The 106,559-nt window shown below is 66.7% G+C and carries 73 protein-coding genes and 1 tRNA gene; 26 read left to right on the top strand and 48 right to left on the bottom strand.

The features are described from left to right. From ACFPMG_RS04950 to ACFPMG_RS04925, 6 genes are all read right to left on the bottom strand, one after another. The coding region (locus ACFPMG_RS04950) for a calcium-binding protein (protein WP_376994094.1) at nt 1–625 on the bottom strand (625 nt) is incomplete at its 3' end. A gap of 333 nt (nt 626–958) precedes the next feature. After that, complete coding sequence (locus tag ACFPMG_RS04945) at nt 959–2,338, bottom strand: HlyD family type I secretion periplasmic adaptor subunit (protein ID WP_376994093.1); 1,380 nt, start codon at nt 2,336–2,338, stop codon at nt 959–961. Between the two features lie 19 nt (nt 2,339–2,357). After that, the gene (locus tag ACFPMG_RS04940) at nt 2,358–4,610 is read right to left on the bottom strand and encodes a peptidase domain-containing ABC transporter (protein WP_376994092.1); all 2,253 of its coding nucleotides are present in this window, start codon (nt 4,608–4,610) and stop codon (nt 2,358–2,360) included. A gap of 356 nt (nt 4,611–4,966) precedes the next feature. Further along, nucleotides 4,967–7,876, bottom strand: a complete 2,910-nt coding sequence (locus tag ACFPMG_RS04935) for an FG-GAP-like repeat-containing protein (RefSeq protein WP_376994091.1) — start codon at nt 7,874–7,876, stop codon at nt 4,967–4,969. 102 nt (nt 7,877–7,978) lie between these two features. Next, complete coding sequence (locus ACFPMG_RS04930; protein WP_376994090.1) at nt 7,979–8,332, bottom strand: hypothetical protein; 354 nt, start codon at nt 8,330–8,332, stop codon at nt 7,979–7,981. A gap of 94 nt (nt 8,333–8,426) precedes the next feature. Next, nucleotides 8,427–8,690: a hypothetical protein gene (locus tag ACFPMG_RS04925; RefSeq protein ID WP_376994089.1), complete on the bottom strand. Its 264-nt coding sequence runs from the start codon at nt 8,688–8,690 to the stop codon at nt 8,427–8,429. 425 nt (nt 8,691–9,115) lie between these two features. Here ACFPMG_RS04925 and ACFPMG_RS04920 point away from each other — a divergent pair, with 425 nt between their 5' ends. Continuing rightward, nucleotides 9,116–10,738, top strand: a complete 1,623-nt coding sequence (locus ACFPMG_RS04920; protein ID WP_376994088.1) for a M10 family metallopeptidase — start codon at nt 9,116–9,118, stop codon at nt 10,736–10,738. Between the two features lie 76 nt (nt 10,739–10,814). Here ACFPMG_RS04920 and fcl read toward each other — a convergent pair whose 3' ends face one another. From fcl to rfbA, 4 genes are all read right to left on the bottom strand, one after another. Beyond that, complete coding sequence (gene fcl, locus ACFPMG_RS04915; protein WP_376994087.1) at nt 10,815–11,783, bottom strand: GDP-L-fucose synthase; 969 nt, start codon at nt 11,781–11,783, stop codon at nt 10,815–10,817. A gap of 135 nt (nt 11,784–11,918) precedes the next feature. Continuing rightward, nucleotides 11,919–14,243 (bottom strand): glycosyltransferase family 4 protein, encoded by a 2,325-nt coding sequence (locus ACFPMG_RS04910; protein ID WP_376994086.1) that lies wholly within the window; start codon nt 14,241–14,243, stop codon nt 11,919–11,921. 165 nt (nt 14,244–14,408) lie between these two features. After that, the gene (locus tag ACFPMG_RS04905) at nt 14,409–15,710 is read right to left on the bottom strand and encodes a glycosyltransferase family 4 protein (protein ID WP_376994085.1); all 1,302 of its coding nucleotides are present in this window, start codon (nt 15,708–15,710) and stop codon (nt 14,409–14,411) included. Between the two features lie 10 nt (nt 15,711–15,720). Next, on the bottom strand, nt 15,721–16,605 hold the full coding sequence (rfbA, locus tag ACFPMG_RS04900) for a glucose-1-phosphate thymidylyltransferase RfbA (protein WP_376994084.1): 885 nt from the start codon (nt 16,603–16,605) through the stop codon (nt 15,721–15,723). Between the two features lie 925 nt (nt 16,606–17,530). On the opposite strand from rfbA, the gene ACFPMG_RS04895 reads away from it, so the two are divergent. The 6 genes from ACFPMG_RS04895 (at nt 17,531) to pgmG (ending at nt 23,538) form a co-directional block, all read left to right on the top strand. Then, nucleotides 17,531–17,605: transfer RNA gene (locus tag ACFPMG_RS04895), tRNA-Gly, on the top strand. Nucleotides 17,606–17,797: 192 nt separating this feature from the next. Then, the gene (gene pseB / locus ACFPMG_RS04890) at nt 17,798–18,850 is read left to right on the top strand and encodes a UDP-N-acetylglucosamine 4,6-dehydratase (inverting) (RefSeq protein WP_376994095.1); all 1,053 of its coding nucleotides are present in this window, start codon (nt 17,798–17,800) and stop codon (nt 18,848–18,850) included. Nucleotides 18,851–18,861: 11 nt separating this feature from the next. After that, nucleotides 18,862–20,178 (top strand): UDP-4-amino-4,6-dideoxy-N-acetyl-beta-L-altrosamine transaminase, encoded by a 1,317-nt coding sequence (gene pseC, locus ACFPMG_RS04885; RefSeq protein WP_376994083.1) that lies wholly within the window; start codon nt 18,862–18,864, stop codon nt 20,176–20,178. A gap of 64 nt (nt 20,179–20,242) precedes the next feature. Then, entirely contained in the window at nt 20,243–20,539 is a 297-nt protein-coding gene (locus ACFPMG_RS04880) for a hypothetical protein (protein WP_376994082.1), read from the top strand. A 248-nt stretch (nt 20,540–20,787) separates the two neighbouring features. After that, nucleotides 20,788–22,113 (top strand): UDP-glucose dehydrogenase family protein, encoded by a 1,326-nt coding sequence (locus ACFPMG_RS04875; RefSeq protein WP_376994081.1) that lies wholly within the window; start codon nt 20,788–20,790, stop codon nt 22,111–22,113. A gap of 18 nt (nt 22,114–22,131) precedes the next feature. After that, entirely contained in the window at nt 22,132–23,538 is a 1,407-nt protein-coding gene (pgmG, locus tag ACFPMG_RS04870) for a phosphoglucomutase/phosphomannomutase PgmG (RefSeq protein WP_376994080.1), read from the top strand. 235 nt (nt 23,539–23,773) lie between these two features. Here the strand turns inward: pgmG and ACFPMG_RS04865 are convergent, their stop codons facing one another. From ACFPMG_RS04865 to ACFPMG_RS04850, 4 genes are all read right to left on the bottom strand, one after another. Continuing rightward, the gene (locus tag ACFPMG_RS04865) at nt 23,774–24,658 is read right to left on the bottom strand and encodes a ParB/RepB/Spo0J family partition protein (protein ID WP_376994079.1); all 885 of its coding nucleotides are present in this window, start codon (nt 24,656–24,658) and stop codon (nt 23,774–23,776) included. After that, on the bottom strand, nt 24,648–25,640 hold the full coding sequence (locus ACFPMG_RS04860; protein WP_376994078.1) for an AAA family ATPase: 993 nt from the start codon (nt 25,638–25,640) through the stop codon (nt 24,648–24,650). Before ACFPMG_RS04860 ends, ACFPMG_RS04865 begins: the two co-directional genes overlap by 11 nt. Before the next feature lie 213 nt (nt 25,641–25,853). Then, a complete protein-coding gene (locus ACFPMG_RS04855) occupies nt 25,854–26,663 on the bottom strand; it encodes an ABC transporter ATP-binding protein (protein ID WP_376994077.1) in 810 nt (269 codons plus the stop codon). A 4-nt stretch (nt 26,664–26,667) separates the two neighbouring features. Next, nucleotides 26,668–27,483, bottom strand: a complete 816-nt coding sequence (locus tag ACFPMG_RS04850; RefSeq protein WP_376994075.1) for an ABC transporter permease — start codon at nt 27,481–27,483, stop codon at nt 26,668–26,670. Between the two features lie 420 nt (nt 27,484–27,903). On the opposite strand from ACFPMG_RS04850, the gene ACFPMG_RS04845 reads away from it, so the two are divergent. Continuing rightward, nucleotides 27,904–30,201 carry an FG-GAP-like repeat-containing protein gene (locus ACFPMG_RS04845; RefSeq protein ID WP_376994074.1) on the top strand — a complete coding sequence of 766 codons (2,298 nt, stop codon included), beginning with the start codon at nt 27,904–27,906 and terminating at the stop codon, nt 30,199–30,201. 57 nt (nt 30,202–30,258) lie between these two features. Here ACFPMG_RS04845 and ACFPMG_RS04840 read toward each other — a convergent pair whose 3' ends face one another. Next, nucleotides 30,259–31,944: a glycosyltransferase family 4 protein gene (locus ACFPMG_RS04840; protein ID WP_376994073.1), complete on the bottom strand. Its 1,686-nt coding sequence runs from the start codon at nt 31,942–31,944 to the stop codon at nt 30,259–30,261. A 299-nt stretch (nt 31,945–32,243) separates the two neighbouring features. On the opposite strand from ACFPMG_RS04840, the gene ACFPMG_RS04835 reads away from it, so the two are divergent. Next, nucleotides 32,244–33,146 carry a glycosyltransferase family 2 protein gene (locus tag ACFPMG_RS04835; RefSeq protein ID WP_376994072.1) on the top strand — a complete coding sequence of 301 codons (903 nt, stop codon included), beginning with the start codon at nt 32,244–32,246 and terminating at the stop codon, nt 33,144–33,146. Nucleotides 33,147–33,300: 154 nt separating this feature from the next. Then, on the top strand, nt 33,301–34,167 hold the full coding sequence (locus ACFPMG_RS04830) for a glycosyltransferase family 2 protein (RefSeq protein WP_376994071.1): 867 nt from the start codon (nt 33,301–33,303) through the stop codon (nt 34,165–34,167). Nucleotides 34,168–34,205: 38 nt separating this feature from the next. Here the strand turns inward: ACFPMG_RS04830 and ACFPMG_RS04825 are convergent, their stop codons facing one another. From ACFPMG_RS04825 to ACFPMG_RS04780, 10 genes are all read right to left on the bottom strand, one after another. Continuing rightward, on the bottom strand, nt 34,206–35,018 hold the full coding sequence (locus tag ACFPMG_RS04825; protein WP_376994070.1) for an acyltransferase family protein: 813 nt from the start codon (nt 35,016–35,018) through the stop codon (nt 34,206–34,208). 6 nt (nt 35,019–35,024) lie between these two features. After that, on the bottom strand, nt 35,025–35,330 hold the full coding sequence (locus ACFPMG_RS04820) for an acyltransferase family protein (protein ID WP_376994069.1): 306 nt from the start codon (nt 35,328–35,330) through the stop codon (nt 35,025–35,027). An 84-nt stretch (nt 35,331–35,414) separates the two neighbouring features. Then, nucleotides 35,415–36,749 carry a nucleotide sugar dehydrogenase gene (locus ACFPMG_RS04815; RefSeq protein ID WP_376994068.1) on the bottom strand — a complete coding sequence of 445 codons (1,335 nt, stop codon included), beginning with the start codon at nt 36,747–36,749 and terminating at the stop codon, nt 35,415–35,417. Nucleotides 36,750–36,854: 105 nt separating this feature from the next. Then, nucleotides 36,855–39,368, bottom strand: coding sequence for a glycosyltransferase (locus tag ACFPMG_RS04810; protein ID WP_376994067.1), 2,514 nt, complete (start codon nt 39,366–39,368; stop codon nt 36,855–36,857). Between the two features lie 11 nt (nt 39,369–39,379). After that, complete coding sequence (locus ACFPMG_RS04805) at nt 39,380–40,165, bottom strand: methyltransferase domain-containing protein (protein ID WP_376994066.1); 786 nt, start codon at nt 40,163–40,165, stop codon at nt 39,380–39,382. After that, a complete protein-coding gene (locus ACFPMG_RS04800) occupies nt 40,162–41,322 on the bottom strand; it encodes a hypothetical protein (RefSeq protein ID WP_376994065.1) in 1,161 nt (386 codons plus the stop codon). Before ACFPMG_RS04800 ends, ACFPMG_RS04805 begins: the two co-directional genes overlap by 4 nt. Nucleotides 41,323–41,344: 22 nt before the next feature. Continuing rightward, nucleotides 41,345–42,985: a B12-binding domain-containing radical SAM protein gene (locus ACFPMG_RS04795; RefSeq protein WP_376994064.1), complete on the bottom strand. Its 1,641-nt coding sequence runs from the start codon at nt 42,983–42,985 to the stop codon at nt 41,345–41,347. After that, entirely contained in the window at nt 42,889–44,433 is a 1,545-nt protein-coding gene (locus tag ACFPMG_RS04790) for a radical SAM/SPASM domain-containing protein (RefSeq protein ID WP_376994063.1), read from the bottom strand. Before ACFPMG_RS04790 ends, ACFPMG_RS04795 begins: the two co-directional genes overlap by 97 nt. A 108-nt stretch (nt 44,434–44,541) precedes the next feature. After that, on the bottom strand, nt 44,542–46,443 hold the full coding sequence (asnB, locus tag ACFPMG_RS04785) for an asparagine synthase (glutamine-hydrolyzing) (protein WP_376994062.1): 1,902 nt from the start codon (nt 46,441–46,443) through the stop codon (nt 44,542–44,544). A 48-nt stretch (nt 46,444–46,491) separates the two neighbouring features. Continuing rightward, on the bottom strand, nt 46,492–47,469 hold the full coding sequence (locus ACFPMG_RS04780) for an NAD-dependent epimerase/dehydratase family protein (protein ID WP_376994061.1): 978 nt from the start codon (nt 47,467–47,469) through the stop codon (nt 46,492–46,494). Nucleotides 47,470–47,707: 238 nt separating this feature from the next. Between ACFPMG_RS04780 and ACFPMG_RS04775 the strand changes: the two genes are divergently transcribed. Further along, nucleotides 47,708–48,643: an NAD-dependent epimerase/dehydratase family protein gene (locus ACFPMG_RS04775; protein ID WP_376994060.1), complete on the top strand. Its 936-nt coding sequence runs from the start codon at nt 47,708–47,710 to the stop codon at nt 48,641–48,643. A gap of 37 nt (nt 48,644–48,680) precedes the next feature. On the opposite strand, the gene ACFPMG_RS04770 is transcribed toward ACFPMG_RS04775, so the two are convergent. The 4 genes from ACFPMG_RS04770 to ACFPMG_RS04755 all read right to left on the bottom strand — a co-directional run bounded on the left by ACFPMG_RS04770 (nt 48,681) and on the right by ACFPMG_RS04755 (nt 54,028). After that, a complete protein-coding gene (locus ACFPMG_RS04770; protein ID WP_376994059.1) occupies nt 48,681–50,222 on the bottom strand; it encodes a tetratricopeptide repeat protein in 1,542 nt (513 codons plus the stop codon). 101 nt (nt 50,223–50,323) lie between these two features. Then, the gene (locus ACFPMG_RS04765) at nt 50,324–51,553 is read right to left on the bottom strand and encodes a glycosyltransferase family protein (protein WP_376994058.1); all 1,230 of its coding nucleotides are present in this window, start codon (nt 51,551–51,553) and stop codon (nt 50,324–50,326) included. Beyond that, nucleotides 51,550–52,353 carry a transglutaminase domain-containing protein gene (locus ACFPMG_RS04760; RefSeq protein ID WP_376994057.1) on the bottom strand — a complete coding sequence of 268 codons (804 nt, stop codon included), beginning with the start codon at nt 52,351–52,353 and terminating at the stop codon, nt 51,550–51,552. Before ACFPMG_RS04760 ends, ACFPMG_RS04765 begins: the two co-directional genes overlap by 4 nt. 268 nt (nt 52,354–52,621) lie before the next feature. Next, complete coding sequence (locus ACFPMG_RS04755; RefSeq protein ID WP_376994056.1) at nt 52,622–54,028, bottom strand: glycosyltransferase; 1,407 nt, start codon at nt 54,026–54,028, stop codon at nt 52,622–52,624. 420 nt (nt 54,029–54,448) lie between these two features. Between ACFPMG_RS04755 and ACFPMG_RS04750 the strand changes: the two genes are divergently transcribed. The 3 genes from ACFPMG_RS04750 to ACFPMG_RS04740 are packed head-to-tail and all read left to right on the top strand — an operon-like array spanning nt 54,449 to nt 57,161. Beyond that, a complete protein-coding gene (locus ACFPMG_RS04750) occupies nt 54,449–55,411 on the top strand; it encodes a Gfo/Idh/MocA family protein (RefSeq protein WP_376994055.1) in 963 nt (320 codons plus the stop codon). Then, complete coding sequence (locus ACFPMG_RS04745) at nt 55,408–55,983, top strand: acyltransferase (protein WP_376994054.1); 576 nt, start codon at nt 55,408–55,410, stop codon at nt 55,981–55,983. Before ACFPMG_RS04750 ends, ACFPMG_RS04745 begins: the two co-directional genes overlap by 4 nt. Continuing rightward, nucleotides 55,980–57,161, top strand: coding sequence for a DegT/DnrJ/EryC1/StrS family aminotransferase (locus ACFPMG_RS04740; RefSeq protein WP_376994053.1), 1,182 nt, complete (start codon nt 55,980–55,982; stop codon nt 57,159–57,161). Before ACFPMG_RS04745 ends, ACFPMG_RS04740 begins: the two co-directional genes overlap by 4 nt. A 24-nt stretch (nt 57,162–57,185) precedes the next feature. On the opposite strand, the gene ACFPMG_RS04735 is transcribed toward ACFPMG_RS04740, so the two are convergent. The 3 genes from ACFPMG_RS04735 to ACFPMG_RS04725 form a co-directional block, all read right to left on the bottom strand. Continuing rightward, nucleotides 57,186–58,550, bottom strand: a complete 1,365-nt coding sequence (locus tag ACFPMG_RS04735; RefSeq protein ID WP_376994052.1) for a radical SAM protein — start codon at nt 58,548–58,550, stop codon at nt 57,186–57,188. Then, nucleotides 58,547–59,947: a radical SAM protein gene (locus tag ACFPMG_RS04730; RefSeq protein ID WP_376994051.1), complete on the bottom strand. Its 1,401-nt coding sequence runs from the start codon at nt 59,945–59,947 to the stop codon at nt 58,547–58,549. The genes ACFPMG_RS04735 and ACFPMG_RS04730 overlap by 4 nt, the downstream gene beginning before the upstream one ends. A 100-nt stretch (nt 59,948–60,047) precedes the next feature. After that, on the bottom strand, nt 60,048–60,452 hold the full coding sequence (locus tag ACFPMG_RS04725) for a PglD-related sugar-binding protein (RefSeq protein ID WP_376994050.1): 405 nt from the start codon (nt 60,450–60,452) through the stop codon (nt 60,048–60,050). A 275-nt stretch (nt 60,453–60,727) separates the two neighbouring features. On the opposite strand from ACFPMG_RS04725, the gene ACFPMG_RS04720 reads away from it, so the two are divergent. The 3 genes from ACFPMG_RS04720 to ACFPMG_RS04710 all read left to right on the top strand — a co-directional run bounded on the left by ACFPMG_RS04720 (nt 60,728) and on the right by ACFPMG_RS04710 (nt 69,505). Further along, nucleotides 60,728–63,187, top strand: coding sequence for an HAD family hydrolase (locus ACFPMG_RS04720; protein WP_376994049.1), 2,460 nt, complete (start codon nt 60,728–60,730; stop codon nt 63,185–63,187). A gap of 205 nt (nt 63,188–63,392) precedes the next feature. Next, nucleotides 63,393–66,926, top strand: coding sequence for an FG-GAP-like repeat-containing protein (locus ACFPMG_RS04715; protein WP_376994048.1), 3,534 nt, complete (start codon nt 63,393–63,395; stop codon nt 66,924–66,926). A 479-nt stretch (nt 66,927–67,405) separates the two neighbouring features. Then, complete coding sequence (locus ACFPMG_RS04710; protein ID WP_376994047.1) at nt 67,406–69,505, top strand: FG-GAP-like repeat-containing protein; 2,100 nt, start codon at nt 67,406–67,408, stop codon at nt 69,503–69,505. Nucleotides 69,506–70,341: 836 nt separating this feature from the next. Here the strand turns inward: ACFPMG_RS04710 and ACFPMG_RS04705 are convergent. The 7 genes from ACFPMG_RS04705 to ACFPMG_RS04675 all read right to left on the bottom strand — a co-directional run bounded on the left by ACFPMG_RS04705 (nt 70,342) and on the right by ACFPMG_RS04675 (nt 81,648). After that, entirely contained in the window at nt 70,342–72,162 is a 1,821-nt protein-coding gene (locus ACFPMG_RS04705; protein WP_376994046.1) for a glycosyltransferase, read from the bottom strand. A gap of 7 nt (nt 72,163–72,169) precedes the next feature. After that, a complete protein-coding gene (locus ACFPMG_RS04700; RefSeq protein ID WP_376994045.1) occupies nt 72,170–73,612 on the bottom strand; it encodes a mannose-1-phosphate guanylyltransferase/mannose-6-phosphate isomerase in 1,443 nt (480 codons plus the stop codon). Nucleotides 73,613–73,772: 160 nt separating this feature from the next. Beyond that, nucleotides 73,773–74,837, bottom strand: a complete 1,065-nt coding sequence (gene gmd / locus ACFPMG_RS04695) for a GDP-mannose 4,6-dehydratase (protein ID WP_376994044.1) — start codon at nt 74,835–74,837, stop codon at nt 73,773–73,775. Between the two features lie 89 nt (nt 74,838–74,926). Continuing rightward, a complete protein-coding gene (locus tag ACFPMG_RS04690; RefSeq protein ID WP_376994042.1) occupies nt 74,927–75,886 on the bottom strand; it encodes a UDP-glucuronic acid decarboxylase family protein in 960 nt (319 codons plus the stop codon). Between the two features lie 117 nt (nt 75,887–76,003). Further along, a complete protein-coding gene (locus ACFPMG_RS04685) occupies nt 76,004–77,500 on the bottom strand; it encodes a glycosyltransferase family 61 protein (protein WP_376994041.1) in 1,497 nt (498 codons plus the stop codon). A gap of 60 nt (nt 77,501–77,560) precedes the next feature. Next, nucleotides 77,561–80,095 (bottom strand): tetratricopeptide repeat protein, encoded by a 2,535-nt coding sequence (locus tag ACFPMG_RS04680; RefSeq protein ID WP_376994040.1) that lies wholly within the window; start codon nt 80,093–80,095, stop codon nt 77,561–77,563. Continuing rightward, on the bottom strand, nt 80,092–81,648 hold the full coding sequence (locus tag ACFPMG_RS04675) for a glycosyltransferase (protein ID WP_376994039.1): 1,557 nt from the start codon (nt 81,646–81,648) through the stop codon (nt 80,092–80,094). The genes ACFPMG_RS04680 and ACFPMG_RS04675 overlap by 4 nt, the downstream gene beginning before the upstream one ends. Before the next feature lie 401 nt (nt 81,649–82,049). Between ACFPMG_RS04675 and ACFPMG_RS04670 the strand changes: the two genes are divergently transcribed. Then, a complete protein-coding gene (locus ACFPMG_RS04670; RefSeq protein ID WP_376994038.1) occupies nt 82,050–83,090 on the top strand; it encodes a rhamnan synthesis F family protein in 1,041 nt (346 codons plus the stop codon). 58 nt (nt 83,091–83,148) lie between these two features. Here the strand turns inward: ACFPMG_RS04670 and ACFPMG_RS04665 are convergent, their stop codons facing one another. The 5 genes from ACFPMG_RS04665 to ACFPMG_RS04645 all read right to left on the bottom strand — a co-directional run bounded on the left by ACFPMG_RS04665 (nt 83,149) and on the right by ACFPMG_RS04645 (nt 92,030). Beyond that, a complete protein-coding gene (locus ACFPMG_RS04665) occupies nt 83,149–84,693 on the bottom strand; it encodes a class I SAM-dependent methyltransferase (protein WP_376994037.1) in 1,545 nt (514 codons plus the stop codon). Next, nucleotides 84,690–85,928: a glycosyltransferase family 4 protein gene (locus ACFPMG_RS04660; RefSeq protein ID WP_376994036.1), complete on the bottom strand. Its 1,239-nt coding sequence runs from the start codon at nt 85,926–85,928 to the stop codon at nt 84,690–84,692. The genes ACFPMG_RS04665 and ACFPMG_RS04660 overlap by 4 nt, the downstream gene beginning before the upstream one ends. Before the next feature lie 49 nt (nt 85,929–85,977). Beyond that, on the bottom strand, nt 85,978–86,652 hold the full coding sequence (locus ACFPMG_RS04655; protein ID WP_376994035.1) for a class I SAM-dependent methyltransferase: 675 nt from the start codon (nt 86,650–86,652) through the stop codon (nt 85,978–85,980). Between the two features lie 59 nt (nt 86,653–86,711). Next, entirely contained in the window at nt 86,712–90,806 is a 4,095-nt protein-coding gene (locus ACFPMG_RS04650) for a glycosyltransferase (protein WP_376994034.1), read from the bottom strand. 153 nt (nt 90,807–90,959) lie between these two features. Next, nucleotides 90,960–92,030: a calcium-binding protein gene (locus ACFPMG_RS04645; protein ID WP_376994033.1), complete on the bottom strand. Its 1,071-nt coding sequence runs from the start codon at nt 92,028–92,030 to the stop codon at nt 90,960–90,962. A 519-nt stretch (nt 92,031–92,549) separates the two neighbouring features. Here ACFPMG_RS04645 and ACFPMG_RS04640 point away from each other — a divergent pair. Further along, nucleotides 92,550–93,695: a glycosyltransferase family 4 protein gene (locus ACFPMG_RS04640; RefSeq protein ID WP_376994032.1), complete on the top strand. Its 1,146-nt coding sequence runs from the start codon at nt 92,550–92,552 to the stop codon at nt 93,693–93,695. A gap of 150 nt (nt 93,696–93,845) precedes the next feature. Then, nucleotides 93,846–94,967 (top strand): methyltransferase domain-containing protein, encoded by a 1,122-nt coding sequence (locus ACFPMG_RS04635; protein WP_376994031.1) that lies wholly within the window; start codon nt 93,846–93,848, stop codon nt 94,965–94,967. A gap of 48 nt (nt 94,968–95,015) precedes the next feature. Here the strand turns inward: ACFPMG_RS04635 and ACFPMG_RS04630 are convergent, their stop codons facing one another. Then, nucleotides 95,016–96,419: a DUF2142 domain-containing protein gene (locus ACFPMG_RS04630; protein WP_376994030.1), complete on the bottom strand. Its 1,404-nt coding sequence runs from the start codon at nt 96,417–96,419 to the stop codon at nt 95,016–95,018. A 247-nt stretch (nt 96,420–96,666) separates the two neighbouring features. After that, complete coding sequence (locus ACFPMG_RS04625) at nt 96,667–98,496, bottom strand: class I SAM-dependent methyltransferase (RefSeq protein ID WP_376994029.1); 1,830 nt, start codon at nt 98,494–98,496, stop codon at nt 96,667–96,669. Nucleotides 98,497–98,717: 221 nt separating this feature from the next. On the opposite strand from ACFPMG_RS04625, the gene galE reads away from it, so the two are divergent. Then, a complete protein-coding gene (gene galE / locus ACFPMG_RS04620; protein WP_376994028.1) occupies nt 98,718–99,716 on the top strand; it encodes a UDP-glucose 4-epimerase GalE in 999 nt (332 codons plus the stop codon). A gap of 378 nt (nt 99,717–100,094) precedes the next feature. Here galE and ACFPMG_RS04615 read toward each other — a convergent pair whose 3' ends face one another. Beyond that, nucleotides 100,095–101,033, bottom strand: a complete 939-nt coding sequence (locus tag ACFPMG_RS04615; RefSeq protein WP_376994027.1) for a replication protein RepA — start codon at nt 101,031–101,033, stop codon at nt 100,095–100,097. A 573-nt stretch (nt 101,034–101,606) separates the two neighbouring features. Further along, nucleotides 101,607–101,780, bottom strand: a complete 174-nt coding sequence (locus ACFPMG_RS04610; RefSeq protein ID WP_376994026.1) for a hypothetical protein — start codon at nt 101,778–101,780, stop codon at nt 101,607–101,609. A gap of 35 nt (nt 101,781–101,815) precedes the next feature. Here ACFPMG_RS04610 and ACFPMG_RS04605 point away from each other — a divergent pair, with 35 nt between their 5' ends. The 5 genes from ACFPMG_RS04605 to ACFPMG_RS04585 form a co-directional block, all read left to right on the top strand. Then, nucleotides 101,816–102,505 (top strand): class I SAM-dependent methyltransferase, encoded by a 690-nt coding sequence (locus tag ACFPMG_RS04605; RefSeq protein WP_376994025.1) that lies wholly within the window; start codon nt 101,816–101,818, stop codon nt 102,503–102,505. Nucleotides 102,506–102,539: 34 nt separating this feature from the next. Beyond that, nucleotides 102,540–103,310 carry an ABC transporter permease gene (locus ACFPMG_RS04600; protein WP_376994024.1) on the top strand — a complete coding sequence of 257 codons (771 nt, stop codon included), beginning with the start codon at nt 102,540–102,542 and terminating at the stop codon, nt 103,308–103,310. Continuing rightward, complete coding sequence (locus tag ACFPMG_RS04595; RefSeq protein WP_376994023.1) at nt 103,307–104,176, top strand: FkbM family methyltransferase; 870 nt, start codon at nt 103,307–103,309, stop codon at nt 104,174–104,176. The genes ACFPMG_RS04600 and ACFPMG_RS04595 overlap by 4 nt, the downstream gene beginning before the upstream one ends. After that, a complete protein-coding gene (locus ACFPMG_RS04590; protein ID WP_376994022.1) occupies nt 104,176–105,615 on the top strand; it encodes an ABC transporter ATP-binding protein in 1,440 nt (479 codons plus the stop codon). Before ACFPMG_RS04595 ends, ACFPMG_RS04590 begins: the two co-directional genes overlap by 1 nt. Beyond that, nucleotides 105,609–106,559 (top strand): FkbM family methyltransferase (locus tag ACFPMG_RS04585; protein ID WP_376994021.1); only part of this gene is annotated, 951 nt, incomplete at its 3' end. The genes ACFPMG_RS04590 and ACFPMG_RS04585, both read left to right, overlap by 7 nt.

Raw genomic sequence — 106,559 nt, 5'->3', positions numbered from 1 at the left:
CGAGCAGCCGGTCGTTGCCCGTACCGCCATCCAGGCTGTCGTTGCCGAAGCCACCGTCCAGCGTGTCGTTGCCCGCCCCGCCGTCCAGCGTGTCGTTGCCCGCCCCGCCATCCAGCGTGTCGTTGCCGTTGCCCCCCAGCAGCCGGTCGCGGTCGCTCCCGCCCAGCAGGGTGTCGTCGCCGTCGCCGCCGTCCAGCGTGTCGTCGCCGAAGCCGCCGTCCAGGCTGTCGTTGCCCGCCCCGCCCCACAGGAAATCGCTGCCGTTGTTGCCGACGAGCGTGTCGGCGAGCGCCAGGCCGTAGAGGTAGTCGGTATTGCTGCCGCCGGTGATCGAGACCTGCTCGATGTTCCGGAATTCGACCGTGTAGGAGGAGGAATTGATCGATGTCGAATAAATGAACCGCACCGCGTTCTGCGGCAGGACGTTGTAGCTGTTGCCGCCGCCGTCGTAGAGGGTGGTGGAAATGTAGGTTCCTGACGACATGTCGAGGGTCAGGGTGTCGGTGCCCGCACCGCCGTCGATGCTGTCCCGCCCGCCCTGGTTGGCCGCATTCCACAGGAAGCTGTCGTCACCGGCGGTTCCGACCACGGTGTTGTTGCCGGTCGTTCCGTAGTAAGCCGTCATGCCCTTATCCCCTACGTCATGCGACGCGCGCTTAAAAATTTCGTGTGCATATCTTTCGCACAGAAAACCGGTGCGGGTGCTCAGCGCGTCCTATCGAATTTTAGGAGTTATATCGAAGCATATTCAATACTTCCAGTAAGGGATTCCTCGCGCGTTTTGTCATAATCAGGGACGGTGACGGGGACGATTCGCATATAAGATGGAATCAGTGCCTTCCAGGTGCCCGGCGCACTCCGGTCCGGTCCTTGAAGCGAACCTCCGTTCGCCTTTGATGCGAATAGCCTCACGTGCCGGCCGGGGCCGCCGTCGCGGTCCAATGCGGATCGCGATCCGCTAAGGTTCCCGCATGCCTTCGTCGAGGCTGCGCCAGATCGGGTAGAGGAAGTAGGACATGACCGTCCGCTTGCCGATTCGAATTTCCGAGGCCAGCGTCATGCCGGGTATCAGGCGGAAATTTTCGGGGACATCGCGCAGTTCGACCTTCTCCAACGCGACACGGGCCCGGTAAACCTCCTGCTTGCGGCCTTCCTCGGCGTCCATGGAGATCGTCGATTCGGAAATCAGGCGCAAGCGCCCGTCGATGGTGCCATGCCGCTGGAAGGGAAACGCCTCCACCTTGATGCGCACCTCATCACCGATGCGCAGCCGGCCGATGTCGCCGGGGGCGATGCGCACCTCGGCCTCCAGCGGGCTGTCGATGCGCACCAGCGTGACCAGCGCCTCGCGGCCTTCCGAGCCGGGCGACACCTCGTGCACTTCCAGCACGATGCCGTCGGCCGGGGCCTGCAATTCGCTCAGCGCGGCCAGACGCTGGGTGCTTTCGAACTGTTCGGTCAGTCGGTTGCGCTCGGCGGTGAAGCGGGCGAGATCCTCCGCAATCTCGCGGAAGCGGCCGTCCACATAGGCCCGCCGCTCGGCCACCGCCCTCTCGCCCTGGATGGCCAGTTCGACCGCCTCGGCCTTCAGCTTGGCCAGGGCGTCCTCCGCCGAGACACGACGGATCTGGACTTCCAGGACGTTCAGCAGCGACCCGACCTCGCGCTTCTGCAGGTCGCTGCGCATGCGCTCGACGCGGCTGATGATGTCACGTTGGTTCTCCATGCCCCGCTGCTCGACCTGGTTGCGCTCGATCGACGCGCTGACCTGCCGGATCGCGTCGTCGAGCGCGCGTGTCCTGGCTTGGTATTCCTCGCGCCGGGATTGGAAGACACGCTTCTGGAGAAGCTGCTCGGGGCTATCGTCGGCCGGTTCGAACATACGGTCGGCGATTTCCGCCTCGAGGCGGGCAACCTGGGCCTCGGCGGCGCGGAGCTGGGTCTGCACGATGGCGAGCTGCGACTGCGCGGCCGTCGTGTCGAGCGAGATGAGACGCGTTCCCGCAGCCACCCGCTGCCCGGGCCGCACCTCGATCGCCCGCATCATGGTGTTGGCCGGTGGGCGCACGACGATGGGCGGTTCGGTGGTGACGAGCGCGCCGGACGCCACGACATAGCGGTCGATCTGGCCGATCGACGCCCAGACGATGGCGCCCACCACCAGAGCAACGATCACCCACAGGGTCGATCGCGCCAGGGGCGGCAGCGGCCGCTCCTCCAGGGCCAGGGCGTCGGATTGGAAGTCCACCACGTCGGCGCGGCGCGGCGCGGTGGGCGGAACGGGCTTCGGCACCGGAGCGGCGGCCGGCCCGGACGCGGAACGGGGGGAGGCGGACATCGCGAAGGGCTTCCCGGAATTAACGATTGCCCTGCATCTGCTTGTCCCACAGATGCCGGTAGATAGCGCAACGGGTCAGCAGCTGGTCATGCGTGCCGATGTCGGCGATGGCGCCACGCTCCATCACCACGATGGCATCCGCGTTGCGGATGGACGACAGCCGGTGGGACACGATGATGGTGGTGCGCCCGCGCACGATGTGGCGGAGGTTTTCCTGGATGATCGACTCGCTTTCGGGGTCGAGCGCCGAGGTTGCCTCGTCGAACACCAGGATGGGCGGGTTGCGCACCAGCGCCCGCGCGATGGCGAGGCGCTGCTTCTGCCCGCCGGACAGGTTCGTCGCCCCTTCCTCCAGCATCGTGTCGTAGCCCTTGGGCAACCGTTCGATGAACTCGTGCGCGCCGGCGGTGCGCGCCGCGATCACGATTTCCTCCAGCGTCGCCGAAGGGCGGGCGATGGCGATGTTGTCGCGCACCGTGCCGCGGAACAGGAAGCTTTCCTGCAGCACCACACCGATGTGGCTGCGCAGGTGCACGGCGTCCCACTCCCGCAGGTCGATGCCGTCCACCCGCACCAAGCCGCTCTTTGGCTGGTGCAGGCCCTGGATCAGCTTGGTCAGCGTGGTCTTGCCCGAGCCGCTGCGCCCAACCACCCCGACCACCGTGCCGGGGGGAATGGCGAAGCTGACCTCGTTCAGCGCCGGGGTGGTGGCGGCCGGATACTGGAAGGTGACCCGGTCGAAGGCGACATGGCCCTTGATCGGCATCTGCAGGCCGGCGCCGAGGTTGCGCTCGGGCGGCTCGTTCATCACCGATCCCAGCATGCGCACCGACAGGGCGGTCTGCTGGTACTGCTGGATCAGGCCGACGATGGAGACCAGCGGCCCGGAGACACGGCCCGACAGCATGTTGAAGGCGACAAGCTCGCCCACCGTCATGTGGCCGCGGAACACCAGGATCGCGCCAACCCAGATGACCACCACCGACATCAGCTTGCTGATGATGTCCGAAGCGGCGCGGGCGGTGGTGGAGATCTTGCCGACCTCCACATGGCGTTCTATGGAATCGGCCGAACGCTGGTCCCAGGCCTTGCGCTGCGACGGCTCCAGCGCCAGCGACTTGATGGTCGCCATCCCGTGGATGGTCTCCACCAGCAGCGCCTGCCGGTTGGCCTCCGCCTCGTAAAGCGCGCGCAGCCGCCGGCGGAAGACCGAGGCCATGCCGGCGATGAGCAGGGCGAGCAGGGCCGAGAAGCCGACGACGACGACGGTCAGCGGGACGCTGTAGAACATCAGGATCGGCAGGAAAACCACCAGCACCGAGGCGTCCAGCAGCGTCTGGAACAGGCCTCCGGTCAGGAACTCGCGGATGGCGTTGCCCTGCTGCATGTGCTTGGACAGCACGCCGGCGGTCATCCGCTCGAAGAAGGCGACCGGCAGCCGGGTCATGTGATCGAAGGTGCGGGTCGCCGTGCGGATGTCGATCTTCGACGTGCCGTGCAGCAGCATGTAGCCGCGCAGGTAGGTCAGCAGCCCGTCGAACAGGATCGCCGCGACGACGCCGACGCCCAGCACCTCCAGGGTGGAGAAGCTGGCGTGCACCAGCACCTTGTCGATGACGATCTGGAAGAACAGCGGGAAGATCAGCGCCAGGACGTGCATCACCAGCGCAGCGGCGGCGACGTCGCGCAGCACGGTGGACTGGCGCAGGATCTCGGGGATGAACCACCGCAGGCCGAAGGGCTGCTGCTCGTCGGCCAGGGCGAACCGGCGCTTCAGCAGCAGCACCTCGCCCTTCCAACTGGCCGTGAATTCAGCCTCGGACAGGAACAGGAAATCGCGCCCGCTGTCCAGCGGGTCCAGGATGACGATCTTCGGCCCGTCCTCGGCCGGCATGACGCCGGACAGGACGACGTAGTTTCCGTTGGCCAGGCGCGCCATGGCCGGGAAGGACTCCGCCGCCCCGACCAGATCGGTCCAGGACAGGCACAGCTGGCGTGCCTTGAACCCGTTCTCCCGCGCGATGCGCACCATCAGACGCGGTTCGGGCGCGCGCTGGTCGAGCGCATAGTCGTGGCGAATCCGATCGGACGACAGGCGGACGCCGTGATGGCGCGCGATGCGGATCAGGCAGTAGGCCGCCGTCTCCGCGGCGGACAGCGTCAGACGGGGGGCTGGTTCCGGTTCCGTCTTCGCCGCGCTGCCATCGGCGGGACGTGCTCCGGACGGCGATGCCTCTTCCGGCGCCTTGTCCAGCACGGCCGCTGCGGCCATGGCCGCGTGAGCCGGACGCTCGGCGTCATCATCGGTGCGGGGCCGAGGCGGATTTGCGTTCGTCGTGGTCATCGATCGTAAATGGCAAGAATTGATACCCTCTGGCCAAACGGGATGGTGATCCCTGCGGACTGCCCGACAAAGGCGATCAGTCCGGCAGCCAGAGGACCTTTAATGGCTTAGCATATGATCACGATGAAACGCATGAGATAAAGCAATGAAGCATCACTCGCCTGGGGAGAGGCCGGATATCCTGCGGCTCGCGCAGAAGACGGCCGGGGCCGAAGCCGGAGCGATCCGGCTTCGGCCCCGAGGAACCGCCTGTCTGAACACGCCCGGACGAACGAACCGGCAGCCTACGCCGCCAGCACGCCGGCCTGACGCTGGACAACCCACTCGGCGCCCAGCGTGTTGGCTACGACAATCGGGTTGACGCTGCCGCCGTTGAGGAAAGGCTGCATGTCCCAAACTGCCAGCATGTTGTCCGTGGTGTTGCGCCACAGGACGTCTTCGCTGCCGTCGTTGTTGTAGTCGCCGGTGCTCTGGATTTCCCAATTGTTGCCGATGCCTTGGATGAGCTCGGCCTTTACCATGGAGTCGCCGTCCATACGCCAAAGCGCGACCTGGCCGGTCGTCTTGTTGCGCCACAGCAGGTCGCCCCGGCCATCGTTGGTGAAGTCGGCGATCCCGCTGATCTCCCAAGCCGTGCCGGGGTTGGCGGACACGACGGATCCACTCACGACCTGGGCCTGTTCATTCATGCGCCAGATCGCAACCTGACCGCTGTCCTTGTTGCGGAACAGCAAGTCGGACCGCCCGTCGTTGTCGAAGTCGGCGGCGCCCTTGATCTCCCAGGCCAGGGGAGCGTCGCCGACGGCCTGGGCGAGTTGGAGGGTCGTGCCGTTCATCGTCCAGATGCCGACCTGACCATCGCTGTTGCGCCACGCCACGTCGGCGCGGCCGTCGCCGGTGAAGTCGCCGACCGCCGCCGTCTCCCACGAGTTCGGGATGCTGTCGATCAGTTCGGCGCGGCGGACCTTCGTGCCGTCCATCAGCCACACGCCCACCTGCTGGGTGGTCTTGTTGCGGAACAGCAGATCGGCCTTGCCGTCGCCGTCGAAGTCGCCCTGGCCGATCGAGGTCCAGTCGAGCGTCGGCGTGGCCAGCACGGCGCCGCGGTCCGATGCCTGGAAACTGTAGTCGCTGCGCCAGGCGGCGACCACGCCGGTCTGGCTGTTCCGGAAGATGATGTCGGCGTTGCCGTCACCATCCAGATCGCTGTTCTGCACGGCGCGCGGCGGACGGGTGATGGCGGAGCCGTTGACGACCTGCCAGGAATTGCCCGGATTGCTGAGGACGCTGCCGCCGGCCGAGTCGTAGTCGTTGATCGACATGTTGCCGGTGCTGCGCAGCGAATCCTGGCGCCACAGCACTTCCACCGTGGTGTCCGGGGTCCCGGCGGTGCCGCCGGCGAAGTTGCCCACACCGACGACCGACCAGTTGGGGGTGGACGGGGTGCTGCCGGTCTGGATGGCGCTGACCGAGTTGCTGCCGCTGACGAGCACGGTGTACAGCGTGCCGGCGTCCTCGCGCATCAGGATGTCGGCCTTGCCGTCGCTGTTCACATCGCCGGTGCCGACGACGCGGGCGTTGGCGGTCAGGGCGGTCCCGGCGTTGGCGCTGCTGCCGTCGACCAGCATCTGCAGCGCGCCGCCGGCGGCCTGGGTGGCCAGACGCCCGTCGCGGTGGCGCCACAGGATCTCGGCCTTGCCATCGTTGTTGAAGTCGTCGATGCCCTGGATCGACCAGGTCAGATCCGGCCGCGCGAAGGCGATGCCGCCGCTGTTGCTGGTGCCGTTGGCGTAGACGGTCAGGATGCTGCCTGCGCGATTCTCGAACAGGATGTCGTCCTTGCCGTTGCCGTCGAAGTCGCCGACGCCGACCACGGTGAAGCTGCGGCCCGGGGTCGCCAGGGTCAGCCCCTCCTGCACCGTCGGGCCGTCCATCATCCAGGCGACCAGGCTGTCGTCGGCGTTGCGGAACAGGATGTCGGCCCGCGTGTCGCCGTTGAAGTCGCCAATGCCGACAATGCGGTAGTCGCTGCCCGGGTTGTTGTCCACGCCGCCCGAACCGGCGACCAGCGTGAAGGCCCGGTTGCGCGCGCTGTCGGAGATGGCAATGTTGCCGTCGCCGCGGTTGCGCCACAGCACATCGGCCACGCCGTCGCCGTCGAAGTCGAAGCGGACGCCGCGCTTCGTCGGGGTGGTCGGCTGCTGCGGCACCGTCAGCATGCCTTCGACGTTGTCGGTGACGGTCAGGATCTCGCCGGAGCTGGCGTAGGCCTTCACCGTGATGTTGTTGTTCTGGCCGCTGGTGACGTTCAGCCCGTCGATGGTGGTGTTGAACTGCAGGCCGAGCGCGGTGCTGGTGAGCTGGTTGCCCGTCAGCGTCGCGATGACGGTCGAGCCGTTCAGGATCTCCACCTTGGAGATGTTCGCGGCGGTGATCGGCGGGGTGGTCAGCTGGGTGGCGAGTTGACCGAGATCGGTGACCTTGGTCGCGGAGTTGTTGGCCACCCCATCGTCAAGGTTGTCGAGGTTGGTGTAGCCCCCCGCCGACACGCCGCTTCCCACCGCGTAGGTGCGGATGGCCGCCGAATAGCCGGCCGGGCTGGCCGTGGTGGCGGCACGCAGTTGTGCGGCCAGGGTCAGCGGATCGCCGCCAGTGTTGTTGTCACCGTCAGACGCGAAGACGACCAGGTTCGACTCGCCCACCGCGCTCTGCGCCTGGAAGAAGCTCTTCACCTGCTGCAGGCCGGCCTCGAAGTTGGTCATGTCGCCGGAGGTCTGGCCGGTCAGCTTCTCGAAGAACTCCACACTGTCGTCGCGGCCGTTGCCGTTGGCGTCGGCCGTGCCGAAGCCGCCGGTGAACTGGGTGACCCCCGAGCTGTCAAAGGTGATGAGCGTCACCCGCGAGTTCGCCGACAGACCGGACTTGACGATATCGTTGTACAGGGACCGGAAGGCGGCGATCTCGGCGTCGAGGATCGTGTTGGACAGGCCGTCCTTGTTCTCGTCACCAGCCACCGGATTTCCGCCACTGACGCCCGCACTGCCGACGGTGCTGCCTGACACGTCCATCACAAAGGCTATGTTGTAGGTGTTGGACGGCACCTGGCCCAGCGAGATCATGCCGCTCAGCGCGATCTGCGGGCTCTGCGTGGTGTCTGGAAAATCGACCGTGAGACCGAAGGTCTGATTGGTCAAGGTGATGATCTTTGAATCGGTTTTGCTGACCGTTGCCATTCCTTCACTCCCGAACCAAGGGTTTGTTCTTGCGATATCAAGTGCTGGCGATGCGGCGTCCGCTTACTCCCGCAGAGCGCCCATGAAGTTGGGCGAACGCCCCGCCGCATCGGCCGGCGTCGAGCCGCTTGGAATGGACGCCGGGATGGGCATTTTCTCGATCGGAGGCGTGGAGACGAGGGGGGCCGGCACGGTGGAAGACGCGCTGCCCGCCGTGTCGGGACCGCTGGAGCCGGCGGCTTCCAGCCGTCTCGCCAGATCGCCGATGGCGTTGTGCAGGTCGAAGAGGCCCTTGATTGGCAAAATGACGCGCAGTTTCGGCGTCATTGCGCTTTGCCCGCCTCCCTGCGGGTCGTCGCCCACAAATACAATGCGGGCAACTCCGTTGCGGATGGAAATTTCCCCTGCCAGTTCCACAAATGTTTCAATCATGAAATCTCACCGCCAGCAAAACCTTCCGGATATGAACGAATATATATTAAAACTTATACGACTCTTTCTTATGATTATATCAACTGAAGAAAGGCAGTGCGACGCAATGACGCACTTTGAATGCGAAGTATCTACCAGTTAATTGATTTAAAAGAGAAATCCTGATCTGCATCGCTTCATTTTCCATCGCTAAAACGGCTTTTTCAGCGAGAAGCGAGTCAGCAATCAACTTTTTGGCGATCATTAAATCACCGGCACTCTTTTCTTGACCGGGACCATGCCGTGGTGCCGTTTGGCCCAGTGGCGTACCTCGCCCCATCTCCATCGCACCGTTTCCGGACATTCGGCGCCTCCTTAGGGATTGGCATAGCGAAATAATAACCCGAATGGCCCACCTGATCTCTTTCAGGAAAATAACAATTCCGGAAATTCGGTAAACTCATCACTTCAAAATACCCCAAACTTGCTTCCAATTTTTCTTACTACCACGGCAATCCCAAGCGTCGTCGATCAAATTACCCGAACTTTATTTATAAATACTCATGAGAGTGAATTGTAATCACTCACAATCCTCAGAATTTTAGGAGGGCTTAACGACGATATCGCCATCAATTATTGGGGCGGAAATCAATGATCACGCCGTACTCCGCGTCTCCTGTGTCGGAAGTCACTCATGACGGAAACATCGCCGTTGATTCTTTGCTGTCTGGATACAGGTGGGGCAGCGATGCAAAAATCGGAGACGGCGTTTCGCTGACCTATTCTTTCGTGTCTCCGGAAACCTCCGTCTACTACAGCGGCTATCAGACAAAGGATCCAGGGTCGGCCTGGGCACTGTCCGCCACGGCCCAGGACGCCATCCGCAAGGCCTTGGCGACTTGGTCAGCGGTGGCGAACATCACCTGCGTCGAAGTCCCCGACACAGAAGCCAGTTGTGGCGATCTTCGCTTCGGTGGCAGCGCGGTTCCACAGACCGCCTATGCGATCCTGCCGACCAGCCAGATGCCCGAAGACGGCGACGTCTGGTTCGGCTCTTCGTTCTCTGATCCGACCCTGTCCTGGGCTCCGGGCACGTACGAATACATGACGGCGATGCACGAGATCGGACACGCCCTGGGGCTGAAGCACACGCATGACGCCTTCGGCACCTTCCCGAGCGCGCCTTTGGAAATCGATTCCCAGCTCTACAGCGTGATGAGCTACCGGTCGGGCATCGGCGATTCCCTGCAGCAAGGCTATTGGCAAAGCCGCTTTCCCGAAACCCCCATGCTCAACGACGTGCTGGCCATGCAAGCCCTTTACGGCGCCAACACGACGACCAACAGCGGGAACACCGTCTACTCCTGGGCGCCGGGCCAGAAGATTTTCGAAGTGATCTGGGATGCCGGCGGCCACGACACCATCAGCTGGGCAAACCAGACCAGCGCCGCCCGAATCGACCTCAATCCCGGCACCTACAGCAATTTGGGGCCGGGCTGGCTGGCCGGCTTCCGCCTGCAGGAGCAAACGCTCGCCATCGCCCACGACTCCTGGATCGAGAACGCCGTCGGCGGGGCCGGGAATGACGTGCTGATCGGCAACGAACTGGACAACAGTCTGTCCGGCGGGGCCGGGAACGACACCCTGTCGGGCGGGGCTGGGAATGACACGCTGGACGGCGGTCCCGGCGTCGACACCGCCCTGTTCCGCGGCGCGCGTGCCGACTACCGGATTGTGCACACGGCACCGGGCGAACTGTCCGTCGAGGGGCCGGACGGCTCCGACACGCTGCGCGGCATTGAGCGGCTGAGCTTCGACGACGCGGTCGTGGCGCCCGCCTTCAACGTCCGGCCGGACACGGTTGTAAACACCTTCTTCTCGGTCATGGATACCGCATCCGGCCAGAAGGTGCTCCAGGAGGCATCAGCCTACGACGGGCCGTTCGCCCCCCTGCGGTGGCAGTGGATCGGAACCGACCAGAACGAGATCGTCGGGGGCGGTGACAGCAACGACCTCATCAACGCCGGCGGCGGCTCGGACGTCATCCTCGGCGGTGGCGGGGACGATGTGCTCGACGGCGGCACGGGGTCCAACATCCTGTTGGGCGGCTCCGGCCAGGATATCTTCTTCGTCGACGGACGCAGCGGAGAGCCGGTCTGGACGATCGTGGGGGATTTGGAGGCCGGCGAGACGGTCGCCGTCTGGGGCTGGCGGGAAGGCGTTTCGACGACGACCTGGAAGGACATGGACGGCCCCGATGGCTATCGGGGCGCCACGGCCCACATCGATCTGAACGGCGACAGCCGCTTCGACATCAGCCTGACCTTGAGCGGCCACTCCGTGGCCTCCATGAACGCCATGCCTGGAATGGCGGGCGACATCGGTTTTCTGAGCGTCTGGCTGTCCGCCTGACGGAACGGTCCTCCATGCGCGGTCCGGGACGTTCGGGTCCGGGACGTTCGGACCGCGGCGTTCATGCGAACCGGCGTCACAGACCCCGCAAATTGCCGCGGTCCAGATTGTCCAGATACCAGCGGTAGGTGCGCTCGAAGCCCTCCCGCAGCGAGGTTGACGCCGTCCAACCCATCGCCGTCATCCGGCTGACGTCCATCACCTTGCGCGGGGTGCCATCGGGCTTGCTGGTGTCGAAATGGAAATCGCCCTGATAACCGATCACCTCGGCCAGCAGTTCGGCCAGCCCACGGATGGTGATCTCTTTGCCGGAGCCGAGGTTGACGTGCGGCTCACCGGAGTAGTTCTTGGCCAGGAAGACCAGGCCGTCGGCGAGGTCTTCGACGAACAGGAACTCCCGCATGGGCGTCCCGGTGCCCCACAGCTCCACGGTTTCGGCGCCGGTCGCCTTGGCCCGGTGGATCTTGACCAGCAACGCGGCGGCCACATGCCCCTGCTGAAGGTCGAAGTTGTCCCCATACCCGAACAGGTTGGTCGGCATCGCCGAGACGAAGTCGCAGCCGTACTGCCGCCGGTAGGCCTGGCACATCTTGATGCCGGCGATCTTGGCGATCGCGTACCACTGGTTCGTCGGCTCCAACGCTCCGGTCAGCAGCGCCTCCTCACGCATCGGCTGCTCGGCCATGCGCGGGTAGATGCAGGACGATCCGAGGAAAACCAGCTTCCCGACGCCGGTCCGCCAGGCACCGTGGATGATGTTCGTCTCGATGGCCAGGTTGTCGTAGAGAAACTCGGCCGGACGGGTATCGTTGGCGTGAATTCCGCCAACTGTGGCGGCAGCCAGGAACACGACATCGGGCTTGGCTGAAGCCATCCATTCCTCGACCTCGGCCTGGCGGCGCAGGTCCACGGTTTCGCGTCCGGCAGTCAGGATCTCGCAGCCTTCCTGCTCCAGCCGGCGCACGATGGCCGAACCAGCCATGCCGCGATGGCCAGGGACCCAGATGCGCTTGCCTTCAAAGGAAAAACCAGGAGAGGTCTGCATTACGAAGCTCCGGAAAGCAGGGCACGATGGCCGCAGGCGGTATCTTGTGCGGCCACCCCTGTCAAGGCGCATGTGCGTGACGCGGTCGCCGGCGTTGCCCCAGCCAGCGAGGGAGGATGCGACGGATGGCGCCAGTCAGCAGCTCCGAACCTCCAGGGCACGCATCGACTGCCGCTCCATGACCTCGAGCCGGCCGAGCACATCGTCGATGCGGTTGACCTGGAACCGCTTGAAGCCGATGCCGGGAGCGCGGTTGTCGAGCGCCCTCAGTTCCACCAAGAGGTTGGGATCGTACGGCACCTTCACCGACAGGCGCGTCGGCAGGATGCGGCCTTCGGCGTCCAAGCGGGGCTGCACGCGGAAGGTGACGAAGACATCGCTGCCGTTGACATCGCTGCCGTTCAGGTGGCCGGCCGCCAGGATCTCGTTCTCGTCCTCGATCACAAAGGAATTGCCCTGCAGCGGTACCGGAACCTGAAGCAGAAGATAGGCTTGAGCGCCATCACGCGCCTCCGGCGGCAGCAGGAAGGCCAGTTCGCACTCCGGATAGCGGGTCCAGCTGCCCCACGCCTCCGGCTCGTACCAGGACTCGCCGGAGCGGAGTTCCTCCGCCATCAGGAACCCGGAGTCCGGCAGATAGGCGTTGCGCAACTGGCCGCGCCGCGACCGCAGGATCTGCGCCAGCATCTCCTCGCCGAGACAGTCGGACAGGGATTCCGGCAGAGCACCGAAGCAGTATTCCTGTCCGCACGTCACCACCGGATAGAGACTCATCCGCGGGGTCTGGCGGGCCTGCAGGCAACCGGCGACCACCCGCTCGGCGATGGTCCGCCAGGAGGTCGGCTGGTAATGCTCCTCGACCTTGCGCTCCAGTTCCTCGCGATAGGCCGTGTCGGTGATCAGCTTGCGGATGACCGACACCGCGGAAGCCGCGTCGTTGGGATCGACGTAAAGCGCGAACTCGCCACCAACCTCCGGCAAGGAGGAGGTGTTGCTGGTGACGCAGATCTTGCCCTTCGCCAGCGACTCGCCCACCGGCAGGCCCCAGCCTTCGTACAGGCTCGGATACACGGTGAACTGGCAGTTCTTGTAGAGCCAGTTCAGCTCCTCGTCGGACACATCCTTGAGGATGTGTATCCTGCGCTGCAGATGGTTGGTTTCCGTCAGCTTCGACAGGAACTGCTCAGCCCGCCAGCCGAGTCGTCCGACACAGACGAGATCCGGCACGTCAACGCCCGCCTTCAGCAACTCCTGCCACACCCGGTAGACGAAGATGTGGTTCTTCCGGCCTTCGATGGTCGAGACGAACAGCGCGAAGGGTTTGCGGATGCGATCCATGAACAGCGGCGAGGGGAGCGAGCCCGCACCGATGAATTCGTCGAAGGAAGAGCCGTTCTGGGTGACGGTCACCGGCGGCGCCGGCAGGCCGGTCTCCTCCGCGTAGCGCCGCAGGTCGCGCGCGGTGTTCTGCGAGACGGCGAAGAACAGGTCGGTGTTGCGCAACGCCCGCTTCAGGAAGGTGGTGAAGACGCGCGCGGTGCCTTGATCGCAGGTTTCCCGGGCATAGACCGGGATCAGGTCGTGCACGATCATGGCGAAGCGCAGATCCAGTTCGCGCTTGAGCCCGACGATCCGTCGGAAATAGTCGCGGTTGACCCAGGCTGCTCCCAGCAGGCACAGCACCGTCTCCTGGCCGGCGAGCGCGGCGTAGCTCTGCTGCAGCGGCGCCGAGTGGGGCAGCAGACCGATCTTCGCGTCTTCCTTGGAGAAGCCGACCTGCCGGTCGCGGGACGGCCGCATCAGATCTTCCAGCAGGGCGCTGACGAATTCCACCGACACCTGGATGAAGTGCGAACGGCGGTTGTTGTAGCTGAGGAACACGAACCGGCGGCGGTCGTAGATCCCATGCCGCAGCATCGCCAGCAGGATGCAGGACTGGACCCTCTGAATGCCGGTCAGATTGTCGTGATGGCCGATGTAGTAGACGAGATCCGAGATATCAAACAGGATAAAGCAGCCCCCGGGAATCGACACGCCCTGTTCGGAGAACAGCGGTGCCGCCCCCTGGGTGCGGGGCAGGCCGAACACCGACTCCCCGTTGTCGGCCGGCGCCGCCCCCTGCAAGAGCATCCCGTCCTCGTAAACAATGAGCGACAGCAGGGTCGCGCCGGTCGCGCGGGATTGGATGACAACCCGTGTCGAGGGCGGCAAGGGCGGCTGAAAGACTAGGTCGAACCCGCACTCCGCTTCGCCATAGCCAGCCGCGGCGACGTCCTTGCGCGGAAGATCGGCGCGCACCTCAACGTCCTGGACGTCGCCGATGGTCACGATGATCTTATCCGCGTCGCCATCGAGCCGCTTGTACCAGCCGGCCAGCCGCTCACAATCGACATAGTCGATAGAAACAATTTCCCGTCCGCTGTTCACGAAACAGCTGCGCTCGCGATGCTCGTACGCCATAGCTCTTCACGGATAGCCAGAAAGGAGAGGGGCGTCGAACAAATAGCATTTTAGACAGATACCGTCAACTTGGCGGAGAGCAATGGACCGCCTTTGCGCGATCACGTCGATAAAGCATTATCGCTCACGACAATAACGCGCCCAATGGGAAAGCGTGCGGACCTGTCAAGAAGCCGCCGCCCCGGCCCGCTCGGTCCCTTTGGCCATTTCGTCAGCCGTTTCGGTGGCTGACCGCCGTCCGTCGAGGACGTCTTGAAGAAGGGCAAGCTGGTCCGGCAGACAGCAGCGGGCGAGATCGTAACGCTCCACAACCGTCCGGCGCGCCCGCTCGCGCACGGCGGCGCAACGTCCGGGCTCCTCGAACACGCGGTCCACCGCGTCCGCAATGGCCTGCCAATCGAAAAAATCCACGAGGAAGCCGTTGTCGCCATCGGCGATCACCTCCCGGACCGGACCGGTCGCCGAGCCGACGACGGCGCATCCGGCGGCCATCGCCTCCATCATCGACCAGGAGAGCACGAAGGGATAGGTGAGGTAGACATGCACCCCGGAGACCCGCAAAATCTCCAGAAAGCGGTTGTAGGGGACCCGGCCCAGGAAATGGACGCGCCCCAGGTCCAGCCGCGCTCCGACCTCGCCCATCATGAACGCGCGCCAGGTCCGGCCATCCTGCGGTGCGCAGCCATAGCTGACCTCGTCGCCGCCGACGATCAGGACGCGCGCCTTCGGCCGCCGCCGCAGGATCTCCGGCAGCGCGCGCATGAAGACATGGAATCCGCGGTAGGGCTCCAGGTTGCGGGCGACGTAGGTGATGACCTCGTCGGTGCGGGTCAGCACGGTTCCGTCCGCCAGCCGCAACATCGCGCCGGGATCGGGCGTCACGGCGTCGGTGTCGATTCCATCGAAAACGACGTCGATGCAACGGCGCGCCAGGGCTGGGAACTGGGCATGCTGCCAGCGGGTCGGCGTGATGCCCCAGTCGGTGCCGGCGAGGCTGAGAAGGTGGGTGGTGTTGCGGGTCCGGGCCCGGCACCGGTCATCGAAGCTGGCCGGAAACTCCGGGTCAAAGCCCAGGTCGCCCCCTTCGGCCTGATAGTAGAACTCGAAGAAGGTCAACAGCTTGGTGTCCGGGAAGACATCCTTGATGTAGAGGGACTCCCCCCATCCGGCGTGTGCGCAGACCAGATCCGGGCGGAACCCCTGGCGTTTCAGGTCCAGGCAGGCGCGCGCCACGGTCTGGCCGCGGCGCACCGCCGCCTCCGCGCTGCGCAGATAATGATGCGTTTGCGCCGAGGCCCCCTGCGGGGACCGATAACCCAGCAGGCGGATACCCGGCGGCGCGGGACGGTCCTTGAGATTCACGGCCTCGCCCAACGCCACGGCCTGCACTTGCGGAAGCCCTGCGAAATGGCGGGCGAGGTGCTTGTACTGGCCGGGAAAATTCTGGTGCAGGAACAGAAGCCGCAAGACCGTTCCCTCAGGCCCGGCCGGGCACCGGCTCGTTGAGCAGCTCCAGCAGATACTTGCCGTAGCCGCTCTTGGCGAGCGGCTGGGCGATGCGCTGGAGCTGGGCGGTGTCGATGAAGCCCTTGCGCCAGGCGATCTCCTCCGGAGCGGCGATCTTCAGCCCCTGGCGCGCCTCGATGGTCTGCACGAACTCGCCGGCTTGGAGCAGCGACTGGTGCGTGCCGGTGTCGAACCAGGCGTAGCCGCGGCCGAGCCGTTCCACCGCGAGGCGCCCCTGGCGGAGATAGACGTTGTTGACGTCGGTGATCTCCAGTTCGCCGCGGGCCGACGGCCGGATGGTCGCCGCGATGTCGAGGACGCTGTTGTCGTAGAAATAAAGGCCGGTGACCGCGTAGTTGGACTTCGGCTCGCGCGGCTTCTCCTCGATGGCGACCGGGCGGCCGTCGGCGGCGAAATTCACCACGCCGTACCGCTCGGGGTCGCGGACGTGATAGCCGAACACGGTCGCTCCCTCCGCCCGCCCGGCGGCGCGCAGAAGGTTCGCTTCCAGATCGTGGCCGAAGAAGATGTTGTCTCCCAGGATCAGGCAGACGCGGTCGGCGCCGACGAAGGACCGCCCGATGAGGAAGGCCTGCGCCAATCCCTCCGGCTTGGGCTGCTCGGCGTAGGAGAGCGCGATTCCCCACTGGCTGCCGTCCCCCAGCAGACGGCGAAATTGCGGCTGGTCCTCGGGTGTCGTGATGACCAAAATGTCGCGGATGCCGGCCAGCATCAGCGTCGACAGGGGATAGTAGATCATCGGCTTGTCGAACACCGGCAGAAGCTGCTTGCTGATCACCTGCGTCAGCGGGTAGAGCCGTGTGCCAGCCCCGCCGGCCAAGATGATGCCCTTCATGCCCTTGCTCCTGCATTGCTGGCCTTGCCGCGCCGCTGTGGGCGGCGGATGAGGTTCGGGCTTTGCCCGCCGGCCGTTCAGGACGCTGCCTGGATGGTGCACCGCGAGGTGTCCGGGGTTCCCCTTATGCCGATCGGACGTGCCCTGCAAGGGGTTTTATGACGTCCGCATGGAACCATGCGCGCAAAGGAAAAAGACTGTATCCGTGTGGCACTCCCCGGATTCCAGAGAGAAAACGCCCGCAAGGCACCCTGAGACACGTTCACGATGCGTTAAAACGAAGACAGATCATTCTGGAATGCTCTTCAGGACCACTCGTCATCAAACATCTTAGGCGTCTTTGAAGGGGATTCAAAAGTTCAATGCTCCAGCTTTGATAGAAAGCATTTCAGAGAAGAATGATGCTTTATTGATTAATTTGAAAATGGTCAGGACGGGGCTTTCGTTGACCGGCATCTGCGCAACGAATGAAGGGAAACGCCGCGCCCTTCCCTATCGGGGTACACGACCCATCACGATATCGGATGAATGGCAAGCGGCAAAGCGAAGCACTGGGACAATCCAGTGGTATGACCAGTCATGGCAACGTGGAAACAAAAAAATGCCGCGGCCAGACACTGGGTCGGCGCGGCAGCCTGATGCTCTTGGAGCATTATGTTGTTTTTTGGTTTCCTCCCCAGACCTCAAGGCCTTTGTTTTGTGAGGGGAAAATTCCACAGACTGCAGAGCGGTGTCAATCGCATTGAGCGGGGTATAACTTTAAGCCGATTGAACATCTTCCAATGCGCCGAGCGGAAGAACCGGCGGAAGGTTGCTGGAGAGCGGGCTGGTGGAACGGCGAAAAAAACTTTCGCGGCGGGACAAAGAGGGGCTTGCGTTCCGCTGGCCGGGTGGAGTATTCCCCTGCCTCCTTCGTTGGAGCGGCGCGGGCGTAGCTCAGGGGTAGAGCACAACCTTGCCAAGGTTGGGGTCGAGGGTTCGAATCCCTTCGCCCGCTCCAGTCTCACGAAGAGTATTTCCTTTCGGACATCGCGTGTTCCTGGACACCGGCCTTGAGCGCCGGCCGTGGCGCCCGGCCTCTGCGCCCTTCCACGTGCATCCTGCTTTCAAAAATATTAACCCACTGATAGGGGTCTCGGTCTAAGGTCGGTCGGAATGACAACCATCGACCACAAGTGCGACCGCCGTGACCATGCCGCAGCGTGACCGTCTGAGCAACACGCCGACCCAGGCGGTGCAATCCGGCTTCGACCTGCTGGATGGCCGCTCCATCCTGGTCACGGGCGGCACCGGGTCCTTCGGCCGCCGCTTCGTGGAGACGGTGCTGCGCCGCGCCAAGCCCCGCCGGGTCATCGTCTTCTCCCGCGACGAGTTCAAGCAGTACGAGATGCAACAGCAGCTCGGCCCCGAATGGGCCTCGACGCTGCGCTTCTTCATCGGCGACGTGCGTGACCGCGAGCGGTTGGAACTGGCCATGCGCGAGGTGGACCTGTGCGTCCACGCCGCCGCGCTGAAGCATGTGCCGGCCGCCGAATACAATCCCATGGAATGCATCCACACCAACGTCTATGGCGCGGAGAACGTGGTGCGCGCGGCGTTGAACATGGGGGTGCAGCGGGTCATCGCGCTGTCCACCGACAAGGCGGCCAACCCGGTGAACCTGTACGGCGCCAGCAAGCTGGCCTCCGACAAGATCTTCATCGCAGCCAACAACCTGTCGGGCTCGCTCGGCACCCGCTTCTCGGTGGTGCGCTACGGCAACGTGGTGGGCTCCCGCGGATCGGTCATCCCCCTGTACCGCAGAATGATCGCCGAGGACGCCGCCTTCCTGCCGGTCACCGACGAGCGCATGACGCGCTTCTGGATCACGCTGCAGCACGGGGTGGAGTTCGTCGTGTCCTGCGTTGCGATGATGCAGGGCGGCGAGATCTTCGTGCCCAAGATCCCCAGCATGCGCATCGTCGAGGTGGCGCGGACTCTGGCCCCGCATCTGCCGCACAAGGTGATCGGCATCCGCCCGGGCGAGAAGCTGCACGAGGTGATGATCACCGAGGACGACTCCCGCCAGACCTACGAACTGGCCGACCGCTACGTGATCGAGCCGGCCTTCGCCTTCTGGACGCACGAGCCCTACCAGCGCCTGGGGGCCCGGCCGGTCGCCGACGGGTTCCGCTACGCCAGCGACATCAACGACGACTGGCTCGACAGCGACAGGCTGGCCCGCCTGATCGCCGAAGCGCCGTGAGGCCGGCCCCCATGGCGGCATCCTCCATGGACGACGGCGCACCTCCCTTCCTGCCCTACGGTCGGCAGGACGTCGACCAGGACGACATCGATGCGGTGACCGCGGTTCTGCGCGGCGATTGGCTGACCCAGGGTCCGGCGGTCGAGGCGTTCGAACGGGCGTTGGCCGAGCGCACGGGGGCGGCCCACGCCGTCGCCTGTGCCAACGGCACCGCCGCCCTGCACCTGGCCTTCCTGGCGCTCGGGCTCGGCCGGGAGGGGACGGGACCGGCGGACGCCGTGGTGGTGCCCAGCGTCACCTTCCTCGCCACCGCAAGCGCCGTGCGCCATGCCGGCGCGGAGGTGGCCTTCGCCGACGTCGATCCCGCCACCGGCCTGATGGGGCCGGAGCAGGCGGAGGCCGCGATCGCGCGCGCCGAGGCCGCCGGCTGGCGCGTGCGCGCCCTGGCGCCTGTGCATTTCGCCGGGCAGACCGCCGACATGGCGGGGCTGGGCGCACTCGCCGCGCGGCGGGGCCTCGCCATCGTCGAAGACGCCTGCCATGCCATCGGCAGCGCGGACGCCGCGGCGGACGGCCGTCTCGCACCGGTCGGTTCCGCCGCCCGGGATTTCGGCACCCAGGATTTCGGCGCCGAGGCCTTCGGCGCGATGACCGCCTTCTCCTTCCACCCCGTGAAGACCATCGCGGCCGGCGAGGGCGGAGCCGTGACGACCAACGACCCGGATCTGGCCGCCCGGCTGCGCCGGCTGCGCAACCACGGGATGGAGCGCGACCCGGCCCACTTCGGGGACCTGGACGCGGCCTTGGACGCGGCGGGAACCCCCAATCCCTGGTATTACGAAATGGCCGAGCCGGGCTTCAATTACCGGCTGACCGACCTGCAGTCCGCCTTGGCGCTGAGCCAGCTGGCGCGGCTGGACGCCTTCGTGGCTCGCCGGCGGCACCTGATGGACCTCTATGCGGAACGGCTCGCCCCGCTCTTCCCGCTGGTCCGGCCCGCCGCCCGCGTTCCCTGGTGCCGGCCGGCTTGGCACCTGTGCGCGGTCCGCATCGACTTTGCGGCGGCCGGACGGTCGCGGGCACAGGTCATGGCGGATCTCCGGGTGCGGGGGATCGGCACGCAGGTCCATTACATCCCCGTCCACCGGCAGCCCTACTGGCGGCGGCGCTACGGCGCCCTGTCCCTGCCGGGGGCCGACGCGCATTATGCGCAGACCCTGTCGCTGCCGCTGTTCCCGGCCATGGCCGATGCCGACGTCGACCGCGTCGTGACCGCCCTGGCCGGAGCGTTGGCGCCCTTGCGCTCCACCGCGGAGACCCGCTGCTGAAAGGTTTTCTCCTCCATGAAAATGCGCTATGCCAGCGGCATCTAAAACGCTTCGGAGCAGAGTCATGGCCGAGGGTACCGTGGACTATTACGCGATGGTCGAAGAGGCCTGGCAGCTGAGCGACGCGGCACGTGATTACGTCAAGAATGCCGGTCGCGACGTTGACAATGCCGAGCTGTGGGACAAGGTGTTCGCCGCCTCTCCCCTGATCGACATCGAACGCACCCGCGCCGAGGGCGGACAGCCGCTGCAGAAGATCTTCTTCAGGAATCCCTACGGCCTGCAGTACCGCGCCGACCACAAGGATTGGATTCCCTTCCGCCACGGCCCCCTCGATCCGGCTTATCTCCAGGCCATCTGAGGCGTTTTCCGCTCCCTGCCCTGCGGCGCGGTGCGGTCGCCCGGGGCTTTGACATGCACCATGCGTGCGGCAGCCGGACGCTGGACGGCGCCGGACGTCTGGCTGTACCTGAACGACCGCAGACCAACCGCCGTCCGTGCCGGATGACCGGGCACCGAAGCCGTGCAACCACAGGGCCGTAGCAATGTTCCTCTGCGGAACATGGCGTCTGACCGGTGGCGTCAGGGCTTGTGAAACGAGGGGTCTCCATGCGTATTGCGATGATCGGTACGGGCTATGTCGGGCTGGTGTCCGGAGCCTGCTTTTCGGAGTTCGGCGTTCACGTCTGCTGCGTTGATAAGGATGCCGGCAAGATCGAGCGGCTGAAGCGCGGCGAGATCCCGATCTACGAGCCGGGGTTGGACGATCTGGTGGCGCGCAACGTCGTCGCCGGCCGGCTGTCCTTCACTCTGGACCTGAAAGAGGCGATGGCCGGGGCCGACGCGGTGTTCATCGCCGTCGGCACGCCGTCGCGGCGCGGCGATGGCCATGCCGACCTGTCCTATGTCTACGCCGCGGCCGAGGAGATCGCCGCCGCCCTCGACCACTACACGGTGGTCGTCAACAAATCGACCGTGCCGGTCGGCACCGGCCGTGAGGTCGAAGCGATCATCCGCCGCGCCCGCCCCGACGCCGACTTCGACGTCGCCTCCAACCCGGAGTTCCTGCGCGAGGGCTCGGCCATCGGCGACTTCATGCGCCCCGACCGCGTCGTCATCGGCACCACGTCAGAGCGCGCCGCCGACGTCATGCGCCGCCTCTACCGGCCCCTGTACCTGATCGAAACGCCGATCGTGCTGACCTCGCTGGAAACGGCGGAGCTGACCAAGTACGCGGCCAACACCTTTCTGGCGGCCAAGATCACCTTCATCAACGAAATCGCCGACCTGTGCGAGAAGGTCGGGGCCGACGTGCACGACGTCGCCCGCGGCATCGGGCTGGACGGACGCATCGGAAAGAAGTTCCTGCATCCCGGGCCGGGCTACGGCGGCTCGTGCTTTCCCAAGGACACGCTGGCGCTGGTCCGCACGGCGCAGCAGGTGGGCAGCCCGCTGCGCATCATCGAGACGGTGGTGGCGATCAACGACGAGCGCAAGAAGCGGATGGCCGAGCGGATCATCGCGGCCTGCGGCGGCGAGGTGAAGGGCAAGACGATCGGCGTGCTCGGGGTGACGTTCAAGCCCAACACCGACGACATGCGCGACGCGCCGGCGTTGGACATCGTGCCGGCCCTGCAAGCGGCCGGCGCCACGGTGCGCGCCTTCGACCCGGCGGGGATGCACGAGGCCGAAAAGCTGCTGCCCGGCGTCGACTGGGCCACGGACGCCTATGGCGCGCTGGACGGGGCCGATTGCATGGCTATCCTGACGGAATGGAACGAGTTCCGCGCGCTGGACCTGAAGCGGGTTAAGACGCTGCTCAAGCGGCCGGTGATGGTCGACCTGCGCAATATCTACAACCCCGAGGACATGGCCCGCGCGGGCTTCACATACAGCTCCATCGGCCGGTCCTCGCACCCGGCCGCGGCGGTTTAAGGAGGTCAAAGGATCAGAATGAGCGAAGCGCACACTTTCCACCCGACCGTGCTGCGGGAATACGACATCCGCGGCATCGTCGGCCAGACGCTGAATCCCGCCGACGCTCGCGCCGTCGGCCGCGCCTTCGGCACCGTCGTCGCCCGTGGCGGCGGCAAGACGGTGTGCGTGGGCTATGACGGCCGCCTGTCCTCGCCAGAGTTGGAAGCCGCCCTCGTCGACGGGCTGGTCGCTTGCGGCCTGCATGTGCTGCGCATCGGTCTCGGCCCCACCCCGATGCTGTATTTCGCCACCCGCGACCGCGAGGCGGCGGCCGGCATCATGATCACCGGCTCGCACAACCCGCCGAACTACAACGGCATCAAGATGATGCTGGGCAAGGGGCCGGTCTACGGGCAGCAGATCCAGGACATCGGCATCATCGCGTCCAAGGCCGACTACGTGTCGGGCCAGGGCTCGTCCGAGCAGATCGACGTCAAGGACGACTACGTCGCCCGGATGCTGAAGGACTATGATGGCACGCGCGAGCTGAAGATCGCCTGGGATGCCGGCAACGGCGCCACCGGCGAGATCCTGCGCCGCCTGACCGCCAAGCTGCCGGGTCAGCACATTCTGCTGTTCGACGAGATCGACGGCAACTTCCCCAACCACCATCCCGACCCGACGGTCGAGAAGAACCTGGTCGACCTGAAGGCGGCCGTGGCCGAGCACGGTTGCGACATCGGCATCGGCTTCGACGGCGACGGCGACCGCATCGGCGCCATCGACCATCTGGGCCGCGTGGTGTGGGGCGACCAGCTGGTGGCGATCTACGCCGGTGACGTGCTGAAGGAGCATCCCGGCGCCACGATCATCGCCGACGTCAAGGCCAGCCAGACCCTGTTCGACGAGATCGCCCGGCTGGGCGGCAACCCGCTGATGTGGAAGACCGGACACTCGCTGCTGAAGGCGAAGATGGCCGAGACCGGCTCGCCGCTGGCCGGCGAGATGTCGGGCCACATCTTCTTCGCCGACAAGTGGTACGGCTTCGACGACGCCCTGTACTGCGCCGTGCGCCTGATCGGGCTGGTCAGCAAGCTGGGCGTCTCGTTGGCGGACCTGCGCGACCGCCTGCCGGATGTGATCAACACGCCCGAGACCCGCTTCCAGGCCGACGAGGAACTGAAGTTCAAGGTCGTGCAGGAGGTCAAGGCGCGGCTGAAGGCCGCGGGCGCCGATGTCAACGACATCGACGGCGTGCGCGTGAAGACGCCGGACGGCTGGTGGCTGCTGCGCGCCTCCAACACCCAGGACGTCCTGGTCGCCCGTGCGGAGTCCGGCACGACCGAGGGCCTGGAGCGGCTGAAGGCGATGGTGGTCGAACAGCTGGAGCAGTCCGGTCTGGAGGCCCCCTCCTTCGAAGGCGGCGGCAACGCCGCCCACTGACCAGACGGGCGCCTGAAACGAAAGGCCCTTCCCTCCACCAAGGGAAGGGCCTTTTTCTTTTGAGATGGGCTCGTACCGGCGTCGCCGATCTCCGCCGCGACCTCACACCGGCCCTTGAGAGATCACCGGGGCGGAACGGTGAGAATTCTCACCACGGCCAGAAGGGAGGCCATATGGCCGCTCCCCGATCGCCCATGGAAATGGAAAAGGCGGTGAGAATTCTCACCGCCCTCCATCAGGCCGGATCGTCGAGGATGGCGTCGATGGCGGAACGCAGGTCACGCAGAACATCGCGGTCAACGTCTTCCAGGCGCTTGGGCTTTTCCTGGAAGGCCTGCAGGGCTTCCCGTGTGCGCAGGATGTTGCGCGAGACGCGCAGGCTGAAGGCGCTCAGCAGGACCTCCGGCTCGCCCCTGCGGGCCGGCACGTCGCGCCCGCGGTCGTCCGCCGACGGATCGCCGGAGGCCACAGGCAGGAGCGGTTCGCTGACCAGCGCATCCCAAAGGCGCATCTGTCCGTCCGGATCGTCGATGGCGGCGATCTGATACAGCTTGTAGCGTGCGACCTTCTTCGGCGACGCCTCGTACCGCTCGCGCACCGCGGCGCTGACCTTGGTCAGCGCGATGGTCCGGGTGATCTCGGCCCGGTCGCGCCCCATGATCTGGCCGAGATCGGCGTGCGAGTAGCCGTGCTTCTCCACGAGCGCCACGAAGGCGTCCGCCTCTTCGAAGGGGGTCAGGTCGGCGCGCAGCACATTCTCGACGACCGCAACCTCGGCCGTGTCGATGCCGTCGGGCACCAGGATGCAGGGAACCGTCTGCTGACCGAGCGCGCGAACCGCGCGCAGGCGCCGCTCACCGAAGACCAGCTGGAAGCGGCTCGGCCCCAGCTCGCGCACGCCGATCGGCTGTTGCAGACCATACTTGCGAATGGACTCCGTCAACGCCTCCAGCTCCGCCGCGTCGAAGCGGCGGCGCGGCTGGTCGGGGTTGGCCTCGATCCAGTCGACGTCAGGGTAGACGAGCCGGACACCCTGTTCCGGCTCGGCGAAGACCGCGAGCGCGCCGCGGCTCATGGCGTTCAGCCGGGCGAGGTTCCCGGTCCCGAGCTTACGCGACATTGGCCACCTCCACGCGCTTGCGGCGTTCCGCGGCGATGGCGTCGGCGAGCGCCCGGTAGGAGGAGGCGCCCGGTGCGTCCGGAACCGCCTCCAGTGCGGCACGGCCGGCGAGCGCCGCGTCGCCATAGATCGTCGCCCGCGGCACCGGCGGGAAGATGCGCAACGTGCTGCCGAGCGCCGTGTGCAGTTGCTCCAACGTCACTTGGTGCTGGTTCAGGCGGGCGTTGTGCATGGTCGGCAGGATGCCCAGCACGGCAAGGCTGGGATGGCAGCGCCGCTTCAGCTTGTTGATCGTCTTCAGCAGGTGGTTCACGCCGATGGAGGACAGATATTCGGTCTGGCAAGGGATCACGATGATGTCCGACGCCACCAGCCCGTTGGCCGTGCACTGGCCGAGGTTCGGCGGGCAGTCGATGAAGATGAAGTCGTAGGCCTGCCGGGCCTCCTGCAACCGCTCGCGAAGCGCCATCGGGCCGCTCGCGTCGGCGGTCAGCTCCACCTCGACCGAGGCCAGCTCGATGCTGGACGGGGCGATCTCCAGGCCGGTGTCGCCGACCGCTACGGTGATGTCCTCGATGGCGACCTCTTCGCGCAGCACATGGGCCAGCGATCTGCGCCGCCCCTCCTCGTACTCGATCAGGTCGATGCCCAGGTGGGCGGTGGCGTTCGCCTGCGGGTCCGCGTCGATGATCAGGACCCTGTAGCCTTCGCGGGCCAGGATGCTGGCGGTGTTCACCGTGCAGGTGGTCTTGCCGACGCCGCCCTTCTGGTTGGCGAGGCAGACGACCAGCGCCGGGCCGTGCCGGCCATCCACGACCGCCGTTTCCTTCAGCAGGAAGCGGACGACCGCGTCGGGGATCTTCTCGCTGTTGCTTTCCCAGCGGGAAATCTTGGAGCGGTCATAGCGCCGCCCCAGCCGCTCGTTCAGCCAAGCCGCGAAATCCGGCTGTGAAAGTTTGCGCTCCTCACGCAGGAGCCTCATGTCTTCGCCACGCACGTCAACCTCCACAGCGAATGCGCTTGCCGTGTTCAACCGATACGATGACCGTCCGAATCGGTCAAGGTTGATGGTCCCCGGCGGTGCATCAACATGGGGCATCAACAGCGGCGGCGGAGCGTCGCCGGACGCAAAAAAGCCCTTTCCCCCGATGTCGGAGGAAAGGGCCTGTTCGGGTTGGACCGCCTTGGAAGGCTGTTACGGCTGCGGGGCGGCCGCAGGCTCCGGAGCCGGAGCCGGGGCGGTCTTCAGGGCGACATCGCCGAGCGTTGCCCGGTAGGCGGCCAGCACCTCGTCCACCGGCCCCATCCGGACGATGGTGCCATGATCGAGCCAGAGGATCTTGTTGCACAGGCGCCGCAGCACCTCCTCCATATGGGAGGCAACGACCATGATGCTGGAACGGTTGACGAACCCCTCGGCCCGGCGCTGCGCCTTTTCCAGGAACTGCACGTCGCTGACGGCGATCCACTCGTCCATCAACAGGATCTCCGGATCGACGGCGGTCGCCGCGGCGAAGGCCAGCCGCAGCGTCATGCCCGCCGAATAGGTGCGCACCGGCAGGGATAGATAGTCGCCCAGCTCCGTGAAAGCGGCGATGTCCTCCATCTTCCGCTCGATCTCGTCGCTGTCGATGCCGAAATAGGCCGCGCGCATCCGGATGTTGTCGTAACCCGTGGCGTCGGGATCGAGCCCGAGCCCGATGTCGAACAGCGGCGTCACCCGCCCTTCCACGCGAATGCGTCCGGCGGTCGGCTCGTAGACACCGGCCAACGTGCGAAGGAAGGTCGTCTTGCCGGCGCCGTTGCCCCCGATCAGGCCGAGCCGGTCGCCATGCTCCAGCCGCAGCGAAACGCCGTTCAGCGCCTTCACGGTGATACGATGGTGGGCGTCGTGCTTCAGGGCACCGCTGGTGGAGGAATGCAAAAGCGTCTTCTTCAAGGAGCGTCCGCTGCCCTGATAGAGGACGAAATTGACCGAGACGTCGTCGAGCCGGATGGAAGCCATGGGATCAGAGCCAGTAGGCGATGCGTTTGCGGAACCGCGCGAAGCAGGCGAAGGTGAAGGACCAGCCGGCCACCGCGACAAGGATGGCGACCATCCAGTTTTCCCAGCCGGGCGCAATGCCGAGCAGCGGCGCACGGACGAGTTCAAGCAGATGGTGGATCGGGTTCAGCACCATCAGAAAGCGCCGCTCGCCCAGCAACTCCGGCTTCCACATGACCGGGGTCACGAAAAACAGAAGCTGGATCAGGCTGCCGATGATTGGCGGCACGTCGCGGAACCGGGTGCAGATCATACCGAGCAGCAGCATGATCCAGAAGGCGTTGATCAGGAGCAGCGCCAGCCCCCCCACCGCCAGCAAGGCGGTGGCCCCCGGCCAGATGCCGAAGACGATGGCCACTCCGACAAAGATAACGATGTTGTGGCAGTAGATGATCAGGTTGCGCCAGAGGATGCGCAGAATGTGCACCGACATCGGAATGCGCACGTTCTTGATCAGCGGCTCCAACTCGATGAAGGTCGCGCAGCCTTCGTTGAGGGTGGAGGCGATGAAGGTCCAGGTCGCCAGCCCGATGGCCAGGAAGGGCAGGTAACCGTCCAACTCGATCTTGAACAGCGTTCCGTAGATCAGCCCCAGACATGCCACCTGGATCGCCATGCTGAGCGTCAGCCAGAAGGGGCCGAGAACGGAACGCCGGTAGCGCTTGCGGATGTCCTGCCAGCCGAGCTTGCTCCACAGAGCCCAGCGCTGCGCTCCCTCCACCAAGTCCTGACGCGCCCGCGCGACCTCGCTCCGGTCGCTGGAATCAAAAACAACGGTCATCCCAACGCCTATCGCATGCCTCACCGGTGGCCACGGGCAAAACCCCGCCGGCGGCCGAAACGAAGGCCGGGCTGCGGAATGCCCGTCGAAGGGCCGATCCGGCCAGCCTTGAGCCGGCGGGGACATTGCCAGCCGCAACGGCTGCCTTCAACGGAAACCTTTCGAACCGGATAGGCGCAACCTTCCATGTCATAGGCCCCGCACGGGAAACCAAGCCTGCTTCAGGCTGACGCATCCTGATGCGCACATGTATTTGTTAGAGAGTCTCGCTCAGACTGCGGGGATTGGCCGCTTGGGGGGATATGCGGGATGACGGCGTCGACATCACAATTTCGCGATGCCCTGCTTCGCCAGGCCATGGCCGGCGTCGGGGAGGGCAGCCTTCCGCTCGCGGAGCCCCATGCCCCCGGAATCCGGGTCATGGCTGGGCCCATCGCGGCAGCCTTCACGACCAGCGGCAGCAGCACCATCGACGCCCTGCTCGGCCTCGCCGAAAGCGGCGACACGGCCCGCTGGAACTTCACGCAGGCGGTCGGCACGGCGGTCGACGCTCCTGGCGGCCTCGGCATGGCGGCGGCGGTCAGCTACAGCTTCATGACCACGGTGCCAGGCTACTACACCACAACGCCGGGCGTGACCCGGCCCACCGGCTTCACGGCGTTCACCGAGGCCCAGCGCACCGCAGCGCGGGCCGCCCTGGCCTTGTACGCCGGCTATGCCAACCTGACCTTCACCGAGGTCGACGACAGCGGAGCCGGCGGGCTGGTCCGCTTCGGCACCGCGCAGATGTCCGGGATCGGCGGCTACGCCTATTTCCCAGGCTTCACCTACTACTACAGCTCCTCCCTCAGCAGCGCACCGACCATCACCTCGGTCACTCCATCCGCCCTGGCGGGAGACATCTGGCTCGGCACCAGCGCGACGAACCTCGACCAGACGCCGGGCGGGTACGGTTATCTGACAATGCTGCACGAGATCGGCCACGCGCTCGGCCTGAAGCACAGCTTCGAGGAACCGGTCACGTTGCCGGCGGCGCAGGACAACTACCGCTACTCCGTGATGTCCTACACCCCGGCGAGCAACAGCGGGATCACGGTCGTGACCGGCAGCGCGTCGAGCTACCAGTGGACCATTCAATCGGTGTCGCCGCGCACGCCGATGCTCTACGACATCGCGGCGCTCCAGTATCTGTACGGGGCCAACACCTCCGCGCGGGCGGGCAACGATACCTATTCCTGGCAGCCGGCCGAAGCCTTCCTGGAAACCATCTGGGACGGTGGCGGCATGGACAGCATCGATGCCTCCAACCAGACGCTGGGAAACGTCATCGACCTGCGACCGGGCGCCTTCAGCTCGATCGGCTTGCGGGTGACCGCGGCCGACCGCCGGATCGGCCTGCCCTCCTGGGCGACACAGGCGCCGGATTCGACCTATGACGGCCGCGACAATCTGGCGATCGCGGCGGGCGTCACCATCGAGAACGCTCTGGGCGGGGCCGGCAACGACACCATCACCGGCAACGACGTCGCCAACAGCCTGTCCGGCGGCGCCGGCGACGACATGCTCGCGGGCGGGGCAGGGGACGACACGATCGATGGGGGTCCGGGCACCGACACGCTGGTCCTGGACACCGCGCCCGACGGCGTGCGGGTTCTGGCGCTTGCCTCCGGCCGCTTCCGGGTGAGCAGCAACGACGGGCTGGACACGGTCGCCAACATCGAGCAGATCCGTTTCGCCTCCGGCGCGACGCAGGCCATCGGCGCCCAGGCCCTGCACCGGCCCGCCCTCAACACCGACTTCGACGGCGACTTCACCGCGGACGTGCTGATGCGCAACCCGGCGACCAACCAGTTGGGCATCTGGCGGATGAGCAGCGGCGCGCTCGCCGCCGGCGGAGGCGCAATCTCTCCGACACCGGGAGCGGACTGGCAGGTGCAGGCGACCGGCGACTTCGACGGTGATGGGCGCACCGACCTCGCCTACCGCAGCGCCGCGACCGGCGATGTCGGCGTCTGGCTGATGAACGGGACCGCCGTGAAGAGCAGCGCCCTGGTCGCCACCGGCCTCGACCCCCGTTGGGTGCCGATCGCCGCCGGCGACTTCGACGGCGACGACCGCACCGACCTGCTCTGGCGCGACAGCCAGACCGGCGACGTCGGCATGTGGCAAATGGACCAAGGGCAAATCCGCAGCGCCGCCGCCTTCGGCCGGATCGACCTCGCCTGGGTTGCCGCCGGCACCGGCGACGTCGACGGCGACGGCAAGGCCGACATCCTGTGGCGCAACAGCCAGACCGCCGCCACCGGCCTGTGGCGGATGAACGGGACCCAGATCGCCGCGGCCGGCCTGACCCAGGCCCAGACCGGGCCGACATGGGAACTGTCCGGATTCGGAGACATGGACGGCGACGGCAAGGCCGATCTCCTATGGCGCAATCGCGACGCGGGGCAGGTGGGCATCTGGCGGATGGACGGCTTTGCGCTCGCCGGGGCGCAGGTGCTCGACAGCATCCCGAATTCGTGGGCGGTGGAAGGGACGGGCGACCTGAACGGCGACGGCACCGACGACATCCTGTGGCGCAACACCGTCGACGACACGGTGGCCTTGTGGAAGACGACGGCCGGCGCCGGCACCGTGGCCGTGACCCCCATGCTGATCTCCAACGCCGGCGGCTGGCAACCGATCCACCAGGCCGGCACGCTCACCGGGGTGGGGTGACGCCACGGGGAGGTCCGGATTGTCCGGCGGCCCCACGCCGCCGGTGTCCGGGCCGGGTCAGAGCGAAAGCGGCTCCGCCATCCGCAGCAGGCCGACCTTCAGCAGATGGACCAAGCTGCGCACCAGCCGCAGCTGGCGGTCCTCCGGCACCTGTGCGACCACCGCCGCCACGGTGAGGCCGAGCGGCGGGGCGAAGGCGTCCATCGCCAGAGCCAGGTCTTCCGGTGGCGACAGAACGCCTTGGACCGGGGAGTTCAGCGGGTCCGCGTGCAGCGCGGCGAGCGCCTCCATCGAGGCGTGCCCGGCACGGACGAGGCGCATCCCACCGGACAGCATCGCCGTCGGATAGGACGCGAACATGGCGAGCGGGTCCGGCCGCAGCGGGTTGGGGCCGGCCTGGAAGGCGCCGCCCGACCCTGCGGCGCCGGCCCAGGGTGCGCTCTCGTCCACTTGGCCACGGATCTCGGCAAGCTGCTGCCAAAGCTCCAGATAGCGGGGAATGATGACGCGCCAGTCGAAGGTCGCGATGGCGTACGCGCGGGCCGCCTCGCCCATGCGTCGGCGCAAGCCGGCGTCGCTCACCAGGCGTTCGTAGGCGGTCGCCGCCGCGTCGATGTCCACGGCGGTGACCTGCGACACGCGCCCGACGTAATAGTCGTAGGTGTCGAGCCCGGAAGCGTAGCGCTCGGCAAGATCGACGCCGGCTCCCGGCGGCGGCAGCAGGGTCGGCACACGGAAGCCGTCGATGCCATGACGCACCGTCTCACGGTATCCGTTCCAGTCGGTGATCACGCCGGGCAGGCCGGCGGCCATCGCCTCGACCGGCGTGATGCCGAAGGTTTCCTGCACGTTGTCGACCAGCGAGGTGAAAAGGTCGGCGGCGGCCCAGACGCGGGACCGCACCTCGGGCAGGCGCCCGTCGAGGAAGACCACGTTGACGTCGGGGCAATAACGCCTTGCGCCTTGCTGAAAGGCTTCGGCGATGGCCTCGTTGCCGAACCAGCCCGCCTGGATCAGGTGTATCCGCCGCCCGGTGCGCTCGGCCACGCGCTGCAGGGCCAGATACATCGCGGTCGGGTGGGCCTTGGCGTGGAAACTGAGGCGTCCGAGGAACAGCACCGCCACGTCGTTGCCGGCGATGCCGAGCCGCAGGCGCTCAGCCTGCCGGGTCGCCTCGTCGAAGCGGAAAGCGTCGGTGTCGATCCCCAGCGGGATCACCGGCAGGTGCGGCAAAGGCAGAATGGTGGCACCGAGCCGGTCCCGCAGGTACTCCGCGTAGGGGCGGACGATCGCCTCGACCGACGAGCGGGCCGCCCAGGAGGTGCAGATGACGGCATCCCATGGTTGCACCGGGGCGGTCACCCAGGAGCCGAAGAGCTGCGGTGATTCCGACGTGGTGTGGGTGATGCCGCACAGGCTGTATGCTTTCTGTCCAACCCGCCGGCGCTGCCAGGCAAAGGTCTCGATGCCGGGGCCGGGCAGGAACAGGCAGCCCACCTCGCCCAGCCGCTCGATCTGCGCCGTCGGGATGAGCTTGGCCGGCCGCCCCGGAGCGAACCGCTCGGCCATCTCCATGAACATCGCCGCCAGGGCCGGACTGTCGGCATGGCAGACGAACTCCGCAACGCCGGAATGCCGGAAGAAGCCGCCAAGGAAGGATTCCCCCGCCACATGGCGCCCCTTCAGGTCCTTGCGCGCGGTCACATAGCCTTCGGGATGGAAATAGATGGCAGCGTTCGGCACGGGTTCCATACTTTCAGAAAAGAGGCGGCGCATGGCGAAAGGGAGAGTAGCCGGGCACCTCCTTTGGTTCAACCGAGGCGGACTGGAAAGGCGGACCAACCGAAATAGATCGTTTGGACAGCGCCCATCGAACCGCGTCCGGTCTTCCTTCCGCATCGAACTCTTGCTAGCCTTGCGACGGTTTTTGCGCCGCCGCCCTTTGCCAGGGCAACCGGGCGAGATCCCGGCAATCCGTACGATGCCGATCCGTTCTTCACAAAGAAAAGTGCAAAAACCGTGTTCGAAGAAGAACGGGCAAAATGCTGATAACCATTGTCACGCCGTCTCTCAACCGCCACGATTATATTCGAAATGCACTGGAAAGTCTGGCCGGTCAGGAGATCGACAAGGTCGAACATATCATTGTCGATGGCGGATCGACCGATGGCACCATCGACATGGTGCGCCGCGATTATCCGAAGACCACTCTGATCGTCGAACAAGACAGAAACCTCTACGACGCGATCAACAAGGGACTGCGGGCGGCGTCCGGGGACGTGATCGGACTGCTCAACACCGACGACCAGCTTCTGCCCGGGGCCTTGGCCGCCGTGCGGGACGGCTTCGCCCGCCATCCCCTGGCCGATTCCGTATGCGGCGGATGCGAGGTCCGCCCGGCCGGCTCCCCGCTGTCCACGCCGGCCTCCGCGGTCTTCAACAGTCCTGCGATGAAGGCTCTGCGCCCCCAGGATGTGATGTCCGGCCTGATCCTGCTGAACGGACGGTTCTTTCGGCGCCAGCTGTTCAACCGGGTGGGCCTGTTCGACGCGGAGTTCCCGATCCTGGCGGACCGCGACTTTCTGGCGCGATGTTTGCTGTCGGGCCTGCGGACCGCGGTGATCGAGCCGGTGGTCTACGCTTACGGCGCCCATGCCGGATCGTTGACCTTCAGCGACCAGATCAATCCTCACTGCCTGCACGAGGCGGTGCGGCTGGCACGCCACCGTCTGGCCGCCGCGACAACGCCGGAGGAACACGCCTTCTACAAACGGTGGCATGGATGGGCGGTGGGGTACGAGCTGTTGAGCCTGCGCGGCACTCCCGCGGCGAGCGGACGTATGGCCGAACTGACACGTGACGCCTTTGCGAAGGCCCCCGGCTGGCCGATGGAATTCCTGAACCACTTGGCGTGGCACATGCGGACGCGGGGCGAGCGGTCCTGAGGCCGCCCCGCAACGGCCGCGGCATGGCCGCCGAGGCCGGCGGACCGGACATTGGACCAACAAATTTGCGCGCCGGCCCTTTCCGTCCCCCGGTCCGCTGCCGTATGGTGCGCACGGCATCGGGCCGCATTTTGCGCCACAAACGAGACGAACGATGGAAGAGCCCCTGGTCAGCGTCGTCATACCGGTTTTCAACCGGGCCCACACGTTGCACCGCGCCATCGACAGCGTAAAGGCCCAGGACTTCGACGCGTGGGAACTGATTGTGGTGGATGACGGCTCCACCGACCAGAGCGACGCCATCCCCGCATCCTACGGCGACGCGCGCATCCGGGTTCTGCGGCATGCCACCAACCGCGGTGCGGCGGCCGCACGCAACAGCGGGGTGGAGGCGGCGCGAGGGCGCTTCATCGCCTTCCTGGACTCCGACGACGAATGGCTTCCCGGCAAGCTGTCCGCCCAGGTCGCCGCCGTGGATGCGCCCAACGCGCCCGACGCGCTGTGCACCGGCTTCGTCCTGCACCGGGAACGGACCGGGCAGACCAGCGAGCGGTGGCCGCGTGCCGACGGGTCCTGGTTCGAGACGATCCTCGACGGCTGCTACGTTTCCCCCGGTTCCACCCTGATGGTGCGCCGCGACTGCTTCACCATGGTCGGCCCGCTGGACGAGTCACTGCCTCGGTTGGAGGATTGGGACTGGCTGCTGCGCTTCATGGAGCGCTTCACCTTCGATTGCGTCCCGGTTCTGGGCGCCGTCGTCCATGTCAGCACACCGGCTCGGTCGGAGGCGGTCGCCGCCGCCATCGACCGGCTGCAGGCGCTGCACGCCGATCGCGTCCTGCGCGTCGCCGGCCCGGCCGGGCTCCGGCGTTTCCAGGCCAGCCTGGCCATTGAGCAGGCGGTCGCCGCGGTGCACGAACAGCTCTACTCCGGCGCCTTCGCCCACATGGCCCGCGCCTTCGGCCTGTCGCCGCGCCGCGCCGCCCGTTTTCTGGCCCGCGCCACCGTCCGGACGCGCTGACGCGGGGCTGGACCTCAAACGCTTCGGGCCCTCAAATCTCAGGCCATGACCGCCACGCCGGAATGCCGGGAAATCCGGCGTGCCCGCCATCGCTCAAGGGGGGATTCGATCAGGACGACGACGACGACCGCCAGGGCGATGGTCATCAACGCCGTGCAAATCGCCTGGGATGAAGGATCGTCCGGCAGAGACAGCCAGCCCACAAGCATCCCTGTCTGGTTCTTGGCGATGAAATGGCCGAGATATATCGGAAATGACAGTTCGCCAAGGAAACGGTCCACGCGGCTCCGGCTCGTCGCCTTGAAAAGGATGGGAATCATCAGGACAAGGATGGAATAATACATCAGCTCTCCGTCGGTGAACAAGCTGGTGACGGAGGAGGACTGCGGCAGGAATTGGAACAGGATTGTTGCAAGCCAGACCGTGGCGACGGCGATGGCGGCAACGCCCGTCGGGACCGTCCGGCGCTCGAAGGCCAGATAGAGGTGGCACGACAGGCTGCCGAGAAGAAAGGTCCCAATCTCGATGGGAAAGAAGCGATAAGTCCAGGGATCGTTGCTAAACCCCTGCTGATAGAGCCAAGCCCGAGCCACCAGGCTCGCGCCCAGCAGCGCCAGAACGACCGGAACCCGGCGCACGCAGAATGGCGCGATCAGGTAGAACGCCAATTCCAGAGGCAAGGACCAAGCCTGCTGCACGAAAAGGTAATGGTAGACTTGGTGCGGCTCATTGCGGAAATTGGGCGTGAAATACAGCGCGCCATCCGCGTCCATGCCAACAAACAGGGTTGCGTCCTGCCCGAACAAAAAAATGTTCGAGAAAGCCAAGTAAATCTTTGTGATCGGCTGCATCACATCCTAATTTTGCTGAAAAAAACTCAATGTCATCATGGATTGCAATGGAGCACCAGCCAACTGCGCCAGCTGAATGGATATTTCCATTAGAAGAAAAACCCAATAAGTTGGGAATATCCGAAAAAATCTTGCTTCATAAAAAGCTCGGCTCTGATCGTATTTCTTGTTGAGAACCAGAGTTATTAGAAATCCGGACACGATGTAGAAAGCCTGCACGGAATTCGTGCCGAACGTCATTCTCAGGCCGAACGGTGGCGCGGTGTGGGCGAACACCACGGCAAGCGCCAACAGAAACCTGAGAACACCCATGTCGCCTCCCCACCGCCGGCTCGCGATCTATACGTTCCACGCCCCGCAGGACGCTTCCCGCGGGCCGATTCCCGGCTACTGGCCCTACAGACGCCAGAGATCCACGCCAGAGGGCCGGCGCCCGCGGTCGAGCAGACCCTTGACGTCCATGACGAGACCGCGCCCGTCCTTCAACAGGCCGGTCACCAGCTCCCAGCCCTCGGTCCGATAGGCGGCGTGGGGCACCGCCAGGACCACGACGTCGGCCGGTGGCAGCGCCGCGCGCGGAGTCAGCGTGAGACCGTATTCGTGCGCGACCTCGTCCGCCGCGGCGAGCGGGTCATGCACGGCGACCTCCACTCCAAAACTGCGCAGTTCGTTCACGATGTCGACGACACGGGTGTTGCGGATGTCGGGCACGTCCTCCTTGAAGGTCAGGCCCAGCACTGTGGCGCGCAGCGGGCCGGGCCGGGCCGCCCGGCTGCGCAGAAGCCGCTTCACCGTCTCCTGCGCCACATACTGGCCCATGGTGTCGTTGATGCGACGGCCGGCCAGGATGACCTCCGGGTTGTGGCCCAGCTGTTCGGCCCGGTGGGTCAGGTAGTAGGGGTCCACGCCGATGCAGTGGCCGCCGACCAGACCCGGCTGGAACTTCAGGAAATTCCACTTGGTACCGGCGGCGGCCAGCACGTCGCGGGTGTCGATGCCCAGGCGGTGGAAGATCACCGCCAGTTCGTTCATGAGCGCGATGTTGACGTCGCGCTGCGTGTTCTCGATCACCTTGGCCGCCTCCGCCACGGCGATGGAGGCGGCCTCGTGCACGCCGGCCTTCACCACGCTGCCGTAGACCGCGGCGACGAGTTCCCGCGTCGCCGGGTCGGAGCCGGAGACGACCTTGGTGATCGTCTCGAACCGGTGCTCCTTGTCGCCGGGGTTGATGCGCTCCGGCGAATAGCCGACGGTGAAGTCCCGCCCGTAGGTCAGGCCCGATTCGGCTTCCAGCACCGGCACGCAGTCCATTTCCGTGGCGCCGGGATAGACGGTGGATTCGTAAACCACCACGTCGCCGCGCTTCAGATGCCGCCCGACGGTGCGGCTGGCGGCCAGCAGCGGGCGCAGGTCGGGGCGCTTGGCGTCGTCGATGGGGGTCGGCACGGTGACGATGTGGAAGTCGGCCTGCGCCAGATCCGCCGGGTCGTCGGTCAGGTGCAGGCGGGCCTCCGCCAGGTCCGCGTCCGGAACCTCGCCCGTGTGGTCGTGCCCGTCCCGCAGCGCCGCGATGCGGCGCGCGTCGATGTCGAAGGCGACCACGGGAACACCCGACCGACCGAACGCGACGGCCACGGGCAGGCCGACATAGCCGAGTCCGATCACCGAGATGCGGCGTGCGTGATCGACGATTTCATTGTGGCCGAAGGCGGCTTCCCTCACGCTGCCCATTGCACGTTCTCCAAGTTCATTTCTGCTCGCACGCCATAATCGCGCTGCCGCATTTCAATAGCCGAATTTCATCCCGCCCCCGCCAACAAAAGGAGGCAAGCCCGGCTAACCCACCATGAGATGTTCCGGCCAAGACAGCAGGGCGGTTCCGGCGTTCCCCCGCTGCAGACGGTAGCCCCGGCACGGTTGCCAGCGGCCATCGGCCGCAAGGCGCTCGACCGCGAGCAGAACGAAGTCTCCCTCCAGCCGGAGGTGGACGCCTGCGAGATCCGCCTCGTCGAGCGGTCCGGTGTCCCGGTACAGGCGCAGAACGATGCCGTCCTCCGCGCTGCCCTCCAGGCCCAGACGCAAGCTGCCCACCAGTTCGCAGTAACGAAGGAACGCCCCCAAGGGACGCACCCACAGCGAACCGGAACGGGCCAGAGCCGCGGCCCTCTCCAGCCATCGCGGAGGCGGAGCGGAAGGGCTCCGAAGCCAATCCCCGAAAATCGGCCCCCGCACCACCGCACCACCCCCCCGCTCCAGAAGCTGTGGCAGGAGATCCTCCGCAACGCCCAGGCCGTGATGACGGACGCCCCGGATCAGCGTTCCATCCGCCAGCCGGTCGGAAACCACGATGGCGTTCCCCCCACGTGCCTTCACAGGATCGGGACCATTCGGTTCGTTGATGGGTGGACCCAGCCCAACCCTGTCGGTGCGGTGTCCGGCAAGACAGAAGAAGCGGACGCCACTCCGCACCAGCAGGTCGCCGTGGGCCTGCGCCCCGTTCCGGTTCACGGCCTGGGCTGGGTCATCCCATGACCCGGTAAGGTCGAAAGCCGAAGGCGCGTTCCAGCGGTTTGCCCAGACCGGGGGAACCGCCCCGTCGGCCGCCAGACGCTCCAGCCATGCCGCCACCCGATTTCCCTCCGGCCTGTTATCCGGCCCGTCACCGCCGGTCCCGCTGTACCCGTCGAAGGCCTGGATCGCGCCGCTTCGGACGAGGGAAGCCAGTTGCCCGGCCCAAGGGGTGGGGGTCGCTCCGCCGTCCTCCGGAAAATAGCCGGGAGCACCCACGCGAACGGGACGGACCGGCAGGCTGAGGGAAACCGGCAGCCGGGAGCCCGCGTCGTCACACGCCAGCCACGTCAGCGCGGCGTCCAGTTCCGCCATGGAGCCCGGAGCGCCGGCGTCCAGAAGAGCCAACCCGGCCTGGCAGGATGAGGGCCAAGGCTGAATGGTGACCGTTGCGGCATGGTCCGGGACGGGTATAGGAGCCGCTGGCAGGGTGCGCCCGCCCGCCGTCGCGTAATCCTTCCATGCCGCCGGCCCCAGCCGGGAGAGGCCGTTCACCGCGCGCAGAAGATTGTCCTCGCTGTACACGAGGCGGTACCAATCGGCTCCCCGCCGTCCGGCGTCCGGCAGAAGATTTGGATCGCGGGCGCATTCCCTCAACCGCTGCAGGATGTCGCGGCGGGTGCGCACGTTCAGGACCGGCGGCGGCACCGGGTAGCTCAACAAGTTGAAGGGGGCTAGGTAGGTAAGGACCGGCTTGCCCATGCACAGCGCCTCGAAGCTGACGCTGCCCAGCGAGCCGACTGCGAACTGATCGACGATGACATCGGCGGCTGCATACAAATCGAACAGCCTGGGTTTGGAATAGCACTCCTCCAACAGCAGGACACGACTGGCCAGGGCCGGATCGCCGGCCAAGCGGGAACGCGTGGCGTCGAAATCGGCGCCCCAACCCGTCACGATCAGGGTTGCCGAGGGATGCTCTGCGGCAAAGGCGGCGAAGGCGTCGATGAACAGGCTGGAACGCTTCCACCGCTCGTCCACCCGGGACGCCATGAAGAACAGCAGCCCGTCCTCCGGCCAGCCGAACTCCCGTCTTATCCGGGTGCCGTCGCGCGGCTGGCGCAGCAGTTCGGTGTTCACGTTCGGCAAACAGGCGTAGGCGACGTTGCGGCCGATGCCCTTGGCCTGGAGCGCCTCGTGGATCTCCAGATCGCACCCGTAGGCGTCGATGACGAACCTGTCGCTGTCGAGAAGGAACGCGAACGCCTCCGCAAGCACCGGATCGCGTTCCTGCGGGTCCTTGAGCTGGACCCGGATGTCCCCGCCGTAGGTCACGTAGATTGTCGGGCGGTCGGCGAAGAAGGCCGCGACGGCGGCGTGGAACCCGAAGGCAACGATGACGTCGAAGCCCTCCATCCAGATGATCGTGTCCAGGCAGGTCCGCCTGTACCGGCGCAGCCGCGCAGCGGCGGCCGGCGACAACCGTCCGGCGGCGCAGGCGGCGGACAAACGCCGGTTCGCCTTCCCCCCGTCGGCGACGCGGCGAATCCATCGTGTCAGCGCGGAGCAGCGCGGCGGTTCGGCGACAAGGTCGCCCGGCTCCCAGCCGGCCTGCGCCTCCAGGCGGCGCCATTCCTCCGCCTGCCAGGGATGTTCCATGACCTCGGCGAAGGACAGCTCGAGAGCCCGCGCCTCCCAGATCGGACGGGCGAAGGGAAACAAATCCCTTCCGTCGTCCACGAGCTGCGCGAAGCAACCGCGTTCGCGCAGAATCCGGGTCATGTTGAAAGCGTTGTTGGCTATGTTGCCGCACAGGGCGACGCGCAGCCCGGTATGCTCCATGGCGGCCTCTTTCACGCTTTTTCCGCGACCAGTTCCAGAATGGCCGGCAGTCCGTAGAAGCGCCGGGGATAGGCGGGTTCCGGCGGTTCGACGGCCGAATCGAGCACCACGTCCCCTTCCTGCCCGCTGGCCAGTATCCGCAGGCCGGCGGCCCGTACCTGCCCGTGCAGCCAATCGCGGCGCACGAGCATTTGGGTGGACGCCCCGGAAAAGGCGCGCGTGGTCATTGCAAGCGCGGTCCGGGCCATTCCCCAATCGCCCCGCCGGATGCCGCGGTCGATCAGCAGATGGGCGTACCAGCCCCAACTGTTGGCGTTGAGGTAGATGCGACCGCCGGAGCGAAGGACGCGATGCGCTTCGCGCAGGCATCCGGGCATCTCCGTGAACATGAAGACGCCATAGCAGAAGACCGCGTCCACCGATCCGTCCGGCAAGGGAAGCGTCTCCGCGCGGGCGGCGGCATGGGCGCAATTGTCCAATCCCATCGCCCCGGCCAATGTCCGGGCCATGGCGAGACGGCTGCCGTTCGGATCGACCCCCGTCACCCGCCGGTTGCCCTCCGCCAGCACGCAGCTCCATTGCCCGATGCCGCAGCCAAGATCCAAGACCGTGTCGAACCCGAGGAAACCGAGGGCGGCGATCCGCCGGCGGTAGTAGGCAACGGTGCGTAGACCGCACAGCTCATGCTCGGCGAACGCACGCTCCGCCGGGGACAGGCGCTCCCACAGGGTTCCGGGCAACGGCCAGCCGGCAGCATGGATGCGATGCAGGGTGGCGTCGTCGCGGGTCTCGCTCATGACCAAATGTCCGGCAGGCGATCTTGCGCCACAGTGACCGAATAGCGACCGGTTTCGTCGGGGCCGTTGTGGCGGATCGGCAGTTCCCGGCCATGGTGGAGCACGGCGACGGGCAGGGATGGGTCGATATAGAGGGTCAGGCCCGCCGGGTCCAGAACAGCGTGCGGCGGATCGTGCAGTTCAATCCGGCCGATCCCCTGCCCACCGGAAAGCCGGACGCTGGATACCGCCTCCGCGTAACGCAGAAGACGGGCGAGACCGGCTACCCACAGGCGCCCCTCGTCCCGCTCCCGCGCCAGATGACGAAAAGGCGCCAGGAACAGTTCCGGCCGGGCCAGAACCTCGTCGATGCTGCCTGGAACCAGACGGTCGGGTGCGCGGCGCAAGACTCCCAGATGTTGGTAGAGGACCGCGACGCCCTGCCCGGCGTAGAGCCGCTCCAGGGCCAGCAGCCGGATCTGCGAGGTCAGCGAGGTCAGATTGGGGGCGTGCCGCCCCGTTCCCCGCAGGCGCCGGACCCCGAGAAGGGCCGTTCCGTCCTGAAGCGTCTCCGGCTGCAGAAGCGGCTCCGGATCTGGCCGGGGGGTTTCGATGCACAGGCTGTCGGTCCATACGAACCGGACGCCCTGGGCTGCGAACAGATCGCTGTGATAGGCCGGATCGCCCGGTCGGTCGCCGGCATGGTAGTCGGCATCGGTTCCGACATTCTGCCGGTTGTCGGCGCTGCCGTGGTTGGTAAAAACCGGCAGCTTCACCCCCAGCCTGCCAAGCGCTTCGTAGGCGTACAGGGCATGGTCCCGCGTGAAGCCGCCGCCCTCGAAATCCCCGAAGGCGTGATTGGTGTCGATCCATCCGGCCCGCAGACAGTCGTCCAGCCGGTCCGCCTCCCGGCCGCGGGCGGCCCCGGGAAGCGGTTCGGCGAAATAGGCGAGGCTGGCGCCGGTCCGGTCGTAGAAGAACAGGCTGGTCGTCACCTCCAGGCCAAGCCCCTTCCCGAACGGCGTCCGCCCACGGCCGTTGAGATAGGACATCAGGGCATGGAAGAATCCGGCCTCGAACCCCTCCGCGTCGCTGGAGATCGCCAGGGCTCCCAGAAAAGGATAGGGCAGCGCCCGCAGGCGCGGGACGGCAGGCCGAAGATGGGAATGCAGGATCATCGGACCGCTCGGCCTTTTCCGTTCAAGAGGGCCGGTGCGACGCGTTCCCCGTCAGGCCTTGCCGGATCGTGGAGAACAGCCGGCTCAGGCCGGCGCGTTCGGTTAGATGGCCCCAGCCCCACCGCGAGGCGCCGTCCGGCGAGAGGCTGGCGATGTGGGCGGCATGGCGTTTCTCGAGACCGCGCACCATGACGATCAACTGGTCGTCGGGGAAACGGGACAAGTTCATGAACAGGTTCTGGGTCATGTGGTCGCCCAGCCGTTCCATGTAGGCGTCGACATCCCCGATCCGGCCCTTGCGGAGCAGATCGTCGTACAGGCCGGTGCCCGGAAACGGCAGCGGGAACTGGAAATAGGCCGGAATGTTCAGCCGGCGCAGCCAAGCCTCGTTGACGGCGAGGGATTCCTCGTCGTCGCCGGGGAAACCGTACAGCATGGCCAGGACGGAGGGGGCGAGGTCGTGGCGCTGCAATTGTTCGAGGGCGCCGATGAGCGTCGCCGCGTCGAATCCCTTCTGCATTTCCGTGAGGATGCGGTCGTCGAAGGACTCCACGCCGATCGAGACCTCATAGAAATTGGCGGACTTGAACGCCTCCATGATGGAATCGTCCAGACGGTCGGCCCGCGCGCCGCCCACCCAGAAAAAGCAGTCCGGCAGTTCCTCCGCCACCCGCTTGCAAAACTCAAGAACCCATTTCTTGTTCGTATTGAAGGTCTCATCATAAAACGCGATGTTGTTTACGCCGAATGTGTCTCTCGCGTATTTTATGTGGTTGATGACGTAATCGACGCTGTGTCGGCTGGTTTGTCTTCCATAATTCCGATAGCAGAAGGTGCAGGTAAAGGGGCACCCGCGTTCGGTGAACATGATGAAGTAATTGCTGATGACCTCCAGCGGAATTCCCATGCGCTTGGCCAGACGGGCCAGGGCGGGGCGCTTCCCGGTGTTGCGAGTGTAAAGGTCCATGTCGACCAAGTCGTAGGCCGGCAGGGGCAGGTTGTCGAGTTCACCGATCCTGTGCCGGTTTCCCGTCCGCCGCACGGTCCCGTCCTCCGCCTTGTAGGCGATTCCGGTGACGGTCTCCAGGGGAGTGCCGGTCAGCAACGCCGTCACGAACGGAACGATGGTGTCCTCGCCCTCGCCGATCCCGACCGCGTCCAGGACCGTGTTCTTCAGCACGTCCTCCGGACAGGGCGTGGCAAAGCTGCCGCCGCCGATCAGCTTGGTGTCCGGAGACTGTTCCCGGATGAAGGCGGCGAGACGCTTGATGTAGTAGTACACGGTCGTCATGCCCGAAAAGGCGACGATCGGCGGCGCGTGCTGCCGGAAGAAGAGATGCACCTCATCCTCGTCCCACCGCAGCGCGTTGAGATCGAGGATATCGACGCGGATGCCGGCCTTGCGGAGGACGGCGGCCAGATACAGGCATCCGAACGGCGGATCGGTCGGCTGGAATTCCAACATCACCGGCGGATACACCAGCAGAACGTCGGGCCGCTTCTCCATATCCGGTACGCGCATATTGGTCTCCAGGGACGGCGATGGGTCGGGCAGCAGCCCGGTGGTCAGCGGAACGTGTAACTTTCCAGGGTTTCGTTGTAAGTGCGGACGTATCCGGGCCCTTCCTCGGTCAGCATGGTCCCGGCGGACCAGATTTCGCAATCGCTGCAGACGTCGAAGGATTCGAACCTGTTGCCGAGAAGTTCGTCACGGACGAGGGCGTAGCGTTCTCCCGTCCAGATGGCGTCCAAGGGCGCCGTGTTCAGGTCTCCGACGGACACGACCCCCCGCCACCCGACGTCGTTCATCGTCTTGCAGCAGAGGGAAACCTCTCCGTCGGGGAACACCACCGATTGGAACCAGGGCGTGGCACAGGGATAACGCTCCCCCTTGTCGTAGAATTCGGCACGGTCGAGGGGACGCCCCGTTGCCACGTCCTGACGGCTCAGCGCATAGAAGGTGATGTAATCGAGCCCTGTCTTCCGCCATTTCGCCAGGAAGGCGTCCCGTTCCTCTAGACTCTGGGGCTGGAGAATGAAGGACGCGCCGACGCGGGTGCCGCGGGGCTTCGCCTTGGCCAGAAAATCGAGGATATGGCGCTCCAACCGGTCTAGGTCGTCGCCACGGATCGAATGGTAGGTGTCGGCGTTCAGCGCATCGACGCTGAACATGACCGAATCGATCCCGCTATCGGCCAGGGCTGATGCCTTCTCGGGTGTCAGAAGCGTTCCGTTGGTGGTCAGATGCACATGGGGAACCCCCAGCTCCTTTGCCCGGGCGATGTAGTCGATCGCCTTCTTGTGCATCAGAACCTCTTCGATCTGCCCGAACTGCAGCGTGACGCCCAGATCCGCCGCATACTCCGCGATCTTTTCGAAGGTCTCCGGTGTCATCGATCGGTATTCATCGAAATAATCCGACCGGTGCCCGGCCCGGTAGGCGGGCGAGTGATACGGGCACATGATGCATTTCAAATTGCACTTGTTGAGAACGATCACATGCAGGCTGAGCGGGTGCGGAAAAAAGCGTTCCACCCGGTCGATCAGGTCACGGCGCAGGGCCGCCGGCGCGGGGTGCCACGGCACCCAGGACAGGCCCCAGGCGGCGAGAACGCGCGGAGTCAGCGGAACCGGACCGGAGGGGGCCGGACCGGAGGGGAGAGGGCCGGATGGAGCGCTCCGGAACAGCTTGCGGGCGGATTTGCGCAAGCGGTCCAGGGGACCTTCGTTCCCGCCGTCGAGCGGGGTGGCCGCCCCCATGCCGGCCAGGGCCGGTTCGGCAACCGACAGAAAGTCGTTCGGCCGGGGCGCGTAATAGAGGGCTCCGGGCCGCTGCAGCACCGCAGCGACGAAGGCCTCCACCGTGTCCGCGTCGCCACCGGTCTCCACCGGATAGTTCACCACCACGACAGGCCCGCCGGCCCGCGCCGCGCGGTTCCAGGCGCGGCGGGTTTCCGCATCCTCGACCGCAGTCACCTTATGGACGCGCCACCCCCGCCCCGCCAAGCGGGCCTGCAGCACAGCGGAAGTACTGGCCTTGGAGGTGAGGATGAGATCCATATCGGTTGCGCACTCCCAAGATAAGCATGAGCGTAGCGCAATCATGCACATCCGGTGCTAATTGTCTGTTAATATATTCAACCTGGGCAGTGATAGACCCTGACACGAATATCCATGCCTTCAATGAGGTTTCCCAAGTCCTTTCATAAAACCATCGGTTCAAGGCTTGGCCGGAGTGGGGCCGCCGCCAGCCAGGAAGGTGTGGCACCATTGCTCCAGGTAGAGCAGAGCCCAAATCAGCAGGCGCCGATTCGTGGTGCCGTTCAGATGCTCCTCGACCAGATCGCGGACGGTCGCACGGTCCAGAAACTCGTGAATGTGACACTCCCCTTCCAACAGCATACGGCGCACGTAGTCGATGCTCTCGCCCCGGAACCAGCTCGCGTCCGGGCCTGAGAACCCTTGCTTGGCCCGATCCGTGACTTCGACCGGAATGTAGCGCTGCATGACATTGCGCAGAAGCAGCTTGCCGTCGCGGGTCCGCTCGAAGAACACCTTGCTCTTGGGGCCGGGGTCGTTCTCATTCAGGCGGACGACCTCGGCCAAATTGCCAAGCTTCATCCCAACGGGAATGGTCTGAGCGAAATCCACGAGATCGTTGTCGAGCATCGGAACCCGTGTTTCCAGGCCATGGGCCATGCTCAGCTTGTCCTCGATCACCAGCAGGCCATGCAGGAACGTCTTCGCCTCGAAGTACAAGGAGTGATTGATGTAATCCTCGGACCGCGTCATCCGGGAGGCGTGGCTTGTGAAAACGTTCCGGAAGATGTCCCGGGTCCACACATGCTTGACGTCCGGCCAAATCGGCTGGAACATGCGGTGAATCAAAGAGTTCGGGATGAGGCGCTGCCAGAAGAGATAGTATTTGTCGATGTAGTCTTCGAAGCTGGAGTTGACGACGGCGCGGTAATAGCGCCACGGATAGCCGCCGAACAACTCGTCACCACCGGTCCCGGACAAGACGACCTTGCCGAACCGCCCGGCCAGTTTGGCCGCGTAGTAGTTGGGATAGCTTTGCCCGACCCGCGGTTCCTCCATGTGATAGACCAGGGACGGCATGCAGCGTTCCATGTCCCCGGCCTTCAGCACCATCTCGTAATGCTCCGTCCGGCAAAGGGAGGACAGGGCCTCCGCGCTTTCGCGCTCGTCGTAGGAGCATTCGATGCCCGAAGCGGAATGCAGGTCGAAGCCGACGGTGAAGGTTCGCAAGTCCTTGATCCGGCGGGAGGCCAAGGCCGTGATCGACCCGGAATCCATGCCGCCCGACAAATAGGAGCCGACGTCCACATCGCTGACCAGTTGCCGGTTGACCGCCTGGACGATCAACTGGTCCAGCGTATCGGCGTAGGCATCCGGCGCAAGACGCTCTTGCGGTTCGTGGAAATTGAAATCCCAATACTGGAAGGTGTGGCAGCTTCCCGTCTCGCAGCAGGCGTTCAGGCAACTGGCTGCCGGCAAGAGCCGGACGCCGGCGAACAGGGTGCGGTTGGTGAAGAAGTTCTGGAAGGTGAGGTATTCGATCAGCCCTTCCCGGTCCATGGCGGCGGCCATTCCGGGAAACGTCAGAAGCGCCTTGACCTCCGATGCGAACAGCAGGGTACGCCCGACCGTCGCGTAGTAGAGAGGCTTGATGCCGAAGCGGTCCCGCGCCAGCGTCAAGCGGCGCCGGGTGCTGTCCCAAATGGCGAAGGCGAACATCCCGTTGAAGCGGTCGAGGGCCTTCGGACCCCATTCCGCCCAGGCGTGAAGAATCACCTCGGTGTCCGTGCGCGACACGAAACGATATCCCAAGGATTGCAGCTCGGCGCGCAGCTCCTGGAAATTGTAGATCTCGCCGTTGAAGGTCAGGGCATAGCGGCCATCGGGCGTCACCATGGGCTGCCGCCCGGCGGCGCTGAGGTCGATGATGGCTAGGCGGCGGTGTCCCAGCCCGGCCTGCCCATCGACATAAACGCCCTCACCATCGGGACCGCGGTGGGCGATGGCGTCCGTCATCCGCCGGACAAGGTCGCCGGAAGCCGGCGCGCCGTCAAGATGGACCATCCCGGCAATGCCGCACATCCTCGAAACTCCTTGTCAGCGTCGCACAGGGAAAGCCGGTCCGCGGGCTCAGCGGCGGGCTTCGACCTCAGCCATGTGGGTGCGACGCCATTCGATAAGTTGGGCCAAGCCATCACGCAGCGGAACCTCGGCTTCGAAGCCGATCTCGCGGCGGGCCCGATCGGGGGAACCGATCCGGTTCTTGACGAAGGTCAGCCCGGCAGGCTCGAACCGCAGCGGCAGATCGGAGCCCGTCAGCTCCAGCAGCAGCTCCGCCACCTGCTTGATCGAGGTGCGCCTGCCGGTGCCGACGTTGTAGAAACGGTCCACGGCCTCGGCCTTCATGGCGCAGATGTTGGCCTTGGCGCAGTCGGTGACGGCCACGAAGTCGTAGGCTTGGCTGCCGTCGCCGTAGACCGCCGGCGATTCACCCCGGTCGATGGCGTCCAACATCTTCATGATCACCGCGATGTACGCCCCGCGATAGTCCTGGCGCGGCCCATAGACGTTCATGTAGCGCAGGCCGACGAACGGCAGGCCGTAGCGGTGATGGAAGGCGCGGGCCATTGCCTCGCCGGCGATCTTGGTGGCGCCATAGAAATTCGTGTTGTTGAACGGGTGGTCCTCGGTCATCGGTTCCTCGACCGCGTCGCCGTAGACCGAGGCGGAGGACGAGTAGACGAGCCGGCTGACTCCGTTCTTCCAGCAGGCTTCCAGCACATTGAAGGTGCCGCGGATGTTGACGTCGAAAGCGGCGCGCGGAAACTCGTAGCATTGCAGAAGCCACAGGGCCGCGAAGTGGAACACCCCGTCCGCCCCCTTCAGGGCGCTCTCCAGTATGTCCGTCTGGCAGATGTCCCCGCCGACGTCATGGATGCGGACGCGGGGGTCCCGCAAGGCGTCGGAAAGATTTTCGGTCCGCCCCCGGACGAAATTGTCGTAGACGACGACTTCCCCGATGTCCTCGCGGGTCAGCAAATCAACCGTATGCGAGCCGATCAGGCCGGCACCGCCGATCACCACAAACTTCTTTCCACGAACATCCATCTGACGCGTTCCCCGGTCTTGGCAATTTCTCCGGCCTGACCTGTCGACCGGATCGGACGGTGACCCGGGGGCTGGAATTTGGAGCCTGTGACGGTAAAGAGCTATCCTTAAATGATCTTTAATTGCGAACGACACCTCCGGGGGCCGCTTGACGGCCATGGAACGGCTGGTGTCTGGTGGCGCCGCCCACGGTGGCGGCCCGACCGCCGCGCTGTGAACTGAAAACCTATAGGGGTGGATGATGGCGGAACCGTTCCCGGAAAGCGTGCTCGTGACAGGGGCCACCGGCCTGATCGGCCGGCGCACCCTCGCAGAGCTGACGGGGCGGTGCGAGCTGTGGGCGATGTCCCGCCGCTTCCCGAATGCTCCGCCCTCCGACTGTGGCTCCCGTTTGGCTGCCCCCCGCTGGATCGCTCATGACTTCGAGGAAACGGCGCTGCCAGCTGCGCTGCCGCCAGGGGTCGACACGGTCGTCCATCTGGCGCAGGCGGAGGATCATCGCGATTTTCCCGCGGGTGCCGCGCGAATCCACGCGGTCACCGCCAACGCAACCCTCCAGCTTCTCGACTGGGCTTGGCGGACGGGGGCGCGTCGGTTCATCCTCGCATCGACGGGCGGTCTGTACGCGCCGTCACCGACGGCCATCGACGAATCCTCTCCGCTGGGCATCGGTGACGATCCGCTGGCCTTCTATCTGACCTCCAAGCGCATCAGCGAATTGCTGGCCGAGCGGTACGCCGCGGCGATGACGGTCGTCGTGCTGCGATTCTTCTTCGTCTACGGCCCCGGTCAGCGCCCGCCGATGCTGCTTCCGCGGCTCATCGCTTCGGTGGCCGAAGGGCGCCCGCTGACCCTGCAGGGCAAGGACGGCATCCGTCTGAACCCGCTCCATGTCGACGATGCCGCGCGCGCCATTGCACGCTGCTGCGCGCTGGAGACCGGAGCGACCATCAACCTCGCCGGGCCCGAGACGGTCAGCATGCGGCGGATCGGCGAACTGATCGGAGAGGGCCTCGGGAAGCCGGCCCTGTTCGCCGCGGACACCGCCGCTCAGCCACGCGATTGGGTCGCCGGCATCGCCCGCATGAAAACGCTTCTGGGCGCTCCCCTGGTCCGGCCTGAAACGGGCGTTCCGGAGATGGCCCGTGCGTTCCGGGACGCGCGCATCGGGTAACGGCCCGCCGTGACGATGGAAGACCGGCTTTCCATCATCACGGCGCGGCGGCGCGGCGCTCGCGGTTCGCAGGCCCCATGCCGCCCAGGTAAAGGTCGGCCCAGCCGATCCCCGGCGCGCGGTCCAGGCCCATGCGGAAGGCGTTTCCGGCCTCCTCGATCCGGCCGCAGGTGGCAAGCGCGCGGCCATGGACGAGCCAGGCCCATCCCAGGTCCGGAAGCCGCGCCACCAGCGCGGCGCCGGCCGTGGCCGCCTCCTCCGCACGGCCGAGAGCGCTCAGAGCCGCGACCCGGTTGACGTCCGGCCAAGGGTTCCCGGGAAGCTGGCGGGCGGCCGTCTCAAGATGCGGGAGGGCCGCCTCCGGGTGTCCGGCTGCCCGCAGGGCGCTGCCGCGCAGCAGGTGGAACAAGCCCGCGTTGACCGGCCCCTGCTCGGCCAGCCGGCTGCCCTCGACCGTTCCCAGAACGGTATCGGCCTCGGCGAAGCGCTCCGCATGAACCAGGGCCGCAGCCCGGTAATAGGCCACCCAGGGGCTGCCGTGCATCTGGGCCTCGGCTTGCCGCCGGCAGTTCAGCGCGGCATCGGGAAGGCCCAAAGCGTCCAGGGCCACGGCTTTGTACTGCAACCCCCACGGATCATTCCGGGAAATCGCGAGCCCCCGGTCATAGGCCGTGACCGCCTCTTCCAGGCGATCCCAATGCTGCAGCAGAATGCCGCGGTGAAAGTAGGTCCAGGCGCCTCCCGGTTCGATCTGAACGGCGCGGTCCAAGGCATCCAGCGCCGGCTTCCATTGCCCCAGAGTCTGATAGGCGGTGCCCATGTAGATGCGCACCTGCACATCGACGCTGCTCCAGCTTCCAGCCAGTGCGGCCTGGACCGCCCGGTGATAGCAATCCAACGCCTGGGCAAGGCGGCCTTCGTTTTCATGCGCCTTGCCAAAGGTCCAGAAATCGCGGCTGCTTCCGAAGTCGGACGACAGCCGGCAAGCGGTTTCGAACCCAAAGCACGCGCTCCGGCTGTCTCCGCGCAGGAATGCCGCGTGGGCGGCCACGCCGAACTCCCCCGCGATCCGGGCCCCCCAGTTGCCGCCGAGCGCGCCGACACGCTGCAGACAATCCTTCGCGGCGGCGGCTCCGCCACGGGACAGATGGACAAGGCCGCGCAAGGCGGCAACCAGACCGGCCTCGACACCCGCCTTCTCAGCCTCGTCCAGAACGGCGAGCGTCTCGTCCGGAGTTCCCTGTTCCAGCCGGTGAAGCGCAATGGCGACGAGGGCGTCGCTGGAGTATCCGGGGTTCTGCGCGAGCGCGGCCCGATGGGCCGTCTCGGCTTCGGCGCGCCGCTCCAGCCGATGCAGCACCTCGACGATCCGGTGATGGGCTTCGGCCAGGGTGGGCCGGATGGCGGCAGCTTGCCGGAAATGATTCAGCGCGGCGTCAAGCGAGCCCTCGCTCAGGATCGCCCGGCCCATCTCCAGATGGTAGTTGGAAACCGTGTCGTCCCTGATGGCCCGTCTCCATCCATCGACGTCGCCCCGGACCTCCGCTGATGCCTCCGTACGCGAATCCTTTCCGTTCACCGGCTCCCCGCCTCCGACCAGCCTTGTCGGGCCTGCGCCCGGATGGGCGTAGTCTACCGTACCTCCGCCGGGATTTGGAACCGCCAACCACCGACGAACGGTCAGGTGGGATGGACCCCCAGTTCGCTGTTGATCCGGGCGAAGACGGACCCGATGGCCGTCAGGGAATGACGGCGGCGGACATAGTCCTGGCTCCGCCGACCGAGGGCCGCCAGTTCGGCGCGATCGGTCGCGGCGAGCGAGCGCAGCGCTTCCTTGACCGACAGGAGGTGCGCGTTGACGATCGGAATCTCGCCCTCCTCGACGAGACCGGCGCCGATGTACAGCTCCATCAGGTCGGAGCGCAGGAAGCAGAGCACCGGCTTCCCCATCGCCATGGCCTCGATGGCGAACATCGCGTACCAGCCGACGATCAGCTGGTCCAGCACCACGTCCGACCGCAAGATGGCCTGAAGGACTTCGTCGTTGGTCACGAACTCGACCATTTCCAACTCGATCGGGACGCCCTCGGCGGCCAGCTCCTCCACGGCCCGCAAGAAGGCGCCCGTGCCCTTGATGGCCCGGTGGTTAGGCGCGTGCAGCACCCGCAGCGGCCTCTCCGGCGTCGGCCGGCCTTCCGCCGGGGGCACCGGCTGCCCGTCGCCGGCCATGGCGGCGCGCGCGGCCAGGGCTTCGGTGTCGATCGAGAAATGGGCGATCTGGAGCGTGTCCCAGTGATACATGTAATCGACCCACTCACATCCGGACAGGATGTGGTCAGCGTTGCGGGTCCACAGGTCAATCTGGTCGGCAACCCGCTTCCGCCGCAGGGCATGCCCCGGATAATCGATGGTCATGGCGTGTTTGAACAGCAGGTTGCGGCTGCGGGTGAAGTCCTGGACGTCGCCGCCGAAGGGCATCACCACCACCCGCACCCGCGCCAGCCGCAAGAGCATCGGCTCGGCACACCAGACGAAGCTCGTGTAGAAGAACGGCCCGCCGTTGAAATAGATGTATATGATCTTGTAGCGCGACACCGCGTGCCAGAACAGCCTCAGGCGTCCGATGAACTTTCCCAGTGCGCCGTCTCCGGCCGGAATGATGTGATCAAAATTCTGGGTTATGAAGTAGGTCCTGCTGACGAAGGTTTCGGCGGTGAAGCCAGCCTGGATCAGGGCTTTCCTGTGGTAGATGTTGTTGATGAGCGGTTCCGGACCAAGCCCCACGTCGATCGGCTTCGGCTTCCAACGCGCCACCAGCGCCAGGATCACGCTGCAAACGAACCACAACAGCTCTTGGACCACGTCCACCGGCCAGACCAGAAGGTCGAGAAGATCCGGTGCTTTCTTCATGGCGGGGGACTCCGTAGGGATAAGCGCGGCTCGGGAGCCGGAGAATAGAAGAGATCGAGGAACAGCCGGCGCTCCAGCATCTGGTGGTTCGACGCGGCCATGAACGGAAGAGCCTCGGGCGACACTTGGTCGGCACAGGCATAGAAGCGGTCGCACCACCACTGGAGCGTGGTGCCGGCAAGCCGGCGGTACCATGCCTTGAGCGCATCGGCTGACAGCGCCCGCTCCGCAACCCATGGCCCATAGTCGAATCCGCTGTGCCGGAACGGCGCCAGGGGAGGATTTCCGGGCAGCGGAAGCCAATCCGCCGCCGCCCCCTCCCGCACCGCGTCCACCCATTCCAGGACCGGAACACGCCGTCCATCGATCGCCGGAAAACCATGGAAGCCAGGGTCGTACGCGACCCATCCGATGTCCGGCAGCATCACCTCGGCAAGGGTGTGCCCGTCGTCGTGCCCGTTCCATACCTCGGCGGTGGCCAGCCCGGCGACGCGCGCCGGCAAGCCGGCCTCGCCGAACAACCGGACGGCAAGAAAGGCCAGACGGGAGCAGCCGAGGAAGCGCGGAGCCCGGCCCAGGGCCTGGAGATCGTCCGCAGCGGGCTCGCCCTCGTCCGTGCTGCCGTATCCCCAAAGCCAACCCACATGACGCAGCAGGCTTTCGGGGTCCGGAGGCCTGACCAGCCGCTGCACCGTTTCGCCGCCCAGGCTGTAAAAGCGGTGAACGCCCGGCTGGTCGAGCGCGAAGCCCTGCTCCCCGATGCGGTAACGCCCCACCTCGACCAGAAGAGTGTCCGGCAAGGCAGGCAGCCCTTCGGTTTCCGGCAGAGGCTCCAGCCTGACGGCGGCGCCATCCGCGATCCGATACCCACGCAGCGGTCCCGCCGGCCCTGGAGCGGCCGCCCCGCTGCAACGGCCTGTTTCACCCTTCGGCCGAACGAGGGCACGCAGGCGGTTCAGCAGGAGGGAAGGCACGTCGGGAAAACCTCATCCAGGCGGGGCGTTGCCGGCAGCCGGCGCCACCGTGATACTCTCCACCACCATGGTCTGCAACATGGACCGGCGACGCTCAATTCGGGAGTGGCGCGGGCGGAACCGGGCCGGAGGGCGGCACACCGAGTTCCTGGTTGATGGCCGCGAACACGGCGCCGATCGTCGTGATGGAATGGCGATCGCGGACATAGGCTTGGCCTTTGACGCCGAGCGCCCGGCGGCGCTCCCGGTCCGCGATCAGCGGTCGCAGCGCGTCGGCCAGCGTTTCCGGGTTGGCCATGACCAGCGGCAGTTCGTCCCCGGCAAGAACGCCGGCGCCCACATACAGCGCGTGCAGATCCGGCCGGATGTAACAGACCACCGGCTTGCCCAGGGCCATGGCCTCGATAGCGACCATGGCGTACCAGCCGATGACGAGCTGGTCGACGACGATATCGGCGCGCGCCATCTGCTCGAGAACGGTCTGGTTGGCGGCCGCTTCGACGATGGTCAATTCGACCGGAATGCCTTCCTCTCGCAGCCGTTCGACCGCCGCGACGACATGGGGAGTTCCCTTGATGGTCCGGTGGTTGGGCGCGTGGACGATCCTGACCGGCGCGTCGCCGCCGGTCAGGATGCTGCCGGCCCCGATGCTGCTGATGGCATCCTCGGCGCGTCGCCGCAAGCCGTCGGCATCAATGGCGAAATGTCCGGGGATCAGCGTGTCCCAGTGATGCATGTAGTCGACCCAGTCGCAGCCGGAGACCACATGGCCGGCGCCGCGCGTCCACAGGTCGATCCGATCGGCGATCCGCTGGCGATCCCGGTTCTGGAAAGGATAATCGACCGTCGTGGCGTGCTTGAACGGCAGATTGGGGCAGCGCGTGAAGTCCTGGATGTCCTGACCATAGGGAAGCACCACGATGCGGGTCCGGGCAATGGCGAACAGAAGCGGTTCGACGCGCCATGCCCACCGGGAAGCGTAGAAAGGCCCGCCGCCAAAATAAACGTACAGAAGGCGGTAGCGGGTGGCCGCCAGATGGAACACCCGCAGGAGCACGGCCACGTTCGACGCCACGATGCGCCGGGGAATGAAGACATGGTCGAACTGCTGGGTAACGTGCGTGACCCCGATGACGAAGGTTTCCGCGCTGTAACCCGCATGGAGCAGCGCCCGTTTGTGATACTGGTTGTTGATGAGGCATTCCGGCCCGATGCCGACATCGACCGTCTTGGCGCGGAACCGGGCGATCACCGCAACCACGAAGGCGCACAGGACGAGGACGCACTCGTTGAGCGCGGCAAGGATCGGATTGGGCCCGCCGCGGGCCTGCTCCGCCTGGATCACGTTGCGAATCAGGGGGGCCGCGCTGACCCAGTCCGAGACGCCTCGGGACCTCAGTTCTCCGGCGATGGCTCCGGCGAACATGCTGGCGATGATGACCGTCACCCCGGCGGGCGGCGGAAGAACCTCGGCCGGCCGGTGGATCGGCAGCCCGTTCAAGGTACCGGTCTTGCCGTTGTCGATGAATCCGTTCACGCGGACGCCGGGACGCTTCGCCAGCTCCCGCCAGACGATCTCCCCGCCATGGCCCGCCCCGAAGATCAGCACCGTCCCCGTTACCGGAAGTTCATGGACGCGAGAAATAGTGCGCATGGTCCGTTCCAGAATGTGCATCGGATGGGCAGGGCCGGGGGCCGCAGACCTTTCTTGACACCGAAGCCCCCGCAAGGGAGAAAATCCGAAAGGGGGCCAGCCCGTACGGGGTGCCTCCCATGGGACGAAGCTTTTACAGCAGCCCCGGCCTACCGCACCACCCCCGAACAAGACCCCAAGCCTGAACACCGGACCAAGATTTCCTTCCACCAGCGAACCGCCTCCGCACCGCGACTCACCGCCCACCAGTCGAGGAACTGCCCCTTCATGAAACGCTTCGCGCTGATCGGTGCGGCCGGCTACATCGCACCCCGCCATATGAAGGCCATCAAGGACACCGGCAACCGGCTGGTCGCCGCGCTCGATCCCAACGACAGCGTGGGCGTGATCGACAACTATTTTCCCGATGCCGACTTCTTCATCGAGTTCGAGCGTTTCGACCGCCATATCGACAAACGCCGGCGCATGGGCGAGCCTGTGGACTTCGTGTCGATCGCGTCGCCCAACTATCTGCACGACGCCCACATCCGCTTCGCCCTCCGCAGCGGCGCCCACGCCCTGTGCGAAAAGCCGCTGGTCCTCAATCCCTGGAACGTGGATGCGCTGATCGACATCGAGGCGGAGTCCGGACGCCGCGTCTTCAATGTCCTGCAATTGCGCCACCACACCGCCATCCGGGCGCTGCGCGACCGGGTTGCCGCCGCGCCGCCGGACACGGTGTTCGACGTCGATCTCACCTATCTGACATCGCGCGGCCATTGGTACGGCATGAGTTGGAAAGGCGACATCGAGAAGTCCGGCGGCATCGCAACCAACATCGGAGTCCATTTCTTCGATATGCTGAATTGGGTGTTCGGCCCCCGGCGCGGCAGCGTCGTCCATATGCACGAACGCGACGTCGCCGCCGGTTATCTGGAGTTCGAACGGGCGCGGGTCCGCTGGTTCCTCTCGATCAACGCCGCCCACCTCCCGCCCGAGGTGGCGGCGGCGGGCAAGCGGACCCACCGTTCGATCCTGATCGGCGGCGAGGAGTTTGAGTTCAGCGAGGGTTTCACCGACCTGCACACCGAGGTTTATCGGGACATCCTGTCCGGGGGCGGCTACGGCCTTGCGGACGCGCGCGCCGCCATCGAGACGGTGCACGACATCCGGCGCGGCTCCGTCGTCGGCCTCAAGGGCGACTATCACCCCTTCTGCCGGCGGCTGGCGGCGCTGGAGGAGGTTCCGTGAACGGGGAGGAAGGCTGGTCAGCCCATCCGACGGCCATCGTCGACGAGGGTGCCCGCATCGGAGCCCGTACCCGCATCTGGCATTGGACCCATGTGTGCGCCGGTGCCGAGATCGGCGAGGATTGCTCGCTTGGCCAGAACGTCTTCGTCGGCAACCGCGTGCGGATCGGCAACACCGTCCGGATACAGAACAACGTGTCGGTTTACGACAACGTCGTCCTCGAGGACAGCGTCTTCTGCGGTCCGTCCTGCGTCTTCACCAACGTCCTCAACCCGCGCGCCGAGGTCTCGCGCAAGTCCGAATACCGCGACACGCATGTGCGCCGCGGCGCCACCCTGGGTGCGAACGCCACCATCGTGTGCGGCGTGACGATCGGCGAATATGCGTTTATCGGCGCCGGCGCGGTGGTGACCCGGAACGTTCCGGCCTTCGCCCTGATGGTGGGGGTACCGGCCCAGCGGATCGGCTGGATGAGCCATCACGGGGAACGGCTCGGCCCCGACCTGGTGTGCCCGGCTACCGGGCGCCAGTACCGGCTGGCAGAAGACGACCGGTTGGAGGAAATCGCATGACGTCCGAACCCGCGTCCGAACCCGCGTCCGAAGCCACCGGTCCGATCGCCTTCATCGACCTCGCCGCACAGCGCCGGCTCATCGGCCCGCAGGTCGACGAGGCCGTCCGGCGCGTGTTCGATCACGGCCACTTCATCATGGGACCCGAAGTCGCCCGGCTCGAAGACGAACTGGCCGCCTTCTGCGGGGCCCGCCACGCCATCACCTGCTCCAACGGAACCGACGCCATCGCCCTGGTGCTGCGGGCGGAGGGCATCGGGCCAGGAGACGCCGTGTTCTGCCCGTCCTTCACCTTCGCCGCCACCGCCGAGGTGGCCGCCTGGGTGGGCGCCACGCCGGTCTTCGCGGATGTGGACCCTGAAACCTTCACCCTGGACCCGGACAGCCTGGACCGGGCGGTCGCCACCGCCCGAAGGGCGGGACTGCGCCCGGCCGCGGTGGTGGCGGTCGACCTGTTCGGCCTCCCGGCCGACTACGACGCCATCGAACCGGTCTGCGCGCGGCACGGCCTGCGGCTGGTGGTCGACTCAGCCCAGGGGTTCGGGGCGGTCTACAAAGGCCGGAAGGCGGGCACGATCGGCTTGGCCACGACCACCAGCTTCTTTCCGGCGAAGCCCCTCGGCTGCTACGGCGACGGCGGGGCGGTCTTCACCGATGACGATGGGCTGGCCGCCGCCATCCGCAGTCTTCGCGTCCACGGCCAGGGCTCCGACAAATACGACAACGTCCGCATCGGCATGAACGCCCGGCTGGACACCGTGCAAGCCGCGGTGCTGATCGAAAAGCTGCGGATATTCCCTGACGAGATCGCGGCCCGCGGCATGGTCGCCCGACGCTACGCCGCGGGGCTGGCTGGGATCACCGCCCTTCCTTCGATGCCGGAAGGAAGGGCGTCGGTGTGGGCGCAATACACCCTGCGCATCGCCGGAGGCCGGCGCGACGCGATCGCGGCGGCACTGAAAGCCGTCGGCGTGCCGACCGCCGTGTACTACCCCAGGCCATTGCACCGGCAGACGGCCTACGCCGGCTTCCCGCTTGCCGGCGACGACCTGCCCGTCAGCGAACGGTTGGCCGGCGAGGTGCTGAGCCTGCCCATGCATCCCTACCTGGACGAGGCGACCCAGCACCGGATCATCGGCGCGGTCTGCGAAGCGGTTCGCGGCGCCGCTGGCGGGTGAGGCGGACGGCGGGCCGGGGCGGCGTCACGCCACCTCGATCTTGCCCCGGAACACCACGCGGTTGGACGTGGGAGTCGGATAGCCGGTCACATGGAAGCGGCCGTCCGGCAGCGCGACCTCGAAGGGAGCGCTTCCATCAACCAAGGCATAAGCGACGTCCTCGCCATCGCGGCTGAACACGAAGAGCGCCGGACGCTCCGTTGCCTGCGTGACGTCCAGCGTCACCTGGCGCAGCGGCCAGGAGCCCGCCCGATCCATGGCGGCCAGGATGCGGTTGACGTAGTTGGAGAGGTACGGGGTGGCCCGCAGCGGAGTGTTCCCGAACGGGTGGATGTGTTCGGCGGTCGCCGCGTCCAGGGCTTCGGAAAGGGCGATCACATCCTTCAGGCTGTCGCGCCAACCCTCCGTTTCCCGCTCGCAGTGATTGAAGACGTCGGGACGGTGCGGGACGGGGGCGCTAAACACCGCCATGAACACGCTGGGCAGCCGGAGCTCCAGGCACCAGCGCAGGAAGGTCGCGATCTCCCTGACATTCTGTTTCTGGATGGTGAAGGCGGCGGATACCCCGAACCGGCTGTATTGGTCGCGGAGGATCAGAAGGCGCTTCATGTTGGCTTCGAGCCTGCGCCACTCCCCTTTGACCCGAATCCGTTCGTAGACCGGCCCGGTCCCGTCGATGGACACGCAGACCGCCGCCCGCTTGAACTTCGGCAGAAACTCCATGTGGCGCTCGTCGAACACCAAGCCATTGGTCATCAGCGACAAGCCCAGGAAAGGGTTGCCCGCCGGATCGAAGGTGCGCATGAAATGCTTGAAGCTCGGCTGCACCAGGGGCTCGCCGCCGCTCCAGTTGATGAGGGTCGCGTAGGGAGCGGATGCGCTGACGAACTTCTCGATCACGGTCTGGTCGTTGACCGAGCGCTTCAGGTTCAACTGCGAACACATGATGCAGTCGAGATTGCAGTAGGCCGAGGGCTCCAGGTGCAGGATCGAAGGAAGCGACCGCAGCACCACTTCGCCGCTTTCGAATTCCCGCCGCTGCAGGCGGATGTTCTGGCCATAGGGCGTGCGGGATTCCTCTCCTTCCGGATCGGTCAGGAACGGAACCGGACCGACCGAGAGAATGTGCGGACAGCGCCGGCAGACCGAGTGCGCGGGCTCCTTTTCCGACACGGCGGCCCGGAAGTTCTGGAACGATTCGCTGTTCCACAGCGCCAGGAGATCCGTGGTGGCGTGCAGGGAGCCGGCCGGCCCGCCCGGAGAGCTGAAGCAGCGTGGAATGTTGCCGTCCACCGTCAGCGCGAACTTCTGCCAGGGTTCCGAACAATAAGTCCAGCTATGGGCGGCGTCGGGGGCGAGAACGGACTCGTCCGAAGAGGAAAGGGTCATGACGGCTCTGCTCCGAGCACGGGAACGCCGGAAACGCCGGCTTCGTCGAAGCGCATCCGGAAGACCTCCGGCTGGTCGAGAGGGTCGTCGCAATGGGCAAGGGCGATGCGCTGGTGGAGATATCCGTTCTCCCAGATCTCCAGCCGGAGCGGCACCATCGGGACCCGGGCGGTGACGATTCCGTCCTTTCCACAGGTGCCGTAAGCCACTGCGCGGCGGTCGCTCTGGCGGCGCACGAGGACGAAACGCCCGGCGCAAGCGGCACCAAAGGAGAAGGAGCGCCGAACATGGCCCGACGCTTCGGCCATGCCCGCTTCGATGATCCCCAAATAGCGCTCCAGGAAGGGCGTCATGGCGTAGAGGGAACCATCGGGCGCCATGCAGGTGGGCGGGGCCTCGGCATCGTAACGGCGCGCATCCTCGCGCGCCCGGCGGAATTCCTCCTCCCACCCGACGGTTTCGGCATCGACGTCGTTGAAGAGATCGGGCCGATGCTCCGGCGGATAGTGCCAGACGCTGTAGAAGGAGCTGGGAAGCCCCAACTCCCGGCACAGGGCGATGTAATCGACAATGCTCAAGGCATTGGATTTGTTGATCGTGTAGGAACCGACCACCCAGAAGCCCTCCTGCGTCCGCTCCAGCTCGATCATATCGCGCAGATTGCGTTGCAGGACCTCCCACTTCGCGGGCCAGCGGACCTTCTCGTAAACCTCCTTGGTGCCGGCATCGATCGAAACCTGAAGGGTGGTTTTCCGGAACCCCGCCAGGCGGCGCACCAGATCCTGCTTCAGCAGCAAACCGTTGGAGATCATCGCGATGGTGAGCTGGGGCGCCTGTTCGGGCAGCCCGGACTCCAGAAAGCGCCGGAATTCCGGCTGGATCGTCGGCTCGCCGCCACCCCAGTTGAGATAGTCGAGGGTGGGGGTGAGATCGCGGATGGCCGCCCAGGCGTTGTCCCCGACCTCCTCCTTGGAGATATGGTTCTCGTGCTGACTGCAATGAGGACAGACGATGTTGCAGCGTCCCGACGGGGAGATCGTGAACATGGTCGGACGGGCCGACAAGGTCGTGGCGCCGGCGGAAAACTCCTCCTCCACCATCGCCATGTTGGCCGCGTAGGGGGTGTCCTTGTCCTCCATGAATTCCGGCTTCTTCATCAGGGGTGGAATCCCCTGCACCGGAATGATCTGGCAGTCCGGGCAAGCGGCCTCGATGCCGCCCTCCACCATTGCCTTGCGGAGTTCCACATATCTGGGGCCGTTCCAGATGCTGTGGACATCCTCGGTCTTCAGATTGCCGAACGCTTCAGGCCAAGGGCGATAGCAGCACGGTACGGCGATGCCGGTGATGCCCACCACCATCTGCTGCCATGGCAAAGGGCAAAGCTTCTTCGTCACAACCGCGCCTCCCTATATTTGGACCCAACCGCATCCATGACGCCCTGGCCTTGGCCGCCCCCTCGCGGACATCGCCCGCGGGACGAAGGCCCAGAGCGGCTTATCGCAACAGAAGAACTGCAGCCCCGACGATCACGGCGACGATGGCGGCGGCCGTGACGAGGCGCCCACGCTTTCCCCCCCGTTCCACCTCCTGCGCCACGATGGGATAGGCGTTGCAAAAGGACATGATGCCGTTCCGGCGCAATTGCGCCGCCATCTCGTGGCCGAACATGCTGGCGATCACCACCTGGGCGTTTTCGGTCCGCACCGCCAGAAAGTCCTGAAAACTCAGGATGGGAAGCCCTTTCAAAGTGCCCTGCTTGTTATTGTCGATGAATCCCAGGACCTTTGCCCCTGGGGTCGCCTTCAGTTGGTCGAACATGATTTGACCGCCGCGTCCCGCGCCAAAGATATAGATTTCATCTGAGACGGGGATGTCTGCCATTTTCTTGGCGATTTTCACGTCATTCCTCCAACTGTTCAGGCAGTAAAACTGCTAAAGACTAGGTCTATATCTATTAGACCCGATGGTATTTATAGAGTGTTAACGACTTCTGAATGCCACTTTCCGTTTCGCCGGCAAGCGGGGCACAGGGCGCGTCCCCTCGGACAACGGAAATCTGTTGCCCGGACGCGGTTCGGAACGCCACAGTCCCCGGTGAAAGCGGAGCCTTTTTAGATCCCTTTTCCCCAAGCCGACCGCTCCGGCGATAATATTGAAAGAAGAAAGGACCATCCATGCCATTCCCCGTCAATGCATCTGCGGACGAAACAGGGGGACATGGAGCGATAAGCTGGGATCAGGATTCTGCGCTAAGCCAGCTTGACCCGTCCGCCTTCGATCTCGTGACTCTTGATGTCTTCGACACGCTGTTGCTGCGGCGCTGCGGTCCTCCGGAAGCGGTTTTCGAACGGGTGGCGCAGGCGGCGCGCTCCGCGGCTCTGCTCGACCCTTCGGTCACCGACGATGCCTTCGTCATCATGCGACGCCAAGCGGAGGCCCGGGCGCGGAGTCAGAGCGGTGACGTCGATCTGGCCGCCATCTACCGGGCGCTGGAACTGCACGACACCGATACGGCGGCTCTCGAACGGCTGGAGCGCAGGGTCGAGCGCGCGATGGCGATTGCCAATCCTTATATGCTCAGCCTTCTGGGGCACCTGCAGGAACAGGGAACACCCGTTCTGCTGATCTCCGATATGTATCTGGGGGGAGCGGAGATCCGGGGAATGCTGGAATCCGTCGGCATCGCCGCCGGCAGGAACTACGAGCGCCTGCACGTCTCTTGCGACCATGGCGCGTCGAAAGCCGGCGGCGTGTTGTTCCGGATGATCCTGGCGCAGCACCCCGGCCTTCGTCCCGACCGCGTCCTCCACATCGGGGACGACCCTGTGACCGACAAGGCCGGAGCCGCGGCCGCCGGCATCCGGGCGCTGCATTACACGCTTCCCGGATGGCTGAATGAGATGGTCCGGCGCGAGACCCTGCTCGGGACCCTGCCGCGTGGGCCTCTGGTTCCGGCCCGCGGACTCGCCGCGCGCGGCGTCCGCGCCAGGGACGGGAACGGATTCTGGTACGGCTACGGCGCGACCGTCCTCGGGCCGGTCGCCGTCCATTACGCCTCCTGGGTGGTGCGCGATGCGGCGGCCCGCGGAATCCGGCGCATCGCGCCCCTGATGCGCGAAGGAGAGCTGCTGGGGCAGCTGATGGTTCTGGAAGCCGAACGGCTTGGCCTGGATGTGATCATCGCGCCTTTGGCGGTTTCCCGGGCGGCTCTCTACCTGCCGTCCCTGATCCGCTTCGACGAAGCGGAACTCCGCAGCCTCGCCACCGAAATCTTCCGGACACTCCGGGATGTCCTGACCATGCTGGACCTGGGGCCACTGCCGGACTCCCTCCTGGAGCATGCCGACACCCCTCTGGTGGACCTGCTGGGCGCAGAGTTCGGCGAGGCCGCAAAGGGCTGGCAGGCTGCGAAGGTTTATCTGCTGTCCGAAGAGACGGTTGGACGCATCCATGCGCGGGCGCAACAGGCACGCCGCGATTTCGTAGCCTACATGAAGGAGCAATTCGGCGCCACCGGCCAGGTTGCGCTGGTGGACATCGGCGCCAAGGGCTCGATGTTCGAACGATTCGCGCGCCTGCCGGAACTGACCGGTCACTATGATTTCCACGGCTATCTGTTCTACGCGACGCCGGCGGTCCTTCACCGGGTGGTGGGCGGCGTCCGCATCCGCACGCATATGCCGCAAAGCAAAGCCGCGTTCGAGCAAGCCAAGGTCATCTACCGCAGCCCACAGTTTCTAGAGCTGCTTCTGAACGGCGAGGCGGCGACGACCATCAGCTACCGCCGGGACGAAAGGGGCCGCATCCGCCCTATCCAGGAACCTCCGAAAATCGACAGCGAGCAGCGCGGCGCCTTGCGGGCCTGCCGGGCGGGTATCCTGTCCTACCAGGCCCAATGGGCCCGGCTTGCCGATGGAGAAGACGCGCCGGACCGGGATACCGATCCGGAGGCCTTGCTCGGTATCCTCCATCGGGCGGTGCATCTTCCGACGGGCGAGGAGGCCCGCCGCATCGGGCGCCTTGTTTACGACGTCAACAACGGGTCGTCGGCACGGCTGCGGATCTGCAGCGACCGGGCCGGCGGGGTTCTGGACACGGTGATTACAAGCACCCCTCCATCGCTCTGGCTGAGCCTGTCCCTCCAGACCCGGCCTTCCGACGTGCCGTGGCCACAAGGCCAGATGACCCTGTGCCGGGCGGGGCATATCGAGGAGATGCTCGACGGGGCGCAGGGTGGATTCGGGCACAGGGCCATCAGCCGGCAGCTCGTTCACATGGTCAGAAACGCCGGCATTGACCGGTACATCCTGTGCGCTGCCGGGGGCATGGGCGGCATGGGCCCCACCTTCCTTGATGTCGCCCGCGACGCCGGCCTCGAATGTGTCGGGTACGCCGATCTCCTGGCGACGGGGGAAGGCTTCGCCCAGACGGCGGAGCTGACAATGACAGAGGCCGCGAAGCTGGAGTGCCGGGACATCGTCGTGGTCAGCGTCGGCTACGGACAGGCCATCCTTGCCGCTTTGGACAAGGGCCGCAAGGAGGACGGACGCCCGCTGCGCTGCTGGTGGTACGACGGCACGCGCTTTCGTGACGATCGGCTCGGCGATGCCCTTGTCCCAGCACAACGGCCATAGGAACCGGACGCACGGAAGAGGATTCCGGGAAGCCGCAGGCCGGCAAGCCTTCCCGCAACGGCTGTGACCAGTGTCCCGGCTGTGGCCATTTTGGGACCGTTGTCACACATCCAATCGATAGTGGTATGTCAATTCTGGGACGCGAGGGAGCATTCCGCACCCCTCGGGACGGGCGGTCTCCCGCCCGCAGGCTCCAGAGTCCCGCATGTCCACGTCCCCGCAACGGACCATCGATGTCCCGATCGTCGTGAACGCCTGGGGCGTGTCCGCCGGTCAGGCGCCGCATTTCCGGCTGCTGGTCGACGGCGTGATGATCGGCGAGGCGTGGGTCGCCGCCACCTCCAGCACACCCTACCGCTTCACCGCCACGCTCGATCCCGACCAGGCCCACCGGATTTCCATCTGGTACGACAACGACGGGGTGGTGAACGGGGTGGACCGCAACCTGTTCGTCGGCTCCATCACCGTGGACGGGCAGGAGATCAAATCCACCGACCCGCGCGCCACCTACGACAAGGGGGCGGTGGACGGAAAGGACGTGGTCGCCGGCCAGACGGGGCTCTACTGGGGCGGCCTGCTGTCCTTCGGTCTGGGGGAGGAGATGTTCGGCGGTCCGCTGGTCCGCCCCCCGCCCAAGCCGGAGGAGGTCATCACCCGGCCCATCCCCATCACCGTCGAGGCGGCGCGCGGCGCGTCCGCCACCGGGCCGGTGCGCTTCAAGGTCCTGGTGGACGGCAAGTTCGCCGGAGAGGCGGAGGCCGCGTCCGGCAGCGCCGAGCGCTTCACCTTCTCGGTCACCCTCGACCCGTCCGTTGCCCACACGGTGCAGATCCTGCCCGCCACCGGGACGCAGGCCGGAGACCTGTCGTTCGGAACCGTGACGGTGAACGGCAAGAGCCTCGCCGCCCAAACCCCCGCCCAGGACGGGTCCGTCACCCTGGCGGTCGAAGCCCCAGTGTTCCAGGGCACCGCCTCGGACGCACCGGCCCCTCAGGGCGCCGCCTTCTACGTGGCCAAGAACGGCAATGACGGCTGGTCCGGGCTGCTGGCCGCGCCGAACGCCGACGGCACCGACGGCCCCTTCGCCAGTCTGGAGCGGGCGCAGGCGGCCATGCGCGCCGGCACCGTCAAGACGACCTACGTCCGCGAGGGCGGTTACACCCTGACGAACACGCTCGGCCTCGGCGCGCAGGACAGCGACGTGCGCATCCTGGGGTATCCGGGCGAGCAGGCCGTGATCAGCGGCGGCGAGCGGGTCGGCGGCTTCATCTATGAGGGCAACGGCGTCTGGTCGGCGCCCCTGTCCGCCGCGCCGGGGCTGGACGTCACCGTCAACGGCGTGCGCTACCGGCTGGCCTCCAAGGCGGCCTACGACCCGGAGGACCCGACCACCGGCTGGTTCGTCGCCGACGCGGGCGCCTATGGCGCCAGCAAGAACGCGCTGCGCTACCACGCGGGCGACGTCACCGCCGCCGACCTGGTGCCGGGCAGCCGGGTCCAAGTCTTCGACACGGAACGGCTCCAGGATGCGATCCTCACAGTCGCCGGCATCGACGAGGTGACCCGCACCCTGACCTTCACGTCCGACGCGCCCTTCACCATGCGCGACGGCTCCACCTTCAAGCTGCTGGGCAACAGCGCCCACGTCGATCAGGTGGGGGAGTTCGCCTACCGGGCGTCGGACGGCCGTCTGGTGATCAATGTGGGGACCGGAACCAACTTCGACGGCTCCGGCGTCTCGGTGGCCCGGCTCGGCACCCTGGTGCGGCTGAACGGCGCCACCGGCGTGATCATCCAGGGCCTGACCTTCACCGACACCGTGACGGACGGCAACACGGTCGAACTGGTCGGCGCCGACGCCAACCGGATCATGGGCAACAGTTTCCTGAACGTGGGCAGCGGCATCCGCCTGACGCAGGGCTCCGACGGCAACCTCGTCAGCGGAAACTATCTGGACCATCTTGGCATCAACGGAGTGGTCCTGGACAGCCAGTCCAACGCGAACACCGTGTCCGGCAACCAGATCCAGAACATCGGCGAAGTCCGCAAATACGCTGCCGGCATCATGGGCTCGGGCATCAGCGACACGACGATCGCCTACAACGACATCGACCACAGCGCGCGTTACGGCATCTCGTTGAAGAACTGGAACGCCGCGACCATCAACCTGAACAACGCGATCCTGTACAACCGCATCCGCAACACCGGCAAGGAGACGGCGGATTCCGGGGGGATCGAGATGCTCGGGCGGTCCGGCGTGAACACCGGCACGGTCATCCAGGGCAACTGGATCGAGCATGTCGGGGGGCTTGCCACCGATACAACCGGCCGTTGGCTTCTCAATCACAAGGGCTACGGCATCTACCTTGACGACCTGTCCAGCGGCGTCACCGTCCAGGGCAATTTCCTGAAGGACACCTCCTGGGCCAACGTGATGATCCACGGCGGCCACAACAACACCGTCCTGAACAACATCGGAATCCTGGCGTCGAACGACGAGGATTTCCTGCGGATCGAATGGGTTCCCCTGGCCGGCGATGCCGGGAGGCCTTCCGGCAACACGATCACGCACAACATCGTCGCGAGCGACCTTCCCCTCGGCTCCTACCTGATGCTGCTGTCCCCCGGCGCCAACAACGTCATCGACGCCAACTTCCTGCATCAGGTCGGCGCCTACGGCCCCGGCGACCGGACCGGCGACCCGCTCTTCCTCGACGCCTACAACCACGACTACCGGCTGGCGAGCGCATCCCCGGTCTTCGCGGTGGGAATTCATGACCTGAACTGGACGGCGATCGGCCCGTCGAACCTGCCCCCCGCGATGCCCCAGGACCTCCACCCTGCGCAGGACGTTCTGTTCCGCAACCCGGTGACCGGCCAGGTGGCCGTGTGGCGCCTGGACGACTTCGCAGCCATCCGGGAACCCATCGCCCTGATGCCCCCGGCCGACTGGCGGGTGCGGGGGTGGGGCGATTTCAACGGCGATGGCAAGCGCGACATCCTGTGGGACCAACCCAGCACCGGCGCCATCGGCCTGTGGGCGCTGGACGGCCCGTTGCTGAAGAGCGTCGACCTGGTCGGCAGCGGCTCGGATCGCCCTCCGACGCCGGTGGCCACCGGCGACTTCAACGGCGACGGCAAGACCGACATCCTCTGGCGCGACGGCCACAGCTCCACGATGGGAGTCTGGGAAATGGACGGGCCGCGGATTCTCGCCTCCGCATCCCTTGGCCCATCCCCAGCGGATTGGGAGGTGGTCGGGGCCGCCGACTTCACCGGGAACGGCAAGGCCGACATCCTGTGGCGCAACACGGTGACCAGCGAAACCGGCCTGTGGGAGATGGACGGCACCAGGCTGGTGAGCACCGCGCTGACCTCCGCTCAAGGCGGGGCGGATTGGCAGATCGCCGGTCTCGGTGACTTGGACGGCGACGGCAAGGCCGACATCCTCTGGCGCAACCGAACGACCGCTGAAGTGGGCTTCTGGCGCATGGACGGCGCCATCTTGAAGGAGGCCAAGCTGTTGAACACCATCCCCGGAGAATGGGCGATCGAAGGGGTGGGTGACTACGACGGCGACGGTCGCGCCGACATCCTGTGGCGCAACAGCGCCAACGGCACGGTGGCGGCGTGGCGGTTGATCGACCAGGGCGGCATCGGCATCGAGCCGCGGATCATCGTCGGTGAAACCGGCTGGACTCCGGTCCGTCTGGCCGGAGCGCTGACCGGCGCCGGCTGACATCGGGCTCGAACACCCTCCTCCCTTTCGACAGCACGCCTTATGGGCGCATGCCGCGAAAGAGCTAGCCTTTCAGCTCTGCGGGATCACCCACGGGCACAAACCAAATGCGCCGGAACTCGCCGGTTTAACCGATTGATCGGGTTAAAAGCCCGCGCCAAATTGGAAGTATACAGCGGCGGGCCGCTGTCGCATGAGGGCGCAAAATCAAGCAAAATGAAAACATCTACACGAATCAATCACACATACATACTTTTGAAATAACTGCGATAGCAGAACAACAGTAAACCATCCGGAACCAAAGAAACGGAAACAGCCCATTGCCATAACGGTAATTGGCGAATCCGAGCTCGTGCCTGCACGCCTATTCAGAGCATAGCGATAAGCGATGATCTGGAACCCAAGCTGACTGCGCCATGCACATGCGAAACGCCCTTCAACAAGAAAACGTCACCGTCTGACCGAAGGAAGACCAAGCTATGGCCATTTTCACTGGGACCCCTGAGAACGACACGCTGACCGGTGGCGCGGACGCCGACACCCTTGAGGGTGGGGCGGGCAACGACGTCCTGAACGGCGGCGAAGGCGACGACATCCTCAATGGCGGCCCCGGTGCCGACGCGCTGAACGGCGAAAAGGGGTTCGACGCCGCGAGCTACGAAACCGCCACCGCGGGCCTCGTGCTCGACCTCCGCAACCCCGCCAACAGCACCGGCGAGGCTGCGGGCGACACCTACACCAGCATCGAACGCTGGATCGGGACCAACTACGCCGACCAGATGATCGCCAACGACGACGGTGTCTGGTTCTGGGGGCACGACGGTGACGACGTGCAGTTCGGCGGCGCCGGCAACGACACGCTGGAGAGCGGAAACGGCAACGACACCATCCACGGCGGCGGCGGCAATGACCAGCTCTATGGACGCGCCGACCAGGACGTCCTGATGGGCGACGATGGGGACGACCTGCTCGTCGGCGGCGGCGGCGAAGACTCCATGGACGGCGGAGCCGGCAACGACACCCTGGTCGGCGACTGGAGTGCCGACACGATGATCGGTGGCGCCGGCGACGACGTCTTCTACGCGGGCGAACACGGCACCTTCAGCGACGCTGACATCATCAGCGGCGGCGACGGCGACGACACCTACGTGATCGCGACCCAGTCCGACGCCGGCATCGTGTCCTTCGATGGCGGAGCCGGCACCGACACGCTGTACATCAGCTCCGACGACATCACCGATCCGGAAGGCAAGGTCACCATCGCGACGCCGCAGATCGACCTGTCCGCCATGACGCTGACCAGCGTCGAGAGGGTGGCCCTGACCGGCAGCGCCCGCCACACGCTGACGATGACCGCGGACCAGGCGAACGGCTTCACCGGCGCGATCGACGGCGCCATGGTGGGCGACGCCTTCAACATCGTCGGCGCGGCGATGAGCGGCCGGGTCACCGCCGGCACCGGCACGCAGCTCACCGCCGGGCAGGTCCAGGCGGAGACGGTGAACGGCGTCACGCTGCTGCACATCGGCTTGGACGCCACGGCCGGCGGCGACGTCACGCTGCGTCTGGCCGGCAGCTTCGCGGCCAGCCAGTTCCAGGTGAACGGCACCACCATCACGCTGACCGCACCGAGCACCATGGCGCCGCCCGCGAACGGTCAGGACATGAATGGCGACGGCACGGCCGACATCGTGCTGCACAACGCCCAAACGGGTCAGTTGGACCTCTGGGCCATGTCGAACGGCACCGCGACTCCCCAGCAGATCACGACCGTCGACCCGGCGTCCGGCTGGGTGGCCAAGGGGTCGGGCGACTTCAACGGCGACGGCAAGACCGATCTGCTGTGGCAGAACACCACGTCGGGCGATGTCGGCATCTGGACGATGGACGGCGCCACGGTGATGGGCACCGCCGTCGCCGGCGGCGGCTTCGACCCGAACTGGTCGCTGGTGGGCACCGGCGACTTCAACGGCGATGGCAAGGCCGACATCCTGTGGCACAACAGCCAGACCAACCAAATCGGCATGTGGGAAATGGACGGCGCCACGCTGACGAACGCCACCGTCATCGGGGCCATTCCGGCGGATTGGAAGGCCATGGGCGTCGCCGACTTCACCGGCGACGGCAAGGCCGACATCCTGTGGCGCAACAGCCAGACCAGCGAGATGGGGCTGTGGCAGATGGATGGCGGCACGCTGGTGCAGGCCGGCCAGACGTCGCTGCAGGCCGGAGTCGATTGGCAGAACGCCGGCGTGGGCGACCTGGACGGCGACGGCAAGGCCGACCTGATCCTGCGCAACGACACCACCGACCAGATCGACATCTGGACGATGGACGGCTTTACCGCCCATGAGGTCCTCGTCGTGGACGGCGTCACCAAGGACTGGGCCATCGAAGGCGTGGGCGACTACAACGGCGACGGCCGCAGCGACATCCTGTGGCAGAACGCCGACGGCACGTTGGCCACCTGGAACTCGGTCAACCAGGGCGGCGCCATCGGCATGGATCCTCAGGTCCTGGGCAACGCCAACGGGATGAATCCCATCCACATGGGCGGCGTGCTCGGCAACGCCGGCTGAGCGCGGGCGGCAGCCGCCAACGGGGGCCGCCTCTGTGAGACGAAAAGGCGTCGGACGGGCAACCGTCCGACGCCGGTCGCCGTCACGCGGACAGCGTCCGAAAACGCCACCGCCCCGCCAGCCGAGAGCGGGCGCAACGCTTCATCTATCGGGTTCCACGCTCGCTGATTTCAGGTGTTTTTCGGAAGGGGCTTCTTGGCGGGCTGCGGCACCCCACCGTTTTTCGCGGCGGCCGGAGCCGGGGATGGGGCTGCGGACTGGGTCGACGTCGATCCCGAGCTTGGGGCCGCCTTCGCCAAGGAACGGGCGGCCGCCGCGGGCGCCTCGATCATGGAAATCTGTGCCACCCCTCCCTGCGTGCCCGCCCTCGACGGAAAGGCCAACGGCAGAAGCAGCGCCCCGAAAACAATGGCCGCCATCGCGGTCTTCGTGGCCTCCCACGCGTAGACCCTCAGGTGGGAACGGGGGGACAGGGCGGGGGCATCGGCCTCCGGCGGGACAACGGGCATCGGGGCTGCGGTCGTGGACGTGGTCGTGGACATGGCGGGCGCTCGGATTGGGGGGACGCCGGGATAGCCGAACCGGCAGCGCAAGCCTCGTGCCACGGCCGTCCACCGCAGCTATTCGTTCAAAAATTTACTCAAAATCAAAGCAATGTTGGGGGCCGTGCTTCGGTTCCCACCTTCGCGGCGTGAGAGCCCGGCAAATTCATCCTATCACCCGGCGCTTTTTGCCCGGCTGCCGGTCATATTCTGCCTTGCCGAGTAGGGTTTTTCGGAACATGGGCGGGCATCGCCCCACCGCGGCCATGCGGGCGGCGCCGCGGCGGCGAAGCGTTAACCCCGCCCGGACCGCCGTTGCGCCCCAATCCGCTGCAACGCCTGCAACCGCTGGCGATAGCGCTGTCCGATGTGGGCGGGATCGGCCCAGCGCTCCATGAAGCGGCGGCCCTTCTCGGCGATGTGGGAGCGGTAGGCAGCGTCGCCCGCGACGCGGCGCATGGCCTCCACCGCAGCGTTATGGTCGGGGTCAGCCCACCGCATGCCCTCACCATAGGGATACTCGCCGGCCTTCACCGACACGAACCGCACCGCCACCTGCGCCGCGGTGTCGGGGGTGCAAAAATCGGTGTTGCCCGACCAAGCGGTGGCGACCACCGGCTTGCCCAACAGCATCGCTTCGGCCAGCGTGCGCCCATAGCCTTCACTGCGGTGCAGCGACACCACGGCGTCGCAGACGGAGCACAAGCCCAGCACCGCATCGCGGGCAAGCACCGTGTTGACCACGCCGATGCGCGGATCGTCTTCGATCATTCGGGCGAGCGCCTGCCAATGCGCGTCGTCGGCCGCCCCCATGGTCTTCAGCACCAGCGAGACCGGCGCGGCCGGATCGGGGAAGGCGGCCTGGAAGGCCGCCACCACCGCGGCCGGGTTCTTGCGCGCCGGGTAGGAGTTCCAGTCGAAGGTGTAGAGGAAGAGGAAGCGGTCCTCCGGCAAGGCAAAGTCGGACCGTCGGTAGGAGCGCGCCAGCCGCGCCTCCACCGCCATCGGCATGTGCAGGACCGGCACCGGCGCCTTCAGCGCCAGAGTGTCCTGCGTGTAGCGGCTGGAGGACCACAGCTCGTCCACCAGCTCGAAGGCGGCGGTCCAGGGCTCGGGCCACTCCGGCAGCTCCCACGGCCAGTACCCGATGTTCAGCCGGTCCTGGAACAACGCCGGACCATGCTCCAGCAGCAGCCCTGCGGTGTCGAAGCCGGTCAGGCAGAAGACGTTCACCGGATGGGGCAGATCCCGGCGGACCAGCCCGTCCAGCGTGCGGTCGGCCGACCGGTGGTTGGAGACGCGGACCGGCACGTCGAAGACGCTGAAGGGAATATCGGCGGCGGCGCAGGCGCGCGCCATCATCCGCACGTCCTCGCCGATCCCCAGCTCGCCGTGGGCGAAGCCGATGAGATTGACGCCGAAGGGCTCCCGCGGGGCCGCCGCGGGCAGCGAGGTGGGGGTTGGTGCGCGCGGGGTACGGGCGCGCCGGACACGGTCGTGGGCAAGCTTCCCCTCGGCGTGCAGCGCCGCGGCGTTCGCCTCGTACCAGCGGTGCAGGCGCAGCCGCTCCGCCGCGTCGGCAACGTTGAAATGGCGGCGCAGGTCGGGTTCCGCCTCCCACAGGGCGAGCAGAAGCCCGTCCAGCGGCTCGAACCCCGCGGCGATGCCGCCGCCGGGGGTGGTGAGCGCCGCCCATTGGGCATCCGAGAGGTAGCCGGCGAGGTCGTGCTCGACGATTCCTTCCAGGATGAACCAGCGCACGAAGGCCAGGCGCCCCTCGCGCCGGTCCAGCGGAAAACGCTCCTGAAGGTCGGGGCGCCACCGCCAGGTCTCCACCATCAGGCGGGTGACGGGAAAGCCCGCGTCCTGTGGGAAGCCGGCGTCGGCCCCGGTCAGCCAGGCGCGGTGTTCCGCCGGCAGCGGATCACCCAGCTGCGGGTATTCCGCCCGGCCGTAGAGCGCCCACCACACGATGAACAGACGCCGCGCGTCAGGGTCGGACGGGGAAAGGCCCTGCCGCACGTCGGAACGCAACAGCCATACGAAGCGAAGCGGACTTCCGTCGATCTCCGGAAGCGCGTTCTCGGCGAAAGCCGCGTCCTGGGGCAGGGCCATGGGCTGCTCAGACCCGGCCGTAGGTGTCGTCGAAGCGGACGATGTCGTCTTCGCCGAGGTAGGAACCGGACTGCACCTCGATCAGGTTCAGCGGAACCTTGCCGGGGTTCTCCAGCCGGTGCGCCGTGCCGAGCGGCAGGTAGACGGACTCGTTCTCGCGCAGCAGGATCTTTTCCTCACCACGGGTGACCAGCGCCGTGCCGTTCACCACGACCCAGTGCTCGGCGCGGTGATAGTGCATCTGCAGCGACAGCTGCGCGCCCGGCTTGACGGTCAGACGCTTGACCTGGAAGCGGTCGCCCGTGTGCAGCGACTGGTAGAAGCCCCAAGGACGGTAGACGCGACGGTGCTGCAGCGGCTCGCTGCGGCCTTCCTTCTTCAGCCGCTCGACCAGCGGCTTGATGTCCTGCGCCTTGTCCTTGGCGGCGACCAGGATGGCGTCCTCGGTGGCGACCACGACCGTATCGGTCATGCCGAGCAGGGCGACCAGCGCGCCGTCCTCGCTGCGGGCGTAGCAACCCTGGCTCTCCCAGGCGATGGCGTCGCCCTGGCAGACGTTGCCGGCCTCGTCCTTCGTGCCAATCTCCCACAGGGCCGACCAGGCGCCGACGTCGGTCCAGCCGATGGAGCAGGGCACAACCGCCGCCCGCTCGGTCTTCTCCATCACCGCGTAGTCGATGGAGATCGAGGGCGACGCGGCGAAGGCGTCGGAGTCCAGACGGATGAAGTCGATGTCGGCCTTGCTGGCGGCGAGCGCCGCCCGGCAGGCGGCCAGCACCGCCGGCTCATGGCGCTCCAGCTCGGCGAGATAGGCGCCGGCCGGCAGCACGAACATGCCGCTGTTCCAGAAGTGGTCACCCCCGGCGAGGTAGGATTCGGCCGCCGCGCGCGCCGGCTTCTCGACAAAGGCCGCGACGGTGTGGGCGCCGTCATGACCGGGAATCGCCTTCCCGCAGCGGATGTAGCCGTAACCGGTCTCCGGCGCCGTCGGCACGATGCCGAAGGTCGTCAGGTAGCCGGCCGCCGCCACCCGCGCCGCGGAGTCGACCGCCGCCAGGAAGGCCGGCTCGTCGCGGATCACATGATCGGCCGGCAGCAGCAGCAGCAGCCCCTCGGGGTCCTCCTCGGCAACGAGCAGCGCTGCCAGGGCCGCCGCCGCCGCGGTGTTGCGCCCGAACGGCTCCAGCACGATGCGGGGATCGGCGATGCCGATCTGACGCAGCTGCTCGGCGATGACGAACCGATGCTCCTGATTGCAGATCACCAGCGGCTTGGCGAAGCGGTCGGCCCCGGCGACCCGGCGCGCGGTGTCCTGCAGCATCGACTGTTCCGAACACAGCGGCAGGAGTTGCTTGGGATGCTGCTCGCGCGACATCGGCCACAACCGGACCCCGGACCCCCCGGACAGAAGGACGGGGTGGATGCGCGGCGCTGCAACAGGATTGGTCATGACGGTTCCCTGCACATCAACAGGAGGTGGGCGAGGTTGCGGGCTTCGGCGGGCCGGAACGGCTGCAAAACCCTGCGGAGGTGTGTAGTGCAACGGGGCGGCGGCCTGTCACGTGACCGGCCGGCCGCGCCGTTGCGCCTCAGCCTGTTCGCCGTTCGGCTCAGGCGCGGCCGGTCTCCCGAATCCGCTTCAGGTCGCTCTCGACCATCTCGCGAACCAGATCCGGGAACGTCGTGCGGTGATGCCAGCCGAGCTTCTCGCGCGCCTTGGTCGGGTCGCCGAGCAGCAGGTCCACCTCGGTCGGGCGGAAGTAGCGGGGATCGACCTCGACCAGGACCGTACCGGTGCGGCTGTCGATGCCCTTCTCGTTCACGCCTTCGCCTTCCCAGACGATGGAACGGCCGACATGCTCGAAGGCCAGCTGGACGAACTCGCGCACCTCATGGGTCTCGCCGGTCGCCAGCACATAGTCATCGGCCTGGTCCTGCTGCAGGATGCGCCACATGCCCTCGACGTAGTCGCGGGCGTGGCCCCAGTCGCGCTTGGCGTCCAGGTTGCCGAGATAGAGCTTCGACTGCTGGCCGGTCTCGATGGCGGCGACGGCGCGGGTGATCTTGCGCGTCACGAAGGTCTCGCCACGGGTCGGGCCCTCGTGATTGAACAGGATGCCGTTGGAGGCGTGCATCCCATAGGCCTCGCGGTAGTTCACCGTGATCCAATAGGCGTAGAGCTTGGCCGCGGCGTAGGGGCTGCGCGGGTAGAAGGGCGTGGTCTCCTTCTGCGGAGTCTCCTGCACCTTGCCGTACAGCTCGGAGGTCGACGCCTGGTAGAAGCGGGTCTTCTTCTCCAGCCCCAGGATGCGGATCGCCTCCAGAAGGCGCAGCGTGCCGAGCCCGTCGGAGTTGGCGGTGTATTCCGGGGTCTCGAAGCTGACCTGGACGTGGCTCTGCGCAGCGAGGTTGTAAATCTCGTCCGGCTGAACCTCCTGAACGATGCGGATCAGGTTCGTGGCATCCGTCAGATCACCATAGTGCATCTTGAAGCGCACATCGGCTTCGTGGATGTCACGGTAAAGGTGCTCGATGCGCTCGGTGTTGAAGGACGACGAGCGCCGCTTGATGCCATGGACTGTGTAGCCCTTTGAAAGAAGAAGCTCCGCCAGATAGGCCCCGTCCTGCCCCGTGACACCGGTGATCAAGGCAACTTTTGTCAAGACATGCTCCATTTACTGGCCGGCCATCCGGCAGATCCTTGAACAGAAACCCATCCGTGAGGATGGTGGAAAGAGGCAATCGGTTCGGTCACCATGATGGTTCACGCGAACGCGGTCTTGCGGAAATAAGCGATCGTACGTTCCAGGCCGTCCCGCAGCGGGACGCGCGGCTCCCAATCGAGCAGCGTCCTGGCCTTCGCGATGTCGGGCCGGCGCTGCTTGGGATCGTCCTGCGGCAGCGGCTTGTGCTCGATCCTGGACCGCGAGCCGGTCATCGCTATGACCAGTTCGGCCAGTTCCAGGATGGTGAACTCGCCGGGATTGCCGATGTTGAGCGGACCCGTGTGCTCGGGCGCCGTGTCCATGAAGCGGACCATGGCGTCGATCAGATCGTCGACGTAGCAGAAGGAACGCGTCTGCGATCCGTCGCCGTAGAGGGTGATGGGTTCCCCCTTCAGGGCCTGGACGATGAAGTTGGACACCACACGCCCGTCGTTGGGGTGCATGCGCGGCCCGTAGGTGTTGAAGATGCGCACGACCTTGATCGGCAGGTTGAACTGCCGGTTGTAATCGAAGAACAACGTCTCGGCGCAGCGCTTGCCCTCGTCGTAGCAGGCGCGCGGCCCGATCGGGTTGACGTTGCCCCAATATTCCTCCGGCTGCGGATGGACGGAGGGATCGCCGTACACCTCCGACGTGGACGCCTGCAGGATGGTCGCGCCGGTGCGCTTGGCCAAGCCCAGCATATTGATGGCGCCGTGCACGCTCGTTTTCGTCGTTTGTACCGGGTCGAACTGGTAATGGACGGGAGATGCCGGGCAAGCGAGATTGAAGATGGCGTCTGTTTCCACGTACAGCGGAAAAGTGACGTCGTGGCGCAACATCTCGAACTGGGGGTGCCCCATCAAATGCGCAACATTGCGACGTGCGCCGGTGAAATAGTTGTCGACGCACAGAACCTCGTCGCCACGGTCGATCAGGCGCTCGCACAGGTGAGACCCGAGGAATCCGGCACCGCCCGTCACCAGCACACGGCGGCTGTCGCTGCGAAGCTTGACCATAAACCTTCCTTCCCCGGTACGGCGCCGCCAAACGCCGGGCATTTGACTGAGGGACTTATCAGGACGACGCCCGGCATGCAATCATCGAGAATGCCCAGCGTTGTCCAACCACCCGCCTTACTCTTCCGCTTTGCCTCGCCGCAATGCGGGAATCCGTTCTAGAAGCACCAGCAATCGCTTGATGTCCACATAGAATGATACCGCGTTCCCGGCGCGGCCGTTGTGCGGCGCAACCAGCTCGGTGTGGCTGTAGTAATCGTGCCCCATCAGCCCGCACAAGTGGTAAAAGCAGGAATTGAGATAGTGGCTTCCCAAAATCTCCACCACCGTGGTGCCCGGCACACAGAAGCCGACGTTGACGAGGCCCGCACCATGACTGCCGACAACCACCGCGGCCTCGCGGAAGCAGCGCGCTTGCGCCTCGACGCTCATCGCACCCGGCACGACCAGTTCAAAGCCAAGGGGGGCCAACGCCTCGGCCAGAGCCGCCTCGTTGACGATTCGGGGGCGGTCGCTGTCGCGCCGGCTGACGAACAGGCGCCGGCGGGCGGACGGGTGTTGCGGCAGCCCCTCGCTTAGCCGGGCGAACAGGCTGCGGACGGTGGCATCGGGGAAGATGGCCGTTCCCCCGAGGTGGGAAGGCACGATCAGCCGCTCGCAGCGCACCAGCCCCTGCCCGGGCCCGTCCTCGCTCCATGAGCCGGGCAGGGCGGCGGGGATGGCCGCTTCCGGCGGCAGGCCCAGCAGCCGGCGCAGCGCATCCCCCTGCCAGCCGTTCAGCGGCGGCAGAAGCAGCGGCGGCAGCCGGCCGAAAGCCTGCGCGCCGGCCTGGACACCCGCAAGGACGTCCATCAGCCAGTGGAAGTAGTTCCGGTTCATGGCGCTCGACGCCAGCAGGACCGGCCCCGGCAACGTCGGAAGACCGGCGGCGCCGTCGCGCTCCAGCCGCTCCAGGTCCGACCGGAGGCGCCCGCCGTCCGACAGATAGCGGGCGTCCTGCCACACCCCCTTGCCCGGCACATAGACCGCGCCCGTTGCCGGCCGCACGACCACGTCCGCCAGAACGGACAGATAGGCCGGGTGGGTGACATATTCAGCATGCCCGAACCCGGCCGCGCCCGTCGCCTCGCGCGGCGGTGCGTGGACCATGCGCCGGCGCGGCGCGGTGACGAGGATGGCGGGGGCGGCGGCGCCCATGCTTTCGGGATCGGGCGTGCCCTCCAGCAGGCGGATGGGCAGATCCTGGGCGCGGCAGACCGCGTGGGCGGTCGCGGGTCCGTCCGTTTCGCCGGTTGCGGGCGCCCCGAAGGACCGGAAGGTGGCGGGCAGGCCGTAATGGACGGCCGCTCCGTCCTTCTCGAAAGCAAAGATCAGGTCAACCCGATGCGCCCGGCCGTCGCACAAGACGACCGGCATGCGATAGGAGAACCCGAAGCAGCAGCGGCCACCGTACCGATCGCCGATCGCCGGCAGGAACTCGTCGGCCAGGATCGAGGCACGGTGTTCCAGGTCGACGACGATCTGGCACCAGACCGGAGCCTCCGGCCCGGCGCTGCTCAGCACCCAACCGGCGAACCCGCCGTCGTCGTAGTCGACATGCACCTCAATCGTCATGGCGACTGCCCTCGGCGAAGGTCCAGGGAGAAAAGCGGCCCGCGGTGGGGAACGAGGCGATTACCATGGCCGCAGGCACATACGGTCGCCGGCCGCCATACGGCGCAGCCCATCCGCCACCTGTGCGAGCGGCCCGGTCCAGTCACGCGGAACGGTTTGCCGAAACAGCCGCATGCTGGGGTACCAGGGGCTGCGGTCCATGCCGGTCAGCCATCGCCAGTCGGACGGCTCGCGCAGCAGGGTCCAGACCGGGAGGCCCAGGGCGCCGGCCAGATGGGCGACCGCGGTGTCGACCGCCACCAGAAGATCGAGCGCCGTCAGGGCCGCCGCCGTGTCGGCGAAATCGCCCAGTTCCGGCGCGAGATCCACGACGGAGCCGCCAAGCGCCAGCCCCAGGGCCGCCGCGTCGCCGGGGCGCGGCTCCTTCTGCAGGCTGAACAGGCGCACACCCGGAATCGCCAGCAGCGGGGCCAGGTGACCGGCGGGCAGGGAGCGCAGCCGGTCGGCCTCGTAGCGGGGGTTGCCCGCCCACACCAGCCCGACCTTGACGCCGCCGCCCAGCCGCGCCCGCCAAGCCGCCACCGCTGCGGGGTCGGCGGACAGATAGGGAAAGATGCCCGGGATGGTTTCCAGCCGGGTGTCGAACCGATGCGGCAGACTCATCAGTGGGCAGCAGAGGTCGGCCTCCGGCATCGGCTCGTCGGTCGCGGACACGGCGGCGACGCCGGGCAACCGCTCGAACAGGCGCAGGAGCGGTCGCGGCACGCGCAGCCGCACCGTCGCGCCGCGTTGCGCGACCAGGGGGGCGTAGCGGGAGAACTGGATCATGTCCCCCAGCCCCTGCTCGCCGTAGAGCAGGATGGTGCGTCCGTCCAGCGGCCCGCCGCTCCAACAGGGCATCGGCGGGGCCGCTTCCGTCGCAGCGAACGCCACGCGCCGCCACCGCCATTCGTAGGCCGTCCAGCCCTCCGCCAAGGCCCCGGTCTGCAGCAGGGACAGCGACAGATTCCACCAGGCGTCCGCATGCTCCGGATCAACGGCGACAGCCCGCCGAAACGCCCGGATCGCCTCTTCCGGCCGGCCCTGGCTCTGCCGCGCCGAGCCCAGGTTGGACAGGGCGGCGGTGTGGGACGGATCGAGGGCGAGCGCCACGCGCAACGCCGCCTCCGCCACCGCCGCCCGGTCGGAGGCGAGCAGGGCGGAGGCCTGGTTGGACCGGTTCCCGACATGCTCCGGCGCCAGGACGATGGCGCGGGCCAGGACGGCCGCCGCCGCCGTCACCCGCCGCTCGCCGAGCAGGGCCGAGCCGAGGTTACCCCAGCCATCGGCGAGATCCGGCGCCAGCACCACCGCGCGGCGCAGCGCCGGCACGGCTTCCGCCGGCCGCCGCAGTTCCGTCAGCTGTGCGCCCAGATTGCACAGGGCTTCGGCGTGGGCCCGGTCGAGCCGCAACGCCCGGCGGGCGGCGATGACGGCCTCCTCGTGCCGACCCTGGGCGCCAAGCATGACGCACAGGTTGGAGAGCGCCTCGGGGAAAGCCGGGCGCAGGGCGAGCGCGCAACGCACCGCGGCGACGGCCGATGCCGTCATCCCAGCCTCCTGCCGCGCCGTGGCGAGGGTCGACCACGTCTCGGCGGACTTCGGGGCGGCCGCCGCGGCCCGCCGCAGGATGCGCAAGGCCTCCGGGCCGCCTCCGCAAGCCCGCAGGACACCGCCCAGCATAAGCAGACTGTCCGCCGAGGCCGGGGCAAGCGCGGCCGCGTTCCGGAACGCGGCCACGGCGACGTCCGGCCGAGCACCCGTTCCGCCGGCATGGTGGGCGAGGCCGAGATGGAACCACGCCAGGGGGGAACCGGGCAGAAGCCGCACGGCGGCGGACAGCGCACGCCGCCCCCTGTTCGGATGAGCGGCGTCCCGCAGCAGGATCCCGAGGTTGAGCCAAGCCTCTCCGCAATCCGGCTGCCGGACGAGGGCGCCACGCCACGCCGCTTCGGCCCGCCCCGCATGGCCGAGCGCTCTCAGAACGACACCGAGGTTGGACCATGGTTCGGCGTCACCCGGCAGCAGCGCCGCGGCGCCGGCGAGCGCACGCGCGGCCTCCGCCGGGCGGCCGGCCCCCTGCAGCGCCACGCCAAGCGCAGCCCAGGCCGTCCCGGCGGGCGGTGTCAGCGCAACGGCGGCGCGCAGAGCCTCCACCGCCTCCGCCGGCCGTCCGAGGCGGTGAAGCGCCATGCCGAGGTTGAGGCGGGCCTCCGCCATCCCCGGCGCCTGCAAGGCCACGGTGCGGAAGGCGTCGGCCGCTCCGGCCGCATCCCCCCCGGCCATCAGCGCCGCGCCGAGGTTCAGCCGGAAGGCGGCGTCCGGCCGCAGGGCGAGCGCCTGTTCCAGAAAAGCGCGGGCGCGCGTCAAGTCCCGGCGCTGATAGGCGATCAGGCCGAGCAGATGAAGGATGTCGGGATCGGCCGCTCCAGCTGCGAGAACGGCATGGCCGATCCGTTCCGCCTCGTCCAGGCGTCCCTCCCGGAAGGCCGCCGCGGCATCGGCCGAAGACACGGCATCCGTCAGACCGGCGGCCCGACCGGCAGGGTGGCTCATGCGCCCTTCCCCCCGCTGGACAGGGACGCACCGGCCCCAATGCCGGTCGGACGGCAACGCCGAGCCAGGGCACCCATCAAGCCGTTGATGAGGCGGCCGACAATCAGGCGGGCGGCAACGCCGCGGAAGGCCCGCCCGCGCCGGCCGGTCCGCAGGAAGGCGGCCAGAAGGCGCAGGGTGGGGCGGGGGCCGGGCAGGAAGGTGGCGACCGCCCGTCGGCCGGCGCCGTCCAGTTCCGTCCGCCGGCGCAGCGTCTCGGCGAAGGCGACGCGGCAGACCAGTTCGGCCTCCGGCATGTCAACCAGCAGGCCCAGCGGCCGGGCAAGCCACCGCCGGACCGCGGCCGACTGGCCGGCCAAGGACACGACCGGCACGAGCAGCAGGGCGGACAGCGCCTTGACGGCCAGCCGCAGTCCGGGGCGCCGCTGGTATCCCAGGCTGTTGGCCTCGTGCTGGACATAGTCGCCCATCGGCTGCGGCCGATAGACAATGGTCCCCGACGCCGCGGCGCAACAGGCGAGCCAATGATCGTGATAAGCGGTCCGGCCCAGCGCCGGAAAGGGCAGCGCCAACCGGAGAAGCGACGCCCGGAACAGGCAGGCGCAGCCGGTGACGGCGTTGGCCATGAGGAGCGCGTCGAGGCTGTCGCAGCGGCTGTCCAGGCCGGGCCAGAAGGTCGCGGACAGCAACCGGCCGGCGCGGTCGACGACCCGCATGTTGGCGAAGGCCAGCACGGCCCCGACCTCGTCCAACGCGGCCATCAGGCTGGCGACCTTGTCCGGCGCCCAGCGGTCGTCCTGGTCGGCCAAGGCGACGAAGGCGGCCTCCGGAGGAACACGGGCCAGTGCCCGCTCGAAATTGCGGTAGAAGCCCAGGTTCGCGTCGTTGCGCCGCACGCGGAAGCGGTCGTCGCCTGCGGTCGCGTCCAGGATGACACGCCAATGGGCATCGTCCGACCCATCGTCCTCGACCAGACAGATCCAGTGGCCGTGGGTCTGGGCGCGGATGGACGCGACCTGCGCCTGGAACAGAACCGGGTCGGGGTTGTATGTGGCCATCGCGATGGCCACCAGAGGCGGGGTGCCCTGCGGAGACGGAACAGGGATGGGGGCGGCCGCCGCATCCAGGCGCACGCGTCCGGCTGGCCACTCCTCCAACGTGCCGTCCGTCCATTCCACCCTCAGAACGGGCAGCAGCTCGCCGCCGGACGCGCTCGGGGGCAGTGCGGCCAGCCCCCAGAACCCGCTGGCCGGATTCGCCGGTTCCCAGCCCTGCCGGCGCTGCGCGGCATCGGCGTCGAGACGCACCGTGCCGAGTTCGGCGGCAGCGAAGCGCGTTCCGGCGACCACGACCTCGACCGCGCGCAGCCGCGCTCCCGGACGGCACGCCCAACCCGAGAAGGCCCAGACCAAGTCCTGGCGTCCCGACATGCGGGGAGGCAGGCCGGGATCGAGATGAATGAGGGAGGAGGGCATCACACCGCGTCGGGACAACGGCAGGGCATCGGCGGCAAGTGCCGGGTGGAAGGGCTTCGGGATCACGGAATGTCGCATGGACCGGTCCGGTCCCTCCGTCTGCCGCCATGGTCCCGCAAGACCTCCGCGCAGGCGGTTAACACATGCACCGTTGCGCTGCCAAGCCCGTTCGTCTCCCGGGGGCCGCGGTCCAAGGATCCGGCCGGCCGGTGGCGGCGTGCGGACCGCGCCACCACGGCGCCCAAGCCCTGTGGCGTCAGCGCGGTTGCTTGAGCAACGGGTATTCTGCTATTGCGGATTCCGTTTTTCTCTCCACCCGCTCCCCCCACATCCCATGGCCGCCTCCAGGATGCTCATCGACCGGGATTTTCGCGGCACAATCGGGACTCCTCGTCCCGCCCGTGCGGATTCTGGATCGCCGGCCGCTTTGAAACGGCGCCTGGCCGCGCACCGCCGGCTTCCAGTCTGACGAGACACCAATGGATTTTCTTGCCCTTGTTTCCCGGCTGCGCGGCCTCGCTGCGTGGATGACCAAACGTTTCCGCGTGGCCATCGCCTATGCCGCCTACGCCCTCAGCTTTGTGAGAGGCGAGAGCTATGTGCGCGAACGCTGGGAGGGGCGGGAGTCGCTCGCCGGAGCAAAACGGGTCGCGGTGTTCGTGCATTATGACTATCACGGCATCGTCCACGACTTCGTCCTCCATTATCTGCGCCAGCTCGCCGACAGCGGCTTCTCCATCATCCTGGTCAGCAACGCGCCCAAGCTGCAGGCGCCCCACGTCGCGCAGTTGCAGGAGTGCTGCGCGCTCGTGCTGCGCCGCGCCAACGTCGGCTACGACTTCGGAGCCTACAAGGAAGGGATCGCCGCGATCCCGGACCTGGCCGCGCTCGACACGCTCCTGCTGGCCAACGACAGCGTCTACGGCCCGCTGCACCACATCGCTGGCGTCCTGGACCAGATGGACCCGGAAAGCGCCGAGGTCTGGGGCGCCTCGGACAGCTGGGAAATCCATTTCCATCTGCAAAGCTATTTCCTGGTCTTCCACAAGGCGGCCCTCCGCGCGCCCGCCTTCACCGCCTTCTGGAAGAAGCTCCGCTACGTCCAATCCAAGACCTGGATCATCATGAAGTACGAGGTGGGCCTGACGCGCGCGATGCGCCGGGCCGGCCTGCGCTGCCGCGCCGCCTTCCCCTACCGTCAGGCGGCGGCCGCGCTGATCGAGGCGGTGGTCGAGCGCAACGTCCTGGCCGACGGCATCGACCCCGTCCGCAAGACATTCATTCAGCAAGTGTTCCGCACCATCAATGCCGGAGCGCCGTTGAACGCCACGCACTTCTTCTGGGACTACATGATCGCCCAGATGAACTTTCCGTTCCTGAAGCGCGAGCTTCTGCAGAAGAACCCCGCGCGCATCCCGTTGCTCACCTACTGGGAACGGGTGGTGAAGCAGTCGACCGATTACGACACCGATCTCATCCTGCGTCACCTGGAACTGTCGCTGAAGAACCGCAGCGTCTGATCCAGCCTCACGGCGGCGGAACGGGCCCGACGAGGGCCGGCCCGCGTCCGCAGCCGCATCAGATCACACCCAGCCGCTGCCAGACCGGCAGCCGGCGCGGCAGGCTCGCCGACAGGATGCCGATCAGACGGTCGTGCATCGCCTGCGGAGTGGTCAGGGTGGTGCCGTCCTCCGCGAACACTTGGCGGCCGTGCGCCTGCAGCAGGCCAACCGCGGCGTCGGCCAGCATCCCGATGTTCGCCGGAACACCCGACAGCAGGCCGGTGTGGGCGAGCCGGTCCATGGTGTCGGCCAGGATGGCCGTGCCGATGGCCGGAGCGATCTGGATGCGCTGCTCCTCCTCGGTGAGCATCCGCCGCGCCAGGGCCTGATTGAGCGCCCGCGCCGTCTCCCGGCTGGCGTCCCCCTGGGCGCCGACCGGGTGGGCCTGATGGGCGGACACCAGCAGCGACACGAACTGCGACAACGCCGCGGGGGCTTGGCCGTTCAAGGCCGGGATGGCCGCCAGTTCGGCGAAGCTGGGGGTTCCAGCGGACAGCGCGTCCAGGATCGGTTCGCCCATGGCCGGGTCGTGGCGCAGTTCGCCCAGCGGAACCGGCAGGGCGAGCGACGCTTCGTCGCGCGGCACGGTCAGGGTGAAGCGCTGCCGGTTGAGGTGGTTCCATTGAGAGCGCGCGTCGAGCGGCTCCGGCCCGCGCACGAAAATGTCCCGGCGGAACGGCTGGTTCATGGCCAGTTCGCGCACGCCGTGGGCGAGCAGCGGGTCGGTGATCTCGGCGAGCAGCGTCCGCAAGGTCGCCGGCAGCGCCAGCTCGTCGTTGTTGAAGGGGATGGTCGCCGACCCGACGAAGCCCAGCTTCGCCCGGCTCATGTCGCGGGCGACACGGGCGTGGTTCAGCGGCTCCCAGTGCGTGTTGATGTATTCGTGCGCCAGATAGCGCCGGTCCTGCTGGGCCATGGTCGCCAAATGCTGCCCCGCCATCGGGTTGGCCTGGAAATAGGCGGCCCCGGCCTCCTTCAGGCGGTTCAGAAAGGCCAGCATTCCGTCCATCTGCCGGTCGCTGCGACCGGGATGGGCCGTCGCATAATCCAGCATCAGGCTCTGCAGAGGCAGCAGCGGCGCCCAGCCCGACTGCGTGTTGTAGCTGACATAGACGAGGCCGCCCGGCTTCAGCGCACGGCCGAGGAAATCGACGATGGCGCGTCGGTTCTCCGCACTGATCCAGCTGTAGACACCGTGCAGCACGACGATGTCGAAGGGCTCCTCCGCCCGGTCGTCGCGCCGGGCCAGCTCCTGGAAGCTGTCCTCGCGGAACGTCACGTTGCCGATCCCCGCCTCCGCGGCGAGGCGGCGGGCGGCGGCGATGTGGGCCGGGTTGAAGTCGATCCCGACGAACTCCGACCGCGCGTGGGTCGCGGCCATGACCGTGAGCGTGAGCCCCTGCCCACAGCCCAGCTCGCAATAGCGGAAGGGGGCGTCGGTGTCGGGCGCCCGGAAGCCGGCCAGCTGACACACATAGGCCAGATAGCCCGGCGCCAGATCGCGGTAGAAACTGTTCGTGTACGCGATATCGGCGTTGTAGCCTTCGGACCAATGGCTCATGGTTGCGGTGTCCTTCCGGCGATCAGGTCATCGATGAGAGCGAGGTGGCGGGGCAGCGTGACCGTCGCGAGGTCGTAGGTCTCGACCGCCGTCCGCCGCGCCTGGTCGCGCAGGGCCTGCATCCGGTCGGGATGGTCGAACGCCTCGTCGATGCGGCCGGCCAGGGCGGCGGTGTCGAAGAAATCGACCAGCAGACCGTTCTCCCGGTCCTTCAGCACTTCCTGCACGGGCGCCGTCGCCGAACCGATCAGCAGGCAACCGGCGGCCATCGCCTCCAGGAACGACCAGGACAGGACGAAGGGGTAGGTCAGGTAGACGTGCGCCGAGGAAACCTGGAGAACGCTGACGAAGATCGAATAGGGAACCCGCCCCAGGAAATGGACGCGGCTCATGTCCAGCGACCGTCCCACCTCGCCCAGCATGATCTGACGGAAGGTCCTGCCGTCCGGGGCCGCCGGGCCATAGCTGACCTCGTCGCCGCCGACGATCAGGACATGCGCCTTGGGCCGGCGCCGCAGGATCTCCGGCAACGCCCGCATGAAAATGTGGAACCCCCGGTAGGGCTCCAGGTTGCGGGCGACGTAGGTGATGACCTCGTCGCGCGCCGACAAGACGATGTTCTTGTCGTCGAGCCGTATCCACGCCTGCGGGTCGGGCCGGACCGCGGTCGTGTCGATCCCCTCGTGGATGACGCTGATGCGGGGGCGTGCGACCTCCGGGTACAGCGACCATTGCCAGCGGGTCGGCGTTTGCCCCCAGTCGGCGGCGTCCAGCCCCAACAGATTGACGAGGTTCTTGGCACGCACGCGCGGCGCGTCGTTCAGCGTCACCGGCGAGGCCGGGTCGAAGGTGACGTCAGCCCCCTGGAAACGATAGAAGAACTCGAAATAGGCGAGCAGCGGGACGTCGGGCCAGACGTCCTTGAGGAAGAGGGTTTCGCCCCAGCCATTGTGCCCGATCATGATGTCCGGACGGAAGCCATCGCGCTTCAGCCGCAGGCAGAGTTCGTACACGCTCTGACCGAAGATCACAGCTTGTTCGGCTTCGCGGACGTAATGGTGGGTCGAGGGATGCGGCGCCCGGTAGGGCAGGTAATCGATCCGCTCCACCCCGTCGAGGCGGTTTTGGTTTTCGTGCGACAGGAAGACGACACGGTTGCCCGGCTGAGCCGCCAGATGCTTCACGATGTGCTGGTACTGGCCCGGAAAGCTTTGGTGCACGAAAAGGTAATTCATGGCCTGACGCTGGGTTGCGCTGCTCCCGCGGAAGGACGGGCGAAGCGGTTCATGGGGCGGGCCGAGACCCGAGCCGGCGGTTGGTCGGTGCGAAAGGCGGGCTCAGGGCGGTCAACAGATCCTCCGGGGCCGGCGGGCGGAACCCCATCGCCATCAACTCGTAGCCTGGCATCTGGTGGACGACAACCGGCGCGAAGCCGGCCGCCGTCAGGACGCCGCCCAGCGAATCCGGCGTGAAGCCGGTGCGGTGCGCCATATGGACCTTTCCGGCCGCGATCGCCACACCGTACCCGTAGATGATGTCGAGCGCCGTGATGGGGCCGGCGTCGGAATGGTAGAGGGGCTGGCCGATCCGCCCGGCCGCGATCTCCTCCGCCACCGCCTGCAGATCCGGCACGGCGATCAGGACACGACCGCCCGGCTTCAGCACCCGCAGGCATTCGGCAGCCGCACATGGCACCTCGTGCGGGTTCAGGTGCTCGAGGTTGTGCGACGACCAGACGGCGTCCACCGCCCCGTCGGGAATCACCGCCATGTCGGTGATCGAAGCGACGATGTCCGGACGGACCCCGGGATCGATGTCCAGCCGCAGCTCCCGCCAAGCCCGGGGTGGAAAATAATCGTGCAGACGCGTGATCGTGTCGATCCCGCAGCCGATGTTCAGAACGACCGGCCGGTCCGCGACCGGTGGTTCCGCGCCACCCGCGGGAGAATCGTTGGTCACCCTGTCCGCCATCCCAGTGGGGCCTGCCTGATGCCTGAGGAAATGAGCAGCCCCGCCGGTCAGGCCGGGCTCTTCTTCTCGGTGACGTGCAGGAGAATGCCTTCCAGCGGGTCACCGATGGCGTCGGAGCGGCAGGGGGAGCCGTTGCGGAAGGTGGCGGTGCGCTGCCCGCTGACGAAGGCGCCCTCGTAGAGGCACTCGAACCGCTCCGCCGCAGCACCGCGCAGGCGGATGGCGAAGCCGACCAGCGGCGTGCCGAGCCCGCGGCTGCCGCACAGTTTGCCGCCGGCAACCCAGGGGGTCTCCCAACCGTTCGCCGTCAAGGCCTTGTACTCGATGTCCTCGGACGACAGCAGGGCGGTCGGAGTGAGCGAGAACGCCTCGATCCAGAGCTGCTGGCCCACGCTGCCCGCCCAGTTGGTGTCCGTGAAGCGCAGGTCACCCTGCCGCTGCACATGCATCATGATCTCGAACGGAACGGTGCGCGGCGCGGCCGGCATCGGAGGAGGGGCCAACACGGCCGGCGCGGCGGCGGGCGCGGCGGCCGGAACGGTGTCGAGCCGGGCGATCTGGATGCCGAGGCCCCCTTCCGGCTGCTGGTCGTTCTTGTAGGAGGTCAGGAGCATGTGCGCCGGCTCCCCTTCCACCTTGACCACCAGGGCATCCCCGGCCTTGGTCAGCCAGCCGTCCGCCTGCGAACCGAGAAAGCTCACGCGGCTGCCGGCCGGGCTGTTCGGGGCCAGGGCCAGATGAAGACTCGGCAGCGGCAACTCGCCGGGCTGCCCGACTCCACGCCCTCCCACCACGACCACCGAGAAAAGCCCCGGGGTAAAGGTGATCTTCTGAGCGGTGGCTTGGACCTGACCGGACTGGGCGCCGTGGGACGCAGGGGCGGAACCGAACATGGGCAACATTCCCTCGGTGGGTTGGGGAGGCGCAGAACCGCGTCCGGAATCCACGGGCGGTGTGCCTGGGCGTGGGCGAGTCGCGATTCCGGAGGGGGCAACCGGGAGGAGTGCTACGCCACCCGGTGCGGAAAGGTCAAGGATGCCAAGCAGCGCGTCATTGAGGGCCGACGGCGGCAGCGCCGGGTCGAGAAGACGGCCGCCGCCCTGCGTGCGGATGCGTTCGGCGATGGTGCCGAGATCGAAGGCGGCGACCGCCAGACCGGCTCGCCACGCGGTCGACAGGGCGTAGCACCAGGTCTCCGGGCAGATCGACGGGAGAAAGGCGAGATGCGCGCTCTGGGCGCGGACAAGATGCTCGGCCTCCTCCTCCCGGTAGGGCCCGGTGATGAAGACCCGGCCGGTGGCGAACAGAGGACCGTCGTCGTCGGTGTAGCCGACCAGCACGAACTCCAGCGGCAGGTCGCGCAGCGCCGCGTCGCGCGCGCAGTCCAGCAGGATTCGCCGTCCTTTGTGCTCGCCGATGGCGCCGATGACGGCAACCGTCCAACGCCCGCCCGGCGGCCGGGACGGCCGGGGCTCCACCGCCGGGACGGCGGCGTCCCAGGATTCGATCTGGATCGGGGACGGCGGGACATGGCGCGCCAAGCGTCGGGCAACGTCCTCGCTCGACACGATCACCCGTTGCGCACCGGCGGTCAGCCGCCCCGTCCGGCGGCGCAGGTCGGCCACCGAGATGGCCTCCTGCAGCCGGGGGCCCGGCTGCACGGCGCAGCGCTCGCACCGAGCCATGTCCGGTTCGCCGCAATAGCGGCCATCCATCCCGATCAAGGTGATGCGCGGGCAGATCCAGCTGTAGTCGTGGATCACCATGTCGTAAGGCACGCCCAGCCGGGCCGGCAATTCGAGCACCACGGGATCGTGGTTGAGGCTGTGGTGGATTTCCACCCGCTCCACCCGCGCGCGCCGCAGCACCGCGACCAGAAGATCGATCTCCGCCACCGTGCGGAACACGAGGTGGCGCAGGTCGCGCCGGTCCGGGTCCTCCAGCCGGCAGAATTCCGGCGGTGTGCCCTCCTCGACGCGGCAGGGAGACAGCAGCAGCGTGCGCCGGCCGGCGCGCGCATGAAGACCGCGGCGCTCCGCGATGTGGCGTGCGACGCCGCCGGCGAGGTCGAGGGTGATGAGCAGCACCGACGGAACCGCCGGCTCGTCCAGCCACCGGACGAGGTCGAGGCGGCGGCGCGCCTCGGCCAGGGGATCCTCCTTCAGGAAGGCTCCGACAAGCGCGTCGTAGCCGGGGTGCAGCCGGTTCAGCACCCGGATGTTGCGCCACATCAGCACCCGCTTGTGCCGGCCGAAGGAGCGACCGCCGACATGGGCCACGAAGACGTCCGTCGCCCCGACATGCCGCCAGCCGAACCGGCGGGCGCGCAGGCAGAAGTCGTTCTCCTCCCCATAGCCGCGGCCGAACAGCCGTTCCTCGAAGGGCCCGGTCTCCTCCAGACAGTCGCGCCGGATGTAGGTGCAGAAGGCGACCGCCGTCGGCAAATCAACGACGGTGCCAGCGTTCGCGCGGGCCGCCGCAAGATGCAGGGCTGCGGTCTCGGCCGGTGACGGCGGCGGGGAGGGCGCCGCATCCTCCTCGTCGGAGACGGGGTAGCTGAGGATCGTCGCATCGTTGGAGAAAGGGGTCACCGTGCCGATGTCGGGTGCGGCGTAGGCGGCGGCCCGCAGCCGGGCAAGCCAATCCCCGGCGACCAGGGTGTCGGCGTTCAGCAGGACGACATCGCGGTCCGGATGCAGCCGGAAACCGCGGTTGACCGTGGCCGGGAATCCAAGGTTCCGGTCGTTGGACAGGAGCGTGATGCGGCCCTGCGCCGCCAGCCCGGCGAGATCCCGCACCAGCTCGGGCTCAGGGCTGGCGTCCTCGATGACGACGACCTCGCCGGCAATTCCCGGAGGCAGGGCGGGCATCGTTTCGAGAACACTGGCCAAGCAAGCCATCGTCTCCGCCCGGCCGGCGTGAACCGGCACGATGATGTCGATGACCGGGGCGGCCGTGGAGGCCGAAGCCGCCGGCCGTCCCATGCGCCGGGAACGCGGGCCGACCGGCACCGGACGGACGGTCGGCCTCCGCGACCCTGCCGCCCGGGTTTCCTCCATGGCTTCCACGATCGCCCCGTCACCCCACAACAGGGGGCTGCCGGTCAGCGGGGTGCCAGCCGGCCCGGCCGTGACGGTGAGCCAGCCGGGCGTGAGGCCCGTGTCGGCCAGATCCAGGGAGAAGCCTTGTCGTCCCTCGTCGAGACCAAGGAACGGCGCGTCTTCGACCCGACGGTCGGGAAGCAGCGTCACGCTGTGGCCGACAGCGTCGGTCACCCGCAGTTCGGCCGGCGTCTGCGGAGCGAGCGGCAGCCAGGTCCAGCCGTACAGCCGGTCGCCTTCCACATCCACCGCCCCTTCCGCCTCCAAGCGGCGGGGCAGGCGCGCCGGAGCGCCAAGAAGCGGCGAGTTGCCGACGGTGATGGACACCTCCAGCCCCTCGGCATCCGCTTCCATGTCGATAATGAAGCGGGCCGGTGCCGACGCGGACGGCGTGGCGGAGCCGGCGAAACGGTTCAGGAAAGCGTCCAGGGGCAAGGCCAGCAACGTGCCCTGCGGCGTGCCGACCCGTACCGTGCTCGTCCGGTCGCCCGGCGTCCGGCGGATCGCGCCGACGATCCGGGTGCCCCCGTCGGCGGCCATCCACCCGGTCCCCATCCACCCGGTCCAGGCCCCGGCCTGGACCAGGCCATCGGCGAGCGACGCGAGCAGCGGCGTGGAGGACACGGGATGATCGGCAAGGAGTTGCCCGATCTGCGCGGCCGCGGCAGCCGCGTCCCCGTCCAGGAACAGCGCTTGGGCGAGCGCCACACGCGGCATGGCCAACGGAGTCGCCTCAAGCGCGCGCTCCAGCGGCTTCCGGGCTTCCCTTGGCCGCCCGGAGGCGATCAGCAGGGCGCCGTACAGCGCCGCGCGGGAATAATCGTCGGGACTCAGTCGGAAAGCCCGCTCCGCCCAGCGCAACCCCGTGGCGAGGTCGTTGCGGGCGACGGCGCACTGGGCCAGGGCAATGGCCGCACGATCGTGGTTGTCCTCGTTGCCCAGAAGCTGAAGCGCCAACGCCTCGGCCTCGTCGTGCCGGGCTTCGGCCATCAGGGCATCCAGGCGGGCGCCGGCGTTGGTCAGCCAGGATGTGCGTGTCATGAAGGTCGGGCGAGGTGGAAGCGGTGCGCGAACAGGATCAAGCACCACTCTGAAAGAATTGGTTTACAAGTGCAAGAAACGCGCTTTCACCCTGAAATAAAATTGGGCCCGCCGATACGTCGGCAGGCCCAATTTCTGGATAAGCGGGGACGCTTAGCCGACGACGATCGAACCGGTGAGCGAGTTCTTGTCGGTCACGCCCGAGATCAGGATCGTGGTCTTGTCCGACAGAGTGATCAGAACACCGTTCGAGGCGACGGTGGCGCTGTTCAGGACGCTGCCGGCGGTGATGCCGGTGTAGCCCGTGATCGCCAGGGTGTCCGTGCCCGCCTTGAAGTCGGCGATGACGGACTTGCCGCCGCCGAAGACGGTGCTGAACACGAAGGTGTCGCGACCCTCGCCGCCGACCAGGGCGTTCGTGCCCTTGCCGCCGAACAGGACGTCGTTGCCCGCGCCGCCAACGGCGATGGTCGTGCCGTTCGGGTCAAGGCCGCCCAGGATGGTGTCGTTGCCGCTGCCGCCGGCCAGGGTGGCGTTGCCGCCGCCGCCGATCAGCGTGCCGCCCACCGAGCCGGAAGCCACCGTGCTGTTGCCGCCGAGCGCGATGGCCGTGCCGCCCTTGGACAGGGCGATCAGGTTGTCGCCGCCCTGGGCAATAACGGTGTCGTTGGAGCTGCCCGCGAGAACGACGTTGTTGCCGCCGAAGATACCGACGGTGTTCTTGCCGGTGTCGTTCGTGATGATGGCGTTGCTGCCGCCGGACACGGCGAGCAGGTTGTCGCCGTCACCCGCGGTCACGGTGTTGTTGCCCGACGCCGCGATGATGGTGTCGTTGCCCGAACCACCATAGATCGTGTACTTGCCGCCGCCGTTCGCCGCCGTCCCCAGCAGCTGGCCACCGGCGCCGCCGACCACGGTGCCCGTGCCGGTGCCCGCGGTGATTGCCGTGTTCTGGGCGTCGTTGGCCACGAGCAGAAGGTCGTTACCGGCACCGCCCATGACGGTCGCCGCCGCCTTGGAGGTCAGGATCAGACCGCCGCCGGAACCGCCCACGGTGATCGGGCCGCTCGCCGGCAGAGCATCGTCACTGACGGCAACGAGCTTGGTCAGATCGACCTTGCCCGTTTCCACCAGAGTCGGATTAGTCAGGATAGAGCCCACGACCGTCGACGTGACTCCGATGTCGGTCGGCTTGCTTACACCGCCCGTAAGCGTCGTCGCCATTGGTAAGAACCCCCGCTAATGAATTACTTCTTAAGGTCTAATCACTCAGATACAGCAAGCGGAAGGGTCCTGCAAGCGCGAAGTGAGGGAATCCGCAAGGGTCACAACTCGTTAATATGCATGCACAGTTTCCGGAGGGGATTTGGGTTGATCGAGCCGACCCGGCCGTATGTCCAGAAAAGGGCCGGCATCGCAAAATGTTATCTTAATAAGCAATTCACATTTACAGATCGTCACAGAGATGCAGCGGACGGCGGGGCATGCCCGATGTCCAGGGTCCTTGGAGGCGGGCGGAACATTTGGTAGGAGTCTCGGGCATCATCCATGAGGCGTATGCCCGCCCTGGCGGGACACGGTCCTTGACCGGACGGAAAACGCGCCGGTCCGGTCGCGGAACGCCAAGCCTCCCCAATCCGGCTTCGCCGTGGCGACGCGGCATCGCCCAAGGGGGATGCAGACATTCCTGTGGCTGGTCCCCGCGACCACGGCCCGTCAACTGAGAAAGCACTGCTCGCCGCCATGCGCATCCTGCTGCTGTCGCGCTACGGTCAAATGGGTCCGAGCAGCCGCCTTCGGCATTACCAGTTCCTACCGGCGCTGCGGGCCGCCGGCATGGCGGTGGACGTGGCCCCACTCCTGCCCGACTCCTACGTATCGGCTCTCTACAGCCGTGAATCGCGGCGCCTTCCCCTGATTGCCGCGCGCTACGCCGACCGCCTGTACCGGCTGTGGAGGGCAAGGACGTACGACCTTTTGTGGATCGAGAAGGAAGCCCTGCCGTGGCTGCCTTACGGATTGGAGCGCCTGCTTCTGGGCAGCCGGATCCCCTACGTGGTCGATTACGACGACGCCTGGTTCCACATCTATGACCGCAGCCGCTGGGGTCTGGTGCGCGCCCTTCTCGGGCGCAAGCTCGACCGGATCATGCAGGGGGCGGCGATGGTGACGGTCGGAAACGCCTATCTGGCCGAACGGGCGGAGAAAGCCGGCGCGCGCCAAGTCGAGATCCTGCCCACGGTGGTGGATCTCGCCCGCTACCCGAAGGCGTCCCCGCCCGGCGAGGACGGGTCGGTGACGGTTGGATGGATCGGCTCCCCCATAACCGACAGCTACCTCGACCTCGTCGCCGGGTCCCTCGGCCGGCTGCGCGACGAGACCGGAGCGCGGGTCATGCTGGTGGGAGCGTCGCCAACGGCCCTGGAGGATCTCCAGCCCAGCCGCCACGCTTGGCGGGAGGACACCGAAAGCCACCGGATTACCGAATTCGACATCGGAATCATGCCGCTGAAGGACACTCCATGGGAGTGGGGCAAGTGCGGCTACAAGCTGATCCAGTACATGGCCTGCGGCAAGCCGGTGGTCGCCTCGCCGGTCGGCATGAACCGCGACATCGTCGAAAACGGCATCAACGGCTTCCTGGCGAGCACGCCGGAGGAGTGGATGGTCGCCCTGCGTCGGCTGGCGCTTGACGCCGGGCTGCGCCGCCGCCTGGGGGCGGCTGGCCGGGCCAAGGTGGAGCGCCTGTACGCACTCGACCATGTGGTGCCGCGCCTGATCCATGCCCTGCGGATCGCGGCCAACCAGGGAGACGGGCCCTGCCCGGAAAACACGGAGGCCAGCGGACGGGAGATGCGGGAGCCGCGCCCGGTCATCGGGCGGCGATAAGGCCGCAACCCCGCCGCGGACAGGGTCCCGGAGCCAAATCCGGTTCACACCGGACCGGCATTGGCTCTAAGGTGCGGCGATTTCCGGAACCCGCTCCACAATCGGCCGCCATCGCGGCATCCTGTCTTCGGGGAGTGTTCGTCCATCGTGATGCCCATGGTCAAAGCCGTCCTGCGCCCCTTCTACCGACCGCTGGCCGACCGCTGGCCGACCGCGACCGCCCGGCTGCGCCACCTTCTCTCCGGCACCGCGGGGGAGGGGACAGGCCTGGGCGATCCAGCCCCCGGCGGCCCGGCGGCGCTGCGCATGGCCTCCTGGATCGACGCGCTCTGGTGCGACATCCACGGCGTCCACGTCCAGGGGTGGGCGCACGCCTTCGAGCATCCCGTCCGCCGGATCGTCTTCCACTGCAACGGCCAACGCGTCGAGACCGACCGTTTCCTCAGCCGTCCGGACCTGCTCAACCATTACCCCGAACACACCCATGTGGCGGACACCGGCTTCTCGGCCTACCTGCCGTTCCCGCCGTTCCAGCCGATCCGCTTGGAACTGGTGACCGACGCCGGCTTGGTCAGCGAGGAACTGGCCGTGCCCGGTCACCTCAAAGCGCCGCCCGCGGAGGCCGCCGGGCCGGAGCAGGAGCCGTTCGAGCGGTTCCTCACCACCATGCGCGAACGCCGCGGCACGGTGCTGGAGATCGGCGCGCGCAAGGTGGGCGACATGACCCAAAGCACAGCCGCCCGCCTTGGTCCCGATTGCCGGTTCATCGGCTTCGACATCCACCCGGCACCCGGCGTCGATTTGGTCGGCGACGCCCACGCCCTCAGCCGTCTGGCCGGTCGCGGCAGTGTGGACGGCATCATGTCCATCGCCGTCCTGGAGCATCTCCAGGCGCCCTGGGTGGTCGCGGCTGAGATCAACCGCACCCTGCGCCCGGGCGGGCTGACCTTCCAGGTGGTCCCGCAGACCTGGCCCATGCACGAGTTGCCGAACGATTTCTGGCGGATGTCGGACGAAGGGCTGAAGGTGCTGTTCGGTCCGGCGCTCGGGTTCGAGATCCTGGCCTGTGGCCTCGCCGACCCCTTCACGATCGTTCCCGGCCCGGATCGCCGGATCGGCTCCTGGACGACGATGCCGCTGAGCCCGGGCTTCGGAACGGCCTTCATCCTGGCGCGGAAGGTTGCCGAGATCGGCGACGCGGCCGTCGTCTGGCCGGCCGCCGTCGGGGACCTCAGCGAACGCAGCCAGGCTTACCCGCGCCACGACGCCTGAAGCCGGTTCCGGCAGGCCGGAACCGGTGGAACGGCCCACGCGCCATCGTCAGGCGCCGTAATAGCGCCCGATGACGGCGACCACGGTGCCGTAGGCCATCGCGGTGAACCCGGCCGCGCAGGCGAGGCGGAGCAGGGCGTTCAGCGGCCGGCCGGGGATGGCCGGCAGAACGGCGGCGAGCAGGACCGGGGTGAGCAGCGGGATGAAATAGCGCCCCGAGACCCCTTCGACGACCGTCCGGTACGGTGGCGTCCAGGACAGGTACAGCGACAGGAAGATCGCAAAGACCACGCCGAAGGCCAGCACGGGCAGACCGAAACGCAGTATCCAGGGCGGTGCGCCGTCGGACCGTCCGCGTGTCACCAGAGCCAAGGCGAGTATCCAGGGCGCGCTGTCATAAACCCACGGCGGCAGCAGCGTGTCGAGCCATCCCAGGACCCCAACGGTCGTCAGAAAGTAGATGTGGGTCTGCTGGGCGATGGTGTCGAAGAAGATCGTCAGGTAGGTCAGCGGCGCACCGAGGACAAAGGCGAGCTGCGCCTTGCTGTCGATCTCGTCGATGCTGCTGCGCACGGAGATCATGTGCTCCGTGTTGGTGGCGTACCACGCGACCGTGGCGGCCAGCCCGACCAGGATGACCGCAGCCTCGGCCAGCAGCACGGCGCGGGTGCGTTCGCTCCGGTTGGCGAGCGCGCGGACCAGCCCGATGGCCAGCAGAGGGGCGTAGACCGACTTGCCCGCGGCAAGCATCGCCCCGATGACGATTCGGGCCGCCAGGGGCTTGCGATCGATGCGGCCGTCCTGCCCCGCCGCCGCCCGCAACGACAGGGCCAGGAACAGGAAGGACAGCGCGTTCAGCGGCGTGTCGGCGGTCAGGGTCGCCGCCTGGAACAGGCTGATCGGCAGCAGGGCAACGGCGGCCAGAAGCATGGGTGCGAACGGCATCAGGCGGATCGCCGCCCAGGTCACGGCGACGTAGGCCAGAAGATTGGTCACGCGGCCAGCATACATGGACACCAGCGGCCCGCCGCCGAGCGCACGGGCCGCGGCGATGCCGGCCGCCTGCGGAAAGTAGTTGGTCGGCGGATAGATGGCCGAGTTGGGAAACGTGACGTCGATCCGTTCGCCCCAGGGCTCATCGAGACCGCGCAGGATGAGTTCGCGCGAGGTCTTCTCCTGGGATTTGCCGATGAGCCGGGACGCCTCCTCACGGTCGAGCAGCCGGGTCACGCCGGCCGGGAGCCGGCCGCCGGTCCACACCGACACCACCTCGCCTTTCCAGCCGCCTTCGGAAACCTGATAGGACCGGTAGAAATGGGCGTTTTCATCCGCCGTCTGGTAGGGCGGCGTCAGGAAGCACAAGACCAGTCCGGCTGCCAGGGCGATCACCGCGAAGATCGCCTGCGGCGTGACCCGGTCCAGAAGCCGGTCGGCCCAAGACCCGCGGGCCATGATGGTCCAAGCGGTCCTGAGTGGAAGGCGCGCCAGCGTACCAACCAGAAAATGGAGCATTCCTGCGGGGATATGCTTTGTCAGAACGGCCTTTGCAGCCAGCATCGCGGTATCCTCGGCAGAGAACGGCGGCAGAAAACGGCGGCTATTGCTTTTGAGCAGAAACGGTGCGGTGCATCAAGCGCAGGGATGACGCACCACGGGTCAGGCAGCCACACACGTTTCCGACAGGCACAGCCCCGAACGGTCAGAGGGGCAAGCGCCGCGCCCCCGCGAGTTGGCGGGCACGCTGCTTCAACTCGGTGTCCACCGCAGGCAGACGGGCATCCCCGGATTCCGCAAGAAGGGGCCGCAGGGCCTCCGCCGCCTCGTCCTTGCGGCCAGCGTCGGCAAGAGCGTGGGCTTGGTGGTACAGGGCGGACCACATCAGGCCGGGCGCTGCGGCCGGGGCGGCTTCGGCAATACGCCGGCAGGCGGCATAGGCCTTCTCGAACCAGGAAGCCGCTGCGCGCGGCGCCTTGCGGTGGTTCATCGAGAGGATGCCGAAGGCAAAGGCCGCGGAGGCCAGCACCGCGCCGTCCGACGGCAAGGCGGCCTCCACCGGGCTGGCCAGGCGGTCGGCCGCCGCGTACTGGCCGAGATTCACCAGATCGATGAAGATCTGGCGCTGCGCCCCGTCGAGGAACCGGGTGGGAATGCGCTCGCCAAGCAGCGCGCTCGGTGTCTGGCCGAGCGTCCGGATGTCCTCCGCCGCTTGTCCCGGCTCGCTCCAGATCAGCAGGTGGCTGACGTAGGTCCGCGAACGCCACATCAGCTCCTCGCTTTCCTCGTCGTCGGCCCCGATGATGCGCAGGGTCGCGCGCATCCGTTCGCTGGCCAGCGTGGCCGCCTGGAAGCAAACCCGTGCCAAGTCGAGGCGGGCGTCAGCCTGCCAGGTCAGAATGCCCTGGAAATACAGGATGCTGCCCAGGCAGAACGGGTGGGAGTCGTGATACGCGTCGATGCTGGCCGGCATGGGTGCGGTCGACAGCGCGGCGAGCAGGCCGGCCGGGTCGGACAGATCGATGCCCCAGCGGAGCCGGCAGGCCTCCGCCACACCGGTCAGCGCCGCCTGCGCCCCGGCATAGTCGCCGGCGTTGGTCAACTCCTTCAGCAGCCGGTAGCGGTACCCGATGCCCAGCGGGGTGGTGGGGTCGGTCGTGCCGATCCGCGTGCGCAGGTAGTCATGGTACGAGCGCCGGTCGAAGGGGCGGGCAAGATCGGCCTGCAGCGGCCCCTTGGACGCCGCCACGCGCAGCGTGTGGCCGCGGTCCTGCACCGACACCTGGGTGAAGCCGACGCGTCGCAGCAGCGCTTCCATGCCCTTCGGGCTGTAGAGTGCGTAGTGATAGCCTGGGCAGAGCAGCGAGAGCAGGGTACCCGGCTGCGTCTCCGGCCGGATGCCGCTGGCGCTTGGGGTGGTCAGCAGCAGCGTTCCGTCCGCGGTCAGCACGTCGCGCAGGATGAGCAGCAGGCTTTCCGGCTGGAACACATGCTCGATCACCTCGGCGCACAGGGCGACGTCGTAGGACTCCGCCCCGGCATCCGCCGCCGTGTTCAAATAGATGTGTTCGATGTCGACACCCAGCACGGTGCGGCCGGCGCGGGCGCTGTAGCCGGGGTCGAAACCACGCGCCTCCCAGCCGAAGGCCACGCGGGCGTAGTCGAGCAGAAAGCCGAAGCCGCAGCCGATCTCGATGTAGCGGCGCGCCCGCGTGGGATCGACCGCGGCCAGCAGTTCGGCCATCACGTCGATGCCGGCGTTCTGCTCCAGATAGACGTCCACCAGCGGATCAAGCACCGCCTCATAGGGCGGCTGGGTCATGGTCGGGTGAAAGGCCGTGTCGCAGCCCGGGCATGTGACCAGCGGTTGCTCGGGATGCGGCGGCCACGGCGATCGGACGTGCAGGCGAACCGGCATGGCCGCGCTGGTTCCGCAGGCCGGGCAAGTGGCGTCCAGGTGGCGCGTCCCCTGTTCCCAAACGATCGTCTGGGTCCAGTTGATGATGTCGGTGCCACCCAAGTCGAACTTTTCCATACTGGTCCTCGGCCTCCGTCGAACACGCGCCGTTGTATCAACAGGCCCTAGCGCCCGCAACAAACGCGGCGTATCGCCCAGGCCCGCCGGTCTGCCGGAACCACCGGGAGTGGTCGCCCGATGCCCCGCGCCCTCCCCGAAAGAGGGGGTAAATGGCCCCCCCGGCCCGTTGTAAAGTCGCGCGGGATGTCGCGGATCCGATGAACGAGAGGCAAAGGCGCATGAGTGGACACGCAACGGTTCTGGTGACGGGTGGAGCCGGCTACATCGGTGCGCACGCGGTGCTGGCGCTCACGGAGGCCGGCTATCGGGCGGTCGTGCTCGACGATCTGTCGACCGGGGAGCGCGCGGCGGTCCCGGACGATGTGCCCTTTGTGCACGGCAGCGTCGGCGACCCGGATCTGCTGGCCGACACGCTGGAACGCCACGGGGTGGGGACCGTGATGCATTTCGCCGGTTCCATCGTCGTGCCGGAGTCGGTGGAGCAGCCACTCGCCTACTACCGGAACAACACCTTGAACAGCCACGCCCTGATCGAGGCCTGCGTGCGGGCCGGGGTGGAGCGCTTCATCTTCTCCTCCACAGCCGCCGTCTACGGTGTTCCTGACCGCATGCCGGTGCGCGAGGACTCGCCGACGGAGCCCATCAATCCCTACGGCCGCTCCAAGCTGATGACCGAATGGATGCTGCGCGACGCGGCCGCGGCCCATGGCCTGCGCTTCGCGGCGCTGCGCTATTTCAATGTGGCGGGAGCCGATCCGAAGGGCCGTGCCGGCCAGCGGTCGAAGGTTGCCACGCATCTCATCAAGATCGCCTGTGAAGCCGCGGTCGGACGGCGTGGCGAAGTGATGCTGTTCGGCGACGACTACCCGACCCGTGACGGCACCTGCGTTCGCGACTATGTGCATGTCTCAGACCTTGCCGACGCTCACGTCGCGGCGGTCCGCCATCTGGAGGCGGGTGGGGAAAACGGCGTGTTCAATTGCGGCTACGGGCACGGCTACACCGTGCGCGAGGTGCTGGATGCGGTCGAGCGGGCGGCTGGCAAGCCCCTGTCGGTCCGCGTCGTGGGGCGGCGCGCGGGCGATCCGCCGGAACTGGTCGCCGCCAAGGACCGCATCGTTGCCGCCCTGGGCTGGCAGCCGCGCCATGACGACCTGGACACCATTGTCCGCACGGCGCTTGCCTGGGAACGCCGCTTGGCCGCAGCCACCGGCTGAGCGGGGCGCGTTTGGGGTCCTCCAGGACGGCGTTGGTCCGTGGTCGCGCCGCCTGGAATGTTGTCGCGAGGGGAGGGAAGAAGGGCCGCGTCGTTTGGAGTCTTGTCGCAGCCCCCGGCGCCCCTTCGAATGCCGCTCGGTTTCCGGGGCAACGCCCGGCCCCGAAGCGAATTCCCGTTCGCTTCGGGCTCTGACCGATCAATGAGATCACATTGATTGAAAGGGTGATACGGACGAAGCGCTGCAAGCGCCGTCCGTATCATACCACCTCATCCACCGGTTTCCGGCGCGGGCTATGGTCCTGTGATAAACGGGCTTCGGCCGCACGCGCGGCCAGGCCGCCACGGCGACCCGCTTTAAGGCCGGGATGACCGGGTCTCAGCGGGTAATCTGCTGGAATTTCCGCTCGGGGATCGGTGGCGGCGAGGGGTGGAGGAGCAGCCCATGCTCTTCCACTTCGACCCGCGCGTCCGGATAAACGGCGAGGGCCAGTTGCAACGCCTCGATGAAGCGCTTGCGGAAATCCCGCAGGCGGCTGTAACCGGCACCGAACTGCTCGAAGACCGCGGGCCAGGTGATGGGAGTCGGCCGGCTGAGGATGTGCAGGCGGTAGGCCAGCCAGATGTAGATGTCGATGCTGGTGCTGTTGTTTTGGATGTGCCGCAGCGCGGGCTCCCAGATCGGCACAGGGTGAGCTTTCAGCTCGCGAAAGAAGGCTTCGGACAGCATCACCCGGTCTTCCCACAGCATGCCCTGTTGGGAGTCTGGCGAGGCGGAGAAATGGATGCCGCCCTTGACGATGGAATCCTTTTCGAAGCCCAGGCTGTTCGCGTCTTCCCAGGCGAAGGTCAGGTTGCAGGCGGCGATGCGCGACGCCTGTTCCCGGATATCGCGGTAGGTCTGGCCGCCCACCGACAAGCCCATGCGGTCCAGCCATTCGTGCATGCTGCGGCCGAGTTCGACCTCCCGGCTGTCGGTCTGCAGCGCGCGGGTTTGCAAATACAGCAGGATCATCCGTGCGCGACTGCCGTACGGGACACCATAAAGTTTGAATCCACCGCCGCGGACGGGCAGTCGACCGGGCTCGATCAACAGACGTATTCTGTGGCCACGCCGTTCCCACGGCTGTTCATCTGGAAGACGACGGTGAGGAAGAGCCGTCAAAGCGAAGCCGGAATAGGTGATTCCGAGTTCCTGCCGCTCCTCCTCCAGAACCGCTGTAGCTATATCGATCAGCGGAAGCTGGTTGGGATCGGTTTGGAGTGCTTTGGCCTGTTCACGTCCCACTTGGGTGATCAGGCGATGCAGCTGGCCCATCGCTCGCTTGGCTCGCGGATCGTTTCGGATTGCTTGAATGGGTTTCGTATATCACGTCCGGTCCACAGCCGCAATTTGGAGTCTTGTCGCACAGACTATTTGTAAACCTATTTGATCTACCTAATTGTTTGAGCGACAAGATTCCAATAGCGAATCGCGATTCGCGCGACAAGACTCCAGAATTTGCGCGACAACACTCCAGGGGGCAACCGGTTGCTTCTGTGGAATGCAGTTCCGATGCGACAAGACTCCAAACTTCCATTTCCGAGTCGTGTCCGAATCGATGAACCCGTTGCGGTGTCTGGAGTCGCAACGGTCGTGGGCGGCGGCGGCGGAGTGGGGGGCGCGACAAGACTCCAAGCTTGGGCGTGGCATGCGGGCCAAGCGGGCGGCCGGGTGGGGCATGGCAAGGGAGGGGCTGGGGTCCTGGCAGAGAACTGGTCCGCCCACCCGCCTCGCATGGCCGGGACCTTTTTGAAATCAGGCGATTCACGTTGACGTGCCACACCCCAGCGAAAATAATGCGCCGCCTCATCGGATCCCTGTACTGATCCGCGGACATGCCGCACTGTCTCAAGCCACGCGCATGATCCGGTCGATGAGACTTTTGAAGGAACTGGGCGAGACCGCATGGGCCATATGAGAAACAGCCAGAACGATCGGTCGATGATCGGCTCGGGCACCGAGGGAATGCAGCGTCTGATCCATGATCAAGGCAAAAGCCGGTCTGTGGATCTCTGCGCTCATCTGTTTGTCTGTTCCGCCGGCTGAGACAACGTACCATGGCTCTCGACAGCTTCACGAGCGAACCCTACCAGCGCCACAACAGGCGGCGGCAGGAGCATTTGGCCTCGCTCGGCCTTGACATCGCCGGTCGCCGGGTCCTGGAAATTGGCGCGGGCATCGGCGACCATACGGGCTTCTTCGTTGACCGGGGTTGCCGAGTCACCTCGACGGACGGACGGCAGGATTGCCTCGACATGCTGGCAAGCCGCTTTCCCGGCGTGCGCACCGTGCTGTTCGACGCCAACGGCGAACAGCCGCCCGGCCTGGAGCCGCACGAGATCGTGTACGCCTACGGCTTGCTCTATCATCTGCGCTCGCCGGAAACGGCGCTTGCCGTGATGGGGCGGTTGTGCACGGACATGCTCCTTCTGGAGACCTGCGTTTCGGGTGGGACGGAGTCCCGGCTCGTCATGGCTGACGAGGTCATGGGCGATCCGACTCAGGCGCTTGACGGTCTAGGGTGCCGGCCGACCCGGCGCTGGGTGTGGGACCGTCTGAACGAGCTGTTTCCCCATGTCTACGCGACCGTGACCCAGCCCTGGCACGAGCAGTTCCCCGTGGATTGGACGGCGCCGGACGTGGGCGGGTCCGGGTTGATCCGGGCCATCTTCGTCGCGTCCCGCCGGCCCATCGACAATCCCTTACTTTCCTCGACGCTGCCCGACCGGCAGTCTCGTGGCGGCTGAGCAGCCTGCATCCATTTTTGAGGAGCTGCACAGCATGCAGCAAGATCTTTGGCTCACGTGGGAGCTGACGAAGCGCGAGATTGCCCAACGGTACCGCGGAACCTTTCTGGGCATCCTGTGGCCCATGCTCTACGCCGGCCTCTTCCTTGCCATCTTCTCGTTCGTCTTCACCGTGGTGCTGCGCGTCCGCTGGGGGCAGAGCGGGGAGAACATGGCAACGGGATCTTTGATGATATTCTGCGGGATGGTGCCGTACCTGTTCGTCGCCGAGGTCATGGGGCGCAGCCCCGGCATCATGCTCGCGTCGGCGAACTTGGTGAAGCGCGTGCGGTTTCCCGTCCACCTGATCCCGGTGGTCTCCATCAACGCCGCCCTCATCATCGCTGCGATCAATCTGGCCCTGCTGCTGGCTTTCGCCTTCGCTGTCGGTGAGGCCGATGCGTTCGCCGTGCTGTTCCTGCCGCTCATCCTGGTGCCGCTCTATCTTTTCGCACTCGGGATCGGCTGGCTCTTCTCGTCGGTGGCGGTCTTCTTCCGCGACCTCGGGCAGATCGCTCCGGTGCTGGTCCAAGTGATGATGTTCATGGCCCCGGTCTTCTACCCGGCCAGCATCATCCCGGCGGACTTTTTGCCGTATTTCGCGGTCAACCCGCTGACCTACTTTGTCGAGGCCTTCCGCAGCGCTCTCGGCGGGCAGTTCGACGTGGCGCTCTGGCTGCAGATGGTCGCGCTGCATGGCGGCATTGCGGCCTTGGGCTGGCTCGTTTTCCATCGTCTCCGTCCGGCCTTCGGAGATCTGCTGTGACCTCGGCTCCCCTGTTCGCTCGCGGCGGAACGCTGACGGCGGCGCTGGGCGACCGGCTCGAACGCCTGCTGATTGTCGATATCGGGGCCGCCGAATATTCCGGTGGCCAGCGGCCGCCCTACGCTCCGCTGTTGGCTGCCCCCCGGACGACCGTCCTTGGCTTCGAACCCCATGACGAGGCGCGAGCGGCGACGGAAGTGGACGCGCAGCGGATCATACTGCCGCACGCCGTTGCCGATGGGGAGCGGCACCGGTTCCACCTGTGCGCGGCTCCGATGACCTCCTCCCTGTTGGAGCCCAACACGGGCTGGCTGGAGCGCTTCGAAGGCCTTGCCGATCTGTGCCGGGTCGTTGGGACCGAAGCGGTGGACACGGTCCGCCTCGACGATGTGGTGGAGGCGGCTGAGGCCGACTTCCTCAAGATCGATGTGCAGAGCGCAACGCTGCTCGTCCTTGGCGGGGCCGAGCGCGTGCTGTCCCGCGCGCTTCTGGTGCACACCGAAGTTGAGTTCGGCCCCATTTACCAAGACGCGCCGAAGTTTGGCGACGTCGACCGCTTCCTGTCGGCCCGCGGCTTCGAGTTCCACCATTTCCTCGATTTCGGAACGCGCCGGGTTCTATCGGGCAGCCACGCCTTCGGTCAGGCGGCGACCCGCCAACTGTGGGCCGATGCGGTGTTCGTGCCGTCTTTCACGCGCCTTGACGCGCTGGATTCCGGTGCGCTTTTGAAGCTTGCCGTCATCGCCCATGATTGCTATGCCGCTCAGGATCTGGCTCATGCCTGTCTGACCCGCGTCGACGCCCGGACCGGAAGCGATTTTGCCGTAGCGTATCGAGTGGCCGTGCTCGCTGAGGATACCCACTGATGACCGCGCGCTCCGACCCCGCGACCGCTCCGCTCCTGACGGTGAGCGACGTTTCCAAGAACTATGAGCTGCATCGTTCGCCCGGTGCGCGCTTTCTGCGCCAGCTGCTCGGTCCGCTGTCCCCGGTGAATCCGCGCTTGTTTCCGGCCGTGCGCGACGTCTCGTTCGAGCTGTTTCCAGGCGAGGCCATCGCCGTGCTGGGGCGCAACGGCGCGGGCAAGAGCACGCTTTTGCAGCTGATCACCGGCCTTCTGAAGCCGTCGACCGGCCGCATTGCGCTGCCGCCCCGCGTGATCGGTCTGCTTGAGCTCGGCAGCGGTTTCAACCCCGACTTCACCGGGCGTGAGAACATCTGGATCAACGCGGCGATCCTTGGCCTCCGTCGCGAGGAGATCAAGGCCAAGCTGGACGAGATCATCGCCTTCGCCGAAATCGGCGACTACATCGACCAGCCGGTCCGCACCTATTCCAGCGGCATGTTCCTGCGCCTCGCCTTCGGGGTGGCCACCGCGGCTTCGCCGGATCTCCTGCTCGTCGACGAGGTGCTGGCCGTCGGCGACATCTTCTTCCGTCAGAAGTGCTACGACCGCCTGCGCGTGATGCGTGAAGGCGGCACGGCGATCGTGCTGGTCACCCATTCGCTGACCGATGCGGCGGAGTTCTGCGACCGCGGCCTCGTCCTGTCCGAAGGACGCATGGCCTTCTACGGTGACGCTGTCGAAGCGGTTGAATACTACATGCATCACGAGCGTGAGGCGCGGACCGGTACGCGGGCGCCCCGCAAGGAATTGGCGCGGACGGACGGGGATGCCGCCCAGGGCGAGACCGGGGAGGACGGGCGGCCGCATTGGCTCGATGACCCCATGAGCATCGATCTGTCGTCCATGGCCCAGATCGGTGACCCGGACAGCGCCACGGTCGAGCGGCTGTTCATCACCGATCTGGAGGGCCATCCGACCCGCGTCTTTCACCAGGGGGACTGGGTCCGCATCCACGCGTCCTTCCTCGTCCATGCCCCGGTCAAGCGCGCCATCCTGGGAATAGCCATCCGCAACGAGAAGAACATCCTCGTCCACGGGAAGAATGGCTTGAACGTGCGGGAGGACAGCCCGACCGACGTTCAGCCGGGCACCCGGCTGGAGCTGGTCTACGACGTCAAGCTGGACGTCGGCATGGGCGAATACACCCTGGATCTCGCCCTAGCCGAAATCGATGACCTGGTGTTCGCGCGGCGTGGCGAACTGCCGCCGGAGGATCTGGCTCCCCACGTCATCATGCTCAGGGTCATCAACGGCACCGGGGCGATCTCCGTGATCACCCAGCGCCGTGGGAACGGCGCAACCTTCTCGCATTACGGCCTCGCCGATCTTCCCAACCACATGACTGCCCACGCCTTCACCGCGGCCAAGCAACAGACGGTCGGAGCTCCTTCGTGCTGACCTACGCGCAGAATTTTGAAGACGTCATGCTTGAGCGCCTCTTCAAGGAGGTGCAGAGCGGCTTCTACGTCGACATCGGTGCCTGGGACCCCACAGCGCACTCGGTGACCCGGCATTTCTACGACCGCGGCTGGCGAGGGGTGAATGTCGAGCCGATTTCCCAGCGTTGCCGGCTGTTCGATGCGGAACGTTCGCGGGACATCAACCTGAACAAGGCGATCGGCCCGCAGCCAGGCTCAATGGTCTTTTTCGAGTGCCTGGAAGAGAGCTACCTGTCGACCCTGAATCCGGAGGTTGCCACCGCCATGCGGGAGCGCGGCTTGACGGTCCAGGAACACACCGTCGAGGTCGTGACTCTTGCCGACATCTTCGAAGTCCATTGCCCGGAAACCGTCGACTTCCTGAAGATCGACGTGGAGGGTTTCGAAGGGGAACTGCTGAAGAGCTTCGACCTGACCCGCTATCGCCCGCGGGCCTTGGTGGTCGAGGCGACCATTCCTTCCACCGCGCCGTCCGGCTTCGATCACCTGGACGAGATCGGTACATGGCAGGGGTGGGAACCGGACGTCCTCGCCCAAGGCTACCAGCTTGTCCATTTCGATGGTCTGAACCGCTTCTACCTGCGCAGCGAGGACGTCGGCCTTGCCCGCCGCCTTGCATTGCCGCCGTGCATCTTCGACGAGATCGAGCACGCGCCCACTGTCGAGCAGATCAAGGCCCTGACGGATGACCGCGCGGCCAAGGAGGAGGTGATCGGCCGGCTGGAAGGGGAATTGGAGGGGGTCCGCGGCGACCGTGCCGCCAAGGAAGAGGTGGTCGGCCGGCTGGAAGGGGAATTGGAGGCGGTCCGCGAGGACAACGCCGCCAAGCAGGGCGTCATCGACCGGCTGGGCCAGGAGCTGGGTCTGGTCCGCGAGGACAACGCCGCCAAGCAGAGCGTCATC

The sequence above is a fragment of the Azospirillum himalayense genome (genome assembly GCF_042657465.1).
In the GTDB taxonomy this organism is placed as follows: Bacteria; Pseudomonadota; Alphaproteobacteria; order Azospirillales; family Azospirillaceae; genus Azospirillum; species Azospirillum himalayense.
The sequence above is the reverse complement of the archived record's forward strand: the minus strand, read 5'-3'. Positions and strand labels throughout refer to the sequence as shown.

What these genes read in the sequence shown, in the direction of transcription:
- ACFPMG_RS04945 (WP_376994093.1), bottom strand. Translation starts at nt 2,338, where the DNA reads ATGTCCGCCTCCCCCCGTTCCGCGTCCGGGCCGGCCGCCGCTCCGGTG.
- ACFPMG_RS04940 (WP_376994092.1), bottom strand. Translation starts at nt 4,610, where the DNA reads ATGGCCGCAGCGGCCGTGCTGGACAAGGCGCCGGAAGAGGCATCGCCG.
- ACFPMG_RS04925 (WP_376994089.1), bottom strand. Translation starts at nt 8,690, where the DNA reads ATGTCCGGAAACGGTGCGATGGAGATGGGGCGAGGTACGCCACTGGGC.
- fcl (WP_376994087.1), bottom strand. Translation starts at nt 11,783, where the DNA reads ATGCAGACCTCTCCTGGTTTTTCCTTTGAAGGCAAGCGCATCTGGGTC.
- ACFPMG_RS04910 (WP_376994086.1), bottom strand. Translation starts at nt 14,243, where the DNA reads ATGGCGTACGAGCATCGCGAGCGCAGCTGTTTCGTGAACAGCGGACGG.
- rfbA (WP_376994084.1), bottom strand. Translation starts at nt 16,605, where the DNA reads ATGAAGGGCATCATCTTGGCCGGCGGGGCTGGCACACGGCTCTACCCG.
- pseB (WP_376994095.1), top strand. Translation starts at nt 17,798, where the DNA reads ATGCCGCAGCGTGACCGTCTGAGCAACACGCCGACCCAGGCGGTGCAA.
- pseC (WP_376994083.1), top strand. Translation starts at nt 18,862, where the DNA reads ATGGCGGCATCCTCCATGGACGACGGCGCACCTCCCTTCCTGCCCTAC.
- ACFPMG_RS04880 (WP_376994082.1), top strand. Translation starts at nt 20,243, where the DNA reads ATGGCCGAGGGTACCGTGGACTATTACGCGATGGTCGAAGAGGCCTGG.
- ACFPMG_RS04875 (WP_376994081.1), top strand. Translation starts at nt 20,788, where the DNA reads ATGCGTATTGCGATGATCGGTACGGGCTATGTCGGGCTGGTGTCCGGA.
- pgmG (WP_376994080.1), top strand. Translation starts at nt 22,132, where the DNA reads ATGAGCGAAGCGCACACTTTCCACCCGACCGTGCTGCGGGAATACGAC.
- ACFPMG_RS04865 (WP_376994079.1), bottom strand. Translation starts at nt 24,658, where the DNA reads ATGTCGCGTAAGCTCGGGACCGGGAACCTCGCCCGGCTGAACGCCATG.
- ACFPMG_RS04860 (WP_376994078.1), bottom strand. Translation starts at nt 25,640, where the DNA reads ATGAGGCTCCTGCGTGAGGAGCGCAAACTTTCACAGCCGGATTTCGCG.
- ACFPMG_RS04855 (WP_376994077.1), bottom strand. Translation starts at nt 26,663, where the DNA reads ATGGCTTCCATCCGGCTCGACGACGTCTCGGTCAATTTCGTCCTCTAT.
- ACFPMG_RS04850 (WP_376994075.1), bottom strand. Translation starts at nt 27,483, where the DNA reads ATGACCGTTGTTTTTGATTCCAGCGACCGGAGCGAGGTCGCGCGGGCG.
- ACFPMG_RS04845 (WP_376994074.1), top strand. Translation starts at nt 27,904, where the DNA reads ATGGCTGGGCCCATCGCGGCAGCCTTCACGACCAGCGGCAGCAGCACC.
- ACFPMG_RS04835 (WP_376994072.1), top strand. Translation starts at nt 32,244, where the DNA reads ATGCTGATAACCATTGTCACGCCGTCTCTCAACCGCCACGATTATATT.
- ACFPMG_RS04830 (WP_376994071.1), top strand. Translation starts at nt 33,301, where the DNA reads ATGGAAGAGCCCCTGGTCAGCGTCGTCATACCGGTTTTCAACCGGGCC.
- ACFPMG_RS04825 (WP_376994070.1), bottom strand. Translation starts at nt 35,018, where the DNA reads ATGCAGCCGATCACAAAGATTTACTTGGCTTTCTCGAACATTTTTTTG.
- ACFPMG_RS04820 (WP_376994069.1), bottom strand. Translation starts at nt 35,330, where the DNA reads ATGGGTGTTCTCAGGTTTCTGTTGGCGCTTGCCGTGGTGTTCGCCCAC.
- ACFPMG_RS04815 (WP_376994068.1), bottom strand. Translation starts at nt 36,749, where the DNA reads ATGGGCAGCGTGAGGGAAGCCGCCTTCGGCCACAATGAAATCGTCGAT.
- ACFPMG_RS04810 (WP_376994067.1), bottom strand. Translation starts at nt 39,368, where the DNA reads ATGGAGCATACCGGGCTGCGCGTCGCCCTGTGCGGCAACATAGCCAAC.
- ACFPMG_RS04805 (WP_376994066.1), bottom strand. Translation starts at nt 40,165, where the DNA reads ATGAGCGAGACCCGCGACGACGCCACCCTGCATCGCATCCATGCTGCC.
- ACFPMG_RS04800 (WP_376994065.1), bottom strand. Translation starts at nt 41,322, where the DNA reads ATGATCCTGCATTCCCATCTTCGGCCTGCCGTCCCGCGCCTGCGGGCG.
- ACFPMG_RS04790 (WP_376994063.1), bottom strand. Translation starts at nt 44,433, where the DNA reads ATGTGCATGATTGCGCTACGCTCATGCTTATCTTGGGAGTGCGCAACC.
- asnB (WP_376994062.1), bottom strand. Translation starts at nt 46,443, where the DNA reads ATGTGCGGCATTGCCGGGATGGTCCATCTTGACGGCGCGCCGGCTTCC.
- ACFPMG_RS04780 (WP_376994061.1), bottom strand. Translation starts at nt 47,469, where the DNA reads ATGGATGTTCGTGGAAAGAAGTTTGTGGTGATCGGCGGTGCCGGCCTG.
- ACFPMG_RS04775 (WP_376994060.1), top strand. Translation starts at nt 47,708, where the DNA reads ATGATGGCGGAACCGTTCCCGGAAAGCGTGCTCGTGACAGGGGCCACC.
- ACFPMG_RS04765 (WP_376994058.1), bottom strand. Translation starts at nt 51,553, where the DNA reads ATGAAGAAAGCACCGGATCTTCTCGACCTTCTGGTCTGGCCGGTGGAC.
- ACFPMG_RS04750 (WP_376994055.1), top strand. Translation starts at nt 54,449, where the DNA reads ATGAAACGCTTCGCGCTGATCGGTGCGGCCGGCTACATCGCACCCCGC.
- ACFPMG_RS04740 (WP_376994053.1), top strand. Translation starts at nt 55,980, where the DNA reads ATGACGTCCGAACCCGCGTCCGAACCCGCGTCCGAAGCCACCGGTCCG.
- ACFPMG_RS04735 (WP_376994052.1), bottom strand. Translation starts at nt 58,550, where the DNA reads ATGACCCTTTCCTCTTCGGACGAGTCCGTTCTCGCCCCCGACGCCGCC.
- ACFPMG_RS04720 (WP_376994049.1), top strand. Translation starts at nt 60,728, where the DNA reads ATGCCATTCCCCGTCAATGCATCTGCGGACGAAACAGGGGGACATGGA.
- ACFPMG_RS04715 (WP_376994048.1), top strand. Translation starts at nt 63,393, where the DNA reads ATGTCCACGTCCCCGCAACGGACCATCGATGTCCCGATCGTCGTGAAC.
- ACFPMG_RS04710 (WP_376994047.1), top strand. Translation starts at nt 67,406, where the DNA reads ATGGCCATTTTCACTGGGACCCCTGAGAACGACACGCTGACCGGTGGC.
- ACFPMG_RS04705 (WP_376994046.1), bottom strand. Translation starts at nt 72,162, where the DNA reads ATGGCCCTGCCCCAGGACGCGGCTTTCGCCGAGAACGCGCTTCCGGAG.
- ACFPMG_RS04700 (WP_376994045.1), bottom strand. Translation starts at nt 73,612, where the DNA reads ATGACCAATCCTGTTGCAGCGCCGCGCATCCACCCCGTCCTTCTGTCC.
- gmd (WP_376994044.1), bottom strand. Translation starts at nt 74,837, where the DNA reads ATGGAGCATGTCTTGACAAAAGTTGCCTTGATCACCGGTGTCACGGGG.
- ACFPMG_RS04690 (WP_376994042.1), bottom strand. Translation starts at nt 75,886, where the DNA reads ATGGTCAAGCTTCGCAGCGACAGCCGCCGTGTGCTGGTGACGGGCGGT.
- ACFPMG_RS04685 (WP_376994041.1), bottom strand. Translation starts at nt 77,500, where the DNA reads ATGACGATTGAGGTGCATGTCGACTACGACGACGGCGGGTTCGCCGGT.
- ACFPMG_RS04680 (WP_376994040.1), bottom strand. Translation starts at nt 80,095, where the DNA reads ATGAGCCACCCTGCCGGTCGGGCCGCCGGTCTGACGGATGCCGTGTCT.
- ACFPMG_RS04675 (WP_376994039.1), bottom strand. Translation starts at nt 81,648, where the DNA reads ATGCGACATTCCGTGATCCCGAAGCCCTTCCACCCGGCACTTGCCGCC.
- ACFPMG_RS04670 (WP_376994038.1), top strand. Translation starts at nt 82,050, where the DNA reads ATGGATTTTCTTGCCCTTGTTTCCCGGCTGCGCGGCCTCGCTGCGTGG.
- ACFPMG_RS04665 (WP_376994037.1), bottom strand. Translation starts at nt 84,693, where the DNA reads ATGAGCCATTGGTCCGAAGGCTACAACGCCGATATCGCGTACACGAAC.
- ACFPMG_RS04660 (WP_376994036.1), bottom strand. Translation starts at nt 85,928, where the DNA reads ATGAATTACCTTTTCGTGCACCAAAGCTTTCCGGGCCAGTACCAGCAC.
- ACFPMG_RS04650 (WP_376994034.1), bottom strand. Translation starts at nt 90,806, where the DNA reads ATGACACGCACATCCTGGCTGACCAACGCCGGCGCCCGCCTGGATGCC.
- ACFPMG_RS04645 (WP_376994033.1), bottom strand. Translation starts at nt 92,030, where the DNA reads ATGGCGACGACGCTTACGGGCGGTGTAAGCAAGCCGACCGACATCGGA.
- ACFPMG_RS04640 (WP_376994032.1), top strand. Translation starts at nt 92,550, where the DNA reads ATGCGCATCCTGCTGCTGTCGCGCTACGGTCAAATGGGTCCGAGCAGC.
- ACFPMG_RS04635 (WP_376994031.1), top strand. Translation starts at nt 93,846, where the DNA reads ATGCCCATGGTCAAAGCCGTCCTGCGCCCCTTCTACCGACCGCTGGCC.
- ACFPMG_RS04630 (WP_376994030.1), bottom strand. Translation starts at nt 96,419, where the DNA reads ATGGCCCGCGGGTCTTGGGCCGACCGGCTTCTGGACCGGGTCACGCCG.
- ACFPMG_RS04625 (WP_376994029.1), bottom strand. Translation starts at nt 98,496, where the DNA reads ATGGAAAAGTTCGACTTGGGTGGCACCGACATCATCAACTGGACCCAG.
- galE (WP_376994028.1), top strand. Translation starts at nt 98,718, where the DNA reads ATGAGTGGACACGCAACGGTTCTGGTGACGGGTGGAGCCGGCTACATC.
- ACFPMG_RS04615 (WP_376994027.1), bottom strand. Translation starts at nt 101,033, where the DNA reads ATGGGCCAGCTGCATCGCCTGATCACCCAAGTGGGACGTGAACAGGCC.
- ACFPMG_RS04610 (WP_376994026.1), bottom strand. Translation starts at nt 101,780, where the DNA reads ATGAGCGCAGAGATCCACAGACCGGCTTTTGCCTTGATCATGGATCAG.
- ACFPMG_RS04605 (WP_376994025.1), top strand. Translation starts at nt 101,816, where the DNA reads ATGGCTCTCGACAGCTTCACGAGCGAACCCTACCAGCGCCACAACAGG.
- ACFPMG_RS04600 (WP_376994024.1), top strand. Translation starts at nt 102,540, where the DNA reads ATGCAGCAAGATCTTTGGCTCACGTGGGAGCTGACGAAGCGCGAGATT.
- ACFPMG_RS04590 (WP_376994022.1), top strand. Translation starts at nt 104,176, where the DNA reads ATGACCGCGCGCTCCGACCCCGCGACCGCTCCGCTCCTGACGGTGAGC.